General features: G+C 38.8%; 102 protein-coding genes and 1 pseudogene (1 of these 103 cut by a window edge). 66 read left to right on the top strand and 37 right to left on the bottom strand.

The genetic code is table 11. From position 1 onward, the window contains the following. Positions 1-469, top strand: partial view of an acyl-CoA thioesterase gene (locus F984_RS13740; RefSeq protein ID WP_002054353.1) — the 3' portion only. It extends 47 nt beyond the left edge of the window; 469 of the gene's 516 nt are visible here — the last part of the coding sequence; its start codon lies off the left edge, out of view; the stop codon is at positions 467-469. Positions 470-599: 130 nt separating this feature from the next. On the opposite strand, the gene F984_RS13735 is transcribed toward F984_RS13740, so the two are convergent. Then, positions 600-797, bottom strand: a complete 198-nt coding sequence (locus F984_RS13735; protein WP_002054416.1) for a hypothetical protein — start codon at positions 795-797, stop codon at positions 600-602. A 502-nt stretch (positions 798-1299) separates the two neighbouring features. On the opposite strand from F984_RS13735, the gene F984_RS13730 reads away from it, so the two are divergent. Then, the gene (locus F984_RS13730) at positions 1300-2298 is read left to right on the top strand and encodes a CobW family GTP-binding protein (RefSeq protein WP_004710165.1); all 999 of its coding nucleotides are present in this window, start codon (positions 1300-1302) and stop codon (positions 2296-2298) included. A 40-nt stretch (positions 2299-2338) separates the two neighbouring features. On the opposite strand, the gene dctA is transcribed toward F984_RS13730, so the two are convergent. Then, complete coding sequence (gene dctA / locus F984_RS13725; protein ID WP_002054365.1) at positions 2339-3601, bottom strand: C4-dicarboxylate transporter DctA; 1263 nt, start codon at positions 3599-3601, stop codon at positions 2339-2341. Positions 3602-3790: 189 nt separating this feature from the next. Between dctA and F984_RS13720 the strand changes: the two genes are divergently transcribed. From F984_RS13720 to pgaD, 5 genes are all read left to right on the top strand, one after another. Then, complete coding sequence (locus F984_RS13720) at positions 3791-4321, top strand: YaeQ family protein (protein WP_002054386.1); 531 nt, start codon at positions 3791-3793, stop codon at positions 4319-4321. 87 nt (positions 4322-4408) lie between these two features. Further along, complete coding sequence (locus tag F984_RS13715; protein ID WP_004710160.1) at positions 4409-4750, top strand: FKBP-type peptidyl-prolyl cis-trans isomerase; 342 nt, start codon at positions 4409-4411, stop codon at positions 4748-4750. 236 nt (positions 4751-4986) lie between these two features. Beyond that, positions 4987-6981: a poly-beta-1,6-N-acetyl-D-glucosamine N-deacetylase PgaB gene (gene pgaB / locus F984_RS13710; RefSeq protein WP_004710158.1), complete on the top strand. Its 1995-nt coding sequence runs from the start codon at positions 4987-4989 to the stop codon at positions 6979-6981. A gap of 13 nt (positions 6982-6994) precedes the next feature. Then, positions 6995-8251 carry a poly-beta-1,6-N-acetyl-D-glucosamine synthase gene (pgaC, locus tag F984_RS13705; protein ID WP_004710157.1) on the top strand — a complete coding sequence of 419 codons (1257 nt, stop codon included), beginning with the start codon at positions 6995-6997 and terminating at the stop codon, positions 8249-8251. A gap of 86 nt (positions 8252-8337) precedes the next feature. Then, entirely contained in the window at positions 8338-8757 is a 420-nt protein-coding gene (pgaD, locus tag F984_RS13700) for a poly-beta-1,6-N-acetyl-D-glucosamine biosynthesis protein PgaD (protein WP_004710155.1), read from the top strand. A gap of 108 nt (positions 8758-8865) precedes the next feature. Here the strand turns inward: pgaD and F984_RS13695 are convergent, their stop codons facing one another. Further along, complete coding sequence (locus F984_RS13695) at positions 8866-9654, bottom strand: crotonase/enoyl-CoA hydratase family protein (RefSeq protein ID WP_002054461.1); 789 nt, start codon at positions 9652-9654, stop codon at positions 8866-8868. A gap of 247 nt (positions 9655-9901) precedes the next feature. Between F984_RS13695 and pnuC the strand changes: the two genes are divergently transcribed. From pnuC to F984_RS13675, 4 genes are read left to right on the top strand one after another with little or no spacing between them, the layout of a single operon-like run. Beyond that, positions 9902-10492, top strand: coding sequence for a nicotinamide riboside transporter PnuC (gene pnuC / locus F984_RS13690; protein ID WP_004703179.1), 591 nt, complete (start codon positions 9902-9904; stop codon positions 10490-10492). Between the two features lie 46 nt (positions 10493-10538). Then, on the top strand, positions 10539-11138 hold the full coding sequence (locus tag F984_RS13685; protein ID WP_004710153.1) for a hypothetical protein: 600 nt from the start codon (positions 10539-10541) through the stop codon (positions 11136-11138). Between the two features lie 21 nt (positions 11139-11159). Then, positions 11160-11627: a hypothetical protein gene (locus F984_RS13680; protein WP_004710151.1), complete on the top strand. Its 468-nt coding sequence runs from the start codon at positions 11160-11162 to the stop codon at positions 11625-11627. A 22-nt stretch (positions 11628-11649) separates the two neighbouring features. After that, a complete protein-coding gene (locus F984_RS13675; RefSeq protein WP_004710149.1) occupies positions 11650-11949 on the top strand; it encodes a hypothetical protein in 300 nt (99 codons plus the stop codon). 45 nt (positions 11950-11994) lie between these two features. On the opposite strand, the gene F984_RS13670 is transcribed toward F984_RS13675, so the two are convergent. After that, complete coding sequence (locus tag F984_RS13670; protein WP_004710147.1) at positions 11995-12807, bottom strand: IclR family transcriptional regulator; 813 nt, start codon at positions 12805-12807, stop codon at positions 11995-11997. A 273-nt stretch (positions 12808-13080) separates the two neighbouring features. Between F984_RS13670 and F984_RS13665 the strand changes: the two genes are divergently transcribed. From F984_RS13665 to F984_RS13600, 14 genes are all read left to right on the top strand, one after another. Next, positions 13081-13386 (top strand): non-heme iron oxygenase ferredoxin subunit, encoded by a 306-nt coding sequence (locus F984_RS13665; RefSeq protein ID WP_000118514.1) that lies wholly within the window; start codon positions 13081-13083, stop codon positions 13384-13386. 27 nt (positions 13387-13413) lie between these two features. Next, on the top strand, positions 13414-13713 hold the full coding sequence (locus F984_RS13660; RefSeq protein WP_000847096.1) for a recombinase-like helix-turn-helix domain-containing protein: 300 nt from the start codon (positions 13414-13416) through the stop codon (positions 13711-13713). A 16-nt stretch (positions 13714-13729) separates the two neighbouring features. Continuing rightward, on the top strand, positions 13730-14797 hold the full coding sequence (locus tag F984_RS13655; protein WP_002132629.1) for an aromatic ring-hydroxylating oxygenase subunit alpha: 1068 nt from the start codon (positions 13730-13732) through the stop codon (positions 14795-14797). Then, positions 14790-15554, top strand: a complete 765-nt coding sequence (locus tag F984_RS13650; protein WP_004710144.1) for an SDR family oxidoreductase — start codon at positions 14790-14792, stop codon at positions 15552-15554. The genes F984_RS13655 and F984_RS13650 overlap by 8 nt, the downstream gene beginning before the upstream one ends. An 11-nt stretch (positions 15555-15565) precedes the next feature. After that, positions 15566-16495 carry a VOC family protein gene (locus F984_RS13645; protein WP_000627784.1) on the top strand — a complete coding sequence of 310 codons (930 nt, stop codon included), beginning with the start codon at positions 15566-15568 and terminating at the stop codon, positions 16493-16495. Between the two features lie 29 nt (positions 16496-16524). Then, the gene (locus F984_RS13640) at positions 16525-17736 is read left to right on the top strand and encodes an NAD(P)/FAD-dependent oxidoreductase (protein WP_004710141.1); all 1212 of its coding nucleotides are present in this window, start codon (positions 16525-16527) and stop codon (positions 17734-17736) included. Between the two features lie 42 nt (positions 17737-17778). Beyond that, positions 17779-19002, top strand: coding sequence for an MFS transporter (locus F984_RS13635; RefSeq protein WP_004710138.1), 1224 nt, complete (start codon positions 17779-17781; stop codon positions 19000-19002). A gap of 23 nt (positions 19003-19025) precedes the next feature. Beyond that, the gene (locus F984_RS13630; protein ID WP_004710136.1) at positions 19026-19547 is read left to right on the top strand and encodes a cupin domain-containing protein; all 522 of its coding nucleotides are present in this window, start codon (positions 19026-19028) and stop codon (positions 19545-19547) included. 36 nt (positions 19548-19583) lie between these two features. Further along, positions 19584-20408 (top strand): alpha/beta fold hydrolase, encoded by an 825-nt coding sequence (locus F984_RS13625; protein WP_004710133.1) that lies wholly within the window; start codon positions 19584-19586, stop codon positions 20406-20408. 15 nt (positions 20409-20423) lie between these two features. Continuing rightward, positions 20424-21218 (top strand): SDR family oxidoreductase, encoded by a 795-nt coding sequence (locus tag F984_RS13620; protein ID WP_004710129.1) that lies wholly within the window; start codon positions 20424-20426, stop codon positions 21216-21218. A gap of 15 nt (positions 21219-21233) precedes the next feature. Further along, on the top strand, positions 21234-22025 hold the full coding sequence (locus tag F984_RS13615) for an aspartate dehydrogenase (RefSeq protein ID WP_000735778.1): 792 nt from the start codon (positions 21234-21236) through the stop codon (positions 22023-22025). A gap of 13 nt (positions 22026-22038) precedes the next feature. Further along, positions 22039-23505 (top strand): aldehyde dehydrogenase, encoded by a 1467-nt coding sequence (locus F984_RS13610; protein WP_001040543.1) that lies wholly within the window; start codon positions 22039-22041, stop codon positions 23503-23505. A 38-nt stretch (positions 23506-23543) separates the two neighbouring features. Beyond that, complete coding sequence (locus tag F984_RS13605; protein WP_004710125.1) at positions 23544-25184, top strand: thiamine pyrophosphate-binding protein; 1641 nt, start codon at positions 23544-23546, stop codon at positions 25182-25184. Between the two features lie 156 nt (positions 25185-25340). Then, positions 25341-26537 carry a hypothetical protein gene (locus F984_RS13600; protein ID WP_004710123.1) on the top strand — a complete coding sequence of 399 codons (1197 nt, stop codon included), beginning with the start codon at positions 25341-25343 and terminating at the stop codon, positions 26535-26537. 62 nt (positions 26538-26599) lie between these two features. Here F984_RS13600 and F984_RS13595 read toward each other — a convergent pair whose 3' ends face one another. Next, positions 26600-27898 carry an MFS transporter gene (locus tag F984_RS13595; RefSeq protein WP_004710120.1) on the bottom strand — a complete coding sequence of 433 codons (1299 nt, stop codon included), beginning with the start codon at positions 27896-27898 and terminating at the stop codon, positions 26600-26602. A gap of 234 nt (positions 27899-28132) precedes the next feature. Here F984_RS13595 and def point away from each other — a divergent pair, with 234 nt between their 5' ends. Next, entirely contained in the window at positions 28133-28615 is a 483-nt protein-coding gene (gene def / locus F984_RS13590) for a peptide deformylase (RefSeq protein WP_004710118.1), read from the top strand. A gap of 178 nt (positions 28616-28793) precedes the next feature. Then, positions 28794-30116 carry a glutaminase gene (locus F984_RS13585; RefSeq protein ID WP_002054468.1) on the top strand — a complete coding sequence of 441 codons (1323 nt, stop codon included), beginning with the start codon at positions 28794-28796 and terminating at the stop codon, positions 30114-30116. Here F984_RS13585 and F984_RS13580 read toward each other — a convergent pair. Then, positions 30083-30871 (bottom strand): AraC family transcriptional regulator, encoded by a 789-nt coding sequence (locus F984_RS13580; protein WP_004710117.1) that lies wholly within the window; start codon positions 30869-30871, stop codon positions 30083-30085. The two genes, F984_RS13585 and F984_RS13580, sit on opposite strands and share 34 nt — an antisense overlap. A gap of 106 nt (positions 30872-30977) precedes the next feature. Between F984_RS13580 and F984_RS13575 the strand changes: the two genes are divergently transcribed. Then, the gene (locus F984_RS13575; protein ID WP_004710115.1) at positions 30978-32198 is read left to right on the top strand and encodes an MFS transporter; all 1221 of its coding nucleotides are present in this window, start codon (positions 30978-30980) and stop codon (positions 32196-32198) included. A gap of 67 nt (positions 32199-32265) precedes the next feature. Here the strand turns inward: F984_RS13575 and F984_RS13570 are convergent, their stop codons facing one another. Next, positions 32266-33411, bottom strand: a complete 1146-nt coding sequence (locus F984_RS13570) for an aldose epimerase family protein (RefSeq protein WP_004710113.1) — start codon at positions 33409-33411, stop codon at positions 32266-32268. Between the two features lie 173 nt (positions 33412-33584). Between F984_RS13570 and F984_RS13565 the strand changes: the two genes are divergently transcribed. Beyond that, positions 33585-34031, top strand: coding sequence for a hypothetical protein (locus F984_RS13565; RefSeq protein WP_004710107.1), 447 nt, complete (start codon positions 33585-33587; stop codon positions 34029-34031). 12 nt (positions 34032-34043) lie between these two features. Here the strand turns inward: F984_RS13565 and F984_RS13560 are convergent. Further along, positions 34044-34250, bottom strand: a pseudogene (locus F984_RS13560) (LysR substrate-binding domain-containing protein); the annotation flags it as partial. A gap of 161 nt (positions 34251-34411) precedes the next feature. Here F984_RS13560 and F984_RS13555 point away from each other — a divergent pair. Then, positions 34412-35683, top strand: coding sequence for a hypothetical protein (locus F984_RS13555; protein ID WP_004710102.1), 1272 nt, complete (start codon positions 34412-34414; stop codon positions 35681-35683). Positions 35684-35735: 52 nt separating this feature from the next. Here F984_RS13555 and metH read toward each other — a convergent pair whose 3' ends face one another. Continuing rightward, positions 35736-39422 carry a methionine synthase gene (gene metH / locus F984_RS13550; RefSeq protein WP_004710100.1) on the bottom strand — a complete coding sequence of 1229 codons (3687 nt, stop codon included), beginning with the start codon at positions 39420-39422 and terminating at the stop codon, positions 35736-35738. A gap of 65 nt (positions 39423-39487) precedes the next feature. On the opposite strand from metH, the gene F984_RS13545 reads away from it, so the two are divergent. The 3 genes from F984_RS13545 to F984_RS13535 all read left to right on the top strand — a co-directional run bounded on the left by F984_RS13545 (position 39488) and on the right by F984_RS13535 (position 43012). Further along, positions 39488-39718, top strand: a complete 231-nt coding sequence (locus F984_RS13545; RefSeq protein WP_033845555.1) for a hypothetical protein — start codon at positions 39488-39490, stop codon at positions 39716-39718. 167 nt (positions 39719-39885) lie between these two features. After that, positions 39886-41517: an inorganic phosphate transporter gene (locus F984_RS13540; RefSeq protein WP_004710095.1), complete on the top strand. Its 1632-nt coding sequence runs from the start codon at positions 39886-39888 to the stop codon at positions 41515-41517. A gap of 160 nt (positions 41518-41677) precedes the next feature. After that, entirely contained in the window at positions 41678-43012 is a 1335-nt protein-coding gene (locus F984_RS13535) for a D-serine ammonia-lyase (RefSeq protein WP_004710093.1), read from the top strand. 43 nt (positions 43013-43055) lie between these two features. Here the strand turns inward: F984_RS13535 and F984_RS13530 are convergent, their stop codons facing one another. The 5 genes from F984_RS13530 to F984_RS13510 form a co-directional block, all read right to left on the bottom strand. Beyond that, complete coding sequence (locus F984_RS13530) at positions 43056-44603, bottom strand: hypothetical protein (RefSeq protein WP_004710090.1); 1548 nt, start codon at positions 44601-44603, stop codon at positions 43056-43058. Between the two features lie 541 nt (positions 44604-45144). After that, positions 45145-45309, bottom strand: a complete 165-nt coding sequence (locus tag F984_RS13525) for a hypothetical protein (protein WP_004710089.1) — start codon at positions 45307-45309, stop codon at positions 45145-45147. Between the two features lie 117 nt (positions 45310-45426). Beyond that, a complete protein-coding gene (locus F984_RS13520) occupies positions 45427-46434 on the bottom strand; it encodes a formylglycine-generating enzyme family protein (RefSeq protein ID WP_004710086.1) in 1008 nt (335 codons plus the stop codon). Continuing rightward, positions 46431-48107: an arylsulfatase gene (locus F984_RS13515; RefSeq protein ID WP_004710085.1), complete on the bottom strand. Its 1677-nt coding sequence runs from the start codon at positions 48105-48107 to the stop codon at positions 46431-46433. Before F984_RS13515 ends, F984_RS13520 begins: the two co-directional genes overlap by 4 nt. A gap of 169 nt (positions 48108-48276) precedes the next feature. Beyond that, positions 48277-48894 (bottom strand): rhomboid family intramembrane serine protease, encoded by a 618-nt coding sequence (locus F984_RS13510; protein WP_004710083.1) that lies wholly within the window; start codon positions 48892-48894, stop codon positions 48277-48279. Positions 48895-49052: 158 nt separating this feature from the next. On the opposite strand from F984_RS13510, the gene nfuA reads away from it, so the two are divergent. Both nfuA and F984_RS13500 read left to right on the top strand, forming a co-directional pair. Continuing rightward, complete coding sequence (gene nfuA, locus F984_RS13505) at positions 49053-49691, top strand: Fe-S biogenesis protein NfuA (RefSeq protein WP_002054458.1); 639 nt, start codon at positions 49053-49055, stop codon at positions 49689-49691. 169 nt (positions 49692-49860) lie between these two features. After that, a complete protein-coding gene (locus F984_RS13500; RefSeq protein WP_004710081.1) occupies positions 49861-52125 on the top strand; it encodes a TonB-dependent siderophore receptor in 2265 nt (754 codons plus the stop codon). Between the two features lie 23 nt (positions 52126-52148). On the opposite strand, the gene F984_RS13495 is transcribed toward F984_RS13500, so the two are convergent. Both F984_RS13495 and F984_RS13490 read right to left on the bottom strand, forming a co-directional pair. Continuing rightward, positions 52149-53156: a hypothetical protein gene (locus F984_RS13495; RefSeq protein WP_004710079.1), complete on the bottom strand. Its 1008-nt coding sequence runs from the start codon at positions 53154-53156 to the stop codon at positions 52149-52151. 26 nt (positions 53157-53182) lie between these two features. Further along, the gene (locus F984_RS13490) at positions 53183-54208 is read right to left on the bottom strand and encodes an alpha/beta fold hydrolase (RefSeq protein ID WP_004710078.1); all 1026 of its coding nucleotides are present in this window, start codon (positions 54206-54208) and stop codon (positions 53183-53185) included. A 285-nt stretch (positions 54209-54493) separates the two neighbouring features. Between F984_RS13490 and F984_RS13485 the strand changes: the two genes are divergently transcribed. Beyond that, the gene (locus F984_RS13485) at positions 54494-55108 is read left to right on the top strand and encodes a carbonic anhydrase (RefSeq protein ID WP_001141692.1); all 615 of its coding nucleotides are present in this window, start codon (positions 54494-54496) and stop codon (positions 55106-55108) included. A gap of 32 nt (positions 55109-55140) precedes the next feature. Here the strand turns inward: F984_RS13485 and F984_RS13480 are convergent, their stop codons facing one another. Then, entirely contained in the window at positions 55141-55764 is a 624-nt protein-coding gene (locus F984_RS13480) for an arylesterase (protein ID WP_002017670.1), read from the bottom strand. A gap of 44 nt (positions 55765-55808) precedes the next feature. Between F984_RS13480 and F984_RS13475 the strand changes: the two genes are divergently transcribed. Further along, positions 55809-56501 carry an ABC transporter ATP-binding protein gene (locus F984_RS13475; protein ID WP_004710075.1) on the top strand — a complete coding sequence of 231 codons (693 nt, stop codon included), beginning with the start codon at positions 55809-55811 and terminating at the stop codon, positions 56499-56501. Positions 56502-56504: 3 nt separating this feature from the next. Next, positions 56505-58964 (top strand): ABC transporter permease, encoded by a 2460-nt coding sequence (locus F984_RS13470; RefSeq protein ID WP_004710074.1) that lies wholly within the window; start codon positions 56505-56507, stop codon positions 58962-58964. A 1-nt stretch (position 58965) separates the two neighbouring features. Here F984_RS13470 and F984_RS13465 read toward each other — a convergent pair whose 3' ends face one another. Further along, a complete protein-coding gene (locus tag F984_RS13465; protein ID WP_004710072.1) occupies positions 58966-59775 on the bottom strand; it encodes a rhomboid family intramembrane serine protease in 810 nt (269 codons plus the stop codon). A 76-nt stretch (positions 59776-59851) separates the two neighbouring features. Here F984_RS13465 and mtgA point away from each other — a divergent pair, with 76 nt between their 5' ends. The 3 genes from mtgA to F984_RS13450 all read left to right on the top strand — a co-directional run bounded on the left by mtgA (position 59852) and on the right by F984_RS13450 (position 63540). After that, on the top strand, positions 59852-60529 hold the full coding sequence (gene mtgA, locus F984_RS13460; protein ID WP_004710069.1) for a monofunctional biosynthetic peptidoglycan transglycosylase: 678 nt from the start codon (positions 59852-59854) through the stop codon (positions 60527-60529). 104 nt (positions 60530-60633) lie between these two features. Beyond that, positions 60634-62712, top strand: coding sequence for a polyphosphate kinase 1 (gene ppk1 / locus F984_RS13455; RefSeq protein ID WP_004710068.1), 2079 nt, complete (start codon positions 60634-60636; stop codon positions 62710-62712). Between the two features lie 237 nt (positions 62713-62949). Continuing rightward, on the top strand, positions 62950-63540 hold the full coding sequence (locus F984_RS13450; RefSeq protein WP_002054358.1) for an SPOR domain-containing protein: 591 nt from the start codon (positions 62950-62952) through the stop codon (positions 63538-63540). Positions 63541-63570: 30 nt separating this feature from the next. Here F984_RS13450 and oxyR read toward each other — a convergent pair whose 3' ends face one another. From oxyR to rubA, 4 genes are all read right to left on the bottom strand, one after another. Further along, the gene (gene oxyR, locus F984_RS13445) at positions 63571-64479 is read right to left on the bottom strand and encodes a LysR family transcriptional regulator OxyR (RefSeq protein ID WP_002054474.1); all 909 of its coding nucleotides are present in this window, start codon (positions 64477-64479) and stop codon (positions 63571-63573) included. A 6-nt stretch (positions 64480-64485) separates the two neighbouring features. After that, positions 64486-65430 (bottom strand): esterase EstB, encoded by a 945-nt coding sequence (estB, locus tag F984_RS13440; RefSeq protein WP_004710065.1) that lies wholly within the window; start codon positions 65428-65430, stop codon positions 64486-64488. A gap of 53 nt (positions 65431-65483) precedes the next feature. Next, positions 65484-66665, bottom strand: a complete 1182-nt coding sequence (gene rubB, locus F984_RS13435; protein WP_002054427.1) for a rubredoxin reductase RubB — start codon at positions 66663-66665, stop codon at positions 65484-65486. A gap of 92 nt (positions 66666-66757) precedes the next feature. Beyond that, positions 66758-66922: a rubredoxin RubA gene (gene rubA / locus F984_RS13430; protein ID WP_000760495.1), complete on the bottom strand. Its 165-nt coding sequence runs from the start codon at positions 66920-66922 to the stop codon at positions 66758-66760. A gap of 441 nt (positions 66923-67363) precedes the next feature. On the opposite strand from rubA, the gene F984_RS13425 reads away from it, so the two are divergent. Beyond that, on the top strand, positions 67364-67804 hold the full coding sequence (locus F984_RS13425) for an SRPBCC family protein (RefSeq protein WP_004710062.1): 441 nt from the start codon (positions 67364-67366) through the stop codon (positions 67802-67804). Between the two features lie 22 nt (positions 67805-67826). On the opposite strand, the gene F984_RS13420 is transcribed toward F984_RS13425, so the two are convergent. Next, a complete protein-coding gene (locus F984_RS13420) occupies positions 67827-68315 on the bottom strand; it encodes a YqiA/YcfP family alpha/beta fold hydrolase (RefSeq protein WP_004710061.1) in 489 nt (162 codons plus the stop codon). Between the two features lie 257 nt (positions 68316-68572). Here F984_RS13420 and lysS point away from each other — a divergent pair, with 257 nt between their 5' ends. From lysS to cysN, 5 genes are all read left to right on the top strand, one after another. Beyond that, positions 68573-70102, top strand: a complete 1530-nt coding sequence (lysS, locus tag F984_RS13415; protein WP_002054306.1) for a lysine--tRNA ligase — start codon at positions 68573-68575, stop codon at positions 70100-70102. Between the two features lie 186 nt (positions 70103-70288). Beyond that, complete coding sequence (locus F984_RS13410; RefSeq protein WP_004710059.1) at positions 70289-71746, top strand: capsule assembly Wzi family protein; 1458 nt, start codon at positions 70289-70291, stop codon at positions 71744-71746. A 256-nt stretch (positions 71747-72002) separates the two neighbouring features. Then, entirely contained in the window at positions 72003-72134 is a 132-nt protein-coding gene (locus tag F984_RS22515) for a hypothetical protein (RefSeq protein WP_002054314.1), read from the top strand. Next, positions 72127-73035, top strand: coding sequence for a sulfate adenylyltransferase subunit CysD (cysD, locus tag F984_RS13405; RefSeq protein ID WP_000140408.1), 909 nt, complete (start codon positions 72127-72129; stop codon positions 73033-73035). Before F984_RS22515 ends, cysD begins: the two co-directional genes overlap by 8 nt. 30 nt (positions 73036-73065) lie before the next feature. After that, a complete protein-coding gene (cysN, locus tag F984_RS13400) occupies positions 73066-74679 on the top strand; it encodes a sulfate adenylyltransferase subunit CysN (RefSeq protein WP_004710057.1) in 1614 nt (537 codons plus the stop codon). A gap of 53 nt (positions 74680-74732) precedes the next feature. Here cysN and F984_RS13395 read toward each other — a convergent pair whose 3' ends face one another. Continuing rightward, complete coding sequence (locus F984_RS13395) at positions 74733-75281, bottom strand: DUF2239 family protein (protein ID WP_004710056.1); 549 nt, start codon at positions 75279-75281, stop codon at positions 74733-74735. Positions 75282-75503: 222 nt separating this feature from the next. Here F984_RS13395 and F984_RS13390 point away from each other — a divergent pair, with 222 nt between their 5' ends. Further along, a complete protein-coding gene (locus F984_RS13390) occupies positions 75504-76016 on the top strand; it encodes a hypothetical protein (protein ID WP_002054476.1) in 513 nt (170 codons plus the stop codon). Positions 76017-76061: 45 nt separating this feature from the next. Here the strand turns inward: F984_RS13390 and F984_RS13385 are convergent, their stop codons facing one another. The 3 genes from F984_RS13385 to F984_RS13375 all read right to left on the bottom strand — a co-directional run bounded on the left by F984_RS13385 (position 76062) and on the right by F984_RS13375 (position 80388). Continuing rightward, positions 76062-77399: a CitMHS family transporter gene (locus tag F984_RS13385; RefSeq protein ID WP_002054475.1), complete on the bottom strand. Its 1338-nt coding sequence runs from the start codon at positions 77397-77399 to the stop codon at positions 76062-76064. A 551-nt stretch (positions 77400-77950) separates the two neighbouring features. Beyond that, positions 77951-79276 (bottom strand): polyamine export protein PaeA, encoded by a 1326-nt coding sequence (locus tag F984_RS13380; protein WP_002054376.1) that lies wholly within the window; start codon positions 79274-79276, stop codon positions 77951-77953. A gap of 122 nt (positions 79277-79398) precedes the next feature. Beyond that, entirely contained in the window at positions 79399-80388 is a 990-nt protein-coding gene (locus F984_RS13375) for a LysR family transcriptional regulator (RefSeq protein WP_001047619.1), read from the bottom strand. Between the two features lie 588 nt (positions 80389-80976). Between F984_RS13375 and F984_RS13370 the strand changes: the two genes are divergently transcribed. After that, on the top strand, positions 80977-82581 hold the full coding sequence (locus F984_RS13370; protein WP_002054455.1) for an isocitrate lyase: 1605 nt from the start codon (positions 80977-80979) through the stop codon (positions 82579-82581). Between the two features lie 61 nt (positions 82582-82642). On the opposite strand, the gene F984_RS13365 is transcribed toward F984_RS13370, so the two are convergent. Next, positions 82643-83122, bottom strand: a complete 480-nt coding sequence (locus tag F984_RS13365) for a copper resistance protein NlpE (RefSeq protein ID WP_002054321.1) — start codon at positions 83120-83122, stop codon at positions 82643-82645. Between the two features lie 202 nt (positions 83123-83324). Further along, positions 83325-83648: a hypothetical protein gene (locus tag F984_RS13360; RefSeq protein WP_004710055.1), complete on the bottom strand. Its 324-nt coding sequence runs from the start codon at positions 83646-83648 to the stop codon at positions 83325-83327. Between the two features lie 194 nt (positions 83649-83842). Between F984_RS13360 and F984_RS13355 the strand changes: the two genes are divergently transcribed. From F984_RS13355 to F984_RS13315, 9 genes are all read left to right on the top strand, one after another. Further along, a complete protein-coding gene (locus F984_RS13355) occupies positions 83843-84718 on the top strand; it encodes an urease accessory protein UreD (RefSeq protein ID WP_004710054.1) in 876 nt (291 codons plus the stop codon). A gap of 100 nt (positions 84719-84818) precedes the next feature. Next, positions 84819-85121, top strand: a complete 303-nt coding sequence (gene ureA / locus F984_RS13350; protein ID WP_002054385.1) for an urease subunit gamma — start codon at positions 84819-84821, stop codon at positions 85119-85121. Positions 85122-85132: 11 nt separating this feature from the next. Then, complete coding sequence (locus F984_RS13345) at positions 85133-85441, top strand: urease subunit beta (RefSeq protein WP_004710053.1); 309 nt, start codon at positions 85133-85135, stop codon at positions 85439-85441. 37 nt (positions 85442-85478) lie between these two features. Next, on the top strand, positions 85479-87179 hold the full coding sequence (gene ureC / locus F984_RS13340) for an urease subunit alpha (protein ID WP_004710052.1): 1701 nt from the start codon (positions 85479-85481) through the stop codon (positions 87177-87179). Between the two features lie 69 nt (positions 87180-87248). Continuing rightward, complete coding sequence (gene ureE, locus F984_RS13335) at positions 87249-87731, top strand: urease accessory protein UreE (RefSeq protein ID WP_002126865.1); 483 nt, start codon at positions 87249-87251, stop codon at positions 87729-87731. Further along, the gene (locus tag F984_RS13330; protein WP_004710051.1) at positions 87718-88383 is read left to right on the top strand and encodes an urease accessory protein UreF; all 666 of its coding nucleotides are present in this window, start codon (positions 87718-87720) and stop codon (positions 88381-88383) included. The genes ureE and F984_RS13330 overlap by 14 nt, the downstream gene beginning before the upstream one ends. 26 nt (positions 88384-88409) lie before the next feature. After that, positions 88410-89024 (top strand): urease accessory protein UreG, encoded by a 615-nt coding sequence (gene ureG, locus F984_RS13325; RefSeq protein WP_000140200.1) that lies wholly within the window; start codon positions 88410-88412, stop codon positions 89022-89024. 9 nt (positions 89025-89033) lie between these two features. Continuing rightward, complete coding sequence (locus tag F984_RS13320; protein WP_004710050.1) at positions 89034-89603, top strand: HupE/UreJ family protein; 570 nt, start codon at positions 89034-89036, stop codon at positions 89601-89603. 57 nt (positions 89604-89660) lie between these two features. Further along, positions 89661-90119, top strand: a complete 459-nt coding sequence (locus tag F984_RS13315; protein WP_004710049.1) for a hypothetical protein — start codon at positions 89661-89663, stop codon at positions 90117-90119. A gap of 73 nt (positions 90120-90192) precedes the next feature. Here the strand turns inward: F984_RS13315 and rsmD are convergent, their stop codons facing one another. After that, the gene (rsmD, locus tag F984_RS13310) at positions 90193-90738 is read right to left on the bottom strand and encodes a 16S rRNA (guanine(966)-N(2))-methyltransferase RsmD (RefSeq protein ID WP_004710047.1); all 546 of its coding nucleotides are present in this window, start codon (positions 90736-90738) and stop codon (positions 90193-90195) included. Next, complete coding sequence (gene mrdA / locus F984_RS13305; protein WP_002054406.1) at positions 90738-92756, bottom strand: penicillin-binding protein 2; 2019 nt, start codon at positions 92754-92756, stop codon at positions 90738-90740. Before mrdA ends, rsmD begins: the two co-directional genes overlap by 1 nt. 236 nt (positions 92757-92992) lie before the next feature. Here mrdA and F984_RS13300 point away from each other — a divergent pair, with 236 nt between their 5' ends. The 4 genes from F984_RS13300 to F984_RS13285 all read left to right on the top strand — a co-directional run bounded on the left by F984_RS13300 (position 92993) and on the right by F984_RS13285 (position 95876). After that, positions 92993-93511 (top strand): hypothetical protein, encoded by a 519-nt coding sequence (locus F984_RS13300; RefSeq protein ID WP_002054381.1) that lies wholly within the window; start codon positions 92993-92995, stop codon positions 93509-93511. A 61-nt stretch (positions 93512-93572) separates the two neighbouring features. After that, the gene (locus F984_RS13295) at positions 93573-94886 is read left to right on the top strand and encodes a DUF445 domain-containing protein (RefSeq protein ID WP_004710044.1); all 1314 of its coding nucleotides are present in this window, start codon (positions 93573-93575) and stop codon (positions 94884-94886) included. Between the two features lie 85 nt (positions 94887-94971). Then, on the top strand, positions 94972-95625 hold the full coding sequence (gene adk, locus F984_RS13290; protein ID WP_002054405.1) for an adenylate kinase: 654 nt from the start codon (positions 94972-94974) through the stop codon (positions 95623-95625). Positions 95626-95696: 71 nt separating this feature from the next. Next, positions 95697-95876, top strand: a complete 180-nt coding sequence (locus F984_RS13285; protein WP_002054380.1) for a hypothetical protein — start codon at positions 95697-95699, stop codon at positions 95874-95876. Here the strand turns inward: F984_RS13285 and nth are convergent. Both nth and F984_RS13275 read right to left on the bottom strand, forming a co-directional pair. Next, on the bottom strand, positions 95873-96559 hold the full coding sequence (gene nth / locus F984_RS13280) for an endonuclease III (RefSeq protein WP_002054431.1): 687 nt from the start codon (positions 96557-96559) through the stop codon (positions 95873-95875). The genes F984_RS13285 and nth overlap by 4 nt on opposite strands. Then, positions 96560-97351, bottom strand: coding sequence for an RnfABCDGE type electron transport complex subunit B (locus tag F984_RS13275; protein WP_002054379.1), 792 nt, complete (start codon positions 97349-97351; stop codon positions 96560-96562). 271 nt (positions 97352-97622) lie between these two features. On the opposite strand from F984_RS13275, the gene gdhA reads away from it, so the two are divergent. Further along, on the top strand, positions 97623-99026 hold the full coding sequence (gene gdhA, locus F984_RS13270) for an NADP-specific glutamate dehydrogenase (protein WP_004710040.1): 1404 nt from the start codon (positions 97623-97625) through the stop codon (positions 99024-99026). 54 nt (positions 99027-99080) lie between these two features. Here gdhA and F984_RS13265 read toward each other — a convergent pair whose 3' ends face one another. From F984_RS13265 to lon, 4 genes are all read right to left on the bottom strand, one after another. Continuing rightward, positions 99081-100190, bottom strand: a complete 1110-nt coding sequence (locus F984_RS13265) for an META and DUF4377 domain-containing protein (RefSeq protein WP_002054437.1) — start codon at positions 100188-100190, stop codon at positions 99081-99083. Positions 100191-100360: 170 nt separating this feature from the next. Then, positions 100361-101137, bottom strand: coding sequence for a dioxygenase family protein (locus F984_RS13260; protein ID WP_004710038.1), 777 nt, complete (start codon positions 101135-101137; stop codon positions 100361-100363). Positions 101138-101249: 112 nt separating this feature from the next. Further along, on the bottom strand, positions 101250-101729 hold the full coding sequence (rlmH, locus tag F984_RS13255; RefSeq protein ID WP_002054393.1) for a 23S rRNA (pseudouridine(1915)-N(3))-methyltransferase RlmH: 480 nt from the start codon (positions 101727-101729) through the stop codon (positions 101250-101252). 300 nt (positions 101730-102029) lie between these two features. Then, a complete protein-coding gene (gene lon / locus F984_RS13250; protein WP_004710036.1) occupies positions 102030-104459 on the bottom strand; it encodes an endopeptidase La in 2430 nt (809 codons plus the stop codon). Positions 104460-105245: 786 nt separating this feature from the next. Between lon and ata the strand changes: the two genes are divergently transcribed. From ata to F984_RS13235, 3 genes are all read left to right on the top strand, one after another. Then, on the top strand, positions 105246-110819 hold the full coding sequence (gene ata / locus F984_RS13245) for a trimeric autotransporter adhesin Ata (protein ID WP_004710034.1): 5574 nt from the start codon (positions 105246-105248) through the stop codon (positions 110817-110819). A 60-nt stretch (positions 110820-110879) separates the two neighbouring features. Next, positions 110880-111659 carry a trimeric autotransporter adhesin/peptidogylcan-associated protein TpgA gene (tpgA, locus tag F984_RS13240; protein ID WP_004710031.1) on the top strand — a complete coding sequence of 260 codons (780 nt, stop codon included), beginning with the start codon at positions 110880-110882 and terminating at the stop codon, positions 111657-111659. A gap of 555 nt (positions 111660-112214) precedes the next feature. Beyond that, positions 112215-115343: ESPR-type extended signal peptide-containing protein (locus F984_RS13235; RefSeq protein ID WP_004710029.1), on the top strand; the 3129-nt coding region annotated here is incomplete at its 3' end.

The following is a 115343-nucleotide window of genomic DNA, read 5'->3' as shown; positions in this document are numbered from 1 at the left end:
ATTAACCATGTCAGTTTTAATGACGCCGGACATGGCAAATTTTTCAGGTAATGTTCATGGTGGAACAATTCTAAAGCTGCTAGACCAAGTGGCCTATGCTTGTGCAAGTCGTTATTCAGGCAGCTACGTCGTAACGTTGTCTGTAGATAAAGTAAATTTTAAAGAACCGATTTATGTGGGCGAACTCGTTACATTTTTAGCGAGTGTCAACCATGTGGGCCGTACTTCAATGGAAGTGGGTATTCGTGTAGAAGCACAGAATATTCAAAAGCGTACCGTGCGCCACACCAATAGCTGTTATTTCACGATGGTTTCGGTTGATGAGAATGGTAAACCTCGTGAAGTGCCTCAATTAAAACTCGATACAGAGTGGAAACGCTGTCGATTTGAAGCGGCAGAACACCGCAAGGTATTACGCCTACAAGAAAATCATAATCCTTCTTGTAGCATGTATAAGAAAACTTCTTAAAAAGAAAAACGACTAAAATAAAAAAGATCGAACCGCAGCATGGTTCGATCTTTTTTTATTCACTGAAATTCAACTTCCTGTTTCGTTTCAGCAAAATTATCTCTGAGCTTGGAGGAGAGTACAGAGATAATTATTGAGCAGCAGGAGCAGCTTCAGAAGCAGAACCTACCGCTTCAGATGCAGCATTTGCAGTGTTTGCTTGTTCTTGAGTTGAAACTACAACTTTATCTTCTGCTGGAGCATGAACTTTATCATGTTTAGAAGCAGCAAAAGTTGAAGCAGCAGTTAAAGCTAGGGTAGTAGCGAGTAAAGTTTTAGCTAATTTCATTTTATGGCATCCTTAAATTCATTAAAAAATAAATCAAACCTAATCGTTCAACCTAACGGAGATAAAACATGTATGGCTGAATGACTAAGCTAGGACACATGCTAAGCCGAGCTTTGGATTACATCAATTAACTTAACAATCTATTACGCCTATCTTAACAATATGAAATATACGGGCCGTTTATGTGCGTCTACTGTAAAATTAAAGCGCTAGTTGAACGCTAAAAATGTGAAAGAATATTTCTTGTTGAGTAAAAAAAAGCCAAATTGTTTACGTAAACAAAACACTCTGGCATGAATTATGAATGCCTATAAATAGAATATTCCGTTTAATTCTTTTTTATCTAAAGTTAATTTAAATAATTGATGAGATTTATGTCACATAAAGGTTGTTTTAGCCGGATAATTGAAAACTATAGCTTCAAAATGAAAAAACATTTTCATAGTAGTTAAACAGTGATATACCTTTTTTAGTTTTTAAACCTTGTTGATTTGAGCCACCTGTGAAAATTTTTGCCCAAAAAACTGTTCCTACCCATATTATTTCAGGGTTTTTAGGGGCAGGGAAAACGACGTTATTGCAGCATTTGTTAAGTCAAAAACCCAAAAATGAAGTGTGGGCGGTCTTAATGAATGAGTTTGGGCAAATTGGAGTTGATCAACAGCTCTTACCACAAGATCAGGGCTATGCAGTAAAGGAATTATTGGGCGGCTGTTTATGCTGTAGTAGTCAACTCCCAATGCATATTGCTTTGGCTCGCTTGTTAAGTGAACAAAAGCCAGACCGACTTTTTATTGAACCTACTGGGCTTGGGCACCCTTCGCAATTATTTGATCAGTTAACCGAACCGCATTGGCAAAACAGCTTGGCTATGCGTGCATTGGTTACAGTTGTCGATGGTAGCCGTTTGCATGACACCAATTGGGTTAAACAAAATCTGTATGAAGATCAGTTAAAGGCTGCACAAATTGTAGTGGTCTCTCATGCTGACACCATGACTTTTGAAGATGAACAGGCACTGGTTGAGCTTAAAGAAGAATACCAGCCTTATCAGCAGCAATGGCTAAAGACCGAGCATGGTCTACTTGAACTAGCACAAATTGATGTGCCTGCTCGTTTAACTGCACGCTCTATACAACCTTTACTGAAGCTTCAAAAACAAATGACCGAAGCTGAAGTTGGTAAAGAAATTCATCAATTGCCATATCACTATGTTGAGTCGGCACAAGGTTATATTGTGGCGGGTTGGAAATTACCTAAACGTTGGAAATTTGAATTTTATGCTCTGCTCGATGTGTTATGTGCACAGAAAGACTGGCTACGTATTAAAGGAATTTTTAATACAGATCAGGGATGGAAGACCTTTAACTTTAATCCTGAACAGTTTAACTATAAGTCTGGTGAAGAAGGGATTGATAATCGTATTGAAATGATTAGTCAACATGACCACGACTGGCTGGCCTTTGAATCTGAATTATTAGACTGCAGAATTGCTGAATAGAGAATATTGAAAAGATACTTCAATATTCTCCATAAGAAATTCAATTTTTTATATCAAGTACTTGTTTTGCTTGTGCATGGTCGATGTCTTTTTCCCAATGGGCAATGACTACGGTCGCAACACAGTTACCAATGAGGTTGGTACAGGCACGGATAATTCCGATAAACCAGTCTACAGACAGTAAAAGTACTAAACCAATTGCAGGTAAGCTTGGAATGACTGAAAGTGTTGCAGCAAGAATCACTAAGGCAGATCCCGGAATACCGTGTGCGCCTTTAGAGGTAATGAGTGAAACCAGCAAAATAGCCAACAAGTCATGCATAGAAAGATCGATATTGCAGGCCTGTGCAATAAAGATCACCCCTAGAGTTAAGTAAATTGAAAAGCCATCTAAATTAAAAGAATAACCGGTTGGGATGACCAGACCGACTGTTGAATCTTTAATACCTAGGTTTTTAAGCTTTTTCATGACTTGAGGAAGTACCGAGTCAGAAGAAGCAGTACCTAAAACAATCGCGAGCTCATCCTTAAAATAACCCACAAACTTGAAAATGTTCAGGCCGGTAAGCTTTAGAATTGAACCTAAAACAATCACAACAAATAAAATGCAGGTTGCATAAAAGAGTAAAACCAGATAACCGAGTTGCAGGAGTGAATCTGATCCAAATTTTGCAGTGGTATAGGCAACTGAACCGAATACACCAATTGGAGCTAGGCGAATAATCAGTCCCATAATTTTAAAGAAAACTTCAGAAAAAGCTTCAAGTGCCTGACGTACCAGTTCTGCTAAATGTTTAGGAATTAAAAGGAGAGAAACACCAAACAAAATCGCAATGAGTAAAATCTGTAAAATATCGCCGTTGGCAAAAGCAGCCGTAAATGTTTTAGGAATAATATTAAGCAGAAAGTCCGAACCCGTATGCATGTCGTGAGCACGGTCGGTATAGGTACTTAAATCTTTAGCGTCTAAATGGCTAATATCAATATTCATGCCGACGCCCGGTTTAAAGACATAAGCAACAATAATTCCCAAAATTAAAGCAATACTGGTGACTACTTCAAAATAAAGAATGGTTTTTGCACCGACTTTGCCCATTTTTTTAATATCGTTTGCACCATAGATTCCCAGTACTACTACACAGAATACAATTGGAGCAATCAACATTTTAATGAGAGAAATAAAACCATCACCAAGAGGTTTTAAAGCTAGGGAGAAATCATGAAAAGCAAGACCCACTGCAATACCAAGGAAGAGAGCGCAAAGGACTTGTAGAAATAAACTACGTTTAAGTTTTTGCCACATAAGTCATCAAATCAAAAGAGAGGAATACACCCCTTTAAAGCAAAAAGCCCGCCAACTTTGTAAGTACTCGGCTGTTTTGGAATAAGATGCAAATGAAGCATGAAAGAAGTTTTGTATTACTGAGTTTTTTCTATAATTTTTTAATTAAAATCGAGTATTCTTAGCGCCAAATTTTTGGACATCTCAACTATGGCGCTTAAAGCAACAATTTATAAGGCAGACTTGAATATTGCCAATATGGATGACCATATTTATGGCGATTATCAATTGACTCTTGCCTTGCATCCTTCAGAAACTTTAGAACGATTAATGGTTCGTGTTATGGCATTTGCACGCTTTGCCAGCGATAGTCTTGAATTCACCAAAGACCTTTTTGAAACCGATGAGCCGGCACTTTGGCAAAAAGACTTAACAGGGCAGTTAGAAACCTGGATTGAAGTTGGTTTACCATCTGAAGATAAAGTCAGAAAAGCGAGTGCCCGTTGTAAAACTGTGGCAATTGTTGCCTATGGTTCCCAAGTCGAAGACTGGTGGAAGAGAAACAGTAAAATTAAAACACTGGGTAATGTTCAGGTATGGCAAATCGCGCCTGAAAGTACAGCAGAGTTAGAACAACTTTGTGAACGTACGATGCAGCTACAGTTAAATGTTATGGATAACGAATGGACTTTGTTAAGTGACAAGGGCCAAGCAAATGTGGTGTGGACACAATTACAGTAAAACTGAAAAGCGCAACAAATTTTACAACTTCACTTGCTAGACTAAAGATTGAGTCTGAGCTGTGAAATTAAATGAAACGGAAATGTTATGATCACTGAATTAGAAATTATCGATTTAAAAGTAGGCGAAGGTAAAGAAGCTGTTAAAGGTGCCTTGATTACCACTCACTATACAGGGTGGTTAGAAGATGGTACTAAATTTGACTCTTCTATTGATCGCGGAAATTATTTCGAATGTGTCATTGGTACAGGCCGTGTGATTAAAGGTTGGGACCAAGGCATCATGGGAATGAAAGTTGGTGGTAAACGTAAACTTATTGTTCCTGCGCATTTGGCTTATGGCGAACGCAAAATGGGTAAAATTATTCCGGCAAACTCAAACTTGATTTTTAAAATTGAATTGTTTGATGTAAAAACTCGTGATGAATGAAATCAAAATTTTACCGTTTGATTTTTTTATATAAGCTTTAAATATGAATATATTCGTTATTTATATTTTAGCTTTTTGAATATTTAAGATTATTTTCAGTTTATTTCATTATAAAGGTGAACTGAAAAACTGTTCTTTTGGGGCAGTTTGAGCTTAAGAACTAAATAAATAAGAGTTTTAGTTCTTAAGTTTAAATTTCACATAAATAATCTATATTGCTATTGAGACGCTATTTCATGATTACCCGTTTTGCATCTCCTTTGTTGAATCTAACGCTTGGCTTAGCTTTAGCAGGCTTGTCAGGTATGGCACTAGCTAAGCCTCCTAAAATAGATGCTTCAGAACTTACTGTTATTGGCTATCATGAAATTACCGATACTAAAAATGCCTTAATTCCTCAATATGCAGTGACCACAAAACAATTTGGTGAGCATATCGATTGGCTGCAAAAAAATGGTTTCCATTTTATTACTGTAGATCAGTTGATTCGTGCTCATCAGGGCAAAGCTGCACTGCCGACCAAACCAGTTTTATTAACCGTAGATGATGGTTATCAGTCTTTTTATCAAAATGCCTATCCAGTTATTAAGGCTAAAAAAATCCCGGTAGTGCTTGCTGTTGTCGGTTCATGGCTAGAGCCAAAAGCAAATCAAAAAGTAGATTTTTCTGGCGAAGAAATTTCACGTGATAAAATCTTAAGCTGGCCTGAACTTAAAGAAATGCAAGACAGCGGTTTTGTTGAAATTGCAAGCCACAGCTATCATTTACACCGTGGTATTACTGGTAACCCTCAAGGCAACTCTGAACCTGCGGCGACAACTCGTTTTTATGATGTAAAAACTAAAACGTATGAAAATGACAGCCAATATCAGGCCCGAATTTATAATGATTTAAAAAAGAATAATCAGTTGCTTAAAGAACATGGTATACGTTCACCACGTATTATGGTGTGGCCATATGGTCGCTATAATATGCAAACTGTTCAAATTGCTAAAAAGCTTGGTATGCCAATTACTATCACACTTGATGATGGGGCAGATCATGCAAAACAGTCTCTACAAAATATGAGTCGTATTTTGGTAGAGGGTGGAATGAGCACGAATGATTTAGCTCAAGAAATTAAAAATCGTGAGTTAAATTTAACGGATAATAATCGACCGCAAAAAATCATGCATGTGGATCTCGACTATATTTATGATCCAGATCCGCAACAGCAAGAGCGTAATTTAGGTAATTTACTCGACCGTATTAATGCAATGGGTGTAAATACAGTTTATTTGCAGGCTTTCTCTGATGCAGATGCGAATGGTTCTGCCGATATGGTATACTTCCCAAATCGACATATTCCTATGCGTGCTGATTTATTCAACCGTGTTGCATGGCAAATTCAAACACGTACTCCTGTAAGCCGTATTTATGCGTGGATGCCATTATTGGCATGGGAACTACCAAAAACTGATCCAGTATCAAAAGACTTGGTTGTGACCCAACAGGATAAGACGAGTGGACACCTCAATATGGGATACATTCGTTTAAGTCCTTTTTCACCAGAAGCGCGTCAAACTATCCGTGAAATATATGAAGATTTAGCAAAATCATCGTCTTTTAATGGAATTTTATTCCATGACGATGTGACCTTGTCTGATTATGAAGATGCAAGTCCAGATGCTTTAAAAGCTTATGCAAAACAAGGCTTACCAACAGACTTGGCAAAAATTCGTGCGAATGACGAAGATTTGCAAAAGTGGACTGCATTTAAAACAAGATATTTAGATGATTTTGCAATGCAGCTTGTTGATGAGGTTCGTCAATATGAACCGTTCCTGTTAACAGCACGTAATTTATATGCGCAAGTGGCTTTAAAACCATATGCGGAAAATTGGTACTCTCAGTCACTTGAAGAGTCATTAAACCGTTATGATTTTACTGCTATTATGGCGATGCCTTATATGGAGCAAGTGAAAAATCCAGATCAATTCTATAAAGATATGGTTGATCGCGTGAAAAAATATCCAAATGGCATTAAGAAAACAGTTTTTGAGCTACAGGCAACAAACTGGCGTAATAACGAAAAGGTACCTTCAACTGAAATGGCTGCGACGATTCATTCTCTCTATGAACAAGGTGCAATGCATGTTGCATACTATCCAGATGACCCAATTAAAGATCATCCGGACGTGAACGTAATGCATAAAGCATTTGCTGAAAAGTCATCTCGTCTTGTGCCATAGACGAGGCTGAAACATGACAATCTTTGCTGCAATATGGTCGCACGCCCTAAAATTCGTTTTTTATTATCCATTGTTTATGTCATATCTATGGATGATTGGTGCGATCATTTTCTATTGGAAGGAACGTAAGGCTCCACCTTATGATCAACCCGCTCCATTAGAAAACTATCCGAAAGTTGCTGTACTCATCCCTTGCTTTAACGAAGGTGATAATGCAGAGGAAACCATTAGCCATGCTTTAAAACTGGATTATCCAAATTTTGAAGTCATTGCGATTAATGATGGCAGTTCGGATAATACGGGTGAAGTGCTCGATCGTTTAGCTGAACAATACGAAAAACTTCGTGTTGTTCACCTTGCACAAAACCAAGGAAAAGCGATGGGACTACAGGCGGGTAGCCTGATGACCGATGCCGAATTTTTAATTGGTATCGATGGTGATGCTTTGCTTGACCCACATGCAGCAAAATGGATGATTCGTCATTTTCTTCAGAACCCAACGGTTGCAGCTGTAACTGGAAACCCACGTATACGTACGCGTTCAACTTTGTTAGGCCGTATTCAAGTCGGTGAGTTTTCTTCGATTGTGGGAATGATTAAACGTGCACAGCGTACATTTGGTCGTTTATTTACAGTGTCTGGTGTAATTACAGCTTTCCGTAAAAGTGCTGTTCATCAAGTCGATTATTGGTCACCAAATATGTTGACTGAAGACATCGACATTACTTGGAAGTTGCAGCGTGCAGGCTGGGACATTCGTTTTGAACCGAATGCCTTGGTTTGGATTTTGATGCCTGAAACTTTAAATGGTTTATGGAAACAGCGTTTACGTTGGGCAATGGGTGGAGCACAGGTTTTAATTAAAAACATTGATGTGTTCACCAAACCAAAATTGAATTTTTTATGGCCTCTAATGTTTGAGCTTTGCTTAACTTTAGTATGGTCATATTTAATGCTGGCAATGGCTTTATTGTGGTTGGTACATTTTATTTTACCAATCCCTGCTTTAGCCGTTGTGAGTTCCCCATTTTTACCGTATGGTAGCGGTATTTTATTGGGGGCAACCTGTCTAATTCAGTTTGCTTTAAGCAAATGGATGGATAGTCGCTATGAACCGCATCTAGGAAAAAATTATTTCTGGATGATCTGGTATCCATTGGTCTTTTGGCTAATCACCATTTCGGCAACCATTGTGGCATTTCCAAAGGTCTTACGACGTGGAGATGAGAAACGAGCACGTTGGGTGAGCCCGGATCGGGGCATTCGTTAGATGAAATGCAAGAGTCATGAGATTTTAAAGATCGTGCTGTATTGATGTCTGGGGAAAAACCGCAGCACTTCGTTAGGTAAAGAGAAATGAAGACAAATTCGTTGATTATTGATTTACGTCGTCAACTACCATGGCACAAACGCTATGTTTCTACAACAAGCACAGCCATGATGTGGGGCGGTTGGTTGTTGTTGTGGCGTCCGTTTGTATTTATTTGGGTATTGGCAGAGCTCCAAAAAACTCATTTAGTACATCGTGTGTTTAGTGCTTTTGGTGTAGGAATTGAACATGGCATTACTGCTCTGATTGCTTGTGCAATTGGCTTGCTGCTCTGGAGTCATGTGTTGCCTGAACGCCGTGTTGGGGGTAGTGCACTTAACATGAAACAGACAGATGATTATGCACGTTACTTTGATTTGCCAGAACAAGAAATTGAACAGGGCCGTAGCCAAAAAATTACGGTCGTTCACCATGATGAATTTGGTAAAATCATTAGAGTTGAATAAATCTAATAAATAAAAGAAAGCCCACATCATGTGGGCTTTCTTTTTTTGCATATTTACTCTTAGTGAGTCATAAATTTTAGACCCCGAAGCGTAGTGTTTGAATCGGTTTTATTTGCCTCTAAACACTGGTGGTCTTTTTTGTAGCATAGCAAAAACACCCTCTTGAACATCTTCTGTAGTTAGTAAAGGTTGTAGATGATTTTGCAATTGATGAAAAGCAACCTCGTAACCTTCATTAATAGCTTCACGTGCAGAGGCAAGAGTGGCTTTTACGGCAAGGGGCGCTGCTTGAGCAATATGTTCAGCGAGTTCTATGGCACGGTTAAGCTCCGTACCTTCTAGGCAAACTTCTGTAATCAGGTTCATATCCAAGGCTGCTTTGGCATCAAAAGAGTCACCTGTAAGCAAATAGCGCATGGCTTTGGCCCAACCCGCGGCTTGAGTGAAACGTGCAGTTGCTCCGCCAAAAGGTAAGATGCCACGTTGAACCTCCATTTGAGCAAACTGAGTATTTTCACTTGCAATCGCAATATCTGCATTGAGAAAGAGTTCTATGCCAGCGGTATAGCAATAACCCTGTACTGCCACAATCAAAGGTTTACTCAGCTTTCGACCTATTGTGCCCCACGGGTTAATTTCATTTTCACTAAAATCAAAAACACCTGTAGCAAGCTTAGGTTGTAACTCAACCAAATCTAAGCCAGCTGTAAAATGGTCACCGTGAGCAAAAACAATCGCACAGCGCAGGGCGTCATTATTTTCATATTCGGTGAGCGCTAGTGATAAGTCTTTAATCATGTGACTATCAAAGGCATTACGTTTTGCTGCGCGATCTAAGCCAATTAAAAAAATATGTCCGCGAGTTTCACGGCTGACTTTTCCTTCTTGATTTGACATATTTTCAAGCTCTTTTATTTGTCTCTCATTATCTTTTAAACAATCATTTAAAAACTAGCAAATAGAAATTGTTAGTGACTTGATCAGTATTTCTTTTGTCTATGTATTGAAGTAAATCAATTTCATACGAAAAGACAGATCCTAAGATAATGTCAATTTTCATGATTTATTTAAATTAGCAGTTTGCTTAGTCTTATATTTTTCTCATAATACGCTGTTAAATTGATCTCAATAAGCAGCTTCTCTTATGTCACCTCTAGAAATTTTCGCGGTCTTAATTAGCCTCATTGGTGTCGGGTTAACGGTAATCCGTAATATGTGGTGCTGGCTGTTTAATTTCTTCGCCTTTGTTTTATACGCTTATTTGTTTTACGAATTTAAGCTTTATGGTGAAACGATTTTGCAGTTCTTTTTTATGGCTGTAAATTTTTATGGTTTTTACTATTGGCTCAAAGGAAAGCAGCAAGATCATGACATTCGTATAGAACCAATAGCTCCTAAGGTGGCAATTTTTCAAATGATCATTGCCGCGGTAGGTGGCTTGCTCTTTGGTCTGATACTTAAAAACTTTACCGATGCAGCGGTGCCGATGCTCGACTCACAGCTTGCGGCATTTAGTTTGCTTGCCACTTACTGGACCAGCCGAAAGCATATTGCGACATGGATACTTTGGGTATTTGTCGACATTATTTATGTGGGAATGTTTATTTATAAAGATCTGTTTTTAACTTCTGCTTTATATGCAGCCTTTGTATTAATGGCAGCTTATGGTTGGTATCAATGGGAAAAGGTTAAAAGAAAGCAGGTTGATCATATAGATTTAAAAAAAACTATTTAATGTATGAGAAAATATTAAAACAATAATCCTGTTTGGAAATTATTTGATGACTCATACTTTAAAAAAACTTTTATTTTGTTTATTTCTTTGTTCTGGTTATGCAAATGCTCAGATTAATGCTGTTCCTTTAAAGCAGCTTAGTAAATTACCGGATTCATGTCAGAAAGATGAAGCTGTTGAAAATAATAAATTAGCTATACAGACGGCACAGGTAAAAATACAAAGCTATTCTTGCTTTAAGCCTGATATAGCTGATGCGCTAGGCTATAACGTATTTGCTATCAATTTAGATAAAAATAAAACCTATTATTTTAAAGCGCAAACTCAGGATATATCCTCAATAGCAGGTCAGACTATACATAAAATTGATTCTGAAACCTTTGCAATAGACAATTATCAGGAGCGTGGTGGAAATTTTATTATTTTTTGGATAGCGGACTGGTCAAATATTTATACACAAGATATTTCTTACTATACGGATGATGAAACTTCCATAGATAGTTTTATTAAAGACAGACAGATTTATTTACAGAAGAAAAAATATTTGGATAATACCAAAACTAAAAAAGTTGGATCTCCTTTAATCATTATGAAAGACAAACAAAAAGGTTTGATCATAAATAAGAGTAAGGCACAAAACTTTTAAATCATTAATTTCTGGATTTTTATGAAAAATTTAACTCATATATTTTTATTTTGTATTGGCTTTTTAGTAGCAACTACCTCTTATGCGCAAGTAAATATTAAACCTTTATGGCATGGTAAAGTATTGAACAGTTTTGATATTCCTTTAAATAACCTGAAAAAGCCAAAGCAGGTTATTAAAGGTGAGGCTGATGAATGCAATGGCGGTTATTTTCCAGATCAATGGGTATATGAAGATGGAGTGATACTCTCTACGGGATCTTTAGATAAGGTATATGTAAGCCAGCAAAATGGTCTAAAGTATGGTTCTCGATTATTTAATCATTTAACTACCGAGAATGATTTTAAAAAGTTTTTTGGTAAACAAATAGTTATATCTGAAAATCATACTTACTCTATATTTCCTTGGGAAGGTAGTAATGATGGCTTGCACTTTCATTTCCGTAATGGAAAACTACATTACTATACGTACTCTATTGATGACTGTTAATGATTAACCTTTAAGAATAGCCATGATCCTGAATTTAGTCATATATAAACAGCAACAGTTTGATGCGATGGCCCAAAAAATTATGGCTGAGCCTGCAAAATATATAGATTTTAATTCAGTGTCAGATTTCTATAAGGTTGCTTGGCTCAAGGACTTTCCCCAAGGGACCCAAGTTTCTGCGACAGGTTTAGATGATGGGGCTGAAGAGTTTTATGCAGTAGTACAGTTTAAACAGCAATACTTAAAGTTTGATATTAAAGAAAATCATTCAACACTGAGTTTTCAGGATATGAATGGTGAAACTTTTAAGTGTAATTTTTAGTTGATGAAATCAAAGCACAAAAAAAGCGACTTAACGTCGCTTTTTTTAATAGATAAATTTTGAAATTTTATCTGCCGTTGCGATGACCAGAGCGGCAATATCTTCTTTAAAGGTCTTTTCATCATAGGTGGTAATTGGGCAACTTACCGAAAGGACAGCCACCATTTTTCCATTTGATTGTTTGAAAATAGGGGCAGCACAAGCAGCCATATCATGGTTATAATGACCCCAGCTCACCATCGACTTTTGAGTTTTTACATAATTCAATTTTTGCAATAACGCTTTTAAACTGGTTGGGGTCAGTTCTGAGTAACTATCCCAGTCATTGAAATTACGATAGCGTTGGCGTACTTCTGCCTCTGGTAAATCTGATAATAACATTTGACCAATAACTGTCGCATGGGCAGGCCAGCGAGTACCTAAACTAATATTGCTGGTAAACGTACCCATAGATTGAACGTTATTTACAAAAACAATGTGTGTACCTTCTAAAACGGTCAGGTGTACTGCAAGTTTGGTCTGGTCACGTAGTTCTTTCATTAAAGGAGTCGATAAATCAAGTAATGAAAGCTTTGATAAACTGTTAAAACCAAGCTCCATAACTTTTGAATCCAAAGCATACGTTTTTTGTGAAGCTTTTCTTAAGTAACCGCAAGCTTCAAGTGTATAGATAAGCCGAAATGCACTAGAACGATTCACTTCCAAAATTTCGGCAATTTCTGTAATCGTCATTTCTTGTGCTTGTTGATTAAATGCTTGCAAGATGGCTAAACCACGCACAAGCCCTGGTACTAAATACCGATCATCATTTTTTGTTGTTTCTGATTCTTGCAAATCTTCTTCAATCTCTAGGCTCATTCGTGTCGTTTTCCTATAAATAAAACAGGGTTCGAATTGGGGCATTATGCTTTATTTTAGAACTATTGTAATTATAAAGATTACATAAAACAATTTTTATATTTAAAACATTGTTTCTATTCTTAAACGTAACAAATTATTTAAAATTTATTAATCAATTGATTTTAATGTTTATTTTTACTTTGACAAAAATTAATCAAGAGGATTATGCTTAGCTTGTGTTTTGAAAATCAAATTATGTTTTGTATATAAAACAAAATGAGGACGCAAGGTATGAGTTGGATCTCAGTTTGTCAGCAGGGTGACGTTAGCGAAGATGAGCCGAAAGCCGTCGAAGTTGAAGGGAAAAAAATTGGTGTTTTTTTTGTCGATGAAAATTACTTCGCTATCGAAAATGTTTGCCCTCATGCGTATGCCTTATTAACGGAAGGATTTATCGAAGATCAAACTGTGGAATGTCCATTGCACGAAGCAATTTTTGACATTCAGACAGGTGAGCTAAAAAGTGGACCCGGGTGTAGAAACCTATGTACGTACCCAGTTCGTGTTGAAGGACAGGATATTCAAATTCAACTCTAGTCCTCACATGTACAAGGAAGCAGAACAATGAAGACATTTAATGAAAAGTTGGCAAGCTGGATTCATGCAACGCCAGCAACCGAAGCAGGTATCAACAATATTCAAGTTCCAGGTCAATCTGAATTGTTGGTTTGGCAAACACGTTATAAAGAACCGACTCTCTACGAACAAGACTTTGTAAAGAACTTGATTCAGGCATTTTCTGCGGGCGCAACAGAATTAGATGAGGTTGTTTCTGCACTTAATCAGCAAGGTTTCCGTTGTGAATCTGGTGATGAATGGACTTCTGAGAGCTTTACAGAAGAAATGCAACGTTTAGGTTATTGATTCAGGGAAGAATAAAATGAACGCAATCGTATCAACTTCACAAAGCGCTGAAGAATATTTAGAACTTGGTTTACGTGACCAATGGCATCCGGTTTTAGCAAGTTGGGAAGTCGCTGCTAATCCGGTTGGAATTACCCGTTTAGGTGAAAACATTGTGGTTTGGCGTGACGCCGAAGGTCAGGTTCATGCGCTTGAAGATCGCTGTCCACACCGCGGTGCTCGTCTTTCACTCGGCTGGAACTTGGGTGATCGAGTTGCTTGCTGGTATCACGGTGTTGAAGTTCGTGCTGATGGTGTGGTTGCTGATGTGCCAGCCGTTCATGAATGTCCAATGACTGGAACCAAATGTTTAAAGAGCTATCCGGTCATTGAACAGCATGGTGCTATCTTCATCTGGTTTGGTATCGATGCAAATGAACAACCCGCAGCGCTTGAGTTTCCAGAGCAACTTGCAAGCGAAGAGTGGAGTTCATTCCTTTGCCAAGCAGACTGGAAAGTAAACCATCAATATGCCATTGATAACGTGATGGACCCAATGCACGGTACATATTTGCACTGTACTTCACACTCAATGGCAGAAGGTGAACGTACCGCAGAGATGAAACACCGCACAACTGAAAATGGTTTTGTTTTTGAAAAAGAAGGCCAAACAGGTGTGAACTTTGACTGGGTTGAGTACGGTTCGACAGGTGCAAGTTGGTTACGTCTTTCAATTCCTTACCGTAAACAATTTGGTCCGGGTGGTGAATTCTGGATTGTGGGTTATGCAACACCAATTGATGCCAACAATACCCGTGTATTTTTCTGGCGCTGCCGTAAGGTGAGTGGTTGGCAGCGTAATGTATGGCGCTTCTTATATCGCAATCACTTAGAACAATTGCATTGGGATGTATTGGAACAAGACCGAATTATTTTAGAAAACCTTGCGCCAAATGCACGTGCACGAGAATTCTTATATCAACACGATGTTGGGCTTGCACGTTTACGCCGTTTAATGAAGAAAGAAGCTGAGAAGCAATTAAAGAAAATTGCTGCACTAAATGCATCAAACCGTATCGAGATGCAGGAAGAAGCTCATGGCTAATGTAGCGTTGTTGCAAGGCAAAAAAGTTTTAGTGACTGGTGCTGCACGTGGTTTAGGGCGAGATTTCGCTCAAGCCATTGCTGAGGCCGGTGGTGAAGTTGTAATGGCAGATATTTTATCTGACCTCGTGCAACAAGAAGCACAAGCCTTACAAAAACAAGGACTCAAGGTCCATGCAGTCACTGTTGACCTTGCCAATGCAGACTCTATTGAAAATGCTGTCGCAAAAAGCGTTGAACTGTTAAATGGTTTGGATGGTCTTGTGAACTGCGCAGCGCTTGCGACCAATGTCGGTGGAAAAAATATGATTGATTACGATCCTGAACTTTGGGATCGGGTCATGAATATTAATGTGAAAGGTACATGGTTAATTACAAAAGCGTGTATTCCACATTTAAAACAATCGGCTGCCGGTAAGATTATTAATGTTGCGTCAGATACAGCACTTTGGGGTGCGCCAAACCTGATGGCTTATGTTGCAAGTAAAGGTGCAATTGTTGCTATGACACGTTCAATGGCAAGAGAGTTGGGGCAGTTCAATATCTGTGTTAACACCTTGTCTCCGGGGCTGACTCTGGTTGAAGCAACCGAGTATGTGCCACAGGAACGTCATGATTTATATGTCAACGGAAGAGCGATTCAACGCCAGCAACTTCCACAAGATTTAAATGGAACAGCATTGTATCTACTGTCGGATTTGTCCTCTTTTGTGACAGGTCAAAATATTCTGGTCAATGGCGGTTTTGTCTTTAACTAAGGAGTAGTCAAATGATTACAGGGATCGAGATTTTAAAGTTTGGAGTTGAAGATAGAGCCGCTTCAAACAAATTTTTGGCAGATTTTGGTTTAAGCCAAAGTACTTCTGATATTGAAGGTGCAGATTTATACCAGACTCAAAACGGCAGCAAGATTTATCTATTTAATTGTGATGATAACCGTTTGCCACCTGCTATTGAGCAAGGTTCAACTTTACGTGAAGTCACTTGGGGTGTTGATAGTCTTCAAGACCTTGAAGACTTGGCAGCTCGTTTGGCCGATGTAGACGGTTTTAAACGTACTGAAAATACAGTTCAGTGTCTTGACCCAAATGGCATGACTATTCGTTTTGAACAAAGTTTTGTAAAAGAAGTACCAGAACTTAAAACGGAAGGCATTAACCAATACGGCAACATTCAACGTGTTAATGCAGCAAGTCCTGTTTATGAAAAAGGTCAACCTGTTGCGATTGGACATGTGGTGTTTTTCACTCCGGATTTAGCAACTACTGAAAACTTCTATATTGAAAAAGTAGGCTTTCATTTATCTGATGCTTACAAAAATCGCGGTGCATTCTTACGTTGCCGCGGTGAAGGTTATCACCACGATTTATTCTTACTTAGCGTTCCAAATAAACCTGCTGGTCTAAATCACGTTGCGTTTGTTGTTCGTGATATTCATGAGGTGATTGGAGGCGGATTACATATGAACCGTTCAGAGTGGTCAACCTTTATTGGACCAGGACGTCATCCAATTTCTTCTGCTTATTTCTGGTACGTCAACTCACCATTGGGTGGTGCATTTGAATATTACACCAACGATGATTATTTGACTGAAGAATGGCAGCCACGTGTAGAAGAACATCGTCTAGAGCTTTTCACTGAGTGGGCGATTGAAGGTGGTCTTGATGACAAAACCCGCCGTCAGGTAAAGCCTGTGTAACAGGTATTGCTTTACAAGGAAGAAAGGCTATGGAAAAGATTGTAATTGTAGGGGCGGGGCAAGCTGCAGGTTGGGCAGTCAGCACCTTACGTCAAAATGGTTATGTGGGTGAAATTCATGTGGTCTCAAATGAAAATCAGGTGTTTTATGAGCGTCCGCCTCTGTCTAAGCAAGTACTTTCAAAAGAAGCAACGTATGAAAGTTTGAATCTGTTCTCCCCAGAACAGGTCCAAGAGTTCAACATTCAATGGCATAAACCAGAAATTGCAACAAAAGTCGATCGCGAGCAAAAGCAGGTTCATTTAGAAAGTGGTCAGATTTTGCCGTATGACAAATTGCTGATTGCAACTGGAAGCCGTGCACGTGTACCCGTCAATACATGGCAGTTCATTCCTAATGTTGTGACTTTACGAAATGTACGTGACTGTGAACGTCTGGCTGAAATTTTAAAGAATGCAAAAAATGTTGCTGTGATTGGCGGCGGCTGGATTGGTTTGGAAATCGCTGCAACCGCACGTAAGCAAGGCAAAGAGGTTCATATTTTTGAATATGGCGACCGTTTGTGTGCAAGAAGTGTGAGTCCGGAAGTTTCTGCATTTTTAAAAAATATGCATGAGACCCAAGGTACAAAAATTCATTTAGACAGCAAGAGCCTTCATTTGGTGGAAGCACCAGATCAAAAAGTTGAAGTGGTGAACCATCCTCAACATAGCCAGTTATTTGATTGTGTTGTAGTGGGTGCAGGTGCCGAAATTGCTAAAGAGTTAGGCGTGCATGCTGGGCTCGATGTGAAAGATGGCATTGTGGTGAATTGTTTTGGACAGACCTCAGATCAAGACATTTATGCCGCAGGTGATGTCGCGATTCATCCAGGCTTGGGCTATTGCATTCAGTCTTGGGCAAATGCACAAAATCAGGCGATTGCAGCTGCGAAATCAATGCTCGGAATTGAAACTGAATATACCGATATTCCTTGGCTCTGGTCTGATCAATACCACTTTAATATCCAGATTTTAGGAACGTATCAACCTGAAAAAACCAAAGAAATGGTGATTCGCCAAGGCGGTGAAGATCAGGTGAGCTATTTATATCTGGACCATGAAAATCGCTTGCTGAATATGATTGCCATTAATGACTCGAAGTTAATCAAGCTGGCAAAGCGTTGGATGCAAGCCAATACCGTTTTAGATCCAAAATTATTAGCAGATGCTGAATTTAATGTCATGAAGTTAAAACCGTAAACATTAAATCTGGTTCTCATTACCAAATCGAAGGAATGACACATGAGTAATGAAGAAAAAAGTGGATTAAAGCATTGGGTGCCTGCTTTTGTCCTTATGGTGTGTGTAGTACTGGCCTTTTTCGACAAGATCAGTATTGCGGTTTTATTTTCAGACCCCCATTTTCAAAGCTCGATGGGAATTGCTGAAGATAAAGCCAAGCTCGGATGGCTCATGACAAGCTTTTTACTTGCTTATGGGTTTTCATCAGTCTTTCTAAGCTTTTTAGGCGACATTTTTAACCCAAAGAAAATGCTGTTCTGGAGTGTGACCTCTTGGGGTTTACTCATGCTTTGCATGGGCTTTACCACCAGCTACTCAGGCATGTTGATTTTACGGGTTTTACTTGGTTTGGCAGAAGGTCCGCTATTTGCTTTGGCATACACCATTGTTAAACAGACTTACACAGACCGTCAGCAGGCACGTGCCTCAACCATGTTCTTACTGGGTACACCGATTGGTGCATTCCTTGGTTTCCCGATCACTGCAAATGTTTTAGCTCATCACGACTGGCACTCCACTTTTTTTGTGATGGCTGGTTTAACACTGATCGCTATTTTTAGCATTGTTTTTGGTTTACGTAACTTACAGCTCAAGAAAACTGTCGAAATTGAGGGCGAGAGTAAAGGCACCAACTTCAAGGGTCACATTGCCAATACTAAATTGCTGCTCAGCAACAGCGCATTCTGGTTGGTTTGCCTCTTTAACATTGCATTGATGACTTATTTGTGGGGCTTAAACAGTTGGGTTCCTTCTTATCTTATGCAAGACAAAGGATTCAATCTCAAAGAGTTTGGGATGTATTCAAGCTTTCCATTCATCGCCATGTTAATTGGCGAGGTGGTGGGTGCGTTTTTATCTGACAAGTTAGGCCGCCGCGCTATTCAGGTATTTAGCGGTTTATTACTGGCGGGCATCTTCATGTATGTGATGGTCATTATGACCCAGCCATTATTGATTATTGCTGCCATGTCTTTAAGTGCGATGGCGTGGGGCTTTGGAGTAGCTGCGGTATTTGCTCTGCTTGCCCGAGTAACTACCTCAAATGTAGGGGCGACTGCGGGTGGAATATTTAACGGTTTAGGCAATTTTGCAAGTGCAATTGCGCCTGTTCTTATCGGTTACATCGTGATGCAAACACATAGTTTTAATTTGGGAATTACCTTCTTGGCTGCAGTCGCTGTCATTGGGTCGTTGTTCTTGGTTCCTCTTTTAAAACGTTATTAATTCACTGTATAGGAGTTTAAAAAATGACTACACAACAATTCGAAACGTGGAAACAGCCGGAAGGCGCTTCTTTAGAAGATTGGTTAAACACACGTATTGCTCGCTTTGAGACTCGTAAATATGACTTTGAGGCTTTGAAGTTCCAAGCCGATTACGACCCGAAATATCGTCGTGCTCAAATGCGTTATATGGGTACGGGTGCAACTGGTGTTGCAAATGACAGCAATACTGTACCTGCAGAGAACTTTACGTTTTCGACTATGGTGCTACCACCACAGTGTGAAGGTCCTTTGCACATTCACCACGATGTTGAAGAAGTTTTCTTTATGCTCCGCGGCGAAATTGATTTGTTTATTGAGCACAACGGCGAGAAATTCCAGACCCGTTTAAAAGAGCGTGACCTGATTTCAATTCCACCGGGGATCTACCGTGGTTTGTTTAACCCAGGTCAAGAAGATGCCTTGATGTGTGTGATGTTGGGAACAGGTAAACCAACAATTCCTAACTATCCACCAGAGCATCCATTGTCTCAAATCAAACGTTAATTGTTTGATGAAGTGAATGAAGGGAAAGAATTAAAAATGATGACACTCATTGAAAAGTTAGCAGAATTTCCGGTGAAAACGGTCAATGTTCAAGGCCAGCAGCAAGCTTATCGGGAAGCTGGTCAGGGCGAATACCTTGTGCTGTTGCATGGCATTAGTTCAGGTTCTGCTTCATGGGTAAACCAACTTGAAGTGTTGTCTCATCATTTTCATGTCATTGCCTGGGACGCACCAGGCTATGGCAAATCAGATGAACTTTTAACGGATCAACCGAATGCAACCGACTACGCAAAGCGTTTGGCAGCGTTATTCGACGCTTTAAAAATTGAAAAAGCAATTGTAGTGGGACACTCCTTAGGTGCCTTACAAGCCAGTGCATTTGCTGCACTTTACCCAGAGCGAGTGAAACACTTGGTGGTCGCTAACTTGGCGCAAGGCTACCAACGCCACGATGAACAGACACAAATTCAGGTTTTTGAAAAAAGACCAAAAATGTTGAAAGAACTCGGTGCTAAAGGCATGGCCCAAAGCCGTGGACCTCATTTGATTTATAAACAAGAGCCGCAAGCCTTAGCTTTAGTTTCAGAGGTGATGCAGCAGTTGACTCTACAGGGTTTCACCCATGCATCGTACTTACTGGCATATGACGAAATACGTAATTACTTAACCGATTTAAAAGTCCCATGCACAGTGATTGCAGGGCAGCAAGATCAAATCACTCCTGCGTTAGGTATACAAGAGCTTGCTCAGGAATTGCAGTTGGAACAGCGCTTCGTCATAGAAGATGCAGGACATTTAAGTTATGTCGACCAACCGCAAGCATTTAACCAAATTATGTTGACGATTCAGGAACAATCGTAAGAGAGATTAAGGATTATGAGCTTCCAAGTTGAAGGAAAAGTTGCAGTTGTTACCGGTGGCTCATCTGGGATTGGGCTGGCTGCTGTTGAAATACTGGTTGCAGAGGGTGCAAAAGTTGCGTGGTGTGGTCGCGATGAAGAACGTTTAAACGCTTCTAAGCACTATATTTTAGAAAAATTTCCACATGCCAATATTTTTACCAAAGCATGTAATGTGTTGAAAAAAGAAGATGTTCAGCAATTTGCCAAAGAGGTCAAACTCAATTTGGGCAACGTGGATATGCTCATTAACAATGCTGGGCAAGGCCGTGTTTCAAATTTTGAAAATACGCAAGATGAAGACTGGATGAAAGAAATTGAGCTGAAATATTTCAGTGTTTTACATCCGGTACGTGCTTTTCTTGACGACTTAAAACAGTCTGCAAATGCCTCAATTACCAATGTGAACTCGTTACTGGCATTGCAACCAGAACCGCACATGATTGCGACTTCATCTGCACGCGCTGCACTGTTGAATTTAACCCATTCTTTGGCACATGAATTTACTCAATATGGCGTTCGTGTGAACTCGATTTTACTCGGTATGGTTGAATCTGCGCAGTGGAAACGCCGTTATGAAACCCGTTCAGATTTAAATCTGTCATGGGAAGAATGGACCGGCAATATCGCAAAAAATCGTGGTATTCCTATGCAGCGCTTAGGCCGTCCAGAAGAGCCTGCACGTGCTTTAGTTTTCTTGGCATCACCATTGGCATCTTACACCACAGGTTCGGCAATAGATGTCTCAGGTGGTTTTAACAAACATTTATAAATATTAGGTGCTGTCATGAAAAAGTTGATGATGATAGGTTTTGGCGCAATGGCAGCAGAAGTGTATGCCCATTTGCCTCAAGATCTGCAACTCAAATGGATTGTAGTGCCATCTCGCAGCATTGAGAAAGTTCAATCACAAGTCTCATCTGACATTCAGGTGATTTCAGATATTGAGCAATGTGATGGTACACCAGACTATGTCATTGAGGTGGCAGGTCAAGCAGCAGTGAAAGAGCATGCTCAAAAAGTTTTAGCGAAAGGCTGGACCATTGGTCTGATTTCGGTGGGTACTTTGGCTGATAGTGAATTTTTGGTTCAGCTTAAGCAAACTGCCGAAAAAAATGATGCCCATCTGCATTTACTTGCAGGGGCTATCGCAGGTATTGACGGTATTTCTGCTGCTAAAGAAGGTGGTTTGCAAAAGGTCACTTATAAAGGCTGTAAAAGTCCAAAAAGTTGGAAGGGCAGTTATGCAGAGCAATTAGTCGATTTAGACCATGTTTCAGAACCTACGGTCTTTTTTACAGGAACTGCCCGTGAAGCTGCCATGAAATTTCCTGCCAACGCCAATGTTGCAGCAACCATTGCACTTGCAGGGCTTGGAATGGATGAAACCATGGTTGAGTTAACTGTTGATCCAACCATCAACAAAAATAAACACACCATTGTAGCAGAAGGTGGCTTTGGGCAAATGACCATTGAACTGGTGGGAGTACCGTTGCCAAGTAACCCGAAAACATCAACTTTGGCTGCGCTTAGCGTGATTCGTGCTTGTCGCAATAGTGTAGAAGCAATACAGATTTAAGAAGGATTTGATCATGGCAAAGGAAATTTATATTGCGGGTGAATGGCGATTAGGCCGTGGTGCAGTCATTCAAAGCCTGTTTCCGGCAGATCAGTCGGTTAACGCTGAGCTTTCAACAGCAACGCTTGAAGATGTAAATGAAGCAATTGAAAAAGCAGATCAGGCTTGGCGTGAACCGAGCTGGAGAAACAGCTTGCCGCATGAGCGTGCACGTATTCTCTATAAAGTTGCAGACATTATTGAAGCGCGTGTAGATGAATTATCGAAACTGCAAACCCGTGATAATGGAAAGCCTTTAACCGAAACTCGTGGCTTGGTGATGAGCGCGGCGGCAACTGCACGTTATGTTGCTGCGGCATGTGAAACGCTGAACGATGAGCTCACCACTCAACGTGCTCCAGACTTTATGACCATGAGTGTGCATGAACCTGTAGGCGTTGTGGCAGCTATTACTCCTTGGAACTCTCCAATTGCGAGTGAGGTTCAAAAGCTTGCTCCAGCTTTGGCAGCAGGAAATGCCGTGGTGTTAAAACCAGCAGAAGCAACTTCACTCATTGCTTTAGAGCTTGCCAAAATTTTTGAAGAAGCAGGTTTACCAAAAGGCTTACTCAGTGTGTTAGTTGGGCGTGGTTCTATCATTGGTGATGCCATTGCTCAACATCCATTGGTTCGTAAAATTTCTTTTACAGGTGGCACAACCACGGGTCGTCATTTGGCACACATTGCTGCAGATAAACTGATTACCACTTCGCTTGAGTTAGGTGGAAAGTCACCAACCATCGTTTTACCGGATGCAGATGTCGAACTGGCAGCTAAAGGTGTGGCTTACGGTATTTTTAGCTCGGCAGGCCAAGCGTGTATCGCAGGTTCTCGCTTATTTATTCATAGCAGTCTTTACGATCAGTTTTTAACACGTTTGGTTGAAATAACCAAAGGCTTACGTGTGGGCCATCCGGAACAAGCTGGTGTGCATTTAGGGCCACTGGTTAATGACAAACATTTGCAGTCAGTTGATCGCTATGTGCAACTTGCCAAAAGCGAAGGTGGTCAGGTTCTGATTGGTGGTGAGGCACTTACGACTGGTGACTATGCCAAAGGAAGCTATTACTTACCCACCATTATCACGGGCTTAAATAACAGTGCTCAAACCTGTCAGGAAGAAATTTTTGGCCCTGTTTTAGTCGTTATGAAATATGACAATGAGCAAGATTTAATTGCTCAAGCCAATGACAGTTGTTTTGGTCTTGCCGCAGGCATCTGGACTGAAAGCTATCGTAAAGCTTGGCGCATTGCACGTGCATTAGAAGTAGGAACGGTATGGATTAATACCTACAAAAAATTCTCGATTAGTGCGCCGTTTGGTGGCTTTAAAGACAGTGGGATTGGGCGCGAAAAAGGCCGTTTGGGCATTTTATCGTACATGCAACAAAAGAGTATTTATATGGGGCTGAATGAACAGCCTAACCCTTGGTGCGATTAATAAATTCAAGGACTGAAAACAAATTTTGAGGAACAGACATGACTGAACGTGTAAATGTAGGCGAAGCAATCGCAAGAGTTTTAGAAGCGCACCAAGTTGATAGTATTTATGGTGTTATTTCCATCCACAATTTACCTATTGCCGATGCAGTAGGGCGCCGTGAAAAAATGCGCTTTGTCGCAGCCCGTGGTGAGGCGGGTGCAGTCACCATGGCAGATGCACACTCACGTTTTAAAGGCTTAGGTGTAGCGCTGACCAGTACGGGTGCTGGGGCAGGTAATGCGGTGGGTTCACTGATTGAGGCAATGAATGCGAGTAGCCCTGTATTGCATTTAACTGGTCAGGTTGAGCGTGAATATCTTGACCGTGATGCAAGCTTCATCCATGAAACCAAAGACCAACTTACATTCTTACGTGCATCAAGCAAAGCGGCGTTCCGTATTACCAGCCCAGACAATGCTGTTGGTGTGATTCGTGAAGCCATTCGTGTCGCAACCACTGTTCCAATGGGACCGGTAAGTGTTGAGCTACCCATTGATGTACAAGCAGCAGAGATTGATTTGCCACTTAATCTTGGGCCAGTGAAAGCACTTGAGTTGCCACAGGCAGAGCAAGCTGAAATTGATCTTCTTGTAAGCGAAATCAAAAAAGCAAAACGTCCGATTTTCTGGATTGGTGGTGGAACTTTAAATAGCGTTGCAGAAGTTAAAGCAATTGCAGATTTAGGTATTCCGGTTGTTTCATCGACTCATGCTCGTGGGGTTTTGCCAGATGATCATCCACGTAGTTTAGGTGCGTTCCATAACTCGGCAGGTGTTGAGCAATTATTAAAAGATGCTGACTTAATGGTTGTGGTGGGTTCTCGTTTACGTAGTAATGAAACCAAAACTTATTCGGTTGAATTCCCTGAAAACATTATTCAGGTAGATGCCAACCCAGTGGCTCAGCAACGTAATTATAAAATTCGTAACTTCATTTGTGGCGATGCCAAAGATGTCTTAACACGTGTGTTAGAACAACTTCAAGGTACTTCAAAAGTTGATGCCGATTACGATGCTGCTGTAGTGGCGGCTAAACAAGCTGCCATTGATGCACTGCGCAAGCAAATCGATCAGTACGCATTAATTTGTGATCACTTACGTGCAGCTTTACCTCAAGACGGCATTTTTGTACGTGACATCACTATGTCGGGTAGTACATGGGGTAGTCGTTTATTCCCGGTACAAGCGCCAAACCAAAACATCCACTCACTTGCGGGTGCAATTGGTTTAGGTCTTGCAACAGCAATTGGTGCTTCGGTTGCTAACCCTGACAAAAAAGTAATTGGTTTAGTCGGCGATGGCGGCTTAATGCTTGGTATTGGTGAAATTGCAACTATGGTACAAGAAAACACCAATATGGTCCTAATGATTATGAATGACGGTGGTTATGGCGTAATGCGTGGCATTCAAAATAACTACTTCGGTGGTCGCCAGTATTTCAATGAACTGCATACTCCAGACTACAAACTTCTTGGTGAATCAATGGGTGTGAAAAGCTGGAAAGTCGGTAGTGCAGATGAGTTTAAAACGGTTATTCAAGAGGCTGTTGCTTTTGAAGGGCCAACCGTGATCGAGCTCGATATGAACTCGATTGGACCATTAAACTTCGCGGGTCCACCGCAAAAGAAACTGTATTAACCAGTTTGGATGGTTTAGTACATATGCGATGGGAGCTGCTAAGCCATCCTTTTTTTTAGATAAATTTTTTTGTCTAAAAAACAATAAAAACGAAGTTTTACAGGTAAAACAAATAAAGTTCCAGCAGGACGCTGGAACTCAATCAAGGATGTAGAGATGAAAAAGACTTCATTGATCATGGCATTCATTGCGCAGCTTACGTTGGGGGTAAGCGTCAATGCATTTGCAAAAGACTCATTGCTTGAATGGAAAAGTGATGACGGTACCGACTCATTAAAGTTAGGTGGGGTGGTTCGGTTAAATCAGCGCTATGAAGATTGGGAAGGCCCAAACCGCGGTTTCGGTAAGCTCTATTTTGATATTTTCAGAGTCGATCTAAAAGGTAAGTTTGATGATGCTTACATCAACGCCAGCTATCTATTTCAAGATCAGCAGAAAACATCTATTGAAAAGGCATACGTTGGCTATAACTTAAATGCCAATAACAGCATTGAAGCAGGTCTGGTTTATAAACCTTTTACAATTTATCCCTATCCGCAAAATGGCTGGACCTATCACATTCCATTCTTTTTAGGGTATGGAAATAACATTGCGCCGGGACTTAACTGGAATTATCACGACAAAGATTGGGATGTAAAACTCGGTTACTACCCGCAAATGTTAGAGACCAACTTGCGTTATTCACCTGAGAGTGCAACTTATGATGATTTGGCAGGAAATGCATTTCCATCTCAAAAAGCCTATCAAAATGAAAAGCGCAATCAAATCAATACCCGCATTGTTCGCAAGTTAGAAACCGATTTTGGTAAGCAGGAGTTTGGTGTTTCTGGCGCGATTGCACAGTTACATAACAAAGTGACCGATAAAGACGGCAAATATTATGCAGTCGGTTTGCATACCGAAAACAACTACAATCGCTTTAATTTACAAAGTTCTGTCATTCACTATCAATATGATGCTAAAAACCCAGATGGTGTAAATAATGACATGACTTTAATGGGCAATAATGGCTTTACACCTGCTTATTTCATTGCTTCAGAAGGTACGATTGCCAGTTTAAACCTTGCTTATACGTTACCTGTGACCAATATGGGCAAGCTAAAAGCCATTAAGTTTTATAATGACTATAGTTATCTCGATAAAAAACGTGATGATTGGTCAGACTCGCAAATGAACACTACAGGCATGATGTTTATTGCTTCGCCATTTATGGTTTGGGCAGACTATACGTGGGGTAAAAACTCTAACATTATTGGTGGCTCGACCAACTCAACAGGGTATACCTCTGCCACTTCACCCAACAGTGATAAATGGCTATACCGTATTAACTTTAATATCGGGTTTACTTTCTAAAGTAAGCAGTATTAAAAAACCACGCAATCGGCGTGGTTTTTTTATTTAATAAGTGAAAATTTTTAATACCTGTTTTTTTCAAACTTATTCCAAAACACAAAGGCAGTTACAAAGGCCAAAATAGTTAGCGCGAAAATATAATACATCGCACCAATATCACTATATTGGCTGAGCCAATGAACTAAAGGCAGGGTCATACCACCAACAATTGCATAAGACAAATTATAAGAAAACGAAATGCCAGAGAAGCGAACAGGCGCGGGGAACATTTTAACCATACTGCTCGACACCATGCCGACAGTACCTGAGCATAGACCCAGCAACATATATAAACCAAAAATGGTTGAATGTGCGGCATGGCCTAAACTGTTATAAAAAACTGCCGCTGTAAGTGCCACAGCAAGCGCACCGATCATCATGACTTTGCCACAACCAAAACGGTCAGCAAAATAACCTGCCAAAATACAGCCGACCATTTGCATGATAATGGCTGCACTTTGCATTTCAAACGTCTGTGCACGATCAAAACCAAATGAACCAATCAACAAATTTGGCATGGCTAAAATCACTACCACCACACAGCCCGTTAAAAACCATGTAAATAACATGCCAATCGCAACGGCTGTTTTATGCGTTTTTAAGACTTGTTTTACAGGCATTTCTTTTGAAATTTCTTTACGTGCCTGCATGGCTTTAAATACAGGTGTTTCTTTTAAATACGTTCTTAAATAAAGTGCAACTAGACCAAAAATACCACCTGCAATAAAAGGTATACGCCAAGCCCAGTCATGGATTTGTGCTTCACTAAAATTCAGTGAAATCCATAAAGACATCAGTGCACCCAGTAAAATTCCTAGAGAAAGCCCAGCGGTGAGTAACCCATTTGCCAGTCCGATTTTTCTCTCAGGGACGTGTTCCGATACAAAGGTCCATGCAGCTGGAATTTCCCCCCCAATCGCAATCCCTTGCACCACACGCATAAGCAATAAAAGTAGCGGTGCCAAATATCCGATATTTTCAAAGGTGGGCAAAATCCCGATAAACAGGGTAGGCAGTGCCATCAGCAAAATTGAAAGCGAAAAGAGCTTCTTACGCCCAACCAAGTCACCAAAATGGGCCATGACAACTCCACCTAAAGGGCGGAAAAAGTAACCTGCTGCAAAAATGCCGTAAGTGTTGAGCATGGCCCAAAACGGACTAAGCGTACTTGGAAAAAAGAGGTCGGAAATGATTTTTGCGTAAAATACATAAATCACAAAATCGTAAAACTCTAAAGCGCCACCTAGTGAAGAAAGGGCGAGGGTTCGTTTATCTTCTTTAGTGAGGTAGTTCGCGTCCTGCAAAGTTAATTCCTGATCCATTTTTTACTTAATTGTTGTAATTGAAGTTAGGATATTAATGGAAAAGTGAAATAAAAGTAAATGGAGGAAATTTGTTCTATAGGGATATGTGGATTTTACTTAGTAAGCTAAAAAAGCTTTAAAACAAAAAACGCTTTAGATAAAACAAAAACAGATGTAGGAATGGCTTTTCTTTTGAGCTATTCAGCGACACAATAAAACTTGTCATAGCCAGTTTAATGAGAGATTCAAAGGATGAGCGTAGTTTTACCTGTCGCGAAGCGCGGTGAAGATATTTTGAAATTAATCGCGGCTCCTGTTTCGGCAAATGAGCTAAACAGTAATTGGCTTTATCAGCTTGCTGACGCTATGCATGCAACAATGCTTGAGCGTAATGGGGTTGGGATTGCAGCACCGCAAGTTTATATCTCTAAACGCGTCATTATTGTGGCATCTCGACCAAATCCACGCTATCCGGATGCACCTGAAATGGATGCTGTGGTTATGGTAAATCCTGAAATTTTAGAGTTCTCAAACGAAGTTTGTTTAGGTGAAGAAGGCTGCTTAAGTGTGCCAGACGAACGTGGACAAGTTGAACGCGCAGAAATGGTTAAGGTGAAATACTTAACACTTCAGGGTGAGACGATTGAAAGCGTTTTTCATGGTTTTCCTGCTCGTATTGTTCAACATGAAATTGATCATTTAAATGGGATCTTGTTTGTAGAAAGAATAAGCTAACCATCTCTTTAAAGTTTTGAAAAACCTATAATGAGCTTGAAATGGGGAAGTTATAGGAATTACAATACTTATAGCGTGATATTTAAATCATTACAAAAGATATAATTTTAATATTATCAGCAGGCTGTGCTGAAATTTTGCGCGATGTTGTAAATCTCCTCATTTAAGGTTACTGACCATGAAAACCCCTCTCCCAGATTATTTGGCAAATGTTATAGAAGCCTGTGACGTCGATAACAGTGGTCATCTCGCCGATTATATTCCTGAGTTGGCAAATGCAAACCCAAATCGATTAGCTTTAGCAATGTCTACGGTAGATGGGGAAATTTATTCGGTCGGCGATGATGATGTTGAGTTCACCATACAATCGATTTCTAAACCTTTTGTATATGCCTACGTTTTGCAACAACTTGGCATTGATGCAGTACTCGCGAAAGTAGGGGTGGAGCCTTCAGGGGAAGCCTTTAATGAAATTTCATTGGGTAAAGACGGCCGACCAAAAAATCCAATGATTAACTCTGGCGCAATTACTGTACATTCCTTGATTCAGGTCAAACATGGTTTGCATAGCGCAGAAATTCTACGCCGTTTTATGAGCGAGCTTGCAGGCCGCGAATTAAGTTTTGATGAGTCTGTTTATGATTCAGAAGTCAAAACAGCCTACCGTAATCTTTCGATCGGTTATATGTTGCGAACGGTGGGGATTTTAGAAACTGACCCAGTCGATATTGTGAATGGGTACATTCGCCAATGTGCAATTATGGTTACAGTGAAAGACTTGGTACGCATGGGCAGTGTGCTTGCCAATGGTGGGGTCGATCCTAAAACTGGAAAGCGCTTATTAAACCGCTCTGTGGTTAGACAAGTACTTAGTGTCATGATGAGCTGCGGTATGTATGATGCTGCGGGTGACTGGCTTTCAACTGTAGGTATTCCTGCTAAAAGTGGTGTAGCAGGTGGTATCTTGGGCGTGCTACCTGGTCAGGTCAGTATGGCTGCTTTTTCACCTCGACTAGATGAGCATGGTCATAGTGTTCGAGGTATCGATATTTTAGAACGATTATCTCGTGACATGGGGTTACACCTCATGGAAGGAACACCTTCTGCACAAACCATTGTACAAAGCCATTATCGCACTGGAAAAGATGCATCATTGAGTGTGTATGTGCTGCGTGGTGTGTTGAAGTTTACTGAAGCTGAAATGTTATTGCGTATTTTACAAGACGAGACAATTGATCAAAGCACAATCGTCATTGATTTAACCCAGATTTCACTTATCCACGATGTGGGTAAACGTATGTTTTTAGAAGGCTTAGATCGTTTAATTGATGATGGACATACACTTGTTCTAGTCGATCCAGAACAGCGCCTAGATCATGCGAGAACTGGTAAAGACAGAGAACTTCATGTTTATCACGATTTCGATGATTTGCTCGAAAAGCATGACCTCCCTGCAAAAAAAAAGACTTATAGCGACATCGCGGCACTTCTAAATTGCTGAGGTGTTTTTCCTAGATGTCGCTTAAACATCGCACTGAACGCGCTGGGGTTTGTATACCCCAGTGACTCTGAAATTTGAGAAATAGATTCACCATTCGCGATTTTACTCAAGGCAAGTGCAATATGCATTTGCTGTATCCATGCCCGATAAGATAGCCCGGTTTCTTTCTGGAACATACGCATTAAAGTTCTAGAACTCGTGCCAATATCATCAGCCCAATCTGTTAAATCTTTTGAACTGTCAGGTATATGTAATAACTCTTGGCAAATTTTTAAGAGTCTTTTGTCTTTCGGCCACGGAATCTGGATAGGCAACAAATTGGCCCGATGTATTTCTTCAAAAATCAAAATTTGTAAAGAACGGGAAAGCTCTTGAGAGGTCGCTGTATTTGGAATTTTCTCTCGTTCAATTTCATTTAAACGTATTAAAAGTTCATGCAACAGGTTACTCACCCGAATAATAAAGCAATGTTGTCCCATTAGAGCGGCTGCATTTACTTCAACCAATGCCGTATTTAACTTCACGTGACTCAGTGAAATCACACTGTGCTCTACATGTGCTGGAATCCATAACGCACACATGGGTGGCACAATCCACACATTATTCGGTGTGAAAACCTGAATAGTTCCAGTAGATGCATATAAAAACTGCGCACGTGTATGCGTATGGGTTGGGGTGATTTCTCGGTAAGAATGCTCGGAAGATAGCCCAATCACCAGTTCAGACAAATCGGACTGAATAAGAGAATCGGACATAAATTATCCTAGGAATTGTCACTTATACGATGATTATTGGAAGATAACTTTATAAGCGACAATTTACAATAAGCATCTCATTTAAAAATATTGGAGTTTTTCAGGTATGACGTCTTCAATACAATTGAAAGATGGTATTGCCAATACCGTTGCAAATGATCAGCCTCAAGGAATGATTATTAAAATTGTAGGCGCCGTGGCGGTTGCACATTTACTAAATGATTTAATTCAGGCGGTGTTACCAGCCATCTATCCAATGTTAAAAGCAAACTTTTCGCTGAGTTTTGCGGAGGTTGGCCTGATCTCGTTTGTATATCAAATTACAGGTTCGCTACTACAGCCTTGGATTGGACTTTATACCGATAAACATCCAAAACCGTATCTTCTCCCACTCGGAATGGTCGTCACATTCTGCGGCATTATCTTGTTAGCTTTTTCGCCAAGTTTTGCCGTGTTGTTATGTGCATCTGCACTGATTGGAGTCGGGTCCGCAACCTTTCATCCAGAAGCTTCACGGGTAGCACGAATGGCATCAGGCGGGCGCTTCGGTACAGCTCAGTCGACTTTCCAAGTGGGCGGAAACACAGGTACTGCGATTGGCCCATTATTAGCAGCGTTATTAATTGTTCCATTTGGGCAGCATGCAGTTGCGGGTTTGGTGATATTTGCACTTTTAGCAATTTGGGTTTTATTTGGCGTAAGCCGTTGGACCGTGAGTCATGCTAAAAGTCAGGTAGTTGCGCGTGCTACCCAAGCACATACTAAATTGCATGGCCGTAAGCTCATTATCGCCTTGGGCACAATTAGTGTGTTGATGTTTGCCAAATTTACCTACATTGCGAGCATTAGTAACTACTTTACCTTTTACTTAATTCAAAAGTTCCATATCAGTATTCAAACAGCTCAATTACACCTATTTGCTTTTTTGGCGGCTGTGGCTGTAGGTACATTTGCTGGTGGTCCAATTGGCGATAAGATTGGCCGTAAAGCTGTGATTTGGGTTTCATTTGTTGGTATGGCGCCATTTGCATTAATGATGCCGTATGCAAACTTATTTTGGACAACAGTTTTTTCAATTATTGCTGGTTTGGTGTTGTCATCGGCTTTTGCAGCGATGGTGGTGTATGCGCAAGAAGCTGTTCCGGGCCGTGTGGGTATGATTGCGGGTTTAATGTTTGGCCTTATGTTTGGGGTAAGTGGTATTGCCGCAGCTGGGCTAGGGCATTTAGCGGATATTAATGGCATTGAATGGGTATTTAGTTTATGTTCATTGTTGCCATTACTTGGTTTTGCAACAGCACTTTTACCAAACACAAAGGTTAAATAAATGAAAAGACTCTCAGTCATATTCAGCTGAGAGTCTTTTTTAGCCAAACATATCTCTAATTAAAAGACTATTTTTGAACACCAAACTTAAATACGGTGACACTGTTATAAGTTTGGTTTGGGTTCAAACGTGTAGAAGGGAAAGAGGGTTGATTCGGGCTGTCTGGAAAATGCTGCGTTTCTAATGCTAGCGCGTCTGCTTGTCGATAGAGCACGCCATTTGCGCCAACAATATTTCCGAGTAAATGATTGGCTGTATACATTTGGACACTTGGTTCAGTGGTTAAGACTTGCATGGTCCGTTTAGATTTTGGGTCAACCACAATCGCTGCAAGATTTAATTTCCCTTGAGACTTTTGATTAATTACCCAAGTTTGGTCATAGCCATATCCATAGGCCAATTGCTGATTATTTGCTCGAATATCTTTCACAATTGCTTTAGGCTTCCGAAAGTCAAAAGGTGTACCTGCAACTGAAGCAATTTCACCTGTTGGTAAAGAGTTTTGATCGGTTACTAATATACGGTCTGCATTGAGTTGTACCACATGATCTAGTACACCATAAGGATTGTTCCCAGCTCCTGACAAGTTGAAGTAACTATGATTGGTGAGGTTGACGACTGTAGGCTGATCAGTTTTGGCTTTATATTCAATCTTGAATTCATTTTGATCTGAAAGACTGTAGATTACTTCTACATCTAATTTTCCGGGAAAACCTTGATCACCATTTGGACTGGTTAACTTCAGAGAAGCTTTAACGGTTTCACCTGTAGAAACGAGGGGTTTAACTTGCCAAACACGTTTATCAAAACCGGGATTCCCGCTATGTAATGAATTCGGGCCATTATTTTTTTCGAGGTTATACGTTTTCCCATCTAAGCTAAATTTAGCATTGCCAATACGGTTCGCATAACGACCAATTAATCCGCCAAAATGAATGCCTGCCTTGGTATCAGTGACTTCATAACCTTTTAGATCATCGAAGCCCAAAACGATATTATTTTGTTTACCTTGGGCATCGGGAGTCAAGATTTGTGTAATTACACCCCCGTAACTAATAAAAGATACCGAGACTCCTTTGTTATTGCTCATGGTATATAGATCAACTTTTTGACCGTCTTGAGTCGTACCATATGGTTTTAAATTTAATGTGGCTGCATTGGTAAGTTGTGCAAAGCTATAAACCGTAACACCTAAAATTGCTAATTTTTTCATGCTTATACTCTATTTTGTAAATAGTTGGACTGGATGAATATAAGATTGATTTTTCATCTTTTTAAAGAGTTTTTTATTATATATAGTGTTAATGATGATTAGCGCTGTTAACTCTAACTATTGAACAAACTGGCCCTAGTCCTATTAATAAAACTCAGCGGTAAGCTATTTTTATGACTCATTCTGTCTCAGTTTTAAAATTTTCACTTGCTCTTAATGGCTTGTCATTTGATTTAGACAACCAGCACATTCAACTTGAACAGGGTTTGGGTTTTGTTGAGTCGAACAGTATTCGTCATGGTATTATTGATGAGCTTGCTATCGAAAAGATGATTTATTTTATTGAAGAAATAATAGAGTCTCAGCCCCTCAGAAATCTGAATATAAGTGGGGTAGCTGTTACGTCTGATGCTGCTATGACACACCTCAGTCAGTTATTTTTTAGTGCTAAAAAGCAAATCAGCCGTATTGAGCTTGAGCATGGATTCAATGATTTTATTGAGCGTTTGAGCTATTACATAAACCAAGTGTCTCCAGATCAGCTTTATGTTTTTACCTACTTTGTATTTGTTCGAGAGATGATGCATCACTTAAGAGTTGAGGAAATTCAGATCATTTAAGAAATCACTTTCTCAATCTGCTAACTCATCATGAATCCAGTTTAAAAATAGCTCAATTTTAGGAATAAATTGATGCGTTTGTGAATACACCAAATGATGAGTAGAAATAGGAATTGATAATTCATCTGCAAAAACTCTAACCAATTTTCCTGAGTCCAAATAATTTTGAGTGAGTAAATTACTTTCCAAAACAAATCCTAGTCCATGCATAGCTGCTTCAAATATCGAATTTTTTTAAAACTAAAAATTATGATAGAGACTTGGAAGGTTGATTTTATCATTTTTTCAAAATAAATAATTGAATTTAATGGTATTAATATTTGTAATTGATGATAATATCTGTAGGGATTTAAAAAACAAAAAATTAATATGAGGATCTTATGAGTTATAAACTAATCAAAATAAGTGTATTAAGTACTATTTTTTTAATTGGTTGTGGGGAGGAGTCCAAAAGAGAAGAAAATGAGTATGAAAAAAATATGCTTACAATCGAAGCTGAAAATTTTAATGATAAAGTTAACTTGAATGTAAAAGAAGAGGAATATAGCTTAATAGCCCAAGGAAATAGCTCAGATGTAACTCTCTATTTTAACAAACCCGATAAAACGGACCTTCCTATTTATGGTGAATTACAGCTTTTGGCTGAAAGTAATAAGGCACGTTTTGCCTCGCTTGCTTGGATAAATAAATATAATGATATGAGTGTTTTATTTTGTATAAATTATGAAGACTGTTCAGATAATACGGAATATAGTTTTGATAATGATAGTAGACAATTAAATATAAGATTTAAAAATAATTTTAATAAATTATGGAAAAATTATTTAGTTGACTGGATAGAAAAAAAAGATTTAACGGCAAAAATTACAGGTAACTTAGAATTAAAAATACCCTCTAACTGGGTGGGTTTTAATAAAGATAGATTTCCAAGAAAAAGTGGGATAGGTATCCTCGAATTAGATAATCAAGTATATAAATTATCTGATATGAATTCAGATATTATTATTTATAAAGATGGAAATAATAAAAACATTGGTAGTGTAGATGAACTTGTTTTTAAAAAAGATGATGATATTGTGAATATTGAAATATTTAAAGAAAGTAATAATAATCAATATTCTAAAGATATACAACTTAAAGTTCGAAATTATAATTTAACAAATTATGAACCAGGTTTTTCCTTTTATGGCTTAGTTCCTGCTTCGTCGATCTCGTGGGGAGATAATGAAAAGATACTATCTATTAATATACAGAACTTGAATTTATTTGATAAAGAACGAAATAAATTTAGAGTGTTAGATTTGGAATATAATATTCCTAGGAATACTTCTAATATTTTAATTAATAAAGAAATATATCCTATATTGCGGCAAAATTATGGTTTCGCTTATGTCGTAAATGATCAGAAAAAATATTCTATTAGTTTAATAGGGCAAACAGGAGCTTATCCATTGGAAGTAATTCAAGAATTCAATGGTCATATTTCAATTGAAACTACGAAAGAAAATGAAAAAATAGTTTGTGGAGATCGCTATAAATCTTGTTCAGGTTTATCTATGGATAATGATAAAAAAACTTTTAGATTTAATAATGTTAAATTAGGTGAAGATGTTTTCAATGGAATGATTTATATTCCAGGAATTATTGATTAAATATGATAAAAAAATCCCCTCACTAGAGGGGATTTTTTATTACTATTTAAACTTAAACAATCGAGTCGTCTAAATTAGGCGCTAACCAACGCTTCGCTTCATCTAGTGTCCAACCTTTACGTTTTGCATAATCTTCAAGTTGGTCTTGAGAGATTTTGCCCACGTTAAAGTATTCACTTTGTGGATGAGAATAATAGAAACCACTCACCGAAGATGGTGGCATCATTGCAAAGTGTTCAGTCAGTTTAGTACCAATTTTATCTGTAGAGCCTAACCAGTCAAACAACACTGCCTTTTCAGAGTGCTCAGGGCAAGCAGGGTAACCTGGTGCAGGGCGAATACCGACATATTTCTCTTTAATCAGATCTTCATTGCTGAGCTGTTCATCAGCTTTATAGCCCCAGAATTCTTTACGAATGCGTTCATGTAAGTGTTCGGCAAAAGCTTCAGCAAAGCGGTCAGCTAATGACTGAACTAAAATTGCAGAGTAGTCATCACCTTTGGCTTTGTATTCATTTGCCAATTCTTCTGCACCAAAAATCGATACAGTGAATCCGCCTAAGTAGTCCTGCTGCTCACGGTCATTACGAATGTAATCTGCCAAAGACAAGTTTGGTTTACCTGTCACTTTGTCAGATTGCTGACGTAAATGCTCAAAAGTATGCGTAACATTTTGACCCGCTTCATCAAATACGCTGACGGTGTCTGCATCAGTGCGCTGAGCAGGGAACATACCGAATACGGCACGAGCATCAAAACGGTTGTTGTCGATAATATCTTTCAACATCGCTTGAGCTTGATTGTACAAATCTGTTGCAGCTTCACCAACCACTTCATCTTCTAAAATTTTCGGGAATTTACCTGCCAAGCTCCAAGAAATAAAGAATGGTGTCCAGTCAAAATAATCCACGAGTGTTGCAAGCGGATAATTCTTTAAAACTTGTGTTCCTAAAAGATTTGGTTTTGGTGGCACGTAGCTTTCATCAATTTTAAAACCATTTTCAACCGACTCTTTATAAGTCAGTTTGGCCGCTTTTGGTTGTTTGTTGGCTAAACGTTCACGAATTTTGGCATATTCAGCACGGTGCTCTTCAATAAATGCACCTCGCATGTCTTTAGAAAGCAAGGTTGTAGCAACACCTACAGCACGTGAAGCATCGGCAACATAAATTACTGCATCATTCTGATACTGAGGGTCAATTTTTACTGCCGTGTGGGCTTTAGATGTCGTCGCACCACCAATTAATAGAGGAATGTTAAAGCCTTTGCGTTGCATTTCTTTCGCAACAAATACCATTTCATCTAAAGATGGAGTGATCAGACCAGACAACCCGATGATGTCACATTTTTCATCAATTGCGGTTTGTAAGATTTTCTCGCAAGGTACCATTACACCAAGGTCAACAATGTCATAACCATTACAGCCAAGTACCACGCCTACAATATTCTTACCAATATCGTGTACGTCGCCTTTTACCGTTGCCATGAGGACTTTACCTTTAGATTGTCCTTCAGACTTTTCAGCTTCAATGTAGGGGTTGAGCCATGCTACAGCTTGTTTCATTACACGGGCAGATTTCACAACCTGCGGTAAGAACATTTTGCCTGAACCAAACAAGTCACCAACCACGTTCATACCGTCCATCAGCGGTCCTTCAATCACATCTAAAGGACGTTTAGATTTTAAGCGCGCTTCTTCGGTGTCTTGGTCAATATAAGTCGTAATACCTTTAACTAGTGCATATTCAAGACGTTTTTCAACCGACTCATTACGCCATTCAAGGTTCTCGGCTTCTTTGGCAGCACCGCCTTGTCCGCGGTATTTTTCTGCTACTTCAAGCAGTTTCTCAGTCGCAGCTTGACCAGATTCACCTTGGTTTTGGTTTAAGATGACATCTTCAACAGCTTCTTTTAGCTCGGCTGGAATATCATCATAAATTGCCATTTGACCTGCGTTCACAATACCCATGGTCATGCCTTGCTTGATAGCATGGTATAAGAACACCGAGTGAATGGCTTCACGAACTGGCTCATTACCACGGAACGAGAACGAAACGTTCGATACACCACCAGAAATCATGGCATGTGGTAAGTTCTGTTTAATCCAACCTGTAGCCTCGATAAAATCGACCGCGTAGTTGTTGTGTTCTTCAATACCTGTTGCTACTGCGAACACGTTCGGGTCAAAAATAATATCTTCAGCAGGGAAGCCCACTTCATTCACTAAAATATCGTATGAGCGTTTACAGATTTCGCGTTTACGTTCAGCAGTGTCAGCCTGTCCAGCTTCATCAAAGGCCATCACAATAATTGCGGCACCATATTGACGGCAGAGGCGGGCTTTTTCGACAAACTCGTCATAACCTTCTTTTAAGGAAATGGAGTTAACAACAGGTTTACCTTGTACGCATTTTAAGCCAGCTTCAATGATTTCCCATTTTGATGAGTCAATCATGATTGGCACACGTGAAATATCAGGTTCTGATGCTACAAGGTTTAAGAAATGCACCATCGCATTTTGCGAATCGAGCATTCCTTCATCCATGTTAATGTCAATAATTTGCGCGCCAGCTTCCACTTGTTGCTGTGCAACCTCTAAAGCTTCTGCAAAGTTTTCTTCGCGAATGAGACGTAAGAATTTCTTAGAACCGGTAACGTTAGTACGTTCACCAACGTTTACAAAGAGAGAGTCATCATAAATATTAAATGGTTCTAAACCACTTAGGCGACAAGCAGGTACGGTTTCAGGTACTTGGCGAGGCGCAATGTCTTTGACTGCATTAGCAATGGCTCGAATATGGTCTGGTGTCGTACCACAGCAACCACCAGTAATATTAATTAAACCGCTTTCAGCAAATTCTTTTAAGAAAGCTGCAGTTTGCTCAGGTGTTTCGTCATATCCACCAAATGCGTTTGGTAAGCCTGCATTAGGGTGTGCTGAAACGAAAGTATCTGCGACATCGGAAATGGTTTTTACGTGAGGACGCATGGCATCTGCACCAAGGGCACAGTTAAAACCAATTGAAAGCAAATCACCATGGCGCACAGAATTCCAGAAAGCTTCCGCAGTCTGACCTGTTAAAGTACGACCTGATGCATCGGTAATTGTCCCTGAAATCATAATTGGTAATTCACGACCAATTTGTTTAAAGACTTCTTTGACTGCAAAAATCGCTGCTTTACAGTTTAATGTATCAAATACGGTTTCAATCAAAATGATATCTACACCGCCTTCAATCAGTGCATGAGTCGCTTCAATGTAGTTTTCTTTTAACTCATCAAAGGTAATGTTACGAAAAGCAGGGTCATTTACATTCGGTGAAATTGAACAAGTGCGCGATGTCGGTCCAAGTACACCAGCAACAAAACGTGGTTTTTCTGGAGTTGAATACTTTTCGCAAGCTGCTTTGGCTAAACGTGCTGCTTCACGGTTAATCTCTGGAACAAGATCTTCCATGTGATAGTCAGACATTGAAACACGCGTGCCATTAAAGCTGTTGGTTTCAATAATATCCGCACCAGCATCAAGATAAGCTTCATGAATGCCTTGAATAATTTGAGGTTGTGTCAAAACTAAAAGGTCATTATTCCCTTTTAAGTCATGTGCCCAATCGGCAAAACGCTCACCACGGTAGTCGGCTTCTTCTAATTTATGGCGCTGGATCATAGTTCCCATAGCACCATCAATAATCAGAATGCGTTTAGCAAGAAGCGCTTTTAGGGTGGCAAGCGTAGACATAGAAAACCCCGATCTTTTATATGAATTTAAAAATGCGGCGCTATTGTAACAGAATAGCAGCACAAATGATGACCTACGAAGGTCATGAGACAATAAGTAAAAAAATAAAAAAGAGGGTGTTTTATGACAAAAACGAAAGAATTTTCATGAAATATTCATCAAATGATCATGATATTGAAATATTTCATGCTCAATATGCCGAAATATTACAGTTGTTCTGTATGAAAAATAGACATATAGGTCATTTTATTTATTTTTTTGCTGTAAAAATAAGCACAAAAGGAGCTCATAAATAATGAATTAAGTTATTGTATTTTAAAAATAAAATAAAAATGATCGGGGAAAGGTGCATCAAATGAGGTCAAAATATAAAAAATTGACTTCATCAGGCGGCTCTTTGTCATATAATTGTCATAATTTAATTTAAGAATACAGAGGATTTTATTATCCTCTTACCGTCTGCATGAATTCTAATCTACCCCCTGTTTCGGATTCAAAACTTGCGGCAAACCTGCAAGCAAAATCGACGAATGTACACGTCCCAACACCGAAATTTTTTATGCCGGTGTTTCTGACGATTATTGTTGCAACACTTATTTATATTGGGTTTCAGGTTAGTGCTGATTTAGCGCATGTTCCACCTTTGAGCCTTTATTCGGTTATTCTTTTATCTACTGCACTTTTCATTGCATTGGGCTTTGAATTTGTAAACGGTTTCCATGATACTGCTAATGCAGTTGCAACGGTCATTTATACAAATGCATTGCCTGCACCAGTTGCAGTCATGTGGGCTGGTTTTTGTAATTTTCTTGGGGTAATGGTCGCAAGTGGTGCTGTTGCTTATGGCATTATTGCATTGCTTCCTGTTGAACTTATCATGAACATGGGTAGCGGTGCTGGCTTTGCAATGGTTTTTGCATTGTTAATCGCTGCAATTCTTTGGAACCTTGGTACTTGGTTCTTAGGAATCCCAGCTTCTAGCTCTCACACCTTGATTGGTTCAATCTTGGGTGTGGGTATTATGAACCATCTATTGAGTGCATCGACTGGCGTAACGACCAGTGGTGTAGATATGGACCAGGTGATTAAAGTAGGTAAGGCATTATTATTTTCACCTTTAATTGGTTTTGCTTTTGCAGCAATCTTATTCTTGTTGGTTAAAACTATTTTCAAACGCCAATTAGAATTATTCCAGCCACCTGAAGGTAATAAGCCACCACCAGCAATCATTCGTGCAATTTTAATCTTTACCTGTACAGGTGTAAGTTTTGCACACGGTTCAAATGACGGCCAAAAAGGTATGGGTCTCATCATGCTCATTTTGGTTGGTTTAGTACCGTTAGCTTATTCAATAAATAAAAACCTAGATACACAACAGGTTCAATCATTCCACCAGCTTTCTTCTCAAACTGCTGTTTTGTTAAACCATAATCAGCAAGAATTGACTGATGAAAAAGCGCGTGAAGTTTTAACTAAATATATTCAAACCAAGCAACAGACACCTGAAGTTGTACCTGCATTGGCAAGTATGACTGATCATTTAGGTGCTCGTGTTTCTAGCTATAGCGACTTAAAAGATATTCCTGAAGCTGCGATTAGTGAAATTCGTAATGATATGTATTTAAGCACAACCACGTTTAAACGTTTGGACAAAGCAGATGCTTTACCAAAAATGGATGATTCACAGAAAAAGCTTGTGAAAGATTATCGCGGTAGCTTGGATTCATTCTTACAGTACATTCCAAACTGGGTGAAAGTTGCGGTTGCATTAGCGCTTGGTCTTGGCACTATGGTTGGTTGGAAACGTATTGTGGTGACTGTAGGTGAGCGTATTGGTAAGAACCATATGACTTATGGTCAAGGTATGTCTGCTGAGCTTATTGCAATGAGTACTATTGCAGCAGCAGATGGTTTAGGTATGCCAGTTTCAACTACTCATGTTTTAAACAGTGCTGTTGCGGGTACCATGGTTGCAAATAAATCAGGTCTAAACTTTAATACCATTAAGACAATTTTATCAGCTTGGATATTTACTTTACCTGCGACCATCTGTTTGTCAGGTGGTTTATATTGGTTGTTCTTAAAGTTCATTTAAGTTGTCTGCTTAAATCTAAAAAGCCACTATTATTAGTGGCTTTTTTATTGTCACATTAAAAAAAGATCGCTTTTTTCAAATAAACTCAGTAAAGAATGAATGATTACTGCAAATACTTATTGCTAGGTGACTAGCTCAAAAATTGATGAAAGGATATAAAATGAAAACGGATCAACTCGATCAACTCAAACAACAATTCCCACTCATTCAAACATTACAAGATTACCAAGAAACATTTTGGTTTAATCCGAGCCGTTATCCTTTAAAAGAAGCTCTCGCGAAAGTAGCACTTACAGAGCAAGATGTAAAAGATGCCGAAGCAAGGCTAGAACGTTTTGCACCTTACTTAGCAAAAGTATTTCCAGAAACTCAAGCACTACATGGAAAAATTGAATCAGAACTAGTTGAAATTGCAGATATGCAACAAGCCTTATCTGTAGAAAAACAACAGAAGCTTACTGGAAAGCTTTGGCTTAAAAAAGATAGTCATTTACCTATTTCGGGTTCAATCAAGGCACGTGGTGGAATTTATGAAGTCTTGGCTCATGCTGAAAAGTTAGCAATTAAGGCAGGGCTTCTCAAGTTAGATGATGATTACAGTAAACTTGACCAAGATGCATTTCGAGCATTTTTTTCCAATTATCAAATTGCGGTAGGTTCTACAGGTAATCTTGGTTTATCGATCGGTATTATGAGCGCGAAGCTCGGTTTTAGAGTGACCGTGCATATGTCTGCTGATGCAAGACAGTGGAAGAAAGATAAACTGCGTTCATTAGGTGTCAATGTTGTGGAATACGCCAGTGATTATGGTGTCGCTGTAGAGCAGGGACGTAAAGCAGCAGAACAAGATCCAAATTGTTTTTTTATTGATGATGAGAATTCGACGACTTTATTTTTAGGTTATGCAGTAGCAGGAATACGCTTAAAACAACAGTGTGAGCAAAAACAGATTAAAGTCGATGCAGAACACCCATTATTTGTTTATTTGCCATGTGGTGTCGGTGGTGGCCCTGGTGGAGTGAGTTTTGGGTTAAAACTCGCTTTTGGTGAGCATGTACATTGTATATTTGCAGAACCGACTCACTCTCCATGTATGTTACTAGGTGTTTATACAGGGCTGCATGATCAGATTTCAGTAAACGATATTGGTTTAGATAACATTACTGCTGCAGATGGATTGGCTGTTGGCCGTGCTTCTGGTTTTGTCGGCCGTGCTATGCAGCAGTTAATTGACGGTTACTACACCATTCATGATGAATGTTTATATGAGCTGATTGCGCTTTTAAATCAAACTGAGAATATTCAAGTTGAGCCCTCAGCAGCGGCAGGCATGATGGGGCCATATTATGTGCAAACTACTCGTGATTATTTGGCCTTGCATCAATTGTCAGCTGAAAAGTTACAGCATGCGGCACATGTGGTATGGGCGACTGGTGGTGGTATGGTTCCACCTGATGAAATGCAAAAGTATTTAACACATAGTCAAAACAAATAATTGCACAAAAAAGCCCAATTTTAGAATTGGGCTTTTAACTTCATTATTTTTTAGAAAATTTCTTAACTGGAAGCTTTTCGGCCGCAAAACCATAGATTGCAGCAAAAGGAAGGGCTGTACGGGCTAAATAAGCCACACGCCATAGACCGCCATGGTTGGCACCTTCCATCATCAACTCTAGAGGATGGTCAAGCACAGTTTCAGGATTTGCGACAGAAGATTCATTTCTTAAGTCATGGATCCAGAGTGCCGCCATAATGGCATTTGTGGTTTCTGGACTAAACGCTTCTACATCAAAAAGTTCCGCACCGTTAAAAGCGGCTTTAAGGAGTGGATTTTTTGTGACTGAATGAGTTGTCGTAGATGGAGCAATATTAATACTCACGCGTTGGCCTTGATGACGGGCAAGTGTTGCTCGCCATTGTTGAATACGTTTAGCTAATGCGTAGTTTGGCCCTTGTTCAACTACCAAGCAGTCTGCAATACCATAAGTTTTGCCATTTTCGCTGGTAATCAAGTCTTGATAAGGTGCTTGGAAAAAACGTTTGAGCGATAGTGTAGAGACACCTTTTGCAGCCATTTTTTGTAGTTGTGAACGAGATTTAAATTTCTCTTGAGCTGCCTCTGCAACTTCTTTAGGTACTGCGTAAACATCGGTTGGAGTACACATAAACATTAAGCTTGTATCGGCTTTATGTTCACTCACATATTGCATAATACTATCCATAGCCATTGAGACGCGGACATGTTTTTCACCATCTAGATAAGCAATAGCAGCTAAATCTAATTTTTGAGGAAATTGAACTAACCACTGTGCAATTTCTGGTATTTGAGTCAGTAAATTGGCACCTAATTTATCTCTTAATTCAGAAGCTTTTGCTGTTGAGTCAACTGATTCAATTGTAGGTGCAATCAGCGTTGCGTTTCCTTGCTGAATTGTATTTAAAATTTTCCCCCAAACTCGTGGGTTCGGTAAATCAATTGCAACAATATTCGCTTTCCACTTTGCTAACCAAGGTAAAGGGCCAGCTTCTGAAGCTGCACCAAACAGAACCATGGTTCGATCAGATAAATCAAACCATTCTGGATGAGCGGCAGCTTCACGTAAAGCCTTGGCATGGCTTGGTTCAATAATACCTGCATTTTCCCATTTTTGAATTTGATCAAGTAAGCTTTGCCCGCTAAGTTTTTGGCCTTTATATGGAACATACCATTCTGGTGCAGCTTCACTTTCACCTTTAAATTTAACTGTATTTAAAGGCTTAGTGGTAGGGATGTGCAGAGCATCTTTTAAAAGATAGTGTTTACCATCGCGGAAATAGTCAAAAAGATGATGAGCCTTATGTAAGCCCTGTTTGGCGATGGTAATCGGGTTATTGCTATTAGAAAGCCCATGTTGAACAAGTGATTTAAAGTATCTTGGATAGTTTTTCCGCCAGTTTTTTTCAGTCAAAATCTGTTGAGCAGTTTTATTATCTACAATAGATAAAGCTTCTGACAAAATCTCTTGGCCTGTGCGAGAAGTACTTTGTTTTTTTGTTGAAGCGTGTATCGGAAATTGTAGACCTTCGTCTGGACTCTGGCTGGACATAAAATATCTCACTTGGACGGTAGTATTAATATACAGGTGTATACATTATCTATGCCAATTAAAAGAAACGAGTGGCAATAACTGACAAAATGAAAATTAAATTATTTTTGTGATGAAGGTGGTTTGAGTGAATTTTTATGATAATTTGATCTCATTTTAACTTCATTTTTTTTCACATTTCTAGAACATTTTTATAGACTTACGTTACATAAATGATTATTTTGTATAGAGCGAATTCATCAGATCTAAGCTGAAGATAAAATGTTCAAAATGTATCAATAAAAAAGATACGATGATGAGTAAAAAACTAGACTTTTTTATTAAACGATAAGAAAAGTCAAACGGAATAAGAAAGAATTGGGGTGAAACTAGATGGAAGACAACGTAAGATTGTCTTTTAAAAATCTTGGGGATATGGTGATTTTTTTACACCATAATTTTCTAGTTTCGCCCCATCTAATTTTGGGTGAAGCCCTATACATAAGCTGTAAATCATCTTTCTAAACAGTCAGATTAATTTGCTTATAGTCTATCTAAACTTTTAACAACGACCTTTCTTGGCCTGACCTGGTGGACAAAAATCTCCTGGATGATTGTGATAAGGCGAATCCGGATCAACTACTACACTGCCAGCAGGGGTATAAACTGCACAAGCTGATAGTGATAGTGTGAAAATTGCTGCTGCACAAACTAGAAATTTTTTCATATTGTTCTCTCTTTTTATCATTCTCCCTTTTATTATTTACTATAGAAATTATTAGATTGTTTTTCGATCTATTTTTGGTTAAGAAATATCAACACTCTAAACTAGTTTTTTTAGCGATTAAGGCGTACGTAAAATTGTACGAAAACCTACATGAGTAGCGGCTAAATCAAAATCTTGTGGGTAGCGACTACTATTACGGTAACGTGAACAGTAATTTTCAGCACACAAAAATGAGCCCCCTTTAATCACATATTGAGTGCTGCTCATTTCTTTTTGTCTTAAATCAGAATAATTACCCATATGTTGATCATGCGCACCTTGATAGGGAGAGGATGTCCATTCCCAAACATTTCCAATCATATCGAATAGCTTAAAGCCGTTGGATTTAAAACAGCCGACAGGAGCAACACCAGTAAAATGGTCGTGATTCAAATTTTCAAAAGGGAATGTGCCTTGCCAGTAATTTGCTTGTGGATGCTGATGTTCATCGGTAGGTGCTTGGTGTAAAGGTGTGTCAGTTTTTGAGTTTGCTTTAGCGGCGTATTCCCATTCTAATTCTGTTGGTAAATCACGTCCTAGCCAAACTGCATAATGTTCAGCATCATTTTTCGTCACGTACCTTACAGGTTCGTGAGGGGGAGGGAGAGCTCCATTTTTGCCATTTGGAGTTTTCCATGTATATCCTGATTTGAGTTGCCACCATTGTTGGGGATGACGTGGATCTGGAGTAAAAACAGCAGCCTGTTTTTGTTTTTCAGCATCGGTAATATAACCAGTTGCCTTCACAAAACTGGCGAATTGAGCAACAGTGACTTCAGTTTGATCAATCCAGAAACCTTTAACTTCCCGTTGTTTTTTCCCAAAGTTAAGTTCATCTGGATAAGCTTTTTCAGAACCAAAATTAAATTGTCCATCTGGTATGAATACCATACCTGCGGTTGTATTTTTAAGCCAGTTTGTAGGAAGCCCTGTATAGCTTTTACACTGTTCGATAGAACCCAAAGCAGCCGATGAGATGGCTTGCTTTGGTAAAACTGTTTTCAGGTCAGCTTTATGTTCAGACTTACTACAGCCTGTGATGAATAACAGGCTGAGTGTAGTACTCAAAAACAGTTTTAATTTCATTTGGCGTTATATTCCTGTACGCCATTTTGCTCAGTATATTTCTGATAAACCGCTAATAGCTCTTGAACTTTTGCAGGGTAAAGCTGCGCAACATTATGATTTTCACCACGATCAGTAGCAATGTTATAGAGTTCCCAAGAACCTGATCCTAATTCAGGGCGTCCTTGAAGTGCAATTTTCCATTCACCTTGTTTAGCATATTTACTACCGTGTAATTCATCGGCAAAGCTGAAATTAGCTGGACGGATAGTTTGTGATTTATTTTCAAGTACAGACTTCCAAGAGTAACCACTTGGTGTATTAATGGTTCGGCCTTTATATTGTCCTTGAGGTACCGGAATATGGGCATAATCTAATAATGTTGGAAAAACATCGAGTACAGATGCGAAGCTATGATTGGTTTCTTCAGCTTTTTTCTGATTTGGTAATTTCACAATAGCAGGAGCTGTAGTTGCACCTTCGCCAGCTGTATCTTTCCATAAATGAAAAGGTGCCGCGCTGACTTCAGCCCAACGTGGTCCAATATAGTGGTAAGAAGTAGGGGTGCCTACGTTTGCTACAGAATTATCAAAACCAGATTCACTGCCATACCCACCACGAATGAAACCTTCTGCACCATTGTCAGAAACAAAGAAAATTAAAGTATTTTCATAAAGATTATTTTGTTTTAGGTATTGGATAATTCGGCCTACATTTGCATCAAGATTTTCTACCATACCTGCGTAGATTTCCATTTTACGGGCTTCAAGTGCTTTCTGCTCAGCTGTTAACTCTTCCCATTTTCCATATTTTTGTGGTGCATTTTGAGTGGCGATTGGTTCTGCTGCTTCAAAGTTTGCTGGAATAATTCCAAGCTGTTTTTGGCGTGCTATACGTGCTTTTCTAATGGCGTCATAACCGACATCGTAAACGCCACGATATTTGTCACGGTATTCTGCTGGAGCCTGTATAGGCCAGTGAGGTGCTGTATAGGCAGCATAAGCAAAGAATGGCTTACCGCTATTTTTACCTGATTCTAAATAGCTCAGCAATTTATCGGTAAAATAATTGGTCGAGAAAAAGTCATCAGGTAATGCTGAAATTGGAATAATTTGCCCATCTTCGGTATAGGTTGAATTTCGTTTAAACGCGCTTGGAGCTTGTTTAAAGTGATGGTCTAAACCTTGTAATAAGGTAAATGAATGGTCAAAACCTTTGGCATGAGCATTGGTTTCAGGAGTTAGCCCCAAATGCCATTTACCACTAATATATGTCCGATAACCATTGTCTTTGAGCACCTGCGCAATTGATAAAGAGCGTTCATTTAAATAGCCTTCGTAACCTGGCTGGCCTTTTAAATGGTCTGGTGTAAGCTCTGCCATAGCACCTATGCCTGCTAGGTGATGATCAGTTCCTGAAATAAGTTGTGAGCGAGTAGGGGAACAAGTGGGTGCAGTATGATAGTCCGTTAAAAGTCGACCTTCTTGCGCCAAACTATCAATATTAGGCGTATGAATTTCACCACCAAATGCTCCTAAATCTGAATAGCCTAAGTCATCAGCCATAATAAATAAAATATTGGGCTGCTTTGGAGTACTTACCGTGGTTTCTTGTGAATCATTATCGTTACAACCAGCTAAAGATAAGCTAAATAAAGCAATGGAAAGACTAGATAAAAGTGCTTTGTACTTCATTGTATCATCTGAATTATTAAAAGAATTGTGCTTGAGTTTAATCAGATGGTTTTTGCAATCAAAACAAGGAATTGATCAAAGAAAATCAGAAAAATATCTGAGAATTTATCGTGATAAATAAATGAGAAAAAAAGAAAAGCCCATATCGGGCTTTTCAAAAATATTAAGTTTAAAACGGTAAGCGGGTAAGTTGATCTAAGAAATGTGGAATCACTCGCGGTTCAATCAAAATTGTTACAATTACGCCGTAAGCTGCACCCCATAAATGGGCACTATGATTGATATGTGTATTGCCACGTTTACCTGCCCAAATGCTATAAGCAACATAAAGAACTGCAAAAATAATAGCGGGTACTGGAATAAAAAATACAAAAATCAGTTTCCATGGCTGAAACAGGATATAGGCAAATAAAACCGCAGATACGGCTCCTGAAGCTCCAAGACTTGCCCAATTTGCATCATTTTTATGTTGTAAATAGCTTGGTAAAATCGCAAAAATTAACCCGCCCAAATAGAACAACACAAAACCCATGTCATAAAAATATTGGCGATAAAAACTTTCAATGATGCTGCCAAAGAAAAACAGGGTAATCATATTAAAGAGTAAATGAGTACCATCTGCGTGAATAAAGCCATGTGTGATGAAGCGATCAAATTGTCCACGTTGCATCGCAGGCGGCCAAAAGATTAGGCGGTTCATAACGTTTTGATTGCTAAAAGCAAGTAAAGAGATAATGACCGTAATAATAATAAGGGTAATGGTATGGTTAAACGGCAAATGCAACATAAGAAATATTTAAAAAATGATCAATACTGAGGTCAATAATGCCATTAAAAATACAACTTGAAACCCCGTTGTGTATAAATCCGACAAATTTAGTTGATTTTTTTTAAATCCACCTCATCTTCGGTTAATATAAAGGCATCAGCTTGAGGAATATTGTTATGTCGACTGAGAACACCAACACTGCTGTTGCAGAAGAAATTCCGAACCTTTTGATTACACCATCTGCACAAGAGTATTTGCACGAATTATTGGCGAAGCAAAATACTCCGGGAATTGGCGTTCGAATTTTTGTTGAACATCCGGGTACACCACGTGCAGAGTGCTGTATGGCATATAGTGCACCAGAAGAAGTGGTGCCAACGGACTATAAACAGGACTATCCTGATTTCCCTGCATACATTGATGCGCCGTCTATTCCATATCTTTTAGACGCTGTTATTGACTACAACAAAGATCGTTTCGGTGGTCAGCTAACTTTCCGTGCACCAAACTCTAAAGTGCCGCGTGTAGGGCCAGATGCATCAATTGAAGAGCGTATTACTTATGTACTTCAAGCGGAAATTAATCCAGGTCTTGCAGGACACGGCGGTAACTGTAGCTTAGTTGAAGTGCAAGATGATCCTGAACATGGCTTAACTGCTGTATTGAAGTTCGGTGGTGGTTGCCAAGGTTGTTCTGCAATTGATGTAACCTTGAAACAAGGTGTAGAAACAACGTTAAGAGAACACATTCCTGAACTACAACGTGTAGTTGACCAAACAGACCATACGCAAGCAGAAGGTGCTTATTTCAAATAATTAAATTATTTGAAAAGTGAAATAAAAAAGCCTCGAAATGAGGTTTTTTTATTACTCAATATGAATAATGATAATTATTATCAATATCATTTGTAATTTTATTTATCTTTGTTACAATGCGAAACAGAAAATGAGAGATGTTTAATAAATCAATATATTGGGAATACTTATGTCGAAGCGTATTATCCAGTCAGTGCTTTCTGTTTCAGTACTGGCAAGTATGATGTCTATGGCTTTTGCCGCACAAAATGAGCAAGAACAAGCTGAACAAACATTAGAAAAGCCTGCTGAACCTGTGAAATTGGAAACAATTTTCGTAACAGCGGAAGAGCAAGTGAAGCAATCGCTTGGTGTATCGGTTATTACCAAAGAAGATTTAGAAAAACTACCAGTTCGTAATGATATTTCTGACTATGTACGTCGTATGCCAGGTGTCAACCTGACAGGCAATAGCGCAACAGGGCAGCGTGGTAATAATAGACAAATTGATATTCGTGGAATGGGGCCTGAAAACACACTTATTTTAGTGGACGGTAAACCAATTAACTCTCGTAACTCAGTCCGTTATGGCTGGAAAGGAGAGCGTGATACACGAGGCGACTCAAACTGGGTACCAGCAGAAGCAATCGAGTCGATCGAAGTTTTACGCGGACCAGCAGCTGCTCGATATGGCTCAGGTGCTGCTGGTGGTGTGGTTAACATCATTACTAAAAAAGTAACTAATGAAACTCATGGTTCAGTAGAGTTCTATACTTCACAGCCTGAAGACTCCAAAGAAGGTTCATCAAATCGTGTTGGTTTTAATGTAAGTGGGCCATTAATTAAAGACGTTTTGTCTTATCGTTTATATGGTAATTACAATAAAACGGAAGCTGACGATGTTGATATTAATAAATCTATTGGTAGTACAGCAGCTGGCCGTGAAGGTGTTAAAAATAAAGATATTTCAGGCCGTTTAGCTTGGCAGGCAACAGACCAACAAACTGTCTTGTTCGATGTTTCTTCTAGCAAACAAGGTAATATTTATTCTGGCGACTCTCAGTTAAATGCAAACGCAGAAGCAGATGCAATTCTTTCGCAGCTCATCGGTAAAGAAACCAATACCATGTATCGTGATAGCTATGCGGTAACGCACGAGGGCGATTGGTCTTGGGGTAAAAGTAAACTCGTTGCTCAATATGATAAAACGCATAACAAACGTCTACCTGAAGGTTTAGCGGGGAGTGTAGAAGGAAAAATTAATAACCTTGATGATAAAGCCACCTCACGTTTAGAAACTCTTCGCTTTAACGGTGAGGCTAATATTCCTTTCGAATACTATGTACCCCAAGTATTAACTGTAGGTACCGAATGGGTTGAAGACAAATTTAAAGATAATGTCTCGACAACGCAAGGTAAAGACAGCAGTGGTTCAGGTTATGGCGATCAATTGGCGAAAGGTGATCGTAGTAAAATGGAATCACGTATTGCTTCTGCATATATTGAAGATAACCTGAAAGTTACAGACAGCACAGATGTTGTATTAGGCTTACGTTTTGATGACCATAGTAAATCTGGTTCTAACTGGAGTCCAAGCTTAAATATTACCCAAAGACTTAACGATTATTTCACTTTAAAAGGTGGGGTAGCAAAAGCTTATAAAGCACCAAATATGTATCAAAATGCCGAAGGGTATTTATTAAGTACAAATGGTAATGGTTGTCCAGCCAATATTGATTCACGTTGTTTGTTACAAGGTAATGGCGATTTAAAACCTGAAACATCGGTAAACAAAGAGCTCGGTATTCAGTTTCACAAAGATATCGTGAATGCGAGCTTAACTTGGTTCCGTAATGACTATAAAGATAAAATTGTGGCTGGTACAAATGTTGTCGGAACAGTTGATGGTTCAAGTACGAATGCAAATACAGGAGCTGTGACGAATACGAAGTGGAATATTCTGCGTTGGGAAAATACGCCTAAAGCTCTAATTCAAGGTTTTGAGGGAAGCTTAGGATTAGACTTTGGTGATATCCGCTGGACTAACAACTTTACTTATATGATGGATTCGAAAGATAAACAAACAGGGAACCCATTATCTTTAGTACCAAACTATACGATTAACTCAATTTTTGATTATGACATTACGGATCAGTTAGATGTAAATTTTGTATTTACTCAATATGGTCGTCAAAAATCACGCCAGTTTGCAGAAAATAGACTTGAATCTGGTATAGGTTCAGGAGGTGCGAATTCTGCGCTTAAGCCAAGTACTGTAAAAAGCTATAGTATTGCTGGAATTAATGTCGGTTATAAATTTTCAGACAATATAAGTACACGCGTTGGTGTAAGTAATCTATTTGATAAACAAATTTTAAGAGACAGTAATTCTATTAGCCAAACTTATAATGAGCCAGGTCGAGCTTATTACGCTTCTTTAAAATATTCTTTCTAATCAATAAAAGTAACAAAGGCGCTTCAAGCGCCTTTGTTATTTAAAATATCTAAAGCTTTTTCAGAATAATAAAACTTCTCTAAATACACACGGGCACGGCGTCTTAAATGTCCTGTTGTAACGAGTTGTTGTAATACGGGTACAAGCAAGTCGGTGAGTTCATGCTTCACCAAACTTTCATCAATATTGAGGTCACGGAGTAGTAAGTCAAAACTACGTTCCTGATTACGGACATACCAAGTATAGATACCATCGTGGACTTGCTGTTTTAGATAATCGGTTTGACGAATGTGGTCCCAGATTTCATGCCCTAGACCTACAGTTTTTGTTAAATCTTGAACTTCTACATAATTTTTTAAAACAGAAAGTGGCATAGTTTTAACTTTGTGCCAAACATTTGCCTGAAAATGATAGAGCTTATCATTGTCAAAATGTTGGTTTAAAACGCGCTCACTCATTTGGCTAAGTTTTAAAATATTCTTTTGCAAATAATGGTTAATGGTATCGTCCAGATTAGAATCGGTCACTGTTTCTAATACTGATTTACCCATTTTCATGAAGCGTCCTACACCTGGCACGCGTTTTGACATTGATTCATCTAAATAATCATGCATTGTTTGTTGAATCAACTGAGACAAAAGAGCTGAAAAAGCTGGATTATTTACAATTGTTTTAATCAGTTTTTTACGATGCTCTTCTTTACTTGCAACATACTGTGCAATGCGGTCAATCGTTAAAACAGGAATAACATCTTCAACTGTTGCCGTCTCATTTGCAGGATGAATCAGGGCGAAGCGAATATGCTCTGCAATTTGTTCGATCAGAAAATCAGAAGCGGGGGTATCTAAAATCTGCTTTTGAATGAGATGTTGAATCTGTTCAAAAGTCCAAAGGTGTTGTAATTGCCAACTCCCCAACCAATGGTAAAACTGTTCAAACTCTTGTTGAATCACCTGAGCCTGAACAAATTGCTCATCTAAAAAATCTAGATGAGCTTCAATAAGTTTTTCAATAATTGGTTGGGTAGACATAAGGTCTCACAAGTCCGAAGTTTTATTTAAGGTGTTGCCGTTTTTACTGACTGATTCGATTCTACTTTAAGTAAAAATGGTACGTATTGTTGAATAACCAGTTGTTCAGCTTCCAAAATCGGCATATGACCTACATTTTCTAAAATAACTGGCGGTTGTGCATTTTTTAAAAGTCGTTTGAGTTCACTCGCCACTTCTACATTAATAATCTTATCTTGTTTGCCCCATAAAATAAGTGTAGGCGCATCGATCGTTTTGGTAAGTACAGCAAATGAATCTGGAGTATAGACTTTATTGAGTGCAATTAGTTGGTCGACTAGTTTTTGTGTTTGAGGTGCCTGATTAATCATCAATTTTTCTTGAGCTTGTAAGAACTCTTTAGGAATAAACGGAGGATTAAACATGGTTTGTTTTAACAAATAGTTAAAGTCACCTTTTTTAGAGACTAACAGTTGTTTTAGATAGGTAGGATCTTTGAGATAAATTGTGTTGGCAGAACGGAAAATACCACCGCTATCAACTAAAAATAGACTTTTAGTTTCAAATGGATATTGTCCCGCATAAAGTAGGGCAATTGAGCCGCCAAGTGAGTGCCCCGCAATATGAATAGGCCCCTTCAAATTTGCAGCTTCAACAAAGCGGCGTAATTTTTCAGCAAGGTTCGGAACCGAATAATCGAAGTCTTGCGTAACGATAGTTTCGCCACTACCTGGTAAGTCCGGAATAATCACGTGGTAATTCGTAGTTAAGTAATGCGCCATGCGATTCCAATTGTCGCGGCTGCCACCTAAACCATGAATAAGTAACAAGGTCGGTTTTGTGGTTGAACCACCTTCACTATATGACCAAGTAATATCACCTACTTTTAATTTTTTACTTTGCAGTCCGGCCCAGCTACGTTCTTGCTGTAATATTGTTTGAAAACTGACATCAATGTTATCGGCTGCCTGCGTTTGAGAAATACTAGTTACTGAGAACAAACTACAAGCTAGAGTCAATGTAGTAGCAGTTTTTTTCATAGAGGCTTTAATTGGAGCGGACAGCCTTATCATACATTTCATCCTTGAAGCTTAAACGAGTTTGAAAAATTATTGAAAAACTTTGCCAATGAGTCATTTGCCAAACGTTTGGAATGAAGAAAATTATAGTCAATCTATAAACTAAAGTATGTCTATTTTTTCACTAAACAGTAGGGAATTATGCGGTTATTCTTCTTATAAAACTGATTACAGCTTTAAAAATATTTTCTTAGAAAAGGATTCATTTTTTGTCAGTGACATTCAAATTTTGACACATTAAAATGATTTCTAACCTTGAAAAAACAATGGAAATATAAAATGCCTACTGCGCAAGAAGTTTTAGATCGTTTGAAAGCAGGTAATCAACGATTTGTAAATGGAAATACTTCCCTTGCAAAAACCTTATCGCATCATGAACGCGCTGAAATGGCAAAGGATCAAAATCCGTTTGCAATTGTATTAGGCTGTTCAGATTCTCGTGTACCAGCAGAAATGGTATTTGATCAAGGTCTTGGTGACTTATTCGTAATCCGTGTTGCTGGTAATGTTGTTGCGCCTTCACAAGTTGGTAGTGTTGAGTTTGCGGCAGAACGTTATGATTGTCCGGTTGTAGTTGTATTAGGACATAGTCATTGCGGTGCGATTCAAGCGACTATTGATACGTTGATGAACCCTGATCATCCGCCTTCATCTAACTTAATGTCGATTGTGAACCGTGTTCGCCCATCAGTTGAAATTTTAATGCAAACTGATCTGAAAAATGATTTGAAAAAACTTTCATGTCATGCAGTACGTTCAAACGTTTTTGCTTCGGTCAACCAATTACGTCATGGTTCGGCTGTGTTAGAGAACCTGATTGCAAAAGGCGAGTTGATTGTTGTTGGTGCTGAGTATTCATTAGAAACTGGTGAAGTTACTTTTTTTGACTTCTAATCAGTCTATAAAGATTTAAAACTAAAAGGTGCCTATAGGGCACCTTTTATGTATGGATAAGCTAAATTAAGTAATTTTGACTGCGCTTGGGCATTTGGATGAATCAAGTCATTTTGCATTAGTTGTTTTTGTCCAGCGACGCCATCAAGGAAAAACGGTAGCAGTTTCACCTGATATTTTTGGCTTACAGTTTTATAATTGGTTTCAAATGCTTTGCTATAAGCTGTGCCATAATTAGGCGGAATCTTCATACCAAAAAGAATAACCTGCGCCTTTTGTTGTTGGCTTAAATGGACGAGCTGCGACAGATTTTGTTGAATCATTTGTGGTGGTTGACCTCGTAAACCATCATTCCCACCTAATTCAATAACTACGACTTCGGGTTTATACGTTTGTAAAAGCTTAGGTAATCTGGCCAAAGCGCCACTTGTGGTTTCACCACTCATACTTGCATTGACCACTTTATGTTGTTTGGGATACTGTTGGTCTAGACGTTTTTGTAGTAATTGTACCCAACCTTGTTTAGGGTCTATTCCGTAACCGGCACTAATACTATCTCCTAAAATTAAAATAGTTTTGGCCGAGACCAACATAGGCAACATGCTCAATGCGATGAGCAAGAGACTTTTAGAACCAGACAAATAAGATTTATACATTTGTGTTTCGACCCGAATACTAAATATATAGGACTGTCCCCATCATGCCACAACCTATCATTGCTGCCCATCAAGTTACACAAACTATTCAGATTAACCAAAATCAATTTACGATTTTAAAAAATATCGATTTAGATATTTATGAAGGGGAGCAGGTAGCCATTACGGGACGTTCCGGTTCAGGAAAATCGACTTTACTTGGTATCTTAGCGACTTTAGACCAGCCGTCTGAAGGCGAAGTATGGTTATGTGGTCAGCCTGTTCATGAGTTGACGGAGGAACAGCGCGCCCAGATCAGAATGCAGTATGTTGGCTTTGTATTTCAGTCTTTCCAACTTTTACCGCAGTTAAGTGCGCTTGAAAATGTGATGTTGCCGCTTCGGTTACGTAAAGATTTTGATTATAAAATTGCTGAGCAGAAGGCCTTAGACTGGTTGCATCGGGTAGGTTTAAGTCGTCAAGCGGAACAAACGCCTAAAGTCTTATCTGGTGGTGAGCAGCAACGTGTGGCAATTGCACGGGCACTTATTGCAGAACCACAAATTATTTTTGCAGATGAACCTACTGGAAACCTAGATGGTCAAACAGCCCAAGAAATTGAACGACTACTTTTTGATTTAAATAAAGAGCTCGGTACAACGCTTATTTTGGTCACACATGACCGTAATTTGGCTGGACTTTGCCAACGTCATGTTGAATTAAATGATGGCCGACTAAAGACAGTACAGGGTGGTTAGACTATGCGTAATCTACTTAAGCCACTTTTGCTACAAAGCTTTCGCACTGGAGGGTTATATTTACTCATCATTGCGCTTTCACTTGCGATTAGTGCGACCACGGCTCTTAAGTTTAGTAATGACCAAGTTAAAAATGCGGTTAGCCTACAAGCCTCGCAAATGTTAGCAGCTGATTTGGTTCTGTCGAATAATGAACCTCTAGACACTAAATGGCAAAAAAAGGCGGAACAGATTGGCTTAAAGCAGACTCATGTGACTATGTTTAGTTCAATGGCACATACTCAAGATCAGTTTGTCATGGTCAATGTGAAAGCTATAGAACATGCGTTCCCATTAAGAGGAAAACTTGAGATTGAGCCTAGTGCACAGAGTATTCAACCTGGTCAAGTGTGGCTAAGTCAAAGAGCAGCTGATTTACTTAAAGTTAAACTTGGCGATACGGTATCTATTGCAGATGCCCAATTTCGCTTTAGCGGCGTAATTGTGCGAGATTCAAATCAAGAACTCGGTTTTTCAGGTTTTTCGCCCACAGTTATTATTCATCAAGCCGATATTGCTAGAACCCATGCAATTCAAACAGGCAGTAGAATTGATTATCGACTGTTAATGTCTGGTCAGCCTGAACAGGTTCAGAACTTTAGTAAACTATTTAAGCAACAACATCAACCTGCAAACGATCAGGAAGAAACCATAGGGTTGCGTTTACGCGATGCTAGTGAATCAAATAGCAGATTATTACGTCCGTTAGAAAACCTAGATACCTTTTTGCAATTGGCCAATATTTTAACGATTTTATTGTGTGGTATCGCCATTGCTTTAACAAGCCAACGTTATGTTCAGCAAAACCAAGATCATATTGCTGTAATACGTTGCTTTGGTGCTAGCAAGTTTCAAATTTTATGGGCCTATATTGGGCTACTTTGCGTAGTCAGCGTAATTTCAATTGTGATTGGTAGTCTATTAGGAATAATGATGGGCTATGGTTTACTTGAGCTCATGTTACAACTGATTCCACAACTGGAATTAAGTTTTTCTGTGGTTGGATTTTTACTTGGTCCCTTACCAATTGCCATTTTTACCAGTGTAATTGTGCTACTTGGGTTTATTTTGCCAAGCATTTGGGAATTGTTAAATACGCCACCTATTCGAGTTATTCGCGAACAGGCAAAATCCCGAAAATCATTATTCTTTATGTTTTTTGCAGGCATCACCAGTCTTGTTATTTTTAGCTTAGTTTTAAGTGAAAACTTAATGCTCAGCATTATAGTTTTGGCTACCATTTTCGTTCTTTGTATTTTGCTATACACCGTTGTTTGGGGTGTGCTTCGTAGTTTAAAAAAGATGAAAACTCGTTTGTCTTTTTATATTCGTTCACCATCGCAAAGTGCCTTACAAATTACTGCTTTGGCTTTAGGGTTAAGTCTTATTACAGTGTTAAGCGTGCTCAGAACAGATTTACTAGAACGCTGGCAACAGCAGTTACCTGAGGGTACACCAAACCAGTTTGTATACGGGTTGCCTCCATTTGATTTAAAAGCTTTTGAGCAACAATTAAAACAAAATGGTTGGCAAAGCACACCGTTATATCCCAATGTTCGGGGGCGATTACTCGCAAAGAATGATATTCCTTTTTCTGAAGATGCGATCAAGCAAAATAATTCTTTAAGACGTGAATTAAATTTAACTCAGTCAAGTACATTGCCAAATGACAATGTCATTACAAAGGGGCAGGCCACTTTTAATGCTGTAGGGCAAGTTTCGGTCGAGGCAAAAACTGCTGAAAGTCTAGGTATCCAGCTTGGCGATAAGCTTACTTTTAGCCTGCCAGACGGTACTTTACAGGCTAAAGTTGTGAATTTTAGAAATGTTGAATGGGAAAGTTTTAGCCCAAACTTCTTCTTTATATTTTCACCTAAAACTTTAGATGAAAATGCTGGTAGTTACTTGGGCAGTTTTTATGTGCCAAAACAAGATCAACCTAAAATGATCCATATGATTCAGCAATTTTCAAATACGGTTTTTATTGATGTTGACCGTATTTTGGATGAAGTAAAGCGCTTAATGAATGTCTTGGTTAAAATTGTGACTGTGCTTGCAGCTTTAGTTGGCTTCTCTGGAATACTCGTTTTAATTGCTTGTTTAAATCTATTAATGGATGAACGCCGTCGGGAAGTGGCTTTGTTACGTTCATTTGGTTTGTCTAAAAATAAAATGAAGCAAATGCTCAGTTTAGAAATTGGTTTTTTAGGGCTGTTAGCAGGCATTGTTGCCTGCTGTTTTGCCGAGGTAATTAGTGCAATTGCAAGTTATAAAATGAAGATGGCTTTACAGGGGCATATTGAAATATGGTTAATTTTACCGCTTGCCATGATGTTACTTTGTGCTCTTATTGGTCGATATAGACTAGGTTATCTTTGTAATTTACCGCCACTACAAAGTTTAAGAGAGTTGAACCAGATTTAAGTTAGGGCAGTATTTCTGGATTCTGAATTAAAACTTCATGCCAAAGTGGAAGTAATGGTGAGTTAAGCTGATTACAGTAAATATAGAAACCGACAGTCATGAAAAGTCCTCCCACTAACCCTAAGAATTTTAGGAGGCTTTTAAATTGAGTGCGGTAGCTTAAATACCAAATGAGTGCGAGTAAGGCACCCATAATCATACCGCCGACATGTGCAGCATTATTAATACCTGTGGCAACTAGACCAAATATAAGGTTAATGGCCATAATCATTAATAATGCTTTTTTATCAAGTATATAGGCTTGATGTGGCAAGGGTGGAAATAAAGAAAGAACGGTCAACGCTGCACCTAATCCCATCACAGCACCCGATGCACCTGCACTTACGTGAGGAAGTAAGCTTTGATCAAAATGTTGTAGTAATTCATGTCCATTTTGAATATTGATATAACTACTCAAAAGACTACCAAACAAACCTGCAAGTAAATATAGACCAATAAAATATAAGCGACCAAATAAAGCTTCAGCGACATTACCAAAAATATATAGGGCCCACATGTTGAGCATAAGGTGAATAATACCAAAGTGAAAAAACATGCTGGTAAATAAACGTTCTGGCTGTCCAGAGAAAGTAAGTGGTGTAAAATCTGCTCCCCAGCGAAGTGCATCTTTTATAGCTGGGTCACTTATGTCCACCCCAGATACAATTTGCCAGATGAACAAACCTACATTGATCGAGATCAGTAGGGCGGTCAGCCACCAAGCTTGTACATTGAGTTTACGATTAATGTGCGGAGGCTGAGTTTGAGTCATGCTATGCTTTTGTTATATATGAACATGCTTTACAGCTTAACATGAAAAAAGTTGAATACAGGAGATCAAGACGAACATGAAAGCTTTTATTGTTCGCGTGTTGTTAATTTTTATTGGGGCAATTCTCCTTATTCAGCTTTGGATCTTTTCAAGTTTGGTTTGGTGGCGTACACATGAAGTTGATACCACCATGTTTATGCGAATTGATTATTGGTCGGATACATCTCGGCCGATTGTTCATGAATGGCTCGACTATGATGATATTAGCGACAATTTCAAACATGCGATTTTGGCAGGCGAAGATGCAAAATTTATTCATCATCATGGCTTTGACTGGGATGGTATCCGTTTTGCTCTAGAGCGTAATAATGAAGAAGGTGAAGTTGTTGCAGGTGGTTCTACCGTGTCTCAACAACTTGCAAAGAACTTGTTCTTATATAATCAGCGCTCATTTATTCGTAAAGGCCAAGAAACGATAGCAACGTGGATGATGGAGCGCATGTGGTCAAAACGCCGAATTCTTGAGGTGTATATGAACTCGGTTGAATTTGGTAAACATTTATATGGGGTTGAAGCAGCTGCTCAATATTATTATGGTAAAAGTGCTAAAAGCTTAACGCGCGAACAAGCAGCTTTTTTAGCAGCCTTATTGCCTGATCCGAAATATTATCAAGATCACCGCAATGATCGTAAACTACAATATCGAAAACGCGTAATTTTACGTTATATGAATAGCACCCCAATTCCTGAATAACACTGTCTTAAAGATGTGTTATTTTTTTAATTTTTATAAAATTGACATAATTTTGCAGCATACTGTTTTGCAGAGATTTTGGTTGGAAAGAGATAGATTTAGACATGAATACAGCGATTACAGCAACGACCCCAACAGAATATAGTTATAACGACCGTTATATTAATCGTGAGTTGTCTATTCTTGACTTTCATTTGCGTGTATTGGAACAGGCAGTCGACCCTTTACATCCTCTATTAGAGCGAATGAATTTCTTACTGATTTTTTCGCGTAATTTAGATGAGTTTTTTGAAATTCGTGTGGCGGGAGTCATGGAGCAATATGCTCTAGGTAATGAAAGTCGAAGTCCAGATGGCTTAACACCAAGACAAGTCTTACAAAAAATCTCTGAAACTGCTCATGCTGCAATTGAACGTCAATATCGTATTTTAAACGAAGAAATTTTACCTAAACTTCGTGAGGAAGATATTTGCTTCTTGCGTCGTGGGGAGTTAACACCAGCTCAATCGGCGTGGGTGAAAAAGTATTTTCAGGAACAGGTCGCACCTGTTTTGACACCAATTAGCTTAGATCCAGCCCATCCATTTCCACGCTTAGTCAATAAAAGCTTAAACTTTATTGTGACCTTAGAAGGTAAAGATGCGTTTGGTCGTCAAATTGATTTAGCTGTTGTGCCAGCGCCGCGTTCATTGCCACGTGTTGTACGATTACCAGACGAACTAACGGGTGGCAAAGAGCATCATGTTATGCTGTCCGCAATTATTCATGAACACGTATCAGACTTGTTCCCTGGCATGACTGCAACTGGATGCTATCAATTCCGCGTAACTCGTAATGCGGACTTGGCGCTTAATGAAGACGTTGAAGATTTAGCTAAAGCTTTAAAAGGTGAATTAAGTTCACGTCGATTTGGTCGTGCAGTTCGTTTGGAAGTAACTCACAACTGTCCACAACATATTTATGAATATTTGCTTGAAGAATTCGACTTAAACGAAGAACAACTATACAAAGTTGATGGCCCTGTAAACTTAGCCCGTCTGGTTTCAAACTTTAAACGTCCTCATTTACGTTACGACTCACACACGCCAGTCGTACCGAAAGTGTTTAAAAAGACCGAGAGTATTTTCTCGGCTATGCAAAAGCAGGATATTTTACTGCATCATCCTTTTGAATCATTTGCTCCTGTTATTCAGTTACTTCGTGAAGCAGCACGTGACCCACAGGTGCTCGCAATTAAACAGACGCTTTACCGCAGTGGAGCGGACTCTGAAATTGTTCAAGTCTTGGCCGAAGCTGCACGTAATGGAAAAGAAGTAACAGCAGTCATTGAATTACGTGCCCGTTTTGATGAGGAATCAAATATTGAAGTGGCAAATGTACTTCAAGAAGCAGGGGCGGTAGTTGTTTACGGTATTGTGGGTTATAAAACACATGCCAAAATGATTATGGTGGTACGCCGTGAAAACAATAAACTGGTACGTTATGTTCATTTAGGAACAGGTAACTACCATGCTATGAATGCCCGTATCTATACCGATTATGGTCTCATGACGACCGATAAAGACTTGTGTGAAGATGTACACCGCATTTTCCAAGAGCTGACTGGTATGGGCAAAATGGCAAAACTGAAAAAGTTACTCCATGCTCCTTTTACTTTGCATGCTCAGCTCATCAATTTCATTGATGAAGAAATTGCCAATGCAAAGGCTGGTCGTAAAGCCCAAATTATTGTGAAAGTAAATGCATTAACTGAAGTTCAACTCATTAATAAATTATACGAAGCTTCTCAAGCTGGCGTGCAGGTAGATCTCATTATTCGTTCGATTTGTTGCTTACGTCCAGGTTTACCAAATTTATCGGAGAATATTCGGGTACGTTCAATTGTAGGACGTTTCCTTGAACATACACGTGTTTATTACTTTAGTAATAATGGTGATGCCCGCATTTATTGTTCAAGTGCTGACTGGATGGACCGTAACTTATTTAATCGTGTTGAAGCATGTTTCCCAATTGAAGATCCTGCGTTGAAAAAACGTATTTATCAGCAAGGTCTTCTTAATTATTTGCAAGATAACCAGCAAGCTTGGTTATTACAAGGGGATGGTACTTGGGTACGTGCGCAGCCTGCTGAAGGTGAAAAATTACATAATGCTCAAAGAGAATTATTAGAAACATTTAAATAAAACTTAATATTAAAAAGCCGACTTCGTGTCGGCTTTTTAATTATTTGAAATTCATAGTAATTTAATATGATTTCTTAAATGGTTGCAGGATATACGATAATAATTTGAAACACCGCAATATGTTTTAAAAATATGTGATTCTTTACATAAAACATTGAATTTTAAAAATATACAAATTACGTGAAATCTACTTTAATACGCGGCATTAAATATACTTAACTTTGGTAAGTGAATAATATGCAAGGCTTTATTAAAAGTTTATTTATTAGAATATTTTTAGGGGTAATGCCAGTGACTGCATATGCAGATCAAAAGTGCTATGGAGATATTATTGTTTTTCATAAATATGATGATCAAATGATATATCCCTACTTTATACAACCCTCTAAGGAAAAAAATAAGAAAAATGAATCACAAACCAAGGTAATAACGGTCCAGAAAAGAAAACCTACTCAAGATGAACTGGTAGCACAAAAGAAAGTTGAAGATACTCAATTAAAAAAAATAGATGAAAAGAAAAATCTTGAGAATAAAAAACAGCTTGATGCAGCAGTCGCTAAAGAAATTTTAGAAAATGGCGAAAAAAAATGGATGGTACAGGTAGCGTTGGCACCTAATCAAAATAAAGCAAATATGATCCAGTCACAATTGCAGGCGAAAGGATATAAGATTGTGACTAGCCCAACTACAAAAGGAATACGGGTTATGGTAGACCCCGCTAATGATTTTGCGATTGCACAAATTATTCGAGAAAAAATAATTTCAGATGAGAGTTTAGATTTAAAATCGGCTTGGGTTTTTAAATGGGCTTCTTTAACAGCACAGTAAAAGAAAAAGGAGTCTGAAGACTCCTTTTTTTTATTCATGTAAATTTGTTGTGATCTTCTGCATGATTTGCAGTAGTACGTCAAACTCGCTTTGCAATGGCGTACTTTTACGCGTAACGAGTGCTAGAGTACGACTTGGTGCATCTTCAATTGGTTTTGCAGTAATCTGATCATTAAACTTGATCATACTATTTTCAATTGCGATTTCTGGTAAAAGCGTAAAACCTAAATTAGAAGAAACCATTTCGACTAATGTTGGTAATGAACTTGCTTTTAAACGGTTATCGTTTTTACGTTCACCAATTGGACAAGCACTTAACACATGGTCACGTAAACAGTGGCCTTCTTCAAGCAAAATAAGGCGTGACAAATCAAGGTCATCGAGAGAGTTTGCTTGAAGTGCATTTGTATCTTGCTTACTACAAACAAGATATAAATTTTCTTTTGAAATTTCAGCTACTTTTAGACTTCTTGTGTCAAAAGGTAGGGCAAGGACGATCATGTCCAAATTACCGTGTTCTAAGCGTTCTACAATTTTCTCACTTTGAGCTTCATGTAAATGCAACTGAATCTTCGGTAATTGTTGATGCACTTCATCAAGTAACCGTGTCAGGATAAAAGGTGCAATGGTTGGAATAACACCTAAATGAAGATCACCAGTTAATGGTTCACTCATTTCACGGCTTAAACGCATTAAATCCTGAGCATCTGCTAGCAATACACGGGCTCGAGCAACGACTTGTTCACCTAATGGCGTTAAACGCACATTTTGACGGTCACGCTCAACCAGAACGCCACCTAATAGCCTTTCCAGCTCCATGATACCGCCCGATAAAGTCGATTGGGTAACAAAAGAGCGTCGTGCTGCTTCAGTAAAATGCAAAGTTTCCGACAACGTAACTAAATATGATAGCTGTCTTAGTGAGGGTAATGCAGCCATAGTGTCCTAGTATGATGATTTAAAATGATGCGCAAATAAACCGCTAAGCTGTGGAATAAAATGGGCAGGGATATCATGCCCCATTCCATCAATTAATTCAAACTTAGCACCGGAAATTGCTTTTGCTACAGCCTTACCGTGGCTTGGTGGAAGTAAGCGGTCACGAGAGCCATGTAAGACTATGGTGGGTTGCTTAATTTCACGGTCCAGTTGCAGTAAGGAACCTGTACATAATATTGCTAAAAACTGTTGAAGTACACCAGCAGGATAATAGCTACGTTGATAAAGTTTTCGTGCAGTTTGTACGGCTTCAATATGGTTAATATAACCAGGAGAACCAATCAATTGGAATAATTTTAAGCTGTGGTTAACAATCCCTTCTTCATCACGTGATTCTGGCTTGCCAATTAAGCTTAAAAGTTGTTTAGGAAAAGGTGGTGGTAAAAACGGTTGGTTGTTACTTGTAAACATCAAACCTAATTTTTCTACTTTTTCCGGATATTTTGCAGCAAGTATCTGAGCAATCATGCCGCCCATTGAGGCACCGATCACATGCGCTTTACTTACGCCTAAACGGTCGAGAAGCATCGATACATCATCTGCCATATCATAGAGCGTATAAGGTGCACCTTGATTACTTAACCCTAAAGCAAAGCGTCCCATCAATTTCATGGTATTTAAACGTTTACCCTGATGACGTACTTTCGAAGAAAGGCCAATATCACGGTTATCAAAACGAATAACACGAAAACCTTGATCAATGAGCGATTTACAGAAAAAGTCCGGCCAAAATAGCATTTGGGCACCTAGACCCATAATAAGCAAAATGGTGGGATGTTCTGCTTTTCCTCCTACTTCTACATGCAATTCAATACCATTGCCTAAGTTGACTTTGGTTTCTTGCATAAAAGGAGTGTAGGGTGAAATACTAAATTGTAAGGCGCTATTCATGTTATGCATTCCTTGAAGGGAATACTCTCGAGCGAGCATTCCCAATTTAAACCTTATGCTTGGGCAGGAATAAGATCTGGAACAAGCTTAGTTAACGTTAAACGTTGCTTGCCTGCTGTTGCACCTAACAATACGAAACCACGCAATGTTCCTTCATTGTCAATTGCTTTGGCAAGCATACCATCGTCGAATTCTTCAGTTTCCCAATTTACATCCACATCAACCGGAGCCGGTAAAACTGTAAGCGGTGCAGCCGGAGTTTTTACCGCAACTGGCATAGCGGGGTAATGTACATTTGTCTGTTGACCGCTTAATGTTTTTGCTAAAGCACGCGCTTGTTGCATAATTGGCATTACATAAGGAAGCAGGGTACCGTTCACTTCTGCACAGTCACCAATTGCATAAATATCGGCTTGATTGGTTTCAAGCAAGCTATTGGTAATTACACCACGGCTAGTTTGAATATTTGCGCTTTGAGCAAGAGAAATATTCGGTTGTAAGCCAATGGCTGAAAGCACAATATCAGCGACCAAAGTCTGACCATTTGCCAATGTAACCGCGTAATCTTCACCGTTATTAATTTTATTTACTTTTTCAACGGTTGTGCCTAAAGCAAATTTAACCCCAGCTTCTTCAAGATTTTCTTGGAAAGCTGAAGCAATGTGTGAAGGTAATAAACGGCCTAACGGTTGAGGCGCTAAATCAATTACCGTTACATCATATTCGCTATGAAGTAAGTCATTGGCAAATTCACAACCAATCAAACCAGCACCCAAAATCACAACACGTTTATCTTTGCGCTGAGCTAGATTTTCACGGAAAGAACGATAATCAATAAGAGAGTTCACCACATGAATGTCATCACTGCCATCACCTGCAATTGCAAGACGAATCGGGTTAGCACCAACGGCTAAAATCAGTTTTGAATACGGCTGATTTGAAGTTACCCCATCTTTTTCCAGAACAAGCTCATGACGCTCAGCTAAAATTTCTTTTACCCATGTAAAAGGTTCAATACGCATATTGAGCTGCGCACTCATTTTTGCGGCATCACCTAAAGGAATCTGTTCTGGAGCCTTTTTACCTGCAAAAGCGTTAGATAACGTTGGTTTTGCATAGTTCACTGCATCATCCGCACAAATCATCACAAGTTCTTGCTCTGGGTTAAGCTTACGGAACTCACGTGCTAAGGTATAACCCGCCATGCCTGATCCGATAATGACGATTGGATGCATTTTTTTCTCCAGAATTAGAATTGTTCATTTAATACGGTGATTGGTGATATATAAAAAAGACCATGTAAATCATGGCCTTTTAATTTAAGACATTAGATCTCGATCATTTCAAAGTCAGCTTTTGAAACGCCACAATCAGGGCAAGTCCAATCATCAGGGATATCTTCCCATTTTGTTCCAGCTGCAATGCCGTCTTGTGGCCAACCTTCTGCTTCATCGTAAATCCATCCACAAACGATACATTGATATTTTTTCATGAGACTCTCCGCACTGATAAGTTTGCTCAAAGCTGCCTTTCAGTAAAACTATTCCATCTATTAATAATGTAACTACGATCCGTTCAATAATAACTAATGTAGCTTTGATCGGGTATCAAATTTTTACGCAGTTCTACATTTAAAGTAAAGCACATAAGGGAGTTTAATCATTCGTAAGCAAAGATGAATGGCATATCGAGACAAATAAGTGGTTATTTAGGCAAAACTTCCACTTAAACGCATAATAAATCATATGTTTTTATTCACTCACTAATGTAATAAGACCTTACGTGATATGAAGGGTTACAAAAAGAGCAAAGCATTTATATAAATAAAGTTCTTAAAAACGTAATCTGGTTAATAAATGGACAAATAAAATGATGTTTATATAAAACGAGAAAGTTTATTGAACACTTAGTAACAGAGATAAGGAAGTCGAATATGGAAGTTCTAGTATATGAAGTAGAAATTAATGCGCCTATAGAAAAAGTATGGGACATACTCTGGAATAGTGAAACATATAATGCATGGACAAAATTCTTTGCACCGGATTCTTCAATGAAGACGGACTGGAAAGTTGGCGGTAATACATATTTTCTAGACGGAGAAGGAAATGGAATGGTTTCAACCATTGAAGAAATGAAAAAGCCTGAAGTATTAATTTTTAAACATTTAGGAATGATTAAAGAAGGAAAAGAAGACTTAGAAAGTGAAGAGGTGAAAAGCTGGAGTGGTTCGTTAGAAAAATATTTTTTAAGCCAAAATGGGAATACTACAACTTTAAAAGTTGAATTGGCCACCTTACCTGAATATATCGGTATGTTAAAAAGTGGCTTTGTTCAAGGTTTTGAAGTTGTAAAACATATTGCTGAAGGAAGTTAATTTATCTTATTCAGTTAATTGTTTAGGCAAAGTATTTTTTATGAATTTTAGAAATAAGATCATTGAGACGAGAAGGATAAGCAAGACGATGATGGCCTCCGTCATATGTTTCTACTGTCATATAAGGTGAAAGCTTTTCCTGTACTTGATACATATCAAGTTGTTCGTCTCCTAACTCTAAATAAGCCATTTTAGGATTGGAGTGATCAAGATCTTCATCACAAAGATGAGGATAATCGTTACGAAAACTAGGGTTAAGACTTGGGTTGGCAACAACAACAGCTAATTTATGTTGAGCAGCTGTTTTTAAAGCCCAATAGCCACCAAGGCTATGACCGACTAATAAATCTGGTTTAATCGTTTCAATTGCTTGATGATAAAAGTCCTTCACTGAGGCATAACTCAAGTTACGATAGTCAACATCAATACAAAATTTTTCAGGATGTAAAATGGCATGGAATTTTGTTGATTCACGAGAAGAATCCAAGCCATGTAAAAATAGAATTTTCATTATTTGCTACACAATCTCATAGATAAAATAAAAGGCAAAATAGGCCTTTTAAAAATCGAGGTTATTTGGATTTTTTTATATTTTACTTAAAGCTAAAAAAAATGATCTTAGCGATTGGTCTAACTAATTTTCATCATTCAAACCGCCTTTAATTTGATGACTTTGACTTTTTTCATTTTTGTTTGATTGAAATCATTCGAAAAACCTCAGCAATCTGTTAAGCTATGCCACTTCATTTTTACTTAATCGAGGCAGAGATGACGCAACAAAACGCTCAATCGACTTCTGAACCAACTATTTCCGAAAACGATTTAATTGCACAGCGTCATGCCAAATTAAAGCAAATCCAAGATGTTGCAAAGGATACTGGAAAGAGTCCTTGGCCAAATACATTCAAACGTGAACATTACGCTGCTGATTTACAAGAACAATTTAAAGATCAGTCGAAAGAACAAATTGAAAGCGCTGAACATGTATATGTAAAAGTCGCTGGCCGTGTCATGTTAAACCGTGGTTCTTTTATGGTGATTCAAGATATGACTGGTCGCATTCAGTTATATGTTGACCGTAAAGGTTTACCAAAAGATACGCTTGAAACTATTAAAGGTTTAGACCTAGGCGACATTATTGCTGCTGAAGGTTATATTGGTCGTTCAGGCAAAGGTGACTTGTATGTACACCTTGAAGGTTTTGAACTTCTTACAAAATCACTTCGTCCGTTACCAGATAAATTTCATGGTTTGAACGATACAGAAGTTAAATACCGTAAACGTTACCTCGACTTAATCGTGAATGAAGAAACTCGTAAGACTTTTGAAATTCGTGCCAAAGTCGTTGCAGGTATTCGCGCATTTTTAACAAATGAACGTTTCATGGAAGTTGAAACGCCAATGATGCATGTGATTCCAGGTGGTGCGTCTGCACGTCCGTTTGAAACGCATCACAATGCTCTAGATATGCCATTATTCTTACGTATTGCACCTGAGCTTTACTTAAAGCGTTTGGTTGTTGGTGGTTTTGAGCGCGTGTTTGAAATTAACCGTAACTTCCGTAATGAAGGGGTGTCAACGCGTCACAACCCTGAATTTACAATGATCGAGTTTTATCAAGCTTATGCTGATTATAAAGACTTGATGGCTTTAACTGAAAACATGCTTGAAAAGCTAGCTCTTGATATTTTAGGTACGACTGATGTGCCTTACCAAGGTGAAGTGTTTAGCTTTAAAGGGCCATTCAAGAAAATCTCTATGTTCGATGCGATTTTAGAGAATAACCCTCAGTTCACACCTGAAAATGTAGGTGATCGTGAGTTCCTTGCAAAATTTGTGCGTGAAGAGCTGAAAGAAGAAGTTAAACCTGGTTTTGGTTTAGGCAAACTTCAAACGATTGTATTTGAAGAAACAGTTGAGACTAAACTTCGTCAACCTACTTTTATTACTGAATATCCAGCGGAAACTTCTCCACTCGCTCGCCGTAATGATGACAATCCACACATTACCGATCGTTTTGAATTTTTCATCGGCGGACGTGAATTGGCAAATGGCTTTAGCGAGTTAAATGATCCGATTGATCAGGCTGAACGTTTCCAAGCTCAGGTTGCGGAAAAAGATGCAGGTGATGATGAAGCAATGCATTACGATGCAGAGTTTGTTGAAGCGCTTGAATATGGTTTACCTCCAACAGCGGGTGAAGGTATTGGTATTGACCGTTTGGTTATGCTTTTTGCAGATGCGCCAAGTATTCGTGATGTAATTTTATTCCCGCATATGCGTCGTAAAGAAGGTTAATTTAATCTTTAATAAAAAAGGCAGTGTAAACTGCCTTTTTTATTAACTATTTATATATAAAAAATACTTAAATTATAGAAAACTTAAGACCTCGTTAAAAAATGTAATTGCACAGTTTAACAATTGCAAATTTGCGATAAAAAAATTAATGTGTTGCTCATAAATAACTTTGAGAATTGTGCTGACATGTTTTTAAGAAAAACACTTTCAATTGCATTATTAGCTACTGCCTCATCAGCTGTTTTTGCCCAAGGTTTGGTGCTTAATAATGATGATTTACGTACAGATTTAAATTGGTTGAATCAACAAGGTGTTATTAACATCAGCACTTCTACTTGGCCTTTAAGTGGGGATGAAATTCAACATGCACTCTCACAGGCTAAAGTAACGCATCCAGCTCAACAAAAAGTTATTAACTCAGTTCTCAATGCATTAAAAGCAGATAATGATACGGTTAAAGTGGGTGCTTTCGCTGAATCTGATATTAAAAATCTTCCACAAGCATTTGGCGATAACCAAAAATCACAGTATCAAGGTTCTGTAGAGTTTAATGCAGGTGGTGAAAACTGGGATGCAAAAATCCGTGTGAACGCAGAAAAAGATCCGCAAATTGATAGTGGACACGATGTTAATGTAGAAGGTTCTTATGTAGCTGGTAAGCTCTGGAACCAATGGGTTGTTGCTGGTCAAATTCCAACATGGTGGGGGCCTGGGCATGATGGTAGTTTAATCCGAGGCGATGCGAGCCGTCCCGTTTATGGGGTAACCATGCAGCGTGCTGTACAAGACGCTTTTGAAAATAAATGGTTGTCTTGGATTGGACCTTGGCAATATCAATTATTTGCAGGTCAGCTAGATGATTATAAAGCTGTTCCACATGCTAAATTATTGGGTATGCGTGTAACCGCACGTCCTGTTCCAGCTTTAGAAATAGGTGCTTCACGAACACTACAGATTGGTGGTGATGGGCAACCAAATAGCTTTAAGGCGTATTGGAATGCAATTATTGGTAAAGACAATGGATGTACAAATACGGACTGTATTGGTGTAGATAATCCATCTAACCAGTTAGCTGGTTTTGATGCTCGTTTACACTTACAACCTTTGTTCAATATTCCAGTCAGCGTGTATGGACAATATATTGGTGAAGATGAAGCAGGTTACTTACCATCGAAAAAAATGTATTTAGCTGGTGCAGATTATTCTTCAATAGTTAAGAACATGCCTTATCAACTTTATGCTGAGTGGGCAGATACACGTACTAATGGCGATGTAAAAGGCATTTCATATAGTCATCATCAATATACTGATGGTTATTACCAGCATGGTTTCCCTTTAGGGCATGCAATTGGTGGTGATGGTCAAATGTATTCTGTTGGTGGCGATATTCGATTTGACACGATGAATCGCTTAAGTGGTCGTGCAATGGTTGTTAAGGTGAATGAATCTAACTTGGCAATCAATAAAGCTTTTCCTAAAGAAGATAAAATTAAAGCGCTTGATTTAACTTGGACGCATTACATCAAACCAGATCTTCCATTAAAAATTAATGGTTGGATTAGTGACTCTGATTTAGAGGGTAATGATTCAGGTGCATCTATTGGTATTGAAATTCCGTTAGAACGTAAAATGTTTGGTTTCTAAGAATTAAATAATGTTATAGAAAGAGAGAAGCTAAAATGGCTTCTCTTTTTTTATTGTATTTAAAGAAATTTAAAGATGAGATCGTGATTTGCTTCGGTTAACGATGCGAGCTAGGATGGACATGTTATCTATGCGAATCAGTATTTTACATTTATATGATGAATTTGAATATCAATATGAAAAAACAAGCAAAAGAAAACAGTTTTAAATCACTATAATGCATAACTAATGCTATAAGCCTCATAAAGGCTTGTGGTTGGATTATTTATCACAAAAAATTGGAGTTGTTATGGCACTCGTTCCTCCACATGGTCTTCTAAGTGGTGGTTTAATACCACTTCTAGATTTTATGGGCAAAATGGATAGAGAAGGACGTGTTCATGACTGAATCAAGACTTACACATCTCAAGCAACTTGAAGCCGAAAGTATTCATATTATTCGTGAAGTTGCGGCAGAATTTGAAAACCCAGTCATGCTTTACTCAATTGGTAAAGACTCGGCTGTAATGCTCCATCTTGCATTAAAAGCATTTTATCCTGCGAAGCTTCCTTTTCCTTTATTACATGTAGATACTGGTTGGAAGTTTAAAGACATGATCGCGTTTCGCGATAACATGGCAAAAACCCATGGCTTTGATTTAATTGTTCATCAGAACAAAGAAGGCCGTGAAGCAGGTATCAATCCATTTGATCATGGTAGCTCAAAATATACAGATATTATGAAAACCCAAGCTTTAAAACAGGCTCTGGACAAATATCAATTTGATGCTGCTTTTGGTGGTGCGCGCCGTGATGAAGAAAAATCACGTGCGAAAGAGCGTGTGTATTCATTCCGTGATAGTAAGCACCGTTGGGATCCTAAAAACCAACGTCCTGAACTTTGGAATCTTTACAATGGTAAAGTGAACAAAGGCGAAAGTATTCGTGTATTCCCATTATCAAACTGGACTGAGTTAGATATTTGGCAATATATCTATTTAGAAAATATTCAAATTGTTCCTCTTTATTTCTCTGCTGTTCGTCCTGTTGTTGAGCGTAGTGGTACGCTCATTATGGTGGATGATGAACGCATGCGTTTAAAAGAGGGTGAAGTTCCGCAAATGAAGTCTGTACGTTTCCGTACGCTAGGCTGTTATCCATTAACAGGTGCAGTCGAGTCTGAAGCTGATACATTGCCAGAAATTATTCAGGAAATGTTATTGGCAACAAGTTCTGAGCGTCAAGGTCGTATGATTGACCATGATGAAGCAGGCTCAATGGAAAAGAAAAAGCAAGAAGGCTATTTCTAAGACAGTTTCTAAATTTGTGGAGTTTGAGCAATGTCTCATCAATCAGACTTAATCAGCCAAGACATTCTGGCTTATTTAAAACAGCATGAACAAAAAGACCTTTTACGCTTTTTGACTTGCGGTAACGTAGATGATGGTAAAAGTACTTTAATTGGCCGTTTACTTTACGATTCAAAATTGATTTATGAAGATCAATTGCAAGCTGTAACACGTGACAGTAAGAAAGTGGGTACAACAGGTGATGCACCGGACTTGGCATTACTTGTAGATGGTTTGCAGGCCGAGCGTGAGCAGGGTATTACTATTGATGTAGCTTATCGCTATTTCTCGACTGAAAAGCGTAAATTTATTATTGCTGATACACCGGGACATGAACAATATACCCGTAACATGGCAACTGGTGCATCGACTGCTGATCTTGCAATCATTTTGATTGATGCGCGCTATGGTGTGCAAACTCAGACTCGTCGCCATACATTTATTGCAAGTTTGCTTGGTATTAAGAATATTGTAGTTGCCATTAATAAAATGGACTTGGTTGAATATTCACCTGAGCGCTTTAATGAAATTCAGATTGAATATGATGCGTTCGTGAGCCAGTTAGGTGACCGTCGCCCAGCTAATATTTTATTTGTTCCAATTTCTGCTTTGAATGGCGATAACGTTGTAAATCCATCGGCTCATACTCCTTGGTATAAAGGTCAGACTTTGATGAGTATTCTTGAGTCTGTGGAAATTAGCCGTGAGACAAATAAACACGAATTCCGTTTCCCTGTTCAATATGTGAACCGTCCAAACCTCGATTTCCGTGGCTTTGCGGGTACAGTTGCATTAGGTGAAATTAAAGTTGGTGATGAAATTGTAGCGTTACCTTCTGGTAAGCGTTCTACAGTTAAAGAAATTGTTACTTTTGATGGTAACCTTGAGCAAGCAGTTGCAGGCCAAGCAGTTACATTAACGTTGAACGATGAAATTGATATTAGCCGCGGAAACGTGTTGGTACGTGCAGGTGAGCAACCATTAATTTCACGTAGCGTTCGTGCTTCTGTGGTATGGATGAATGAGCATCCACTTGTAAAAGGTAAGTTGTACAATATTAAGATTGGTACACAAACCGTTCCAGCAAAAGTGACGAACATTCACTACCGTGTAAATGTGAATACACTTGAGCATACTCAGGTCGAAGAGCTTGAGTTAAATGCAATTGCGGAAGTTGTGGTTGAGTTCGATGCTCCAGTCGTGTTTGACCGTTATCAAGATTCGCGTTACACAGGTTCATTTATATTTATTGACCGTTTAAGTAACGTGACTGTTGGTGCGGGCATGGTAGAGGCGGCTGTAGAATGGACTGCTCATAGCAATGCTGTTACTGCCGAAGACCGTGCTGCTCGTTTAGGTCAAAAACCTGCCGCTATTGGTGTTTCTGCACAATTAATTGAAAAAGCTCAAGCTTTAGAAAGTTTACTGATTCAGCAAGGTGTAGTTGCAATTGCAAAAGCAAGCTTAACAGCTGAGCAATTGGTTCTATTACGTGAGACGGGTGTTGTAATTATCACAACTTCTGTGGAAGGTATAGATACAGAGATAACTGCTGAAACTGTGGAAGAAGCAGTAGAAAAAATCGTGGAATTGGTTCGTCTTTAATAGATTGAAAATGAATTCTAAAAAACCCGCGTAAGCGGGTTTTTTTATTGAGTTTAGAAAATATTTTGGGCTTTTAAAGTTAAATATTCTCTTAAATCTTTAGGATAGTTCTGAATCATCTTTAAAAATGTATTTCGATCACCTTGATATAAGGCACGTGTTGCTTCCTCATAATTTGGCATATTACCTAACATGGCCGACATAAAACGATCGATGGCTTGTTTGGCGAGCATAATATTGCCTTCAGAATTTGGGTTACTTAACTCTTTATCAATTAACTTGCGAATCACTGCTGATGCACTCGCACTTTGTTGGTCTAACCAATCCCAATGTTTTTTCTGTAAAGTGATTTCACGCGAAATTACGCCAAGTTTAGGTCGTCCAACTTTTTTAATTTCTTCCGGCTCAGCATAACGTTGTTGAAATTCTTGTTCCGAACCAGAAAGGTCAAGATCAATTTGTTGACCTGTTTGATCATTAAAAATCAGAATATTTTCCGTTGTTTTCGGAAGTTCTTTGAGTTTCTTTGCAAGTTCAATAAGGGAGTCACTCGCAATAAGCGTGCTTCCAGTGAAAGCAGTATAGGTGATTTTAGTATTCATTTTAGCCGCATATTTTTATCAGGGTAAAATAATATTATCAGGGTAAAACTAGTTTAGCAAATAGTAAAATTCATAACCAAAGAATTATCAGGTTTTATGAATGTAGTCTCTGAGATTAGGACTATAAAAATAGTCAAGATAATCGACCATTTAAAATTTTGTTCTGCTTTAATATTGCTTTTATGAGAGAATGTGTCTTTAGTTGTATGTATAAGGACTCCTATGTTTGAGCAATCTCCTGAATCTTTAAGCGATATCGAAATTTTAGACATTTTACAGTCGATGAAAAAAGATAAGCTAGATACGGAAGCACATGAGATCATCCGTAGCGGGGGGAAAGCAGGACGTCAGGAAGCGCATAAACAGGCTTTGGTAGCACTAAATACAAATTTTGAAGAGAAATTTGTAGAGGCAGTTACTCTTGCACTAGGTTTAAATGCAGCTCAAGCTAAAAAAATTCGCTATAAAAAAGATCGAATTCGTATTTTAAAAGCACGTGGTATTGATTATTTAGCTATTGATGGGGCAGAAACAGCGCAAGTTTTGGCACAAATTTCACAAGCAATTGTTCGTGAAGATGGCATAGTTACCCATGACTTACATGATATCTTCCCATTTTGGAAAGAAGGTTGGCCAATGGTGCAATTTGATAATGCCTATAAAATTTTAGAAGAAGATATTACCTTGCACTTTCATGCGTTCTTAGATGCCATGATTGAGTATGTGAATAAATAAAAAAAGCCCCAATTGGGGCTTTTATTTTTTTATAGCAGAATATGCTTAGATTGCACTAAAAAGTGGGAAAACACCAATCACTAAAGCTGTACCCATTAACACCATACAAGTAATAAATGCCCATTTAAAAGTAAACTTTTGATGATCTGCAAAATCGACTTTAGCAAGACCACATAATAAGTAAGTTGATGGAACAAGAGGTGATAATAAGTGTACAGGTTGACCTACAATTGAAGCACGAGCAATCGCTTCTGGACTAATGCCATAATGTGAAGCAGCTTCGGCAAGAATAGGCAATACACCATAGAAGAATGCATCGTTTGACATAAAGAACGTCAAAGGCATGCTTACCAACGCTGTAATTGGTGCAAGATATGGACCCATGCTTGCAGGGATCATTGCGACAAATTCTTTAGACATCGCTTCAACCATGCCTGTGCCAGATAAAATACCTGTAAAAATACCTGCCGCAAAAATTAAACCGACAACAGCCAAGATACTATCTGCATGCATAGCGATACGTTTCTTCTGCATATCAACATCTGGATAGTTAATAAGCATCGCAATACAGAACGCCAGCATGAATAACACTGACATTGGTAAAATACCTTTGATCAACGCAATCATAAGAATAATGGTAAGTACCATATTTACTTTACGTAAATGTGGACGAGTCGCTTCCGGATCTTTTGAAACGGTAATGTTGTCACCATGGTGACTTTCAAGCTCAATTACGCCTAGACGTTTTTGCTCATAACGACCATATAAATATGCCAAGAAGAATAACCAGCCAATACTAATCACCATTGGAATGATCATTGGTACAAAAATATGGCTTGGGTCGACTTGAAGCGCACTCGCTGCACGAGCAGTAGGGCCTCCCCATGGTGTTAAATTCATGACACCACTACATAACAACATAAGTGCTGTCATGATAAGTGTATTCATACCTAGGCGTTGATAGAGAGGAAGCATTGCTGCAACACATATCATATATGTGGTCGAGCCATCACCATCAAGAGAAACCAATGTAGTTAAAAAAACTGTCCCTAATGTAATTTTTAGAGGGTCACCTTTAACTTTTTTCAAAATCCATTTAACCGGAGGATCGAAAAGACCTGCATCGATCATTAAGGCAAAATATAAAATCGCGAATAATAGCATTACGCCAGTAGGCGCAAGTTTTTTGATGCCTTCTAGCATCATTTCGCTAAGACCCTTGAGCTCAATATGACTTAAGCTTTCAAAATAATGACCAAGGCCCCAGGCGATAAGAGAAAAAATAAATGGGATAAGAATTAAAGCAATAATAGGGCTTAAACGTTTGGACATGATTAAATACATGAAGCATAAAATCATGCCAACACCAAGTAATGTCAGCATACAATCAATCCTTTGCCTTTAGTTTTACTGAACAAGTTTATTCAAAACTCTGACTTTGATTATTCTTATGAATTTTTATTAAAAAGACAAATAATATATTTAGTTTATTTGGTTAATATATATTCACTTGGAAAGGTATATTCTAGGAAAATACTGAATATATATATTATTGGTATAGTCTATTTATAATATATAGTAGTTATTATTAGAGCATATAAAACCTTTATCATATTTGGAATTATCATATATTTTTAACAATTATATTTGTTTTTGAATGCTGAAATGAGAAGTATACCCATTTACATTGCTTGCTATAGCTACGTTACATAAGTAAGAGGAAGCTGTAAATGCTTTATGTGCAAATTTTTATTTCTCTTTAATTAAAAATTTTTATTTTAATTAAAGAGTTAATTTATATATTTAAAAATATGATTAAGATAATAAATTAAACTTTTAAAATAACACTATCTTAAAATAAGTATGAGTTTAAAAATTATTTTATTAAAAAAATATCCCGCTTTAATTAGCAGGATATTTTGCACCAAAATAAATCAATTTTCATCTGGTGTTGAGGGGAGGTCAGATTTTTCTAATACACGTGTTACCAGTAACTGATCAATTTTAAAATGGTCCACATCGACAACTTCGAATTTATAACCACCGAATTCAACAAAATCTGCGGGGCGAGGAATTTTGCGTAAACGGTACATCATAAATCCGGCTAATGTTTCATAATTTTCTTCATCAGGCATTTCATCAATTTCTAGAGCATGCCTTAGGTCATCAATTGGTGTACTTCCATCAATTAACCAAGAATTATTATCACGTTTAATAATTTGCTGCTCTTCTTCAATTGGGGTAACCCAATCGCCCATAACGGTAATCATAATATCGCTTAAGGTAATAACACCGACCACAAGCGCGTATTCGTTAATTACAACGGCAAATTTTTCTTTTGTTGAGCGGAAGCGATCAAGTAATTCAGAAAGTGTTAAAGTGTCAGGAATAATGAGAACATTGCGAATAGTAGATTCATTTAACTGTGTAGGCGATTGATTATTTAAAATACGAACTAAAAAATCTTTGGCATCTACATAACCAATAACCTGATCAATATTTTCATTACAAACTAAAAATTTAGAATAAGGATATTCTGCTAGTTTTTGTCGAATGCTGTCTTCATGTTCATTTAAAGTAAAATACACAACATTTTCACGCGTTGTCATACTTGACGGCACTGTGCGTTCTTCAAGCTCAAATACATTTTCAATAAAATGATGTTCTTGTTTTTGCAGTACACCTGCTTGAGCACCAGCATCCATAACTGCTGAAATATCATCAAAAGTTATATTGTCTTCACGTGTTGTATTTACTTTAAATAAGCGAAATAACAAATTTGCGATTGCGTTGATGCCCCATGCTAAGGGCTTACAGATTTTAATAAAAATCTGAATAGGATTAATCACGCTAATTGCGATTTTTTCAGGTGCAATCATTGCCAATCGTTTTGGCATGAGATCGGCAAATAAAATAAATAAAGAAGTTACCAAGGTGAAAGATAGGGCAAAACCAATGGTTTGCGTCCACGGACCTTGGTAAAAGCGGTCAACTAAGTTGACAAAGAAAGGACGAAATGCAGCTTCACCCAAGATACCGCCTAAGATTGCGACAGCATTTAGGCCAATTTGGGATGCTGCAAAAAAGTCTGCAGATTGTTCTTGTAAATCAAGTACCTGTTGAGCACGTTCTTCGCCAGCTTCGGCCAAAATTTTTAACTTTACTTTTCTGGCACCAGCTAGAGCAATTTCAGTTAAAGATAAAAAGCCTGCTGCGATGATGAGCAGTACGATGATAATGATATTTTGAAAGAGACTCACAAATCACCCGAGGATCATCATTATTATGACTATGTTTTAACACAAAAAAGCGCTGAGGTAATCAGATTGATTGCTCAGCGCTTAAGATAATGTTTGAAAGAGACAATTAAATTAAAATTTATTTAATAGTGGGAAAATTGTGAATTATTGGTTAGGAATTCACGATTTTCCTCTTCGATCATTTGGCGAGCAACGAATAAGATAAGTTGGCGTAACCAGCGATGAGCTGGATGATGATGTAATAATGGACACCATGCCATCTTGAGTTCGAACTCAGGAATATAAAACGGTGGATCCTTAATGACTAATTTTGGATTTTGTGCTTGCAAACGAGCCATTCGAGTTGGAAGCGTTGCAATCAAATCAACATTTTGAGCAAGTAATGCTGGCATTTGATAGTGGCGCGTAAACACAGAAATTTTACGACGTTGACCAATACGTTCTAATGCCTGATCAATCCAGCCTAGGCCACCTTGTTTGTCAGGGTTTACCCCAAAACCTACACCCATACCAGTTTTAGATACCCAAATATGTTGAGCATCTAAATAGCTTTTTAAGTTTAAATGAGTAACAGCAGGGTGTTTGTCATTTAAAATACAGCTAAAGCTATCACGCCAAACTAAAACTTGGTGGAAGCTTTGTGGAATTTCATTGAAGCGATTAATTGCTAGATCAACTTTACCTTGCTCCATATCTCTATATGACACGTCACTTGGAGTGAGAAAATCGAGTACAACGTTTGGTGCTTCAGAGCGTAGAGCTTTAACAAGACGAGGAACTAGGGTTGCTTCTGCATAGTCAGAAGTCATAATACGGAAAACGCGATTACTGGTATAAGGGCGAAATTCGGTACGCGGTTCCAAAATCATGGAAAGATCAGAAAGGGCATCGCGAATACGTGGTTGTAATTCAAGCGCACGTTCTGTCGGCGTCATCCCTTCAGATGAACGGATCAGGAGAGGGTCATTAAATAAATTACGCAAACGGCGTAAAATATTACTCATGGCAGGTTGAGTAACACCAAGTTGTTCGGCTGCGCGAGTAACATTTTTTTCACGAAGAAGAACATCAAGATATATTAATAGATTAAGATCTACCCGCTCCAGATTCATAAAAAAAATACCGAAAATAAAACCCTAAAATTGTTTCAAATTATGCCATATTTAAAGAACATTGTGTGAAAAAATGATGAGAAAAACGACATTTTTTGTTGAAATTAAGTATGCCTGAAAAGCACCTCAAATGCTCGATTTTGTTATCTTTGATATGTTTTTATATTTGTAGTTATGGAAGAAATATTTTTAATTAATATTTAGTATTGTTATAGCATGTTGATTGACTTTTTTCATTGGCAAAAGTCGCCTAATTTACAATTGACTTTTAACACTAAAAATGAATGGAAAAATCTTAAGAACTGTATAAAAATAAAACTTGGAGAGTTTTTTGATCAAAATACTATACTCCTTTAGGATTATTTTGTTTTTATAAACAAAGTGTTATGTTTTTTAGTTTTACTTATAATATCGATTTATTGGTATATTTTTTAAATAAATACTGAAGATTAACGAAGGATATTGGATTAATTGATTGGCTAAGTCTAAGCTGTGTACATGAAGAAGCAGCTGGTGTCATAAGAAATTTAAGTAACATGACTCTAGGCTTCGATCGATGAAATCCTAAAATGAATACAGGACAATATCATGACTACATATCAAACAGCGATTGATGCAGTACGTGAATTAAAATCAAAATTCGGCAACACTTGGGCAGACATTAGCCCAGAAGATGCTGCTCGTATGCAACTTCAAAACCGTTTCAAAACAGGTTTAGATATTGCTAAGTATACAGCTGCGATTATGCGTCGTGATATGGCTGAATACGATGCTGATTCAAGCAAATATACTCAATCATTAGGTTGCTGGCATGGTTTCATCGCTCAACAAAAAATGATTGCTAACAAAAAATACTTCGGTACTACTAGCAAACGTTATATCTACCTTTCTGGTTGGATGGTTGCTGCACTTCGTTCAGAATTTGGTCCACTTCCTGATCAATCTATGCACGAAAAAACTTCAGTACCTGCTTTAATCGAAGAAATCTACACTTTCTTACGTCAAGCTGATGCAAAAGAATTAAATGACTTGTTCCGTGCTTTAAACAAAGCAAAAGAAGCTGGTGACTCTGCGAAAGTAGCTGAAATCACAGCTCAAATCGACAACTTCGAAACTCACGTTGTGCCAATTATTGCGGACATCGATGCTGGTTTCGGTAACGAAGAAGCAACTTACTTACTTGCTAAGAAAATGATTGAAGCTGGTGCTTGTGCGCTTCAAATCGAAAACCAAGTATCTGATGCAAAACAATGTGGTCACCAAGCTGGTAAAGTAACTGTTCCACATGCTGACTTCATCGCTAAGATCCATGCTCTTCGTTATGCATTCTTAGAATTAGGTGTAGAAGAAGGCGTTATTGTTGCTCGTACTGACTCTGAAGGTGCTGACCTTACTCAAAGCATCCCAGTAGTTAAAGAACCAGGCGATATCGCATCTAAATATATTAGCTACTTAGACACTCAAGAAATTGATATCTCTGAAGCAACTGATGATGAAATCTTAATTAAACGTGATGGCAAGTTACACCGTCCAACTCGTTTAGCTTCTGGTTTATATCAATTCCGTGAAGGCACTCAGATTGACCGTGTTGTACTTGACTGTATCACTAGCCTTCAAAACGGTGCTGACTTACTTTGGATCGAAACTCCGACTCCAAACGTAAAAGAAATTGCTCACATGGTTAACCGTGTTAAAGAAGTAGTTCCAAATGCGAAGCTTGTTTACAACAACAGCCCATCATTCAACTGGACTTTAAACTTCCGTCAACAAGCGTATGACCGTTGGGTTGCTGAAGGTAAAGATGTATCTGCTTACGACCGTGCTAAATTAATGAGCGCTGAGTACGACAACACTGAATTAGCTGCTGATGCTGATGAAAAAATCCGTACTTTCCAAGCAGACGCTGCGCGTGAAGCTGGTGTGTTCCATCACTTGATCACACTTCCTACATACCACACTGCTGCTCTTTCTACTCACGAATTGGCACAAGGTTACTTCGGTGATCAAGGTATGTTAGCTTATGTTGCTGGCGTACAACGTAAAGAAATCCGTGGCGGTATCGCATGTGTGAAACACCAAGCAATGGCTGGTTCAGACATCGGTGATGATCACAAAGAAATCTTCGCTGGTGAAAACGCACTTAAAGCTGGTGATGACTCTAAAAACACAATGAACCAATTCTCAGCTCACTAAGAATTGACTTCATAAAAAACCGCTCAAATGAGCGGTTTTTTTATTTATATTGAAAAATTTATTAGTCTTCTTTTTTCAACACATAATGTTCAGCCAAAGAACCTTCAACTTTTTTACCTTCCATGTCTAATGCAGTAGCAGTATTCTCACCAATAAAGAATTTACGGTTTTGAGCTTTATCATCTAAGGTAATAATAGAAGTGTTGTCTTTATCGAAAGCAAACTTACCGTGTGTTTCAAATGGGTTTGTATCACCTTTACCTAAATAAGTTTCAGTCAACTCATAAGTTTTATCATCTTTTAATTTTAATTCAGTTTTGATGCCTTCACAGTCTGCGCAAGGAAGTGTTCCTTTGTATTTACCATTCCAGTCGAGAGAGTTCTCTGCTGTATGTTCAGTATCTACGGCAACAGCATTACTTGCTTCAGTAGTTTGTACAGGGGTAGATGCATCAGAAGTTGTCTCTGTTTTATTTTCGTGTTTATTACATGCGACAAGAAGAGTGCTCATAAGTGCAATTGCTAATAATGATTTTTTCATAATGACCAAAACCTCAAAATAAAAAATAAAAAGTATTTAAAGCCTAGAAAAAAAGAAAATAAAATAAAAGCGTTACTATGTTGCTTAATTTTATCAAAAGGTAAAGTGAATGCTTATTAGGAACCTTTTAATAGTAATTTTTAAAATTAAGTTGGTGGGTAGAGGTATCCATTCGAGTGATTTAATGGATACCTGTTTTTAATTATGGCTGTGCAGAAACTCCACCTAGAGAGTCGCATGCTGCTTTATAAAGTTCATATTGCTTCTTTACCACTTCATCTAAAGGCATAGCGAATAATTCTTCACCCTCTTTATAACTTTCTACATAAGAGGTCGCTTTATCTTTACTCACGGCTAAAGTTTGTTGGTAATAAGAATTGATAGAGCTTGTAGGCATTTCACTGGTTTCAACATTTTTACATTGAAAATTATTTAATAGTTTTTCTGCACGTTTGAGCTCACTAGATTGGCCAAAAATACACCCAGTTAAAAATACAAAAGGTACTAACACGAAAAAGATTTTCATGGAAAAAATTTATAAGAGCGAGGATGGGCGCTATTGTATAAATAATTCCATGCTTTACTGTGGTTTTATGTTAGACATTGACTATTTTTTAACTCATTAAAATAAAAAAATTGTTTCTAAGTTTGTAATGACCTCTTTTTGTATTTGGTGCATATTTTGCTTATTAAAAAAGCCATTATTAAAAATGAGCCAAAATGAATCGGATTCAGCAATTTTCTCAGACTTCTTTAGCACCATTTTGGTATGCACAATTAGAGCTTGGTTTTAGTTTTAAAAATTCTCGCACCATAATGAGTCATAGGAAACATCATGGCCCTGTTCGGGTGCAAAAAATGCTCTGGCCCGAAAAAACTGGAGTTTGCCACGCTATTATTGTTCATCCACCAGCAGGAATTGCAGGAGGAGATCATCTTACTTTCCAAATTGAAACAGCAGAGCAGGCACATGCAGTTATTACCACACCTGGAGCTGGGAAATGGTATAGAACCAATGGTAAACAGGCTTTTCAGCATATTTATCTGACTGTAAAAAATGACTCTATTTTAGAGTGGATGCCACAAGAAACGATGTTATTTGATGGTGCTGTAGCACATTCGGAAACACATATTCACCTTGAACAAACAGCAAGTTTTATTGGATGGGATATGCTGGTTTTGGGCCGACAGGCTCGAGCTGAGAATTTTGTTCAGGGAAGTTATCACAATCAATTTAAGTTATGGCGTGAGAATAAATTACTAGTTGCCGATACTTTATATTTTGAGGGGGGAGATCGCTGGTTAAGCTCATGTTTAGGAATGAATAATCTGGCTGTAATGGCAAGTTTCTGGGCTGTACCGCCAGCAAAATTCCGTTCTTCATTTTATTTAGAGCAACATATTGAACTCATTCGTGAACTCATTATGCGTATGGATGTGCCTGTGACTTTGACGTTACTAGAAGATGTGCTGTGTGCTCGGTTTTTAGGAAATGATGTGCGACATTGCCATGATGCTTTCGCGGCTATAAGAGCAAGATTAAGACGGTATTGGTTTGATTTAGATGAGGAATTCCCAAGAATTTGGAAAACCTAATTTACGTTAAATTGCGTATTTTAAAAACGATTAAAACAAGTATGCTGCTTTTGAGCACGCATTTTGCTTAAAGAAAACTAGATGCTATTAGGAAAGAGATATGGAACTCAATCCAACAGAAAAAGATAAGTTACTCATTTTTACCGCAGGTTTGGTGGCTGAGCGTCGTAAAGCACGAGGTTTAAAGCTGAATTATCCGGAAGCTGTTGCGTTTATTTCGGCAGCCTTACTTGAAGGTGCTCGAGATGGCATGACGGTGAGTGAACTTATGCACTTTGGAACGACCTTGTTAAAGCGTGAAGATGTTATGGATGGCGTAGCGGAAATGATTGCTGAGGTTCAGGTCGAAGCAACTTTTCCTGACGGTTCGAAATTAGTCACTGTTCATCAGCCAATAGTATAAAAGGAACGCTTATGATCCCCGGTGAAATCATTACTCCAGATGCTGATATTGAACTGAATGTCGGACGAGAAACTTTAAAAGTTGTAGTGGCTAATCTTGGCGACAGGCCTATTCAGGTGGGTTCACATTTTCATTTTTATGAAGCAAACGATGCCTTAGAGTTTGATCGTGAGATAGCAAAGGGTTTTCGCTTAAATATTGCGGCGGGTACTGCGATACGTTTTGAACCGGGACAAAGTCGAGAAGTAGAGCTTGTTGCTTTAGCTGGTAAGCGAGAAGTATATGGTTTTGCAGGCCGAGTCATGGGCAAGTTGGATTAAACATAACAACCATAATGAAAGATATGAGTAAAAAATTATGAAAATGTCGCGTCGTGCATACGCAGAAATGTTTGGTCCAACGGTTGGTGACCGTATTCGTTTGGCTGATACAGAGCTTTTTATTGAAGTTGAGCAAGACTTAACGACATATGGTGAAGAAGTTAAATTTGGTGGCGGAAAAGTTATTCGTGACGGGATGGGACAATCTCAGCTTCTAGCTGATGAAGTTGCCGATACAGTCATAACCAATGCTTTAATTGTAGATTGGTGGGGAATTGTTAAAGCCGATGTGGGCTTAAAAAATGGTCGAATCTGGAAAATAGGGAAAGCTGGAAACCCTGATATTCAACCCGACATTACTATTCCTTTAGGTGCTGCGACAGAAGTAATTGCAGGTGAAGGACAAATTTTAACAGCTGGTGGTATTGATACTCATATTCACTGGATCTGTCCTCAGCAAGTTGAAACCGCGCTGATGTCTGGGACAACGACAATGGTGGGTGGTGGGACAGGACCTGCGGCAGGTACTTCTGCAACGACAGTGACTCCAGGGCCTTGGCATATTGCGACCATGTTGCAGGCGATTGATGATTTACCTATGAATATTGGTCTATTAGGCAAAGGGAATTTGAGTTTACCTGACCCTATTCGTGAACAAATTAAGGCAGGAGTAATTGGGTTAAAATTACATGAAGATTGGGGCTCAACACCAGCAGCAATTGATAACTGTTTGAGCGTTGCAGATGAGTATGATGTACAGGTCGCAATTCACACGGATACTTTAAATGAAGGTGGTTTTTTAGAAGAAACACTAGCGGCATTTAAAGACCGTACGATTCATACGTACCATACCGAAGGTGCGGGCGGCGGGCATGCTCCCGACATTTTAAAAGCAATTGGGCAAAGTAATGTCTTGCCATCTTCGACCAACCCAACACGACCTTATACCATTAATACCATTGACGAGCATTTAGATATGCTCATGGTTTGCCATCATTTAGACCCTGCAATTGCTGAAGATATTGCTTTTGCAGAAAGTCGTATTCGCCGTGAAACCATTGCTGCTGAAGATATTTTACAAGACTTAGGTGCAATTGCCATGATGTCATCAGACTCGCAGGCGATGGGGCGCGTGGGTGAAGTGATTTTACGAACTTGGCAAACTGCCCACAAAATGAAAGTACAACGTGGCCCATTAGAGGGTGACAATGAGTTCCATGATAACAATCGGGTTAAACGCTACATTGCCAAATATACAATTAACCCAGCAATTACCCATGGTTTAAGCCATGAAATCGGTTCGGTTGAAGTCGGAAAACTTGCTGATTTAGTGTTGTGGAAGCCTGCGTTTTTTGGCGTGAAACCTTCCATGATTATTAAAGGTGGCATGATTGCAGCTGCACCGATGGGTGACATTAATGCTTCCATTCCAACCCCTCAACCTGTGCATTACCGTCCAATGTTTGGGGCTTATCCGCGTGGTGTGCATAACACTTGTATTACCTTTTTATCTCAAGCAGCAATTGATGAAAAAGTTGCTGAGAAACTAAATCTGAAAAAGTTAATTAGCCCATGTAAAAATACGCGTTCAATTACCAAAGCTGATATGAAACATAATACATATTGTCCAGTTATGCATGTGCATCCCGAAACTTACGAGGTACGAGCCGATGGTGAATTACTAACGTGTGAGCCTGCTGAAGTGTTACCAATGGCACAGCGTTATTTCTTGTTTTAATGAATTTATAGAGGTGATTTGCCTCACTACCTTATATGTGAAAGAAATAAGTAAGGAGAGAAAAGCTAAATGAAAATTTACACCCAACGTCTTGAAGATATTTCTCCTGATCAGACATTTGAAACGGTTGAGCTAACGTTTGATACCCGTCAGAAATCACGTTTTCGAGCGGCTTTAGCAAGTGGCGTAGATATCGGTGCGGATTTGCCTCGTACTGGCATTTTGCGTAGTGGTTCATATATTGCAACGCAAGAGGGCGATGTATTGCGAGTTGATGCAAAACCTGAACGGTTAATGCAAGTTACTGCTCAGACTGAATTTGATTTGCTTAAAGCGGCCTATCATTTAGGTAACCGACATGTGCCATTAATGCTGACACCAACAGCTTTATATTTTGAGCCTGATCATGTACTTGCTGAAATGGTAGAAGGTTTGGGGCTTACTGTGACAGAAACCGATCATCCGTTCGAGCCTGAAAGTGGTGCCTATGCACAGCATAGCCATGATCATCGTTTAAGCCCAATCAAAGCTTTGCACCATGTCCATTCATAACGCAGCGCAATTACTTCAACTGCTGACACTGTCTTCGACGGCATTGCCAGTTGGAGCGTATTGTTATTCACAAGGTGTAGAAACAGCGATTGATATTGGCTTAATACACGATGAAAGCTCTGCCATTGCTTACTTTGAAGAAGTGCTTGAAATGTTGCTGGTACGCTTTGAGTTACCTGTACTTAAGCGTCTTATGCAACATTATGATGACTCAGACGAGTTCTTGACTTGGGCACATTTGTATAAGGCAAGCCGAGAAAGTAAAGAGTTACTTGCTGAATCTCAACAGCTTGCGTTTTCTTTAAATGCATGGATTAAAGATGTTTTGAAAAAGCCAGTTGAGGTGAAAAAGCACTTTGGTTTTGTACCTGTCTATGCACAGCTTTGCGGTCGTTTAGAGCTTAAAGATATTGATGTACTCACGGCGTATACCTTTACTGTTTTAGAAAATCAGGTTTTAGCGGCCGTAAAAACAGTCCCATTGGGACAAATGGCAGGACAAAGAATTTTGTGGCATTTGCATGGGCGAGTACCACACGCTGTAGAGAAGGCTTTAAAACTTAAAGATGAGCAACTGAGTAGTGCTTTACCTCGCTATGCCATGCTGAGTATGAAACACGAAACACAATATTCACGGTTATTCAGATCTTAAAATTAGGAAATAAAAGGATAAAAATCATGACAGAACGTAGTCCATTACGAGTCGGAATTGGCGGACCAGTCGGTTCAGGTAAAACAGCACTTACGCTTAACTTATGCCGTGCCTTACGTGATAAATACAATATGGCTGTAGTGACAAATGATATTTATACCAAAGAAGACTCAAACTTTTTAACCCGTAATGAAGCGATGTCACCAGATCGTATTGTGGGTGTGGAAACAGGTGGTTGCCCTCATACAGCAATTCGTGAAGATGCCTCAATTAACTTGGCCGCGATTGATGATTTGTGTGAGAAATTTGATGGCTTAGAACTCATTATTATTGAAAGCGGTGGCGATAATTTGGCCGCAACATTTAGCCCTGAGCTTTCTGATTTAACCTTGTATGTTATTGACGTGGCAGGTGGTGAAAAAATTCCTCGTAAAGGAGGTCCGGGTATTACCAAGTCAGATTTACTGATTATTAATAAAACTGACCTTGCACCTATGGTTGGTGCAAATCTTGATGTGATGGACCAAGATGCAAAACGCATGCGTGGTGAAAAACCATTTTTATTTTCAAACATGAAAACACAAGATGGGCTTGAAGAAATTATTCAATTTATTGAGAAGCAAGGGCTGTTTAAAGCTTAAGGAGTAACTATGAATTTCATTAAAAAATGTAGTGTCGGGCTCCTTAGCATGTTACCTGTGTTAGCTATGGCACACCCGGGTCATGATCATGCGCATTCTGGATTTGTAGCAGGTTTTATTCACCCTTTTACTGGTCTCGATCATTTAGTGATGGCTTTAGGTTTTGGGATCTTATTATGGTCAGCAGCTAAACAATGGAAAATTGCCGGTATCATTACTCTAAGTATTGCTTTGATTGTAGGCTTTTTAGTAGGTGCCCAAGGTCTAATACCGGAGAGTATCGCTGAATATGGGATTATTGCTTCTTTGATTGTTACAGCGATTGCATTATGGACAAAATCAAATCGGATATGGCCTATGGCTGCTGCTTTACTCGCAAGTTTTCATGGAGTAGCTCATGGTGTTGAGTTAGCACATGCAGGGCATATTGTTGCATTAGTAACTGGTATGGTTACCAGTATGGCACTTATCTATTGTGCTGGACTTGCATTAGGCGCAGTATTTACACGATATGTACCTTATGGAAAAAAAATTATGGGTACCTGCGCAGCAATTGTAGCAGTCATTGGTTTAAGTTAATTAAAACCTTGCAAAAAAAGGTAGCTTTAAGCTACCTTTTTGAATTTGCAAAATAAAATGTGTGTAGAGAAAATTTTTTATACTTTTTTTACAGTGATCACTATGTTTTATAGTGGATATGTTCAGGCTTATGATTTTTTTCAACCAGAAAGCGATGAATCTGCTTTATTAAATACAGATCAGTTGTTAGATCAATCAGATTTAAACTTGGAACAAAGGCGGTTGGCAATTGAGCATGATGATGAAATTAATAACTATAATGTGCTTAAAAACGAATTTTATTCAAATGAACGTTGGGTAATTTATAATTATACAGCCTATGATACAGGGCAACTTCACAGCAAAAGCATCGCTGGTTTAACGAATCATATTAATATTCAGGATTTATCCATTTCAGTTGGGTATGGAGTTAACTATAGTGTTAATCCAAGACTGAAAATTGGTTATGAATATATTTCGAGTTTTCCTTATGATCGAGGTCAACTCATACGATTTTTTACGATCTATTTATTCTGAAATGCAAAATTAAAATAATCTAATTCAGATAAATAGATCAGTTAAAGTAATTCTTTATAAAGATTCTACATGATTAAATTTTCTGATAAAGACCTGCGTGGACTGTACCAGCTTTAGTGGTTTTAACTTGTTGCCATGTTGCAGGAAGTTGAAGCTGAGATAAATCTCGGTCAGCTTCAACATAAATGTATCCATTCTTTTTAATATGTGAATCTGCCAAGTGAGCGAGCTCTTGCCATAGATCGAGACTATAAGGCGGATCTAAAAAAACTACATCAAATTGTTCTTTTAGGTGCGGTAATGCTTGTTGAGCAGTTGCATTAACTAAATGACAATTTTGCGCTTTTAAAAGCTGGATATTCTCTTTTAAAAATCGTGCTTGAGTCTTATCAGGTTCAATCATATAAACAAATGCGGCACCGCGCGAAAGTGCTTCAAAGCCTAATGCACCAGAACCTGTACAGATGTCGAGAACCTGAGCATTTTGAATGTCCCACATGAGCCAATTAAATAACGTTTCACGGACACGATCTGGGGTTGGTCTTAAACCCTCAATACTGGCAAATGGCAAAACTCGTCTTTTCCATTCGCCCCCAATAATGCGCAACTGATTTTTCATTATTCATCGATCTCATTTGTAGCAGGGCGAGCAGGAGCAGCTTGTGGAGCAGATGTTGCTGCTGCGGTAGTTGTAGCAGCTGCTGGAGTAGAGCTAGCAGTTTCGCCGCCACTTGGAAGCTCGCCCGGTTTAATTCCGGCTGTCATAAGGCCACCATTAACTTGATGGTTGGCTGGACGAATTGGATTTTTATTGCGGGTTAATAACCAGTAATCAAATATTGGCTTAGCAAGTTGAGCTGCGGAACCACCATGACGACCATTTTCCCAAATGACCGCAATAGCAATTTCTGGTTTATCGGCAGGTGCAAACCCAACAAAAAGACCATGGTCAAGTTGGCGTTCACTAAGCGCAGCTTCGTTGTAGCGTTTACCTTGCGCAATACTCTTAACCTGTGCCGTACCTGTTTTTCCGGCAATTTGATAGAGCGATGTACGGATACCACGTCCAGTACCTGATTGAATTACATCAATCATGGCTTCTCGCATTTTTACCCAGTCTTCGTCTGTACCGTTGAAATTAATTTTTCCATCAGGCGCATTACGGACTGTAAAAGGTTTTGCACCATGCGATGCACGTAAAACATGTGGAACTACATGAGAGCCGTGATTCGCTGTAATAGCAGTTGCCATTGCAAGTTGTAATGGAGTTGCAGTAAATGCACCTTGACCAATACTGACGGAAATTGTTTCACCTTTCATCCATTTAGTTTTGCGTGTACGCATTTTCCATTCTGGACTTGGGTATAAACCTTCACTTTCACTTGGTAAGTCGACACCTGTTTTTTGACCAAAGCCAAATTGGCGCATCCATTGGTTCATCTGGTCGATGCCCATTTGATTTGCCAAAATATAAAAATAGGTATCGCAAGACATGATAATGGCTTTGTGCATGTTCACGATGCCATGACCAGTTTTTTTCCAGTCACGGAATTTATGAGAGTCTCCAGGTAAATGGAAGTAGCCCGGATCGGAAATAGCAGTAGACCAGTCCACAATACCATAATGTAAACCGCCCATCGCTTCCATTGGTTTAATGGTCGAACCAGGAGGGTATGCCCCTTGAACAGCACGGTTATAAAGAGGTTGATCGATGTTGTCACGTAGCGAGCTATAATCTTTATGATTAATACCCGTCACAAATAAGTTTGGGTTAAAGCTTGGACTTGAAACCAACGCAAGAATTTCACCTGTACGTGGGTCTATCGCAACAATTGCACCACGGCGTCCAGCAAGTTGCTGTGATGCTACGACTTGTAAACCATAATCTAATGATAAGTACAGGTCATTACCGCGAGTTGGGTCTTTACGTCCTAAATGGCGCAATACATTACTATGAGCATCTGCTTCTACAGATTCATAACCCGGTGTTCCATGAAGTAAATCTTCGTAACTTTTCTCTACGCCGATTTTACCAATCAGGTTTGTTCCAGCGTATAAATCTTTATCAATACTTTTTAATTCTTTATCGTTAATACGGCCCACATATCCAATCACATGAGCAAACAACTCACCATGCGGATAATAGCGCGTCATTTGGGTTTCAATTCTCACCCCAGGGAATTTGTATTTAACTTCACTAAACTTGGCAATATTTGTCTCGGTTAAGTTCAGCTTAATTGCTACGCGTTCAGTTTTACGCGCCGTTTTAATACGGCTTTTAAAGCGGTCTACATCTTCTTGAGTAAGCTCTAGAATTGGTTGTAATTGTTCAATAACCGCATCCGGATCTTCAACATCAGCCTTACTTAATGTTGCGGTAAAAACAGGATAGTTATCTGCTAATAAAACACCATTACGGTCATAAATATAACCACGAGCAGGGGGGAGAGGTTGTAAGCGAATACGGTTTTTATCCGATGCGGTCGAGAACTCATCGTAATGAAAAATTTGTAGATAGGCGTATCGGCTTGCTAATACTAATAGACAAATAATCACAAGACCTACGGCAAAAAATATACGACCTCGATAAATGCGCTTTTCTTGCTGGATATCTTTTAAAGGAAAGTGCTGTTTCATACGGATCGACTTAATGACATAGGATGAGAAAAATAGCTGCTTATTCTAACGCAAGCGCAGTTAAAATATTGCATAATTTTCAAAGTTTCAGTGAAGAAACAAATTGGCTTTTTTGACTTTGTAGACAACAAAATTGTAGAGTCTTGTATATAAGAAGCAAAATAATTCTGTTAAAGTCTCTCATTCAATAGAATAGGGTTGTTCTCACCATACGATTAGGGAAAATGGAGAAAATAATGAGAAAAATTTATCCCTTACTTGCAGTTTTGACAGTAAGTAGTTGGGCTCATGCTCAAGATTATTCATTTCTTCCAGAAGCAAAATTAGCAGATCATAAAGCAGCGACTTGGAATGTAGGCGCAGGTTTTACTCAAAAATTGTTACATCTCAATGGTGAGTGGGTAAATCCTTATGGGATTGCTTATGCAAAAGTTGGTGCATTTTTAAATGGTGATAAAACTGCCGGTGGACAAGTCGGATTTCGCTATCCTTACTACCTTACCGGAACTGATAAGAATGGTTACTATATTGGCTTTTATGCTGGACATCTTGATAGCAAATCTGTAGACGGAGATTATAAATCTCGTTTAGGTGCTGGCGTCGATTTGGCATATGTATTGTTGAATTCAGAAAGGATTAGTACCTTTAGTGTGGGTATTGGAGCAGCTGAAAAATTAACTGATCAAAATGGAGCCGTTGCTGCCAATACAAAACCGCAAATACAATTTTCTTATTCTCTAAGTTTTGGTTTATAAAACAAAGCAGCTTATCGTTAACTCGCCATAAGCAGAGCACAAATAAATACGAGAGTCTTACATGTTAGAGTACGTCAGCGGATTGTGGCAGACCTTTTTACACAGACCTGATTTTTGGGCCGTTTTGAGTATCATTCCGGTCACTGCCTTTGTCACATGGGCACATGTGTGGATGGCTTTAAAAATGGTGTTTTACCCAATCAAGTTTTGGGGATTCCATTTAGGTCCTTTACCAGTCGGCTGGCAAGGTATTGTGCCACGTAAAGCAGGGCGTATCTCAGGAATTATTACCGATAATACTCTATCTAAGTTAGGCTCTTTACGTGAGTTTTTAGAGGCAATGGACCCTGAAGACATGGCACGTATTATTGGTGAACAAGTCGGATTTGAACTTGAGCATTTGATTGATGAAGTGATGATCGATCGTAATGCAGTGCTTTGGGAAAATTTACCTTATTCGATTAAACGCCGTATTTATGCTCAAGCACATAAACAGTTACCAGGTGTGCTAAGAGAATTAGTGACTGAACTGACCATGAATGTCGAGTCACTGGTTGATATGCGTGAAATGGTGGTGAGCCAAATGGAAGGTGACCGCCGTTTAATGGTACGTATGTTTTTAAAAGTTGGGCAAAAAGAAATCAACTTTATTTGGCATATTAGTGCTCTAATCGGGATGTTCTTCGGTATTTTCCAGATGGTTGTCTGGTTTGTTGTACCTTGGCATTGGACGGTACCATTTTGGGCATCTATTTGGGGCTTTTTAACCAACTGGATTGCAATCTGGATGGTATTTAACCCAATTGAGCCACATTACGTTCGTTATCCGCAAATATTTAGATTAACCAAAGATCGCAAGTTCCCTTGGATTGTGCCTGTTTTACGAATCGGTACCTATAATTTCCAAGGTGCTTTCATGAAGCGTCAAGAAGAAGTCTCTGAAGTCTTTTCTAGTGTAGTGACAGAAGACCTAATTACGTTAAAATCGATTATGACAGAAATGATGTACGGTTCACGCAAGGACAAAACACGTCGTATTGTTAAACGTCATATTAACGAAATTATGGAAACACCACTTGTTCGTACATCTTTACAGCTTTCTTTGGGCCCAAGAGAGTACGCAAGATTAAAGACGGACTTGATTGATCGTTCAATTGAAATTACGATGGGACCCGTATGTGACCCTGCACTGAATGCAAGCCGGGCACAGAAGATTTTTCAAATGTTTAAAGAGCGTATTCGTGAACTGACACCAAAAGAGTTTCAGAATTTGTTACGTCCAGCATTCCAAGAGGACGAGTGGATTCTTATTGTACTAGGTGGGGTAACCGGATTTATTGCTGGTACAATACATTTGTTTGTGGCTTTCTTATAATTCGAAGTCGGGCAGGATCTATCAGGATCAACGAAATTAAATCTGCCAGACCTCACATTCATTGTTTTAAATGAGGATGTTTTTTATGCGCATTATCTTACTCGGACCACCTGGGGCAGGCAAAGGTACTCAGGCTCAGTTGATCTGTAAGCGCTACAATATCCCACAAATTTCAACCGGTGATATGCTCCGTGCTGCAATTCGTGAAGGTACTGAATTAGGTTTAAAAGCTAAAAGTGTAATGGAATCTGGCGGTTTAGTTTCAGATGAACTCATTATTGGTTTAGTAAAAGAACGTATTGCTCAACCGGACTGTGTGAATGGTTGTATTTTTGACGGCTTCCCACGCACGATTCCTCAAGCAGAAGCATTGGAAAAAGAAGGCATCAGCATTGATCACGTGATTGAAATTGATGTACCTGACGAAGAAATCGTAAAACGTCTTTCTGGTCGCCGTCAGCACCCAGCTTCTGGCCGTGTTTACCACACTGTATACAATCCACCTAAAGTGGAAGGTAAAGATGACGAAACTGGTGAAGATCTGGTTCAACGTCCAGATGACCAAGAAGAAACCATCCGTAAGCGTCTAGCGTCTTATCATACTGAAACAGAGCAATTAGTTGGTTTCTATCAAGGCCGTGCTGCTTCTGGTGAAAATGCGCCAACTTATGACAAGCTTGATGGCTTGCGCACTATTGAAGATGTACAAAAAGATTTGTTCAACATCTTAGACAAATAATTTAATATTATTTGTGATAAAGAGCCCTCTTTATGAGGGCTCTTTTCTTTCATTGAGTGCGGGAGAACGATATGAAAATCATTTTGATTTTAGTGGTATTGCTGAGTCTGGCACTATTGTTATTTTTACTATATCAAAGTCAAAAAATGTTGCGTCATGTGCAGAAACAACAGGCTTTGGAAAATAAAAAGAACGGACGAGAACGTCAACTACATCCCAAATTGCAGCAGCTTAAAAAACCTCAGGATTAACTGAGGTTTTTTGTTGGAATTGCTTTTGTGGCGCCAAATTCAAAGCGGTCTGGCCAGTTACATACATCAGCAACAACACACTCGAAACATTTCGGTTTACGAGCGATACAGCAATAACGGCCGTGTAATATCAGCCAGTGGTGTGCATCTATAATAAATTCTTTTGGAATTACCTTAACTAAACGGTGTTCAACTTCAAGAACATTTTTACCTACTGCTAATCCAGTACGATTTCCCACACGGAAAATGTGTGTGTCGACAGCCATAGTGGGTTGCCCGAATGCTGTATTTAAAACCACATTGGCTGTTTTACGACCTACACCCGGTAAAGCTTCCAAGTCTTTTCGATTACTTGGAACTTCGCCGTTAAATTGCTCCATTAGAATCTTACAGGTCTTAATAACATTTTCAGCTTTCGCGTTATAAAGGCCGATGGTCTTTATATATTCTTTTAAGCCGTCTACACCTAAGTTATAGATTTTTTCAGCAGTATTGGCGACAGGATAAAGCTTATCTGTTGCTTTGTTTACGCTAACATCGGTTGCTTGTGCCGATAACATGACGGCAATTAATAATTCAAAAGGTGATGAATATTTTAATTCGGTTTCTGGAGAAGGTCTTTGTTCACGAAGGCGTTCAAAGAAAATTTGAATCTGCTTTTTCGTCATGTTTTTGACGGCCATTCAGACCTCCTGTAATTGAATGAGTTGCTGTTGTAGTTCATCAAGTTGAAGACGTTTTTTTGCATCTTCTCGAACACTGAGCTGCTTTTCCAACTTTTTAATTTGTGTGCGAATTTTAGCTAATTCAATCGTAGTTTTTGCATCATTTACAACCGCTTCTTTTGGCTTCTCAATGATTTGAATTGAAGGTAAATCATCAAGTGCTTGGGAAAACTGTGCAAAAAGTTGTGTATCAATTTCAGCGCGTACAACAGGCCCTTTACGATGTATACGACGTTTTTCTTCGCGTTGAATATGCGCGTAGTAACGTTGTCTTAAATCATCTTGCTCTGCAATGCGCTGTTGTTCGTTTGGTAAAGCTTGAGTGTCTTCGACCAGATCAATACAGTCAACTGGGCAGGGTGGAATACATAACTCACAACCTGTACACAAATCAGTCAAGATGGTATGCATGAGCTTACCACTACCAATAATGGCATCTACAGGACAAGCATTAATACATTTTGTACATCCGATACATTCGTCTTCGCGAATAATCGCTTTCATGCGTTGCGGGCGCCCATCGGCTTGTACAGGCCAGACACTTGTTTCAGCAGGTAACGATGAGCGATTTAATAATTTTGCGAGCGCATCTGCCACTGGCTGTCCACCAGGAACACATTTATTTGCTTCTTCACCTTCAGCAATGGACTTTGCGTAAGGTAGACAACCGTCACGGTGTCCACATAAACCACATTGCGTTTGTGGTAATAACGCATCAATCTCGCGTATGAGAGAAATAGATGGATTCATAGAGGAAAATAGCTTGCTTAAAACGATGCGATAATGAAGAAAAACCTAAGTAAGGTCAATGGATTTTAACGAATTTATTGGCTTTTTGATTGACCTAAAATGTAGCTAATATTGCACAATAATAGATCAATAAAACTGAGAAGATAAATGACTATTTCTGATTTTTAGATAGTTTTTCTAAAATTAAGTTTATGATAATTAAGTAAAATAAAATAATTTAAAATAACTATTGTTAAAATTGATGGAAAGAGATTTAATATTTTGCTGCTAAATGATGCATTTTAAAATGTATTGCACCAATTTAATTCATTACTATGCTGAGGACCGTGCATTGAAATATAACAATCTAAATGAATTCCTGAATTACGTGCAAGCGCGTGATCCGCATCAACCTGAGTTTTTACAAGCTGTCGAAGAAGTCATGACAAGTTTGTGGCCATTCATTGAAAAAAATCCGGAATATGCAGAGCAGGGATTGTTAGAGCGTTTGGTTGAACCTGAGCGTGTGATTCAATTTCGTGTTTCATGGATGGATGATCAAGGACAGACTCAAGTAAACCGTGCTTTCCGTGTTCAATACAATTCAGCAATTGGTCCATTCAAGGGGGGTATGCGTTTCCATCCGTCGGTCAACCTATCTATTTTAAAATTTTTAGGATTTGAGCAAACTTTTAAAAACTCACTGACTACTTTGCCGATGGGTGGAGGAAAAGGAGGTTCAGATTTTGACCCTAAAGGTAAATCTGATGCTGAAATTATGAGATTCTGTCAGGCACTCATGATTGAGCTTTACCGTCATTTAGGTCCCAATACCGATATTCCAGCTGGAGATATTGGCGTGGGTGCGCGTGAAGTAGGTTACATGGCTGGCATGATGAAAAAGCTCAGTAATGACACGGCATGTGTATTTACTGGTAAAGGAATTTCATTTGGCGGTAGCTTAATGCGCCCGGAAGCAACAGGTTATGGTACGGTTTATTTTGCAGAAGAAATGCTAAAAACACGTGGGCTATCTTTTGCTGGTAAAACTGTTTCAGTATCTGGTTCTGGTAACGTTGCTCAATATGCTGCGGAAAAGGCAATGTTCTTGGGCGCAAAAGTGGTTACCTTGTCAGACTCGAACGGTACTGTTTATCTAAAAAATGGCTTTACAGATGAGTTGCTTGCTGAGGTCATGGAGCTGAAAAACGTTAAGCGTGGGCGTATTTCGGAGTTTGCTTCTAAGCATGGTTTTGAATATTTTGAAGGTAAAACCCCTTGGCATATTCCTGTAGATATTGCTTTACCATGTGCTACACAAAATGAATTAACAGGCGAAGATGCTAAAACACTTATTGCTAATGGTGTCATTTGTGTAGCTGAAGGCGCTAACATGCCATCTACACTTGAAGCTGTTGAACAATTTATTGAAGCTAAGATTTTATATGCTCCTGGTAAAGCATCTAATGCAGGTGGTGTGGCAACTTCTGGCTTAGAAATGTCCCAAAATGCAATTCGTTTGGGTTGGACACATGCTGAAGTCGATGAACGTTTACATGCAATCATGAAAGACATTCATGCCAATTGTGTAAGATACGGTACAAAAGAAGACGGTACTGTGAACTATGTAGATGGTGCCAATATTGCGGGCTTTGTAAAAGTTGCTGATGCCATGCTTGCACAAGGTATTTATTAAAATATAGAAATAAAAAATCCGATGCTTTTGCATCGGATTTTTTTAGTCTAAAAATTATTTTTTAGGCTTTTTAACCATTTCTTGCTCTACAATCATATCTAACACATCTGCTTGGCTAGATTGATCAGCTGCTGGGTTTTTCACTTCAAAACGTTTTACACGTAAGATTACGCGTTGGTTTGGATTGTGTTCAAAACCTTCGATTTGACCATAATATAATGACCAGTTTTTGTCGGCATAAGTTTTTACGCCTTTGTCATCATATTTAACTTCACGAACTTGCAAGCAAGTTTGTGGCGCAACACCCGTACAAGATTTAGTTTCTGGTGCTACTTCAAGGAAAACAGTTTTACCTTCAGACTGGTATTTTGCTTCAGGTGTCATTTTACCTGTGAAAGTATATTTCTGACCTTGAGCATCAAGGATTGTTAATGTTGGTTGATCAGCATTTGTCGTATTAAGTTCAAATGGAATCGCACGTTTTTGGAACAGGCTGCTAGAGAATTGTTCCTGTTTCATTAAAGCAGGTTCACACGCCATCATTGTCGACATGACATCAGCAGTTACGATGGTATTGTTTTCAACTTTCCAAGTTGTACCTTGACGGTTACAACCTGTTGCGATAGACAAACGGTCGTTTGTGAAGTTAAGAACGATCGGCTTTTTAGTATTTTCAGGTTGGTATGACCATGAATAATCAGTTAAAGCTTGAGTATTAGTTGCTTTTACGCCTTGGAAAATATGCTTTTGACCTGCTTTATCTGTCACGCTTAAGATTACCTGACCATTGCTATTACTAATTTCGATTGGCAATTTTGCTTCACTAAAGATGCTATTAGACAATTGTTCTTGTTTCATTAAATCGTCTTGGCAAGCCATCATTGTCGATGCGAGAGGAGAGGTTACAAGTTGGTTGCCTTCAACTTTCCAAGTACCACCTTGACCATTACAACCTGTGTTAATTGCTAATTTACCATCTGCATTAAAATTAAGAACAAGTGGCTTAGAAGCTTTTACATTTTGATAAGTCCAAGCATATTCACTTAAAGTTGCTGCAAGATTTTGTTGTTGCTCAGATACAATAGGAGCTTGAGTATTTGAAACTGTTTGACACGCCATCAAAGAAAAAGGTAACAACGCAAGAATTAAATATTTAATTTTCATTTAAAAAACTTCAAGTAAAAAAACAACAGCACTAAGCTTAAAACATTCTTAAAAAAATAAAATGTAAACATATGATTGTTTCGGTTTTTAAAATGTATAAGTTTGTAAATTATTCGAATTTTTAATAAAAATAGTGGTATACCCCGCAAAAACGGGGTATTTCCTAAAAATTAATCAAAACGGTATATATCCATACCTAAAGAGCCCATTGTGAAGCTGCTATGAACAATCGTAAAACGATGGCCAGTTCCCATAGCGAAAAACAACGGCGCAAAATGTTCAAGAGTTGGATGATTACGTTTTATATAAGGCAATGACTGCCATTCCAACACGCCATCGTAATCTTGATGTGAAAGTTTATTAACAACAGTATTTCTAAACGTTGAAGCCCATTCAGGAACTTTTGAACTATCACCTTGCCATGACAATTCAGCAAGATTATGGGTAATACTTCCAGAACCAATCAGTAAAATTTGCTTTTCACGTAAAGGCGCAAGTGTTTGCCCAATTCTATAAATTTCTTGTGCGCTTAAGCTCATTGGTAAAGAAATTTCAACAACAGGAATGTCTGCATCTGGATACATATGTAAAAGAGGCATCCATACACCATGGTCGCGAGGGCGGGTACTATTGGCATGAGCAATAAAATGAGCGTCTGCCAACAACTTTAAGATTTCTTCGGCAAGTTCTGGTTGACCTGGTGCGCTATAGCGAATCTCATACAACTCTGGTGGGAAACCACGGAAGTCATGCCATGTTTCTGGACGTGTTGAACTACTTACTTCAAGTGCTTTACTTTCCCAGTGAGCAGACATCACGATGATTGCCTTTGGGTTAGGTAGATTCACACTAAGACGATGTAAGGCAGGACCCACTTGTTCTGGATCAAGTGCAAGCATGGGTGAACCATGTGAAATAAACAGTCCGGGAAGGGTTTGTAGTTCCATTTCATTACACCTGAGTTGAAAAGCAGAATAATAGTCATTATGCCAAAATCAGGACATGTTAAAAGTATCCTGATTTCAACGGATTGTTCTTAAAATGAAACGTTTGTTCTTTTTATGCACGGTGATAAGGATGATTATGATTAATAGACATCGCTCGGTAAAGTTGTTCGATTAATAAAACACGAACTAAAGGATGAGGCATGGTAAGTTTTGAGAGTGACCAATGCCAGGCAGCAGCTTTACGTACCTGATCAGACAAGCCATCTGGGCCACCAATAGCCAGTGCAACATCATTACCTTCAAGCATCCATTGTTTCATGGTGTCAGCCAGCTTTTCTGTACTAAGTTCGCGTCCGCCAACTTCTAAAGCAATAAGTGTCTCGTTGGGCTTTAAAGCATTTAAAATACTTTCACCTTCAATTTGGCAGTATTTTAAAATATCTGCTTCTGAGTCATTTTTGCCGCGTTTTGCCATTGGAAGTTCAATCACTTGAGTCTGAACGAAAGGTTGGATGCGTTTGAAATAATCTTCAAAACCAGTAAGTACCCAAGCAGGCATTTTTTGACCAATGGTCAGAATACGAATTTTCATGTGGTCTATTCAGTCAAAACAGCTGACGTATTATACCTGAGGAGACAATAACTGCGGGGGAGTAAGTGAGCATAAAAAACGCAGTCCAAAAAACAGTGTTGGACTGCGATCAAATGATCATCTGTCTGGAGTTCAGATGATCATAGAGAATAAAAACAAGGCTATCTGTAACATAAGATAGATAAGAGTAAATAATAAAATTAATCACTCTTACTTCTTATTATGAGGATGGTTGGATATTTTTCAATCAAATTATGTAACAAAAAAAAGAGAGCCGAAGCTCTCTTTTTTATTTTTTAATTAGTGACGTGCTGCTTTTGAGCCTTCCACCGGTTTTACAATCGGTGTTTTTGGTAAAGGCTTTGGCATTGAAGTTAATGCTAAAGGCAAGATCTCATCAATACTTTTCACAGCTTTGATTTCTAATCCTTCTTTCACATTGTCAGGGATCTCTGCCAAATCACGAACGTTATCTTGAGGAATAAAGACAAGCTTAATTCCACCACGATGTGCAGCAAGAAGTTTCTCTTTCAAGCCACCAATACGCATCGCACGACCACCAAGACTTGTTTCACCTGTCATCGCGATGTCTGGACGAATCGCAATACCAGTAAATGCTGATACAAGTGCAGTTGTTAATGCCAAACCAGCAGATGGTCCATCTTTTGGAGTTGCACCTTCAGGTAAGTGAACGTGTACATCAGTTTCTTCAAAACGAGATGCTTCAATACCAAGTTCATCAGCACGTGTACGTACTACAGTCATTGCTGCGGTAATTGATTCTTTCATTACGTCACCGAGTGAACCGGTTGTAATAAATTTACCTTTACCTTTAACAGCTGCAACTTCAATAGTAAGTAACTCGCCGCCTACAGAAGTCCATGCCAAACCATTTACACGGCCTACTTGTGCTTCATCTTCAGCAATACCAAAGTCAAATTTATGTGGACCTAGGTATTCAGGAAGATTGGCAGAGGTAACATCAAGCTGTAAGTTTTTAGATTTTTTACTTACGGCTTCTTTTACCACTTTACGCGCAATTTTAGAAACTTCACGTTCTAAACTACGAACACCAGCTTCACGTGTATAACGTTGAACAATGTCACGAATCGCTTCTTCATGAATTGTTAACTCTTTTGGACGTAATCCATTGTTCTTAATTGCTTTAGGAACAAGGTAGCGTTCAGCAATGTTTACTTTTTCATCTTCGGTATAACCCGGTAGACGAATGACTTCCATACGGTCAAGTAATGCTTCTGGAATATTCATACTGTTCGCAGTACAAATAAACATTACTTCAGAAAGGTCAAGATCAAGATCTAAATAATGATCGTTGAACTTACTGTTTTGTGATGGATCAAGTACTTCAAGCAATGCAGAAGCTGGATCACCACGGTAATCTTGTGCCATCTTGTCAATTTCGTCGAGTAAGAACAATGGGTTCTTCACGCCAACTTTTGTTAAAGACTGCACAATTTTACCTGGCATCGCACCAATATAAGTACGACGGTGTCCACGAATTTCTGCTTCGTCACGTACGCCACCAAGCGCCATGCGAACAAATTCACGACCTGTTGCTTTAGCTACTGATTCACCGAGTGAAGTTTTACCAACCCCAGGAGGACCTACTAAACAAAGGATAGGACCTTTGAGTTTTTTCACACGTGATTGAACAGCTAAGTACTCAACAATACGGTCTTTAACATCATCAAGACCATAGTGGTCAGCATCAAGAATTTCTTGAGCTTTATTTAAGTTAATACTGACTTTACTTGCTTTGTTCCACGGCGTATCTAAAATCACTTCTAGATAGTTACGTACCACAGCAGCTTCACTAGATGCAGGCTGCATTGCTTTAAGTTTGCGGAACTCAGCTTCGGCTTTTTTACGTACGTGTTCAGGTAAATCAGCTTCAGCAAGACGTTTCTCAATTTCAGCAACGTCATCTTCAGCGCCGCCATTCATATCGGAAAGCTCACGTTGAATGACTTTCATTTTTTCATTTAGAAAGTATTCACGTTGGTTCTTTTCCATTTGGCGTTTTACGCTGTCATGTAAAGTTTGCTCAATTTGCTGTTCAGCAGATTGATTCATCAAGTAGTTCATCAACTCTTGCAAATGAGCTTCAAACTCATCGTACTCTAAAAATTTCTGTTTAATTTCAATATTTAGAGGTACACGAGTTGCTACGAAGAACATCAATTGCAATAAGTCTTCGATTTTATTGGCAGCAGCTACCAGTTCACGTGCATTACGTAATTTTGCTTCTGCATATTGAGCAAATAGGTTACGTAACTCTTGTAAACGAGTTTCTTGAGTTGCCTTATCTACATTAATAGTCATTGGGCTTAAATCATGTTCAGCAGTCAAATAACTATCTTCATCGATAATTTTTGTGAGCTTAGAACGATGTAAGCCTTCAATAAGCACTTTAATGCAGTTTTCATCATTTTCATGATTAACTACTTGTACAATCTTAGCGACTGTACCGTACTGGTATAAATTGTCGTGATCAATTTCTTCTGTAAGCGAATCTTTTTGCGCAACTACAAATACTAAATTGTCACTGTTACGAGCCACATCAACTGCATTGATCGATTTTTCACGACCCACGAATAGCGCAATTTGCATGTGTGGATAAACCACCACATCACGTAAGGCTAATAGTGGTAATACACTTGGAACCTGAGGCTCTAAGTCAGTTTTTTCATTCATAATAAGTTCAGACATGGGCACTCCTAATGAGTGACAACGAGGTTGCCATGTTTTTTATAGTGATGTGTATTTTAAAAATTACAAGGGCATGACAATAGAAAATGTTGAAAAAAGGACTAATTTAGTCAACTTTTTTTTAAAAATGTTATGAATCAATAGATTAATTCTTAAGAAGAATGAAATTTTGTAGTGAAGCTGAGCATTTTTACTTAATAATTATTCTTTGCCGTACAAGTAAGGCGGTCAGCTTTCAAAAAATACTTTCTTTAATTTTATTTTATAATAGGTATTTTTATTAAGTATATTTAAAATTTTATTTATTTTATTATTTATTATTAGTAGTATAAAGGCACTATTATTTATAATATACATATGTATTTTAAATAGGTAATTATTACAGAATAATTATATTAATAATGGTATTTATTTTAGAGTTAATATTCTATTTTTAATGGAGTACAAGTGTATTTTAAAGAGTTTATTATTTTATTAATTTCATAAAAAATAACCATATATTTAGAGTTATTATTCTATTTTAAAATAAATTTACAAATTATTAACACAATAGAGATAATATGATTTGCTTTTAAAATATATCAATAAATTCAAATAATTAAAAATTAATCAATATTTTTGTTTTGTGAATTTTGTCTCACTTTTTCATAAATTTAAAGGATCTAATGTTTACCCCTTAAATTTATTCAATTAGGATGCCGCCTCTTTTTTTTGGTCAAATTTTTTTAAAAATGTATTTCTACATTTTTATTGACCTTTAATTTTGGTATTTGTCTGAGAAGTTTTATGAATAAAGTTTATAAGGTCATTTGGAATGCTTCAATTGGAGCATGGGTTGCAACATCTGAAATTGCAAAAGGTAAAACAAAGACTAAATCAAAAACTTTAAATGTATCAGCGGTAGTTTTAACAAGTGTAATTAGTTTTGCTCCAAATGCTTTCGCAGGGACAAATACCGAAGGGGGAGTAGGTCAAGGGACCTCTATTTCAGGTACAACTTCATGTCGTGAGGGGAATGCGAGTACAGCCAATGAAAAAGATGTTGCTATTGGTTGTGGAGCTCAAACACAAGACAGAATGGGCTCTAACATCGCAAACCGTAATAATCCTTATAATAATTCTACTGGTGCTTATGCTGGTGCAATGAAACAGGGCGGTGCGATCAGTGTGGGTACTGGCGCCGTAGTTGAGAAAGGTTTAGGTACCGCAATTGGTTCTTATGCGACAACTCAAGGTATTTCAGGCGTAGCAATTGGGACTGGAGCTTTGTCTTCTGGAAATACTGCTCTCGCACTTGGGCGTCAATCTGCCGCGACTGCCGATTTTTCTCAAGCCATTGGTAATGTTGCAGCTGCTACCGGTAAAGGCTCTTTAGCAATTGGTCACTCGGCAACTGCAGAAGGTTACCGTTCAATTGCAATTGGTTCGCCAGATATTGAAAATGCTGACCCAGTTGCGGGGCAAGCAGGTGCTGCTTACCAACCTAAAATGGCAACAAAAGCAACGGGTAAAGACTCGATTGCTTTTGGTGGTGGTGCAGTAGCAACGGAAGAAAATGCTTTAGCGATTGGTGCATTTTCAGAGTCTAAAGGTAAAAAATCTGTTGCAATTGGTACAGGCGCAAAAGCACAAAAAGATAATGCGGTTGTAATTGGAGACCAAGCTGAGGCTACTTTTGATGGTGGTGTAGCAATTGGTAAAGGTGCCCGTTCAGAAGCAGAAAATAGTATTGCATTAGGTAAAGATTCAAAAGCAGTCCAAGCTACTGGTGAAAGTTTCTTAACTAAACAATCCGCTCCAACTGGCGTTTTATCAATTGGCGATGTGGGAAGTGAGCGCCGTATTCAAAATGTAGCAGATGGTGCAGCAGATTCTGATGCTGCCACTATACGTCAGTTAAAAGCAGCTCGTACTCACTATGTCAGTATCAATGATAATGGCCAGCAAGGTGGTAATTTTGAAAATGATGGAGCAACTGGACGTAATGCAATTGCTGTTGGGGTGAATACTTCGGCTACTGCTCGTGAGGCAATGGCGATTGGTGCATATGCACAAGCAGCAGGTTCTGGCGCAATTTCAATGGGAAGTAGCAGTCAAACAATTGGTCGTGGTGACGTTGCTATTGGACGTAATGCATCGACTAAAGGGGCAGAAGGAACGCCATCTGGCTATAGCAATCAGTCAATTGCGATTGGTGATCAAACTAAAGCAATTGGAGATCAGTCGATTGCAATTGGTGCAGATGTTATTGCAAAAGGAAACTCTTCTGTCGCAATTGGTGGAGATGATGTTGATAAAATTGCCCAAGATGCTGAGCTGAGTAAAACCTATACAGAAATTACTGGTGGTGTGCTTAAAGCAGGCAGCTATCCAACAACTGAAGCAAATCACGGCTCAACGGCTGTTGGTGTTCAAGCAGTAGGTACAGGCGCCTTTTCTTCGGCTTTTGGTATGACATCTAAAGCAACTGGTGATGCTTCATCTGCTTTTGGCGTCATGTCTAATGCTTCAGGTAAAGGTGCTGCTGCATTCGGTGCTGTTGCACAAGCAACAGGTGATGGTGCATCTGCAATGGGTATTAACTCATTGGCATCAGGTACAAATTCAACGGCAATTGGTTCTGGTAATAAACCAGGTGAAGGTGCAAAAGCGACTGGGAACAGCGCTGCTGCAATTGGTAGTGGTGCCCAAGCAACAGGCGATAACTCGGCTGCAATTGGTAAAGGGGCTGAAGCTGCAAATGAAAATGCTGCTGCTGTAGGTGGCGGTGCAAAAGCCAAGGGTAAAAATGCTGCAGCCATTGGTGGTGGCGCAATTGCTGACCAAGAAAATGCAGTTGCAGTTGGTCAAGGTGCCCAGTCTTTGGTTGAAGGTGGTGTAGCTTTAGGTGCACGCAGTAAAGTAGAAGCTAAAAATAGTGTTGCTTTAGGCCAAGATGCTGTAGCAACTGAAGCGACAGGAAGTTCTTTCCTGACTAATCGCGATGCTTCTAAATCTAATGGTGTTATTTCTGTTGGATCAGCTGGAAAAGAACGCCGTATTACCAATGTAGAAGATGGCTCAGCCGACTCAGACGCGGTAACAGTACGTCAACTTAAAAATGTTGATGGGCGTGTGAGTCAAAACGCGAGCAATATTAGTAAGAATGCGCAGAATATTACTAATCTTAATCAAAAGTTAGATGATACAAAAACTGACTTTGGTAACCAGATTACTGATACAAACACCAAGTTAAATAACACCAAAGATCAGTTAACGACTCAGATTAACGATACCAAGACCGAGTTAAACAACACGATTGGTAACACGAAAACTGAGCTAAATAGCAAAATTGACAATACCAAGGTTGAGCTTGAAAACAAAGGCTTGAACTTTGCCGGTAATAGCGGTGCGGATGTACACCGTAAACTTGGTGAGAAGCTTAATATCGTAGGTGGCGCGGACGCTTCAACGCCAGCTTCAAAAACGAGCGGTGAAAATGTCATTACCCGTACCACACAAGATGGTATTCAGATTGAACTGTTAAAAGACTCGAAGTTTGATAGTGTGACTACTGGCAATACCACTTTGAACAACAATGGTTTGACTATTAAAGACGGTCCAAGCATTACTAAAGAAGGTATTAATGCGGGTGGCAAACAAATTAGCAATGTTGCTGATGGCGTAAATGCCAAAGATGCGGTGAATGTTGATCAGCTCACCAAAGTCAAAGAGAACTTAAATGGCAAAATTACTGACACGAATAATCAGTTAAATGATGCGAAAAAAGATTTAGGTAATCAGATCGCAGATACCAACAAGAATCTGAATGATGCCAAGAAAGACCTGGGTGACCAGATTACTGATACCAACACCAAGTTAAATAACACCAAAGATCAGTTAACGACTCAGATTAACAACACGAAAACTGAGTTAAACAACACGATTGGTAACACAAAAACTGAGCTGAATAGCAAAATCGACAATACCAAGGTTGAGCTTGAAAACAAAGGCCTGAACTTTGCTGGCAACAGTGGAGCAGATGTCCACCGTAAACTTGGTGACAAGTTTAATATCGTAGGCGGTGCGGATGCTGCAACTCCGGCTTCAAAAACAAGCGGTGAAAATGTCATTACCCGTACTACCCAAGATGGCATTCAGATTGAACTGTTAAAAGACTCGAAGTTTGATAGTGTCACTACCGGTAACACGACTATAAACACAAATGGTTTAACTATTAAAGAAGGTCCAAGCATTACTAAAGAAGGTATTAATGCTGGCGGCAAACAAATTACCAATGTTGCCGATGGCGTAAATGCTAAAGATGCAGTGAATAAAGGTCAGTTAGATGATCTTGCTGCCAAGCAAAATGCAACTGATGATGCTGCAGTGAAATACGATGATGCCAAAACCAAAGATAAAGTTACCTTAAAAGGTAAGGACGGTACGGTCTTAGATAACGTGAAAGCTGGCAACATTTCAGCGACTTCAAAAGAAGCGGTAAATGGTAGTCAGATTCATAATATTTCAAACAGTATTAAAAACAGCATTGGTGGCAATACAGTTGTAAATCCAGACGGCAGCCTGACGACCAATAACATTGGTGGAACAGGTAAAAATAATATTAATGATGCAATTAGTGAAGTAAAAAATACTGCGACTAAAGCAAAAACGACCGTAACTGAAGGCGACAACATTGTTGTAAAACAAACTGTTAATAAAGATGGTAGTACTAACTACGAGGTGGCGACCAAGAAAGATCTAACTTTAGATAGTGTTACTACAGGCGATAGCATACTTACTAATAATGGCTTAACCATTAAAGATGGTCCAAGCATGACTAAAGATGGTATTAATGCTGGCGGTAAGAAAATTACTGATGTTGCGAACGGTGTGATTGCACAAAACTCTAAAGATGCTGTAAATGGTGGTCAGGTACATAACATCTCAACAAGTATTAAAAATAGTATTGGTGGAAATACTATTGTTAATCCAGACGGTAGTCTGACCACTAACAACATTGGTGGAACAGGTAAAAACAACATCAATGACGCAATCAAGTCTGTAGATGACAAAGTCACAAATGGTGTAAATGACTTGACCCAAAAAGGGCTAAATTTTGGTGCAAATGCCCAGAAAGCAACTCAGGGTAAAGCTGTCCATCGTAAGCTTGGTGACACCATTAATATTGTGGGTGGGGCTAATCCAGAAACTGCTGAAGATAGAACCAGCGGTGAAAACATTATTACTCGTACTACACAAGATGGCATCAAAATCGAGATGCTAAAAGATGTGAAGTTCGACAGTGTAAATGTTGGTGGTCATGTTTTGAATCAGCAAGGTCTTATCATTAAAGGCGGTCCAAGTATCACAGTAAACGGCATTAATGCAGGTGGTAAACAAATTACCAATGTTGCAGATGGTGTTAATGCAAAAGATGCAGTGAACAAAGGCCAGTTAGATAAGCAAATTAATGAAGTTAAAGATCAAATTGGTAAAGATATTGGCAAACTTTCTGATCATGCGGTGCAGTATGACAAAGATAAAAATGGCAATGTTGACAAAAACTCAGTCACTTTAGGTGGTGGAGATAAAGGTACCAATCTGAAAAATGTAGCTGATGGTAAAGTTGCTGAAGGCTCTAAAGACGCCGTAAATGGCGGACAATTATGGAATGTTCAAAATCAAGTCGATAAGAACTCGAATGATATTAAGAACATTCAAAACAACATCGACAACATTTCTAATGGTAAAGCCGGTTTAGTTCAACAGCAAAAAACAAATGGTGAAATCACGGTCGGTAAAGACACAGGTGGTACTAGCGTAAATATGGCTGGTAAAGACGGTGATCGAGTTGTTCAAGGTGTCAAAGATGGCGAGATTAAAGCTGGTTCAAACCAAGCCGTAAATGGTGGTCAGATTCACAATATTTCAAACAGTATTAAAAACAGTATTGGTGGAAATACAACTGTTAATAGTGATGGTTCAATCACGACTAAAAACATTGGTGGAACGGGCAAAGACAATATTAACGATGCCATTGGTACCTTAAATCAGTCGAACCAAGAATTGGGTAATAAAATTACCAATCTGGGTGATCAGTTACAACAAGTGTTCTATGACACCAATAAACGTATTGATGATGTTGAGAAAAAAGCCAATGCGGGTATTGCTGCTGCGATGGCCATGGAAAATGCGCCGTTTGTAGCAGGTAAATATACCTATGCTGTAGGTGCTGCATATCATGGTGGTGAGAACGCAGTCGGTGTGACCTTACGTAAAACATCTGACAATGGTCGTTGGTCAATCACCGGTGGTGTAGCAGCTGCATCTCAAGGTGAGCCAAGTGTTCGTATTGGTATTAGTGGTGTTATTAACTAAGAAACTGGTTAGGAGAGTAGCAATGCTCTCCTTGCTCGACAGATTAAAGAGATTATAGAAATGAATAAAACAATCCAAAGCTTGGTCGTAGCAGCTTTTGCTGGTTTCGCGGTAACGACTTATGCAAATGAACCAGCTCAGCCACAGGAAGTTCATTTTCCAGCGATTGAAAAAAGTTATTTGAAACAAGTAAAACGCTATGAATACCAAGATGTTGCTCGTTTAGACCAAGGACTAAATAAAGACCAAATTCGAGCTTTACTGGGAAACCCTCAGTTTAGTGAAGGACTTTTTGCAGTAAAAGTTTGGAATTATGTACTAGATGTCCGTGTTCCTAACACACACCAGTACCAACGTTGCCAGTTACGTGTTGATTTTAATAAGCAATACTTAGCAGACCGCTTATCTTGGAAAGGTGAAGCATGTGAAGGTTTAATTGCTTGGGGTGAAAATAATCAGGCATCAGCATATAGCACTGTAATTGCAGATCGTACATCAAGCGTATTATTCGCTTTTGATCGATTTGATGTTAATGCTATTGAAGAGGGTGATGATAGCATTATCAAAATTGCTGAGCAGATTAAGAAAAGCCAAACAACAAATCCTATTATTGTTTCAGGCTTTACAGATCGGTTAGGCAAATTTAGTTACAATCAGCAATTGTCATCACAACGTGCTAATACGGTTGCTAAATTATTGGTACAACAAGGTATTGAAGCAAGCCGAATACAAATACAGGCAAATAGCCAGACCGATTTATACAAGCAATGTAGCGGTAATAATAGTTCACAACTTATTCAATGTTTAGCACCAAATAGACGTGTTAATATAAGTTGGTAAAACGGTCTGTCACGGCAAAGTAATCATCCATAGGGTGGTTACTTTTTCGTTTTTAAGAGGCTAAAAAACCAAAAAAGGATATACTTAAATTTTTATATAAAAATCATCTTTCAAAATTATAAAAGTGTGGTGAGGTTAGTAAGTCATTTAATTTTTGAATCTACCCTTCATGTTTCAAAGAATATCTTTACCAATGAGTTATTAAAAAAATTATTTATCGAAATAATTAAAATTTTTTTAATGAAGTAAAACGATAGTTTTTAAATATAAATTTAAACTCAATATTTTATTTTTATTATCTTTCTAGCCTAAAAAATACAGAACTTAATTACAAAGTTAAATTTGTAGTAAAAAATCATAATATATTTTTTATATTTATTTGATTATATATTGTTCTTTTTTCTTGTTTTTCATCGCATTACATTAAATTTCTGTGATTTACCTCTCATTTTTTCTTTGATATATTTCGCGAAATTTTTCATACCTTTAGTTTTTTGAAACTTTGTGTAGCTTTAGGTAAGTATTGTCTGTTTTTTGTAAAATGCGAGTAAGTATATGAATAAGATATACAAAGTAATTTGGAATGCTTCATTAGGAATTTGGGTTGCTGTTTCAGAAATTGCAAAGGGTCATTCAAAAACTCGTAGTCAAAGAACAAATAATGCTTTGATGCCTTCTACTGAAGCCACCGATTTTCTACAGTCCTCAACTTCAATTAATTTTAAAATTAAACTACTTACTTGGGGCATATTAACTGTACTCGTTCCGTCTATTACTTTTGGTGAAGTTGGAGTGTCAGGAGGTTTTGCTACTGGAAATAATGCCACGGCAATTTCTGCATGTACTGGAACAGGAGTGGGGGGAACTGGAGACCGAGCTACTGCAGGAGGAGAACGTGCATTAGCAATAGGTTGTGGTGCAGTAACAGATTCAGATAGAGATATTGCAATAGGTAGTCAAGCATCTACTGCAAATCCAGCAAATGCTACAGGAACTTATAATGAGTCGATAGCTATTGGTGCTGAATCTAGAGCAAGCGGATCTCAGGCTCTTGCAATAGGTGGTCAGGCGACAGCAACAGGTAATTCATCTGTAGCGATCGGTGCTGACGATATGGATAAAGTTGCTAGTACAAACCCACCAGCTTATAACTACACACCAACTGCCGGAGATAACGCTCTATATAATAATACTGCTACAGCGGCTGCATATAAAAATTTGACAGGCGATTACTTAGTTGACTTTGAAAAAACAAATGGCGGTGCATCTGGGGTAGGAAATCGTTATACCAGAGTACAAACAGGTGAAGCTGCAGTTGCGGTAGGCCCTAAGGCTACAGCTACTGATTTGGGTACAGCTTTGGGTCCTGTAGCGACAGCTGGGTCAATCGCTTCAGTTGCGGTAGGCGTAAAAGCAGAAGCACGTGGACAAGGTAGTTTATCTATTGGTTCACTAGCTTATACCGCAAATACAGGTGATGTTGCTGTAGGTATTAACTCTGCTGCTACAGGAGGTGATTCGATTGCTATTGGTGCTGGAAGTGACTTAAAAGGCACTCCTTATGTTCAATCAGGTGCATCAGCGAGTAAAAAGGGTGCCAGTGCGTCTGGGGCAAATTCGATATCAATAGGTACTAACACTGCGGCGACTGGCACAAATGCAGTAGTTGTAGGTACGCAATCAACCGCTTCAAATTTGGCTGTAGCGGTTGGTTCGGTTGCTACAGCTGGAGACCAAAGCGTTTCTATTGGTTCAAATAGTGCGGCTTCCTCTCAAACATCTGTAGCAATTGGTGTAAGAGCACAAACCTTACAAACTAACTCTGTTGCTCTAGGTAGTGATTCAGTGGCTGATCGAGCTTCGGGGTCACTCGGATATGACCCTTTAACTGAAACGAGCACGACAAATACGAATAGTACTTGGAAGGCGACAGATGCTGCTGTTTCAGTTGGAAATGGAACTACACGAACTCGTCAGATTACTAGCGTTGCGGCTGGAACGAATGATACAGATGCAGCCAATGTTGCACAGTTAAAGAAAGCAACTTCTAAAGTTTTAGCCGGAACAGGTACGACAGTTGCTCAGGGAACTGATAGTAACGGTATAACGACTTATACTGTAAATGCGAATACATTTACGGTACGTCAAGGAACAACAAATAAAGCAACTATTGGTGATAGTACTACTGATAAAGTCAGCTTTATCAATGGTAAAAATACTGTTGCTAAAGTAGCGGATGAATTAAATAGCAATACTGATGTTACTTTTGATTTAGCAGATGATATTTCATTAAATAGTGTAATAACTGGTAATACGACCCTGAATAGTTCAGGGGTTACAGTTAATGGCGGAGCTAATGGTCCAGTAAAATTAACGAATACTGGGCTAGACAATGGCGGAAATAAAATTACCAATGTTGCAGCAGGAACTATTTCAGCGAGTTCTACAGATGCAGTGAATGGTGGTCAGTTAAATACCACGAACCAGAACGTAACAACTGCCCAGAACACTGCAAACACGGCAGTGACCAATGCTGCTACAGCCCAAGCAACGGCAGACAAAGGCCTGAACTTCAGTGTCAATGGTGGTACAGCAGACAACGTGAAGCTGGGTGAAACGGTTAACTTTGCAGATGGCACTAACACCACAGCAGTCTATGACCCTGCCACCAATACCTATAAATACAATGTGAATGACAATATCGCATTAACCAATGCGGGTAGCTTAACGGTAGGCAACAGCAAAGTTGATAACAGTGGTTTAACTATTACAGGTGGTCCAAGTGTAACGACCGCAGGTATTAATGCGGGTAACCAGAAGATTACCAATGTTGCAGCTGGAACTATTTCTGCGACCTCTACAGATGCAGTAAATGGTAGCCAGTTAGATGCGACCAACCAGAATGTAACGACTGCTCAAAACACAGCAAACACAGCGGTGACCAATGCTGCTGCAGCACAAGCGACGGCAGACAAAGGCCTGAACTTTAGTGTCAATGGTGGTACAGCTGACAATGTGAAGCTGGGTGAAACGGTTAATTTTGCAGATGGCACTAACACCACAGCAGTGTATGACCCTGCTACCAATACCTATAAATACAATGTAAATGACAACATTGCATTAACCAATGCGGGTAGTTTAACGGTCGGTAACACCAAGGTTGATAACAGTGGATTAACCATTACCGGCGGCCCAAGTGTAACGACTGCAGGGATTAATGCAGGCAATCAGAAAATTACCAATGTTGCAGCTGGAACTATTTCAGCGAGTTCTACAGATGCAGTAAATGGTAGCCAGTTAAATACCACGAACCAAAATGTAACCACTGCTCAAAATACTGCAAACACGGCAGTGAAGAATGCAGCAGCAGCCCAAACGACGGCAGACAAAGGCCTGAACTTTAGTGTGAATGGTGGTACGGCAGACAATGTGAAGTTAGGTGAAACAGTTAACTTTGCAGATGGCATCAACACCACAGCAGTATATGACCCTGCAACCAATACCTATAAATACAATGTGAATGACAACATTGCATTAACCAATTCCGGTAGCTTAACGGTAGGTAACACCAAGGTTGATAACAGTGGATTAACCATTACCGGCGGCCCAAGTGTAACGACTGCAGGGATTAATGCAGGCAATCAGAAGATTACCAATGTAGCAGCAGGCACTAATGCAACTGAT

This window comes from Acinetobacter nosocomialis NIPH 2119 (assembly GCF_000368085.1).
Taxonomy (GTDB): Bacteria; Pseudomonadota; Gammaproteobacteria; order Pseudomonadales; family Moraxellaceae; genus Acinetobacter; species Acinetobacter nosocomialis.
The sequence above is the reverse complement of the archived record's forward strand: the minus strand, read 5'-3'. Positions and strand labels throughout refer to the sequence as shown.

What these genes read in the sequence shown, in the direction of transcription:
- F984_RS13735 (WP_002054416.1), bottom strand. Translation starts at nt 797, where the DNA reads ATGAAATTAGCTAAAACTTTACTCGCTACTACCCTAGCTTTAACTGCT.
- dctA (WP_002054365.1), bottom strand. Translation starts at nt 3,601, where the DNA reads ATGTGGCAAAAACTTAAACGTAGTTTATTTCTACAAGTCCTTTGCGCT.
- F984_RS13720 (WP_002054386.1), top strand. Translation starts at nt 3,791, where the DNA reads ATGGCGCTTAAAGCAACAATTTATAAGGCAGACTTGAATATTGCCAAT.
- F984_RS13715 (WP_004710160.1), top strand. Translation starts at nt 4,409, where the DNA reads ATGATCACTGAATTAGAAATTATCGATTTAAAAGTAGGCGAAGGTAAA.
- pgaB (WP_004710158.1), top strand. Translation starts at nt 4,987, where the DNA reads ATGATTACCCGTTTTGCATCTCCTTTGTTGAATCTAACGCTTGGCTTA.
- pgaC (WP_004710157.1), top strand. Translation starts at nt 6,995, where the DNA reads ATGACAATCTTTGCTGCAATATGGTCGCACGCCCTAAAATTCGTTTTT.
- pgaD (WP_004710155.1), top strand. Translation starts at nt 8,338, where the DNA reads ATGAAGACAAATTCGTTGATTATTGATTTACGTCGTCAACTACCATGG.
- F984_RS13695 (WP_002054461.1), bottom strand. Translation starts at nt 9,654, where the DNA reads ATGTCAAATCAAGAAGGAAAAGTCAGCCGTGAAACTCGCGGACATATT.
- pnuC (WP_004703179.1), top strand. Translation starts at nt 9,902, where the DNA reads ATGTCACCTCTAGAAATTTTCGCGGTCTTAATTAGCCTCATTGGTGTC.
- F984_RS13685 (WP_004710153.1), top strand. Translation starts at nt 10,539, where the DNA reads ATGACTCATACTTTAAAAAAACTTTTATTTTGTTTATTTCTTTGTTCT.
- F984_RS13680 (WP_004710151.1), top strand. Translation starts at nt 11,160, where the DNA reads ATGAAAAATTTAACTCATATATTTTTATTTTGTATTGGCTTTTTAGTA.
- F984_RS13675 (WP_004710149.1), top strand. Translation starts at nt 11,650, where the DNA reads ATGATCCTGAATTTAGTCATATATAAACAGCAACAGTTTGATGCGATG.
- F984_RS13670 (WP_004710147.1), bottom strand. Translation starts at nt 12,807, where the DNA reads ATGAGCCTAGAGATTGAAGAAGATTTGCAAGAATCAGAAACAACAAAA.
- F984_RS13665 (WP_000118514.1), top strand. Translation starts at nt 13,081, where the DNA reads ATGAGTTGGATCTCAGTTTGTCAGCAGGGTGACGTTAGCGAAGATGAG.
- F984_RS13660 (WP_000847096.1), top strand. Translation starts at nt 13,414, where the DNA reads ATGAAGACATTTAATGAAAAGTTGGCAAGCTGGATTCATGCAACGCCA.
- F984_RS13655 (WP_002132629.1), top strand. Translation starts at nt 13,730, where the DNA reads ATGAACGCAATCGTATCAACTTCACAAAGCGCTGAAGAATATTTAGAA.
- F984_RS13650 (WP_004710144.1), top strand. Translation starts at nt 14,790, where the DNA reads ATGGCTAATGTAGCGTTGTTGCAAGGCAAAAAAGTTTTAGTGACTGGT.
- F984_RS13645 (WP_000627784.1), top strand. Translation starts at nt 15,566, where the DNA reads ATGATTACAGGGATCGAGATTTTAAAGTTTGGAGTTGAAGATAGAGCC.
- F984_RS13640 (WP_004710141.1), top strand. Translation starts at nt 16,525, where the DNA reads ATGGAAAAGATTGTAATTGTAGGGGCGGGGCAAGCTGCAGGTTGGGCA.
- F984_RS13635 (WP_004710138.1), top strand. Translation starts at nt 17,779, where the DNA reads ATGAGTAATGAAGAAAAAAGTGGATTAAAGCATTGGGTGCCTGCTTTT.
- F984_RS13630 (WP_004710136.1), top strand. Translation starts at nt 19,026, where the DNA reads ATGACTACACAACAATTCGAAACGTGGAAACAGCCGGAAGGCGCTTCT.
- F984_RS13625 (WP_004710133.1), top strand. Translation starts at nt 19,584, where the DNA reads ATGATGACACTCATTGAAAAGTTAGCAGAATTTCCGGTGAAAACGGTC.
- F984_RS13620 (WP_004710129.1), top strand. Translation starts at nt 20,424, where the DNA reads ATGAGCTTCCAAGTTGAAGGAAAAGTTGCAGTTGTTACCGGTGGCTCA.
- F984_RS13615 (WP_000735778.1), top strand. Translation starts at nt 21,234, where the DNA reads ATGAAAAAGTTGATGATGATAGGTTTTGGCGCAATGGCAGCAGAAGTG.
- F984_RS13610 (WP_001040543.1), top strand. Translation starts at nt 22,039, where the DNA reads ATGGCAAAGGAAATTTATATTGCGGGTGAATGGCGATTAGGCCGTGGT.
- F984_RS13605 (WP_004710125.1), top strand. Translation starts at nt 23,544, where the DNA reads ATGACTGAACGTGTAAATGTAGGCGAAGCAATCGCAAGAGTTTTAGAA.
- F984_RS13600 (WP_004710123.1), top strand. Translation starts at nt 25,341, where the DNA reads ATGAAAAAGACTTCATTGATCATGGCATTCATTGCGCAGCTTACGTTG.
- F984_RS13595 (WP_004710120.1), bottom strand. Translation starts at nt 27,898, where the DNA reads ATGGATCAGGAATTAACTTTGCAGGACGCGAACTACCTCACTAAAGAA.
- def (WP_004710118.1), top strand. Translation starts at nt 28,133, where the DNA reads ATGAGCGTAGTTTTACCTGTCGCGAAGCGCGGTGAAGATATTTTGAAA.
- F984_RS13585 (WP_002054468.1), top strand. Translation starts at nt 28,794, where the DNA reads ATGAAAACCCCTCTCCCAGATTATTTGGCAAATGTTATAGAAGCCTGT.
- F984_RS13580 (WP_004710117.1), bottom strand. Translation starts at nt 30,871, where the DNA reads ATGTCCGATTCTCTTATTCAGTCCGATTTGTCTGAACTGGTGATTGGG.
- F984_RS13575 (WP_004710115.1), top strand. Translation starts at nt 30,978, where the DNA reads ATGACGTCTTCAATACAATTGAAAGATGGTATTGCCAATACCGTTGCA.
- F984_RS13570 (WP_004710113.1), bottom strand. Translation starts at nt 33,411, where the DNA reads ATGAAAAAATTAGCAATTTTAGGTGTTACGGTTTATAGCTTTGCACAA.
- F984_RS13565 (WP_004710107.1), top strand. Translation starts at nt 33,585, where the DNA reads ATGACTCATTCTGTCTCAGTTTTAAAATTTTCACTTGCTCTTAATGGC.
- F984_RS13555 (WP_004710102.1), top strand. Translation starts at nt 34,412, where the DNA reads ATGAGTTATAAACTAATCAAAATAAGTGTATTAAGTACTATTTTTTTA.
- metH (WP_004710100.1), bottom strand. Translation starts at nt 39,422, where the DNA reads ATGTCTACGCTTGCCACCCTAAAAGCGCTTCTTGCTAAACGCATTCTG.
- F984_RS13545 (WP_033845555.1), top strand. Translation starts at nt 39,488, where the DNA reads ATGATGACCTACGAAGGTCATGAGACAATAAGTAAAAAAATAAAAAAG.
- F984_RS13540 (WP_004710095.1), top strand. Translation starts at nt 39,886, where the DNA reads ATGAATTCTAATCTACCCCCTGTTTCGGATTCAAAACTTGCGGCAAAC.
- F984_RS13535 (WP_004710093.1), top strand. Translation starts at nt 41,678, where the DNA reads ATGAAAACGGATCAACTCGATCAACTCAAACAACAATTCCCACTCATT.
- F984_RS13530 (WP_004710090.1), bottom strand. Translation starts at nt 44,603, where the DNA reads ATGTCCAGCCAGAGTCCAGACGAAGGTCTACAATTTCCGATACACGCT.
- F984_RS13525 (WP_004710089.1), bottom strand. Translation starts at nt 45,309, where the DNA reads ATGAAAAAATTTCTAGTTTGTGCAGCAGCAATTTTCACACTATCACTA.
- F984_RS13520 (WP_004710086.1), bottom strand. Translation starts at nt 46,434, where the DNA reads ATGAAATTAAAACTGTTTTTGAGTACTACACTCAGCCTGTTATTCATC.
- F984_RS13515 (WP_004710085.1), bottom strand. Translation starts at nt 48,107, where the DNA reads ATGAAGTACAAAGCACTTTTATCTAGTCTTTCCATTGCTTTATTTAGC.
- F984_RS13510 (WP_004710083.1), bottom strand. Translation starts at nt 48,894, where the DNA reads ATGTTGCATTTGCCGTTTAACCATACCATTACCCTTATTATTATTACG.
- nfuA (WP_002054458.1), top strand. Translation starts at nt 49,053, where the DNA reads ATGTCGACTGAGAACACCAACACTGCTGTTGCAGAAGAAATTCCGAAC.
- F984_RS13500 (WP_004710081.1), top strand. Translation starts at nt 49,861, where the DNA reads ATGTCGAAGCGTATTATCCAGTCAGTGCTTTCTGTTTCAGTACTGGCA.
- F984_RS13495 (WP_004710079.1), bottom strand. Translation starts at nt 53,156, where the DNA reads ATGTCTACCCAACCAATTATTGAAAAACTTATTGAAGCTCATCTAGAT.
- F984_RS13490 (WP_004710078.1), bottom strand. Translation starts at nt 54,208, where the DNA reads ATGATAAGGCTGTCCGCTCCAATTAAAGCCTCTATGAAAAAAACTGCT.
- F984_RS13485 (WP_001141692.1), top strand. Translation starts at nt 54,494, where the DNA reads ATGCCTACTGCGCAAGAAGTTTTAGATCGTTTGAAAGCAGGTAATCAA.
- F984_RS13480 (WP_002017670.1), bottom strand. Translation starts at nt 55,764, where the DNA reads ATGTATAAATCTTATTTGTCTGGTTCTAAAAGTCTCTTGCTCATCGCA.
- F984_RS13475 (WP_004710075.1), top strand. Translation starts at nt 55,809, where the DNA reads ATGCCACAACCTATCATTGCTGCCCATCAAGTTACACAAACTATTCAG.
- F984_RS13470 (WP_004710074.1), top strand. Translation starts at nt 56,505, where the DNA reads ATGCGTAATCTACTTAAGCCACTTTTGCTACAAAGCTTTCGCACTGGA.
- F984_RS13465 (WP_004710072.1), bottom strand. Translation starts at nt 59,775, where the DNA reads ATGACTCAAACTCAGCCTCCGCACATTAATCGTAAACTCAATGTACAA.
- mtgA (WP_004710069.1), top strand. Translation starts at nt 59,852, where the DNA reads ATGAAAGCTTTTATTGTTCGCGTGTTGTTAATTTTTATTGGGGCAATT.
- ppk1 (WP_004710068.1), top strand. Translation starts at nt 60,634, where the DNA reads ATGAATACAGCGATTACAGCAACGACCCCAACAGAATATAGTTATAAC.
- F984_RS13450 (WP_002054358.1), top strand. Translation starts at nt 62,950, where the DNA reads ATGCAAGGCTTTATTAAAAGTTTATTTATTAGAATATTTTTAGGGGTA.
- oxyR (WP_002054474.1), bottom strand. Translation starts at nt 64,479, where the DNA reads ATGGCTGCATTACCCTCACTAAGACAGCTATCATATTTAGTTACGTTG.
- estB (WP_004710065.1), bottom strand. Translation starts at nt 65,430, where the DNA reads ATGAATAGCGCCTTACAATTTAGTATTTCACCCTACACTCCTTTTATG.
- rubB (WP_002054427.1), bottom strand. Translation starts at nt 66,665, where the DNA reads ATGCATCCAATCGTCATTATCGGATCAGGCATGGCGGGTTATACCTTA.
- rubA (WP_000760495.1), bottom strand. Translation starts at nt 66,922, where the DNA reads ATGAAAAAATATCAATGTATCGTTTGTGGATGGATTTACGATGAAGCA.
- F984_RS13425 (WP_004710062.1), top strand. Translation starts at nt 67,364, where the DNA reads ATGGAAGTTCTAGTATATGAAGTAGAAATTAATGCGCCTATAGAAAAA.
- F984_RS13420 (WP_004710061.1), bottom strand. Translation starts at nt 68,315, where the DNA reads ATGAAAATTCTATTTTTACATGGCTTGGATTCTTCTCGTGAATCAACA.
- lysS (WP_002054306.1), top strand. Translation starts at nt 68,573, where the DNA reads ATGACGCAACAAAACGCTCAATCGACTTCTGAACCAACTATTTCCGAA.
- F984_RS13410 (WP_004710059.1), top strand. Translation starts at nt 70,289, where the DNA reads ATGTTTTTAAGAAAAACACTTTCAATTGCATTATTAGCTACTGCCTCA.
- cysD (WP_000140408.1), top strand. Translation starts at nt 72,127, where the DNA reads ATGACTGAATCAAGACTTACACATCTCAAGCAACTTGAAGCCGAAAGT.
- cysN (WP_004710057.1), top strand. Translation starts at nt 73,066, where the DNA reads ATGTCTCATCAATCAGACTTAATCAGCCAAGACATTCTGGCTTATTTA.
- F984_RS13395 (WP_004710056.1), bottom strand. Translation starts at nt 75,281, where the DNA reads ATGAATACTAAAATCACCTATACTGCTTTCACTGGAAGCACGCTTATT.
- F984_RS13390 (WP_002054476.1), top strand. Translation starts at nt 75,504, where the DNA reads ATGTTTGAGCAATCTCCTGAATCTTTAAGCGATATCGAAATTTTAGAC.
- F984_RS13385 (WP_002054475.1), bottom strand. Translation starts at nt 77,399, where the DNA reads ATGCTGACATTACTTGGTGTTGGCATGATTTTATGCTTCATGTATTTA.
- F984_RS13375 (WP_001047619.1), bottom strand. Translation starts at nt 80,388, where the DNA reads ATGAATCTGGAGCGGGTAGATCTTAATCTATTAATATATCTTGATGTT.
- F984_RS13370 (WP_002054455.1), top strand. Translation starts at nt 80,977, where the DNA reads ATGACTACATATCAAACAGCGATTGATGCAGTACGTGAATTAAAATCA.
- F984_RS13365 (WP_002054321.1), bottom strand. Translation starts at nt 83,122, where the DNA reads ATGAAAAAATCATTATTAGCAATTGCACTTATGAGCACTCTTCTTGTC.
- F984_RS13360 (WP_004710055.1), bottom strand. Translation starts at nt 83,648, where the DNA reads ATGAAAATCTTTTTCGTGTTAGTACCTTTTGTATTTTTAACTGGGTGT.
- F984_RS13355 (WP_004710054.1), top strand. Translation starts at nt 83,843, where the DNA reads ATGAATCGGATTCAGCAATTTTCTCAGACTTCTTTAGCACCATTTTGG.
- ureA (WP_002054385.1), top strand. Translation starts at nt 84,819, where the DNA reads ATGGAACTCAATCCAACAGAAAAAGATAAGTTACTCATTTTTACCGCA.
- F984_RS13345 (WP_004710053.1), top strand. Translation starts at nt 85,133, where the DNA reads ATGATCCCCGGTGAAATCATTACTCCAGATGCTGATATTGAACTGAAT.
- ureC (WP_004710052.1), top strand. Translation starts at nt 85,479, where the DNA reads ATGAAAATGTCGCGTCGTGCATACGCAGAAATGTTTGGTCCAACGGTT.
- ureE (WP_002126865.1), top strand. Translation starts at nt 87,249, where the DNA reads ATGAAAATTTACACCCAACGTCTTGAAGATATTTCTCCTGATCAGACA.
- F984_RS13330 (WP_004710051.1), top strand. Translation starts at nt 87,718, where the DNA reads ATGTCCATTCATAACGCAGCGCAATTACTTCAACTGCTGACACTGTCT.
- ureG (WP_000140200.1), top strand. Translation starts at nt 88,410, where the DNA reads ATGACAGAACGTAGTCCATTACGAGTCGGAATTGGCGGACCAGTCGGT.
- F984_RS13320 (WP_004710050.1), top strand. Translation starts at nt 89,034, where the DNA reads ATGAATTTCATTAAAAAATGTAGTGTCGGGCTCCTTAGCATGTTACCT.
- F984_RS13315 (WP_004710049.1), top strand. Translation starts at nt 89,661, where the DNA reads ATGTGTGTAGAGAAAATTTTTTATACTTTTTTTACAGTGATCACTATG.
- rsmD (WP_004710047.1), bottom strand. Translation starts at nt 90,738, where the DNA reads ATGAAAAATCAGTTGCGCATTATTGGGGGCGAATGGAAAAGACGAGTT.
- mrdA (WP_002054406.1), bottom strand. Translation starts at nt 92,756, where the DNA reads ATGAAACAGCACTTTCCTTTAAAAGATATCCAGCAAGAAAAGCGCATT.
- F984_RS13300 (WP_002054381.1), top strand. Translation starts at nt 92,993, where the DNA reads ATGAGAAAAATTTATCCCTTACTTGCAGTTTTGACAGTAAGTAGTTGG.
- F984_RS13295 (WP_004710044.1), top strand. Translation starts at nt 93,573, where the DNA reads ATGTTAGAGTACGTCAGCGGATTGTGGCAGACCTTTTTACACAGACCT.
- adk (WP_002054405.1), top strand. Translation starts at nt 94,972, where the DNA reads ATGCGCATTATCTTACTCGGACCACCTGGGGCAGGCAAAGGTACTCAG.
- F984_RS13285 (WP_002054380.1), top strand. Translation starts at nt 95,697, where the DNA reads ATGAAAATCATTTTGATTTTAGTGGTATTGCTGAGTCTGGCACTATTG.
- nth (WP_002054431.1), bottom strand. Translation starts at nt 96,559, where the DNA reads ATGGCCGTCAAAAACATGACGAAAAAGCAGATTCAAATTTTCTTTGAA.
- F984_RS13275 (WP_002054379.1), bottom strand. Translation starts at nt 97,351, where the DNA reads ATGAATCCATCTATTTCTCTCATACGCGAGATTGATGCGTTATTACCA.
- gdhA (WP_004710040.1), top strand. Translation starts at nt 97,623, where the DNA reads ATGATGCATTTTAAAATGTATTGCACCAATTTAATTCATTACTATGCT.
- F984_RS13265 (WP_002054437.1), bottom strand. Translation starts at nt 100,190, where the DNA reads ATGAAAATTAAATATTTAATTCTTGCGTTGTTACCTTTTTCTTTGATG.
- F984_RS13260 (WP_004710038.1), bottom strand. Translation starts at nt 101,137, where the DNA reads ATGGAACTACAAACCCTTCCCGGACTGTTTATTTCACATGGTTCACCC.
- rlmH (WP_002054393.1), bottom strand. Translation starts at nt 101,729, where the DNA reads ATGAAAATTCGTATTCTGACCATTGGTCAAAAAATGCCTGCTTGGGTA.
- lon (WP_004710036.1), bottom strand. Translation starts at nt 104,459, where the DNA reads ATGTCTGAACTTATTATGAATGAAAAAACTGACTTAGAGCCTCAGGTT.
- ata (WP_004710034.1), top strand. Translation starts at nt 105,246, where the DNA reads ATGAATAAAGTTTATAAGGTCATTTGGAATGCTTCAATTGGAGCATGG.
- tpgA (WP_004710031.1), top strand. Translation starts at nt 110,880, where the DNA reads ATGAATAAAACAATCCAAAGCTTGGTCGTAGCAGCTTTTGCTGGTTTC.